At 72.6% G+C, this 115,343-nt stretch carries 96 protein-coding genes, 3 rRNA genes, 1 pseudogene and 1 riboswitch (2 of these 101 cut by a window edge); of the genes and pseudogenes, 75 read left to right on the top strand and 25 right to left on the bottom strand.

Annotation, left to right across the window (positions count from 1 at the left end):
* The 8 genes from OIE12_RS05755 to nusB form a co-directional block, all read left to right on the top strand.
* Positions 1 to 15 carry the 3' portion of a shikimate dehydrogenase gene (locus tag OIE12_RS05755; RefSeq protein ID WP_329132401.1) on the top strand. Its footprint begins 822 nt before the window's first position, so 15 of the gene's 837 nt are visible here — the last part of the coding sequence; its start codon lies off the left edge, out of view; the stop codon is at positions 13 to 15.
* Between the two features lie 178 nt (positions 16 to 193).
* Positions 194 to 1,378 (top strand): chorismate synthase, encoded by a 1,185-nt coding sequence (gene aroC / locus OIE12_RS05750; protein ID WP_329132399.1) that lies wholly within the window; start codon positions 194 to 196, stop codon positions 1,376 to 1,378.
* Between the two features lie 32 nt (positions 1,379 to 1,410).
* The gene (locus tag OIE12_RS05745) at positions 1,411 to 1,893 is read left to right on the top strand and encodes a shikimate kinase (protein ID WP_329141740.1); all 483 of its coding nucleotides are present in this window, start codon (positions 1,411 to 1,413) and stop codon (positions 1,891 to 1,893) included.
* Positions 1,890 to 2,981: a 3-dehydroquinate synthase gene (aroB, locus tag OIE12_RS05740; RefSeq protein ID WP_329132397.1), complete on the top strand. Its 1,092-nt coding sequence runs from the start codon at positions 1,890 to 1,892 to the stop codon at positions 2,979 to 2,981. The genes OIE12_RS05745 and aroB overlap by 4 nt, the downstream gene beginning before the upstream one ends.
* Positions 2,982 to 3,316: 335 nt before the next feature.
* A complete protein-coding gene (locus OIE12_RS05735) occupies positions 3,317 to 4,318 on the top strand; it encodes an AAA family ATPase (protein WP_329132395.1) in 1,002 nt (333 codons plus the stop codon).
* A 73-nt stretch (positions 4,319 to 4,391) separates the two neighbouring features.
* Positions 4,392 to 5,519: an aminopeptidase P family protein gene (locus tag OIE12_RS05730; RefSeq protein ID WP_329132392.1), complete on the top strand. Its 1,128-nt coding sequence runs from the start codon at positions 4,392 to 4,394 to the stop codon at positions 5,517 to 5,519.
* 63 nt (positions 5,520 to 5,582) lie between these two features.
* Complete coding sequence (efp, locus tag OIE12_RS05725; RefSeq protein ID WP_329132390.1) at positions 5,583 to 6,149, top strand: elongation factor P; 567 nt, start codon at positions 5,583 to 5,585, stop codon at positions 6,147 to 6,149.
* A 2-nt stretch (positions 6,150 to 6,151) separates the two neighbouring features.
* Positions 6,152 to 6,580, top strand: coding sequence for a transcription antitermination factor NusB (nusB, locus tag OIE12_RS05720; protein ID WP_329132388.1), 429 nt, complete (start codon positions 6,152 to 6,154; stop codon positions 6,578 to 6,580).
* A gap of 92 nt (positions 6,581 to 6,672) precedes the next feature.
* Here the strand turns inward: nusB and bldD are convergent, their stop codons facing one another.
* The gene (gene bldD, locus OIE12_RS05715) at positions 6,673 to 7,173 is read right to left on the bottom strand and encodes a transcriptional regulator BldD (protein ID WP_329132386.1); all 501 of its coding nucleotides are present in this window, start codon (positions 7,171 to 7,173) and stop codon (positions 6,673 to 6,675) included.
* 314 nt (positions 7,174 to 7,487) lie between these two features.
* Here bldD and pyrR point away from each other — a divergent pair, with 314 nt between their 5' ends.
* The 14 genes from pyrR (at position 7,488) to OIE12_RS05645 (ending at position 24,184) form a co-directional block, all read left to right on the top strand.
* Entirely contained in the window at positions 7,488 to 8,108 is a 621-nt protein-coding gene (gene pyrR / locus OIE12_RS05710; protein ID WP_329132384.1) for a bifunctional pyr operon transcriptional regulator/uracil phosphoribosyltransferase PyrR, read from the top strand.
* Positions 8,109 to 8,339: 231 nt separating this feature from the next.
* Entirely contained in the window at positions 8,340 to 9,320 is a 981-nt protein-coding gene (locus OIE12_RS05705) for an aspartate carbamoyltransferase catalytic subunit (protein ID WP_329132382.1), read from the top strand.
* A gap of 5 nt (positions 9,321 to 9,325) precedes the next feature.
* Entirely contained in the window at positions 9,326 to 10,621 is a 1,296-nt protein-coding gene (locus tag OIE12_RS05700; protein WP_329132380.1) for a dihydroorotase, read from the top strand.
* Positions 10,618 to 11,184: a PH-like domain-containing protein gene (locus OIE12_RS05695; RefSeq protein ID WP_329132379.1), complete on the top strand. Its 567-nt coding sequence runs from the start codon at positions 10,618 to 10,620 to the stop codon at positions 11,182 to 11,184. Before OIE12_RS05700 ends, OIE12_RS05695 begins: the two co-directional genes overlap by 4 nt.
* Positions 11,181 to 12,320, top strand: coding sequence for a glutamine-hydrolyzing carbamoyl-phosphate synthase small subunit (gene carA / locus OIE12_RS05690; protein ID WP_329132377.1), 1,140 nt, complete (start codon positions 11,181 to 11,183; stop codon positions 12,318 to 12,320). The genes OIE12_RS05695 and carA overlap by 4 nt, the downstream gene beginning before the upstream one ends.
* Positions 12,313 to 15,621, top strand: a complete 3,309-nt coding sequence (gene carB, locus OIE12_RS05685) for a carbamoyl-phosphate synthase large subunit (RefSeq protein WP_329132375.1) — start codon at positions 12,313 to 12,315, stop codon at positions 15,619 to 15,621. The genes carA and carB overlap by 8 nt, the downstream gene beginning before the upstream one ends.
* Before the next feature lie 57 nt (positions 15,622 to 15,678).
* Positions 15,679 to 16,785 carry a quinone-dependent dihydroorotate dehydrogenase gene (locus OIE12_RS05680; protein ID WP_329132373.1) on the top strand — a complete coding sequence of 369 codons (1,107 nt, stop codon included), beginning with the start codon at positions 15,679 to 15,681 and terminating at the stop codon, positions 16,783 to 16,785.
* On the top strand, positions 16,782 to 17,636 hold the full coding sequence (gene pyrF / locus OIE12_RS05675; protein ID WP_329132371.1) for an orotidine-5'-phosphate decarboxylase: 855 nt from the start codon (positions 16,782 to 16,784) through the stop codon (positions 17,634 to 17,636). The genes OIE12_RS05680 and pyrF overlap by 4 nt, the downstream gene beginning before the upstream one ends.
* 233 nt (positions 17,637 to 17,869) lie before the next feature.
* Positions 17,870 to 18,193, top strand: coding sequence for an integration host factor (locus OIE12_RS05670; RefSeq protein ID WP_329132369.1), 324 nt, complete (start codon positions 17,870 to 17,872; stop codon positions 18,191 to 18,193).
* 37 nt (positions 18,194 to 18,230) lie between these two features.
* A complete protein-coding gene (gene gmk / locus OIE12_RS05665) occupies positions 18,231 to 18,824 on the top strand; it encodes a guanylate kinase (RefSeq protein WP_329132367.1) in 594 nt (197 codons plus the stop codon).
* A gap of 41 nt (positions 18,825 to 18,865) precedes the next feature.
* Entirely contained in the window at positions 18,866 to 19,138 is a 273-nt protein-coding gene (rpoZ, locus tag OIE12_RS05660) for a DNA-directed RNA polymerase subunit omega (RefSeq protein ID WP_003982715.1), read from the top strand.
* Positions 19,139 to 19,301: 163 nt separating this feature from the next.
* On the top strand, positions 19,302 to 20,504 hold the full coding sequence (gene coaBC, locus OIE12_RS05655) for a bifunctional phosphopantothenoylcysteine decarboxylase/phosphopantothenate--cysteine ligase CoaBC (protein ID WP_329132364.1): 1,203 nt from the start codon (positions 19,302 to 19,304) through the stop codon (positions 20,502 to 20,504).
* Between the two features lie 239 nt (positions 20,505 to 20,743).
* A complete protein-coding gene (gene metK, locus OIE12_RS05650) occupies positions 20,744 to 21,952 on the top strand; it encodes a methionine adenosyltransferase (RefSeq protein ID WP_329132363.1) in 1,209 nt (402 codons plus the stop codon).
* Between the two features lie 108 nt (positions 21,953 to 22,060).
* The gene (locus OIE12_RS05645) at positions 22,061 to 24,184 is read left to right on the top strand and encodes a primosomal protein N' (RefSeq protein WP_329132361.1); all 2,124 of its coding nucleotides are present in this window, start codon (positions 22,061 to 22,063) and stop codon (positions 24,182 to 24,184) included.
* A gap of 146 nt (positions 24,185 to 24,330) precedes the next feature.
* On the opposite strand, the gene OIE12_RS05640 is transcribed toward OIE12_RS05645, so the two are convergent.
* Positions 24,331 to 24,867: a hypothetical protein gene (locus tag OIE12_RS05640; protein ID WP_329132359.1), complete on the bottom strand. Its 537-nt coding sequence runs from the start codon at positions 24,865 to 24,867 to the stop codon at positions 24,331 to 24,333.
* A 318-nt stretch (positions 24,868 to 25,185) separates the two neighbouring features.
* Between OIE12_RS05640 and fmt the strand changes: the two genes are divergently transcribed.
* The 9 genes from fmt (at position 25,186) to OIE12_RS05595 (ending at position 36,071) form a co-directional block, all read left to right on the top strand.
* A complete protein-coding gene (gene fmt / locus OIE12_RS05635) occupies positions 25,186 to 26,118 on the top strand; it encodes a methionyl-tRNA formyltransferase (protein ID WP_329132358.1) in 933 nt (310 codons plus the stop codon).
* Positions 26,119 to 26,302: 184 nt separating this feature from the next.
* Positions 26,303 to 27,721: an RsmB/NOP family class I SAM-dependent RNA methyltransferase gene (locus OIE12_RS05630; protein ID WP_329132356.1), complete on the top strand. Its 1,419-nt coding sequence runs from the start codon at positions 26,303 to 26,305 to the stop codon at positions 27,719 to 27,721.
* A gap of 312 nt (positions 27,722 to 28,033) precedes the next feature.
* Positions 28,034 to 28,720 (top strand): ribulose-phosphate 3-epimerase, encoded by a 687-nt coding sequence (rpe, locus tag OIE12_RS05625; RefSeq protein WP_329132354.1) that lies wholly within the window; start codon positions 28,034 to 28,036, stop codon positions 28,718 to 28,720.
* A gap of 104 nt (positions 28,721 to 28,824) precedes the next feature.
* A complete protein-coding gene (locus tag OIE12_RS05620) occupies positions 28,825 to 29,850 on the top strand; it encodes a sugar-binding transcriptional regulator (RefSeq protein WP_329132352.1) in 1,026 nt (341 codons plus the stop codon).
* Between the two features lie 228 nt (positions 29,851 to 30,078).
* The gene (locus tag OIE12_RS05615; RefSeq protein ID WP_329132350.1) at positions 30,079 to 31,521 is read left to right on the top strand and encodes a GuaB1 family IMP dehydrogenase-related protein; all 1,443 of its coding nucleotides are present in this window, start codon (positions 30,079 to 30,081) and stop codon (positions 31,519 to 31,521) included.
* A 47-nt stretch (positions 31,522 to 31,568) separates the two neighbouring features.
* A complete protein-coding gene (locus OIE12_RS05610; RefSeq protein ID WP_030382402.1) occupies positions 31,569 to 32,021 on the top strand; it encodes an Lrp/AsnC family transcriptional regulator in 453 nt (150 codons plus the stop codon).
* 179 nt (positions 32,022 to 32,200) lie between these two features.
* On the top strand, positions 32,201 to 33,412 hold the full coding sequence (locus OIE12_RS05605) for an MFS transporter (protein ID WP_329132347.1): 1,212 nt from the start codon (positions 32,201 to 32,203) through the stop codon (positions 33,410 to 33,412).
* 123 nt (positions 33,413 to 33,535) lie between these two features.
* Complete coding sequence (locus OIE12_RS05600) at positions 33,536 to 34,327, top strand: carbon-nitrogen hydrolase family protein (protein ID WP_329132345.1); 792 nt, start codon at positions 33,536 to 33,538, stop codon at positions 34,325 to 34,327.
* Between the two features lie 46 nt (positions 34,328 to 34,373).
* Positions 34,374 to 36,071 (top strand): flavin monoamine oxidase family protein, encoded by a 1,698-nt coding sequence (locus OIE12_RS05595; protein ID WP_329132343.1) that lies wholly within the window; start codon positions 34,374 to 34,376, stop codon positions 36,069 to 36,071.
* A gap of 21 nt (positions 36,072 to 36,092) precedes the next feature.
* On the opposite strand, the gene OIE12_RS05590 is transcribed toward OIE12_RS05595, so the two are convergent.
* Together OIE12_RS05590 and OIE12_RS05585 are read right to left on the bottom strand one after the other, a co-directional pair.
* Positions 36,093 to 36,767, bottom strand: a complete 675-nt coding sequence (locus OIE12_RS05590) for a DUF5995 family protein (protein ID WP_329132341.1) — start codon at positions 36,765 to 36,767, stop codon at positions 36,093 to 36,095.
* 126 nt (positions 36,768 to 36,893) lie between these two features.
* Entirely contained in the window at positions 36,894 to 38,285 is a 1,392-nt protein-coding gene (locus OIE12_RS05585; protein WP_329132339.1) for a uracil-xanthine permease family protein, read from the bottom strand.
* Between the two features lie 208 nt (positions 38,286 to 38,493).
* On the opposite strand from OIE12_RS05585, the gene OIE12_RS05580 reads away from it, so the two are divergent.
* Positions 38,494 to 38,958, top strand: coding sequence for an acyl-CoA thioesterase (locus OIE12_RS05580; protein WP_329132337.1), 465 nt, complete (start codon positions 38,494 to 38,496; stop codon positions 38,956 to 38,958).
* On the opposite strand, the gene OIE12_RS05575 is transcribed toward OIE12_RS05580, so the two are convergent.
* The gene (locus OIE12_RS05575; protein ID WP_329132335.1) at positions 38,915 to 40,147 is read right to left on the bottom strand and encodes an MFS transporter; all 1,233 of its coding nucleotides are present in this window, start codon (positions 40,145 to 40,147) and stop codon (positions 38,915 to 38,917) included. The two genes, OIE12_RS05580 and OIE12_RS05575, sit on opposite strands and share 44 nt — an antisense overlap.
* Positions 40,148 to 40,304: 157 nt before the next feature.
* On the opposite strand from OIE12_RS05575, the gene OIE12_RS05570 reads away from it, so the two are divergent.
* The 10 genes and pseudogenes from OIE12_RS05570 to OIE12_RS05525 all read left to right on the top strand — a co-directional run bounded on the left by OIE12_RS05570 (position 40,305) and on the right by OIE12_RS05525 (position 50,017).
* Positions 40,305 to 41,480, top strand: a complete 1,176-nt coding sequence (locus tag OIE12_RS05570; RefSeq protein ID WP_329132333.1) for an ROK family transcriptional regulator — start codon at positions 40,305 to 40,307, stop codon at positions 41,478 to 41,480.
* 188 nt (positions 41,481 to 41,668) lie between these two features.
* Positions 41,669 to 41,799: riboswitch (FMN riboswitch) on the top strand.
* A 206-nt stretch (positions 41,800 to 42,005) separates the two neighbouring features.
* The gene (locus OIE12_RS05565) at positions 42,006 to 42,611 is read left to right on the top strand and encodes a riboflavin synthase (protein ID WP_329132330.1); all 606 of its coding nucleotides are present in this window, start codon (positions 42,006 to 42,008) and stop codon (positions 42,609 to 42,611) included.
* Entirely contained in the window at positions 42,608 to 43,252 is a 645-nt protein-coding gene (locus OIE12_RS05560; RefSeq protein ID WP_329132328.1) for a nicotinamide mononucleotide transporter family protein, read from the top strand. Before OIE12_RS05565 ends, OIE12_RS05560 begins: the two co-directional genes overlap by 4 nt.
* A complete protein-coding gene (locus OIE12_RS05555; RefSeq protein ID WP_329132326.1) occupies positions 43,249 to 44,562 on the top strand; it encodes a bifunctional 3,4-dihydroxy-2-butanone-4-phosphate synthase/GTP cyclohydrolase II in 1,314 nt (437 codons plus the stop codon). The genes OIE12_RS05560 and OIE12_RS05555 overlap by 4 nt, the downstream gene beginning before the upstream one ends.
* A gap of 45 nt (positions 44,563 to 44,607) precedes the next feature.
* Positions 44,608 to 45,093: a 6,7-dimethyl-8-ribityllumazine synthase gene (gene ribH, locus OIE12_RS05550; RefSeq protein WP_030380827.1), complete on the top strand. Its 486-nt coding sequence runs from the start codon at positions 44,608 to 44,610 to the stop codon at positions 45,091 to 45,093.
* A gap of 34 nt (positions 45,094 to 45,127) precedes the next feature.
* Positions 45,128 to 45,400 (top strand): phosphoribosyl-ATP diphosphatase, encoded by a 273-nt coding sequence (locus OIE12_RS05545; RefSeq protein ID WP_030380826.1) that lies wholly within the window; start codon positions 45,128 to 45,130, stop codon positions 45,398 to 45,400.
* A gap of 56 nt (positions 45,401 to 45,456) precedes the next feature.
* A complete protein-coding gene (gene hisG / locus OIE12_RS05540; RefSeq protein WP_329132322.1) occupies positions 45,457 to 46,305 on the top strand; it encodes an ATP phosphoribosyltransferase in 849 nt (282 codons plus the stop codon).
* Between the two features lie 18 nt (positions 46,306 to 46,323).
* The gene (locus tag OIE12_RS05535; protein WP_329132320.1) at positions 46,324 to 46,845 is read left to right on the top strand and encodes a PH domain-containing protein; all 522 of its coding nucleotides are present in this window, start codon (positions 46,324 to 46,326) and stop codon (positions 46,843 to 46,845) included.
* 227 nt (positions 46,846 to 47,072) lie between these two features.
* Positions 47,073 to 48,386: pseudogene (locus OIE12_RS05530) on the top strand (hemolysin family protein); the annotation flags it as partial.
* A 578-nt stretch (positions 48,387 to 48,964) separates the two neighbouring features.
* Positions 48,965 to 50,017, top strand: coding sequence for a hemolysin family protein (locus tag OIE12_RS05525; RefSeq protein WP_329132318.1), 1,053 nt, complete (start codon positions 48,965 to 48,967; stop codon positions 50,015 to 50,017).
* 88 nt (positions 50,018 to 50,105) lie between these two features.
* Here OIE12_RS05525 and OIE12_RS05520 read toward each other — a convergent pair whose 3' ends face one another.
* Together OIE12_RS05520 and OIE12_RS05515 are read right to left on the bottom strand one after the other, a co-directional pair.
* The gene (locus tag OIE12_RS05520) at positions 50,106 to 52,016 is read right to left on the bottom strand and encodes an AAA family ATPase (RefSeq protein ID WP_329132316.1); all 1,911 of its coding nucleotides are present in this window, start codon (positions 52,014 to 52,016) and stop codon (positions 50,106 to 50,108) included.
* Between the two features lie 434 nt (positions 52,017 to 52,450).
* A complete protein-coding gene (locus OIE12_RS05515; protein WP_329132314.1) occupies positions 52,451 to 53,107 on the bottom strand; it encodes a uridine kinase family protein in 657 nt (218 codons plus the stop codon).
* Positions 53,108 to 53,348: 241 nt separating this feature from the next.
* Here OIE12_RS05515 and OIE12_RS05510 point away from each other — a divergent pair, with 241 nt between their 5' ends.
* Positions 53,349 to 54,707 carry a peptidase C39 family protein gene (locus OIE12_RS05510; protein ID WP_329132312.1) on the top strand — a complete coding sequence of 453 codons (1,359 nt, stop codon included), beginning with the start codon at positions 53,349 to 53,351 and terminating at the stop codon, positions 54,705 to 54,707.
* 25 nt (positions 54,708 to 54,732) lie between these two features.
* Here OIE12_RS05510 and OIE12_RS05505 read toward each other — a convergent pair whose 3' ends face one another.
* On the bottom strand, positions 54,733 to 55,629 hold the full coding sequence (locus OIE12_RS05505) for a helix-turn-helix domain-containing protein (RefSeq protein ID WP_329132310.1): 897 nt from the start codon (positions 55,627 to 55,629) through the stop codon (positions 54,733 to 54,735).
* A gap of 192 nt (positions 55,630 to 55,821) precedes the next feature.
* Here OIE12_RS05505 and OIE12_RS05500 point away from each other — a divergent pair, with 192 nt between their 5' ends.
* The 3 genes from OIE12_RS05500 to OIE12_RS05490 all read left to right on the top strand — a co-directional run bounded on the left by OIE12_RS05500 (position 55,822) and on the right by OIE12_RS05490 (position 57,651).
* Positions 55,822 to 56,583, top strand: coding sequence for an SDR family oxidoreductase (locus OIE12_RS05500; protein ID WP_329132308.1), 762 nt, complete (start codon positions 55,822 to 55,824; stop codon positions 56,581 to 56,583).
* A gap of 138 nt (positions 56,584 to 56,721) precedes the next feature.
* Positions 56,722 to 56,868: an SCO1431 family membrane protein gene (locus OIE12_RS05495; protein ID WP_329132306.1), complete on the top strand. Its 147-nt coding sequence runs from the start codon at positions 56,722 to 56,724 to the stop codon at positions 56,866 to 56,868.
* A 126-nt stretch (positions 56,869 to 56,994) separates the two neighbouring features.
* A complete protein-coding gene (locus OIE12_RS05490) occupies positions 56,995 to 57,651 on the top strand; it encodes a TetR/AcrR family transcriptional regulator (RefSeq protein WP_329132304.1) in 657 nt (218 codons plus the stop codon).
* 57 nt (positions 57,652 to 57,708) lie between these two features.
* Here the strand turns inward: OIE12_RS05490 and OIE12_RS05485 are convergent, their stop codons facing one another.
* Positions 57,709 to 58,134, bottom strand: a complete 426-nt coding sequence (locus tag OIE12_RS05485; protein ID WP_329132302.1) for a hypothetical protein — start codon at positions 58,132 to 58,134, stop codon at positions 57,709 to 57,711.
* Positions 58,135 to 58,404: 270 nt separating this feature from the next.
* On the opposite strand from OIE12_RS05485, the gene OIE12_RS05480 reads away from it, so the two are divergent.
* The 4 genes from OIE12_RS05480 to fxsA all read left to right on the top strand — a co-directional run bounded on the left by OIE12_RS05480 (position 58,405) and on the right by fxsA (position 62,536).
* The gene (locus tag OIE12_RS05480) at positions 58,405 to 58,845 is read left to right on the top strand and encodes an Lrp/AsnC family transcriptional regulator (RefSeq protein ID WP_030380814.1); all 441 of its coding nucleotides are present in this window, start codon (positions 58,405 to 58,407) and stop codon (positions 58,843 to 58,845) included.
* An 83-nt stretch (positions 58,846 to 58,928) separates the two neighbouring features.
* Positions 58,929 to 60,551: an amidohydrolase gene (locus OIE12_RS05475; protein WP_329132300.1), complete on the top strand. Its 1,623-nt coding sequence runs from the start codon at positions 58,929 to 58,931 to the stop codon at positions 60,549 to 60,551.
* Positions 60,552 to 61,121: 570 nt separating this feature from the next.
* A complete protein-coding gene (locus tag OIE12_RS05470; protein WP_329132298.1) occupies positions 61,122 to 61,925 on the top strand; it encodes a polyprenol monophosphomannose synthase in 804 nt (267 codons plus the stop codon).
* Between the two features lie 47 nt (positions 61,926 to 61,972).
* Positions 61,973 to 62,536, top strand: coding sequence for an FxsA family membrane protein (fxsA, locus tag OIE12_RS05465; protein WP_329132296.1), 564 nt, complete (start codon positions 61,973 to 61,975; stop codon positions 62,534 to 62,536).
* A 287-nt stretch (positions 62,537 to 62,823) separates the two neighbouring features.
* Here the strand turns inward: fxsA and OIE12_RS05460 are convergent, their stop codons facing one another.
* The 4 genes from OIE12_RS05460 to yczE form a co-directional block, all read right to left on the bottom strand.
* Positions 62,824 to 63,198, bottom strand: a complete 375-nt coding sequence (locus OIE12_RS05460; RefSeq protein WP_003977404.1) for an RNA polymerase-binding protein RbpA — start codon at positions 63,196 to 63,198, stop codon at positions 62,824 to 62,826.
* 278 nt (positions 63,199 to 63,476) lie between these two features.
* Entirely contained in the window at positions 63,477 to 64,826 is a 1,350-nt protein-coding gene (locus OIE12_RS05455; protein ID WP_329132294.1) for an MFS transporter, read from the bottom strand.
* Between the two features lie 83 nt (positions 64,827 to 64,909).
* Positions 64,910 to 65,677 (bottom strand): glycerophosphodiester phosphodiesterase, encoded by a 768-nt coding sequence (locus tag OIE12_RS05450; protein ID WP_329132291.1) that lies wholly within the window; start codon positions 65,675 to 65,677, stop codon positions 64,910 to 64,912.
* Entirely contained in the window at positions 65,674 to 66,306 is a 633-nt protein-coding gene (gene yczE / locus OIE12_RS05445) for a membrane protein YczE (protein WP_443053765.1), read from the bottom strand. Before yczE ends, OIE12_RS05450 begins: the two co-directional genes overlap by 4 nt.
* Positions 66,307 to 66,489: 183 nt before the next feature.
* On the opposite strand from yczE, the gene OIE12_RS05440 reads away from it, so the two are divergent.
* Positions 66,490 to 67,989 carry an SCO1417 family MocR-like transcription factor gene (locus tag OIE12_RS05440; protein ID WP_329132289.1) on the top strand — a complete coding sequence of 500 codons (1,500 nt, stop codon included), beginning with the start codon at positions 66,490 to 66,492 and terminating at the stop codon, positions 67,987 to 67,989.
* Between the two features lie 52 nt (positions 67,990 to 68,041).
* Here the strand turns inward: OIE12_RS05440 and OIE12_RS05435 are convergent, their stop codons facing one another.
* Both OIE12_RS05435 and OIE12_RS05430 read right to left on the bottom strand, forming a co-directional pair.
* Positions 68,042 to 69,667, bottom strand: a complete 1,626-nt coding sequence (locus tag OIE12_RS05435) for an ATP-binding protein (RefSeq protein WP_329132287.1) — start codon at positions 69,665 to 69,667, stop codon at positions 68,042 to 68,044.
* 35 nt (positions 69,668 to 69,702) lie between these two features.
* A complete protein-coding gene (locus OIE12_RS05430; protein ID WP_006141523.1) occupies positions 69,703 to 69,897 on the bottom strand; it encodes a hypothetical protein in 195 nt (64 codons plus the stop codon).
* A 317-nt stretch (positions 69,898 to 70,214) separates the two neighbouring features.
* Here OIE12_RS05430 and OIE12_RS05425 point away from each other — a divergent pair, with 317 nt between their 5' ends.
* Both OIE12_RS05425 and OIE12_RS05420 read left to right on the top strand, forming a co-directional pair.
* Positions 70,215 to 70,607: an ankyrin repeat domain-containing protein gene (locus OIE12_RS05425; protein ID WP_030380805.1), complete on the top strand. Its 393-nt coding sequence runs from the start codon at positions 70,215 to 70,217 to the stop codon at positions 70,605 to 70,607.
* A 343-nt stretch (positions 70,608 to 70,950) separates the two neighbouring features.
* Positions 70,951 to 72,378, top strand: coding sequence for a HEAT repeat domain-containing protein (locus tag OIE12_RS05420; protein ID WP_329132283.1), 1,428 nt, complete (start codon positions 70,951 to 70,953; stop codon positions 72,376 to 72,378).
* Between the two features lie 69 nt (positions 72,379 to 72,447).
* On the opposite strand, the gene OIE12_RS05415 is transcribed toward OIE12_RS05420, so the two are convergent.
* The 5 genes from OIE12_RS05415 to OIE12_RS05395 form a co-directional block, all read right to left on the bottom strand.
* Positions 72,448 to 73,317: a biotin-dependent carboxyltransferase family protein gene (locus OIE12_RS05415; RefSeq protein ID WP_329132281.1), complete on the bottom strand. Its 870-nt coding sequence runs from the start codon at positions 73,315 to 73,317 to the stop codon at positions 72,448 to 72,450.
* The gene (locus OIE12_RS05410) at positions 73,314 to 73,943 is read right to left on the bottom strand and encodes a 5-oxoprolinase subunit B family protein (RefSeq protein ID WP_329141738.1); all 630 of its coding nucleotides are present in this window, start codon (positions 73,941 to 73,943) and stop codon (positions 73,314 to 73,316) included. The genes OIE12_RS05415 and OIE12_RS05410 overlap by 4 nt, the downstream gene beginning before the upstream one ends.
* Positions 73,944 to 73,951: 8 nt before the next feature.
* Entirely contained in the window at positions 73,952 to 74,704 is a 753-nt protein-coding gene (locus OIE12_RS05405; protein ID WP_329132279.1) for a LamB/YcsF family protein, read from the bottom strand.
* 35 nt (positions 74,705 to 74,739) lie between these two features.
* Entirely contained in the window at positions 74,740 to 75,537 is a 798-nt protein-coding gene (locus OIE12_RS05400; RefSeq protein WP_329141737.1) for a putative hydro-lyase, read from the bottom strand.
* Between the two features lie 92 nt (positions 75,538 to 75,629).
* Positions 75,630 to 76,967, bottom strand: coding sequence for an MFS transporter (locus OIE12_RS05395; RefSeq protein WP_329132276.1), 1,338 nt, complete (start codon positions 76,965 to 76,967; stop codon positions 75,630 to 75,632).
* A 151-nt stretch (positions 76,968 to 77,118) separates the two neighbouring features.
* Between OIE12_RS05395 and OIE12_RS05390 the strand changes: the two genes are divergently transcribed.
* From OIE12_RS05390 to OIE12_RS05375, 4 genes are all read left to right on the top strand, one after another.
* On the top strand, positions 77,119 to 77,814 hold the full coding sequence (locus tag OIE12_RS05390) for a GntR family transcriptional regulator (protein ID WP_329132274.1): 696 nt from the start codon (positions 77,119 to 77,121) through the stop codon (positions 77,812 to 77,814).
* Between the two features lie 302 nt (positions 77,815 to 78,116).
* Positions 78,117 to 79,643 (top strand): hypothetical protein, encoded by a 1,527-nt coding sequence (locus OIE12_RS05385; RefSeq protein ID WP_329132271.1) that lies wholly within the window; start codon positions 78,117 to 78,119, stop codon positions 79,641 to 79,643.
* 81 nt (positions 79,644 to 79,724) lie between these two features.
* On the top strand, positions 79,725 to 80,612 hold the full coding sequence (locus OIE12_RS05380) for a hypothetical protein (protein WP_329132269.1): 888 nt from the start codon (positions 79,725 to 79,727) through the stop codon (positions 80,610 to 80,612).
* Positions 80,613 to 80,664: 52 nt separating this feature from the next.
* On the top strand, positions 80,665 to 85,761 hold the full coding sequence (locus tag OIE12_RS05375; RefSeq protein ID WP_329132267.1) for a hypothetical protein: 5,097 nt from the start codon (positions 80,665 to 80,667) through the stop codon (positions 85,759 to 85,761).
* Positions 85,762 to 85,803: 42 nt separating this feature from the next.
* On the opposite strand, the gene OIE12_RS05370 is transcribed toward OIE12_RS05375, so the two are convergent.
* Complete coding sequence (locus OIE12_RS05370) at positions 85,804 to 86,322, bottom strand: hypothetical protein (protein ID WP_329132265.1); 519 nt, start codon at positions 86,320 to 86,322, stop codon at positions 85,804 to 85,806.
* A 430-nt stretch (positions 86,323 to 86,752) separates the two neighbouring features.
* Between OIE12_RS05370 and OIE12_RS05365 the strand changes: the two genes are divergently transcribed.
* The 4 genes from OIE12_RS05365 to OIE12_RS05350 all read left to right on the top strand — a co-directional run bounded on the left by OIE12_RS05365 (position 86,753) and on the right by OIE12_RS05350 (position 91,119).
* The gene (locus OIE12_RS05365; protein ID WP_329132264.1) at positions 86,753 to 89,563 is read left to right on the top strand and encodes a sensor histidine kinase; all 2,811 of its coding nucleotides are present in this window, start codon (positions 86,753 to 86,755) and stop codon (positions 89,561 to 89,563) included.
* Positions 89,560 to 89,997, top strand: a complete 438-nt coding sequence (locus tag OIE12_RS05360; RefSeq protein ID WP_329132262.1) for a roadblock/LC7 domain-containing protein — start codon at positions 89,560 to 89,562, stop codon at positions 89,995 to 89,997. The genes OIE12_RS05365 and OIE12_RS05360 overlap by 4 nt, the downstream gene beginning before the upstream one ends.
* Before the next feature lie 9 nt (positions 89,998 to 90,006).
* A complete protein-coding gene (locus OIE12_RS05355; protein WP_329132259.1) occupies positions 90,007 to 90,417 on the top strand; it encodes a DUF742 domain-containing protein in 411 nt (136 codons plus the stop codon).
* A 99-nt stretch (positions 90,418 to 90,516) separates the two neighbouring features.
* Positions 90,517 to 91,119, top strand: a complete 603-nt coding sequence (locus OIE12_RS05350) for a GTP-binding protein (RefSeq protein WP_329132257.1) — start codon at positions 90,517 to 90,519, stop codon at positions 91,117 to 91,119.
* Between the two features lie 88 nt (positions 91,120 to 91,207).
* Here the strand turns inward: OIE12_RS05350 and glpK are convergent, their stop codons facing one another.
* A complete protein-coding gene (glpK, locus tag OIE12_RS05345; RefSeq protein ID WP_329132255.1) occupies positions 91,208 to 92,731 on the bottom strand; it encodes a glycerol kinase GlpK in 1,524 nt (507 codons plus the stop codon).
* Between the two features lie 499 nt (positions 92,732 to 93,230).
* Here glpK and OIE12_RS05340 point away from each other — a divergent pair, with 499 nt between their 5' ends.
* Positions 93,231 to 94,040, top strand: coding sequence for a M15 family metallopeptidase (locus OIE12_RS05340; RefSeq protein WP_329132253.1), 810 nt, complete (start codon positions 93,231 to 93,233; stop codon positions 94,038 to 94,040).
* Between the two features lie 81 nt (positions 94,041 to 94,121).
* A complete protein-coding gene (locus OIE12_RS05335) occupies positions 94,122 to 94,661 on the top strand; it encodes an NUDIX domain-containing protein (RefSeq protein WP_329132251.1) in 540 nt (179 codons plus the stop codon).
* A gap of 10 nt (positions 94,662 to 94,671) precedes the next feature.
* On the opposite strand, the gene OIE12_RS05330 is transcribed toward OIE12_RS05335, so the two are convergent.
* Positions 94,672 to 97,023 carry a glycoside hydrolase family 31 protein gene (locus OIE12_RS05330; RefSeq protein WP_329132249.1) on the bottom strand — a complete coding sequence of 784 codons (2,352 nt, stop codon included), beginning with the start codon at positions 97,021 to 97,023 and terminating at the stop codon, positions 94,672 to 94,674.
* A 208-nt stretch (positions 97,024 to 97,231) separates the two neighbouring features.
* Between OIE12_RS05330 and OIE12_RS05325 the strand changes: the two genes are divergently transcribed.
* Together OIE12_RS05325 and OIE12_RS05320 are read left to right on the top strand one after the other, a co-directional pair.
* Positions 97,232 to 99,208, top strand: coding sequence for an acetoacetate--CoA ligase (locus tag OIE12_RS05325; RefSeq protein WP_329132247.1), 1,977 nt, complete (start codon positions 97,232 to 97,234; stop codon positions 99,206 to 99,208).
* 193 nt (positions 99,209 to 99,401) lie between these two features.
* Positions 99,402 to 100,292 (top strand): hypothetical protein, encoded by an 891-nt coding sequence (locus tag OIE12_RS05320; RefSeq protein WP_329132245.1) that lies wholly within the window; start codon positions 99,402 to 99,404, stop codon positions 100,290 to 100,292.
* Between the two features lie 99 nt (positions 100,293 to 100,391).
* Here the strand turns inward: OIE12_RS05320 and ptsP are convergent, their stop codons facing one another.
* On the bottom strand, positions 100,392 to 102,062 hold the full coding sequence (gene ptsP, locus OIE12_RS05315) for a phosphoenolpyruvate--protein phosphotransferase (protein WP_329132243.1): 1,671 nt from the start codon (positions 102,060 to 102,062) through the stop codon (positions 100,392 to 100,394).
* 78 nt (positions 102,063 to 102,140) lie between these two features.
* The gene (locus OIE12_RS05310; RefSeq protein ID WP_329132241.1) at positions 102,141 to 102,590 is read right to left on the bottom strand and encodes a PTS sugar transporter subunit IIA; all 450 of its coding nucleotides are present in this window, start codon (positions 102,588 to 102,590) and stop codon (positions 102,141 to 102,143) included.
* Between the two features lie 580 nt (positions 102,591 to 103,170).
* Between OIE12_RS05310 and OIE12_RS05305 the strand changes: the two genes are divergently transcribed.
* The 10 genes from OIE12_RS05305 to ftsR all read left to right on the top strand — a co-directional run.
* Positions 103,171 to 104,695 (top strand): 16S ribosomal RNA (locus OIE12_RS05305).
* 315 nt (positions 104,696 to 105,010) lie between these two features.
* A 23S ribosomal RNA gene (locus OIE12_RS05300) occupies positions 105,011 to 108,137 on the top strand.
* An 87-nt stretch (positions 108,138 to 108,224) separates the two neighbouring features.
* Positions 108,225 to 108,341 (top strand): 5S ribosomal RNA (gene rrf, locus OIE12_RS05295).
* Together the 16S, 23S and 5S rRNA genes form the textbook arrangement of a ribosomal RNA operon.
* Positions 108,342 to 108,517: 176 nt before the next feature.
* Positions 108,518 to 109,126: a CDP-alcohol phosphatidyltransferase family protein gene (locus tag OIE12_RS05290; RefSeq protein ID WP_329132239.1), complete on the top strand. Its 609-nt coding sequence runs from the start codon at positions 108,518 to 108,520 to the stop codon at positions 109,124 to 109,126.
* A 113-nt stretch (positions 109,127 to 109,239) separates the two neighbouring features.
* Positions 109,240 to 111,735 (top strand): mannose-1-phosphate guanyltransferase, encoded by a 2,496-nt coding sequence (locus OIE12_RS05285; protein ID WP_030380898.1) that lies wholly within the window; start codon positions 109,240 to 109,242, stop codon positions 111,733 to 111,735.
* A 120-nt stretch (positions 111,736 to 111,855) separates the two neighbouring features.
* A complete protein-coding gene (locus OIE12_RS05280) occupies positions 111,856 to 112,791 on the top strand; it encodes a DUF881 domain-containing protein (RefSeq protein WP_329132236.1) in 936 nt (311 codons plus the stop codon).
* Positions 112,788 to 113,120: a small basic family protein gene (locus OIE12_RS05275; protein ID WP_003977440.1), complete on the top strand. Its 333-nt coding sequence runs from the start codon at positions 112,788 to 112,790 to the stop codon at positions 113,118 to 113,120. The genes OIE12_RS05280 and OIE12_RS05275 overlap by 4 nt, the downstream gene beginning before the upstream one ends.
* A 5-nt stretch (positions 113,121 to 113,125) precedes the next feature.
* Complete coding sequence (locus tag OIE12_RS05270) at positions 113,126 to 114,079, top strand: DUF881 domain-containing protein (protein ID WP_329141736.1); 954 nt, start codon at positions 113,126 to 113,128, stop codon at positions 114,077 to 114,079.
* A 61-nt stretch (positions 114,080 to 114,140) separates the two neighbouring features.
* The gene (locus tag OIE12_RS05265) at positions 114,141 to 115,097 is read left to right on the top strand and encodes an FHA domain-containing protein (protein WP_329132233.1); all 957 of its coding nucleotides are present in this window, start codon (positions 114,141 to 114,143) and stop codon (positions 115,095 to 115,097) included.
* A gap of 43 nt (positions 115,098 to 115,140) precedes the next feature.
* Positions 115,141 to 115,343, top strand: partial view of a transcriptional regulator FtsR gene (gene ftsR, locus OIE12_RS05260; RefSeq protein WP_329132231.1) — the start only. It continues 553 nt past the right edge of the window; only the first 203 of its 756 coding nucleotides appear in the window; it begins with the start codon at positions 115,141 to 115,143; the stop codon falls past the right edge of the window.

The raw sequence follows: 115,343 nt of genomic DNA, 5'->3' as shown, positions 1-115,343 counted from the left end.
CTGGCGGCGCGCTGAGCACGGCCGGAACCATGCCTGTGCCGTCCCGCTGTGTGGACCGACCGCCGGATCCCTGCGGGGGACGTGGGAGGATTCGGGACGGCGGGCCGGCATCGCGCACCCGGTCACGCCGTCGCCGTACGCGAGCACGCGCGTACGGGGGGCAGTGTCGGGGCGCGAGCACTGAGGAGCTTCGTTGAGCAGGCTGCGTTGGCTGACCGCGGGTGAGTCCCACGGTCCCGCACTTGTCGCGACGCTGGAGGGCCTTCCCGCCGGCGTGCCGATCACCACCGACATGGTGGCCGACCACCTGGCGAGGCGACGGCTCGGCTACGGGCGCGGCGCCCGGATGAAGTTCGAACGCGACGAGGTCACCTTCCTGGGCGGGGTGCGGCACGGGCTGACGCTGGGCTCCCCGGTCGCGGTCATGGTGGGCAACACAGAGTGGCCCAAGTGGGAGCAGGTGATGGCGGCCGACCCGGTCGACGCCGAGATCCTCGCCGGGCTGGCCCGCAACGCCCCGCTGACCCGTCCCCGCCCCGGCCACGCGGACCTGGCCGGCATGCAGAAGTACGGCTTCGACGAGGCCCGGCCGATCCTGGAGCGGGCCTCCGCCCGCGAGACCGCCGCCCGGGTGGCCCTCGGCGCGGTGGCCCGGTCGTACCTGAAGGAGACCGCCGGCGTCGAGATCGTCTCCCACGTCGTGGAGCTGGCGGAGGCCAGGGCGCCCTACGGCGTGTACCCGACGCCGGCGGACGTGGAGCGGCTGGACGCGGACCCGGTGCGCTGCCTGGACGCGGACGCCTCCGCGGCGATGGTCGACCGGATCGACCAGGCCCACAAGGACGGCGACACCCTCGGCGGCGTGGTCGAGGTGCTGGCGTACGGCGTGCCGGTGGGGCTCGGCTCGCACGTGCACTGGGACCGGCGGCTGGACGCCCGGCTCGCCGCCGCGCTGATGGGCATCCAGGCCATCAAGGGCGTCGAGGTCGGCGACGGCTTCGAACTGGCGCGGGTGCCCGGCTCGCAGGCGCACGACGAGATCCTCGCCACCGACGAAGGCATCCGGCGCTCCTCCGGGCGCTCCGGCGGCACCGAGGGCGGTCTCACCACGGGTGAGCTGCTGCGGGTGCGGGCGGCGATGAAGCCCATCGCGACGGTGCCCAGGGCGCTGAAGACGGTGGACGTGGCCACCGGCGAGCAGGCACAGGCCCACCACCAGCGCTCGGACGTGTGTGCGGTGCCGGCGGCCGGGATCGTGGCGGAGGCCATGGTCGCGCTGGTCCTGGCCGACGCCGTCGCGGAGAAGTTCGGCGGCGACAGCGTGCCCGAAACCCGCCGCAACGTCACCTCCTACCTCGAGAACCTGGCGATCCGGTGAGCGCCGTACCGGTCGTCGTCCTGGTCGGCCCGATGGGCGTGGGCAAGTCCACCGTGGGCGAACTGCTCGCCGAGCGGCTCGGCGTGACCCACCGGGACACCGACGCCGACATCGTCGCCGCGCAGGGCCGCACCATCTCCGAGATCTTCGTCGACGAGGGCGAGGCGGTCTTCCGCGCCCTGGAGAAGGACGCCGTGCGGCGGGCGCTGGCCGAGCACGACGGCGTCCTGGCGCTCGGCGGCGGCGCGGTCCTGGACCCGGACACCCGCGCCCTGCTCGCCGGGCACCGGGTCGTCTACCTCACGATGGACGTCGAGGAGGCCGTCCGGCGCACGGGTCTGAACGCCGCCCGGCCGCTGCTGGCCCTCAACCCGCGCAAGCAGTGGCGCGAGCTGATGGAGGCCCGGCGGCACCTGTACGAAGAGGTCGCCACGGCGGTGGTGGCCACGGACGGACGCGGCCCGGAAGAGGTCGCGCAGGCGGTCCTGGACGCAGTGGAGTGGAAAGAGACATGAGCGAGTCGGTGACACGGATCCAGATCGGCGGCACCGCGGGCAGCGAGCCGTACGAGGTCCTGGTGGGCCGTCAGCTCCTGGGCGAGCTGGGCGCGCTGATCGGGCCGAAGGCCAAGCGGGTCGCGGTCGTGCACCCCGAGGCGCTCGCCGAGACGGGCGAGGCGCTCCGCGCCGACCTCGCCGAACAGGGGTACGAGGCGATTGCCATCCAGGTGCCGAACGCGGAGGAGGCCAAGACCGCCGAGGTCGCCGCCTACTGCTGGAAGGCGCTCGGGCAGTCCGGATTCACCCGGACCGACGTGATTGTCGGCGTCGGCGGCGGCGCCACCACCGACCTGGCCGGCTTCGTCGCCGCGACCTGGCTGCGCGGGGTGCGCTGGATCGCCGTCCCCACCACCGTGCTCGCCATGGTGGACGCGGCGGTCGGCGGCAAGACCGGCATCAACACCGCAGAGGGCAAGAATCTGGTGGGCGCGTTCCACCCGCCCGCGGGCGTGCTGTGCGACCTGGCGGCGCTGGACTCGCTGCCGGTCAACGACTACGTCTCCGGACTCGCGGAGGTCATCAAGGCCGGATTCATCGCCGACCCGGCCATCCTCGACCTCATTGAGGAGGACCCGCAGGCGGCCCGTACGCCGGACGGACCGCACACCGCCGAGCTGATCGAGCGCTCCATCCGGGTCAAGGCCGAGGTCGTCTCCGCCGACCTCAAGGAGGCCGGACTGCGCGAGATCCTCAACTACGGGCACACGCTCGGGCACGCCATCGAGAAGAACGAGCGCTACAAGTGGCGGCACGGCGCGGCCGTCGCCGTCGGCATGCATTTCGCCGCGGAGCTCGGCCGGCTGGCGGGCCGCCTGGACGACGCGACCGCCGACCGGCACCGCGCGGTCCTGGAGTCCGTGGGGCTCCCGCTGCACTACCGGCACGACCAGTGGCCGCGCCTCCTGGAGAACATGAAGGTCGACAAGAAGTCCCGCGGCGACCTCCTCCGCTTCATCGTCCTGGACGGCCTCGCCAAACCCACGGTCCTGGAGGGCCCGGACCCGGCGGTCCTGCTGGCGGCTTACGGGGAGGTCGGCGAGTAGCCGGGGGGCACGCGGGGGCTCGGGGGGCGTCCCCCGGTCATCTCGATGGGCCCAGGGGGCACCCCCGTCACCCTTCGGGGCCCAGGGGGCGGAGCCCCCTCGGGGGCAGGGGCGGGAGCCCCGGAATCGGCCCGGGGGCGGGAGCCCCTCACCCACCCGTGGGGCGGAACCCCGCACGCACCCGGGGCGGAACCCCGCACGCACCCCGGGACGGAGCCCCTCATCCCCCGGCCGTTCACACAAGAACGGCCAAGAACGGTACCGTTCGGTGGGCAGCGGGCCGTCGGACCCCCGCGGCCAGCGCCGACAGCCTGTACGAGACGGAGTGGCACCGGATGCAGCACGCAGGGGGAGCTCCGCTGCCGCCGCCCCCTCGGCCGGGGCAGCCGCCGGCGACCGTGTGGTCGTCGGCCGGGCACCACCCCCAGGGCCCCCACGGCCGCCCGGGCCCCGCCCCGGCGACACCGCCCGGCTTCGGCGGAGGACCGGTGCCGCCCCCCGGCGGCCCGTCCACGCACCTGCCCGCGCACCCGGCGCCCCCGCACCACACCCCCGCCCCGGCGGGCCCGCCCGCACCCCCCGCGCCGCCGGCACCCCCCGTACCCACCGGCCCGCCCGCCCCCGCGGGCCCGCCCGCGGGCTCCGGGCCGCAGCCGCCGCCCGCACCGCCCGCCGGCCGGCCGCCCCGCCCGGACACCACGGGGCACATGACGCTCCCGCCCGGTGGCCCCGTCGGCATCCCGCACGTTCCGCCCGCCGCGGGCGCACCCGACGTCACGGCCACCACGCTCGCCGTGCTGCTGATCGGCCCCGCCGGCGCCGGCAAGACCAGCGTCGCCAAGTACTGGGCGGACCGCCGCCGCGTCCCCACGGCGCACATCAGCCTCGACGACGTGCGCGAATGGGTGCGCTCCGGCTTCGCCGACCCCCAGTCAGGCTGGAACGACAACTCCGAGGCCCAGTACCGCCTCGCCCGCCGCACCTGCGGCTTCGCCGCGCGCAACTTCCTGGCCAACGGCATCTCCTGCATCCTGGACGACGCCGTCTTCCCCGACCGTCCGGTCGTCGGCCTCGGCGGCTGGAAGCGGCACGTGGGTCCGGGCCTGCTGCCGGTCGTGCTGCTGCCCGGCCTGGAGATCGTCCTGGAGCGCAACGCCGAGCGCTCGGGCAACCGCCGCCTCACCGACGAGGAGGTCGCCCGTATCCACGGCCGCATGGCCGGCTGGTACGGCTCGGGCCTGCCGATCATCGACAACTCCCACCTGGACATCCCCTCCACCGCCCGGCTCCTGGACGACGTCCTGGCCCGCGCGATAGCGAGCCCGCCGACCTGGTAGCGCCCGCGCGGTGGACCGCCCGCTCGGCGGCTCCCAACCGGCACAAATCGCCCACACCCCATAGGCTCGGGACATGTCCGAGGTGTACGCGATCCGCCGCAACCGCCTGAGGGACCGCTGCAGCGCGAGCGGCAGCGCGACGGCGCTGATCTCCCGCCCCGTCAACGTCCGCTACCTCGCCGGCGCCGCGCCCCGGGGTGCGGTCCTGCTGCTCGGCCGCGACGAGGACCTGCTGCTCAGTCCCGGCCCGCCCGATCCGCAGCCCGGCGTCGACCGCCTCGACGAGTCGCTGCGGACTCACATCCTGCCCGGCGGCACGGGAGCCCCGGGCGCGTCCGGCGGCGACGCGGCGGTCGCCGCCGCGGACCTGGCCGCCGGCCAGGGCGCCGAATCCCTCGCGGTGGAGGAGCACCACCTCACCGTCGCCCGCCACCGCGCCCTGCGCTCCGTCGCCCCCGGGCTGCGCCTGGACGACGTCGGCGGCGTCGTCGAACAGTTGCGGCTCGTCAAGGACGAGGAGGAGATCTCCCTGCTGCGCGTCGGCGCGGAGATCGCCGACCAGGCGCTCGGCGAGCTCCTGGAGTCGATCCTGGTCGGCCGCACCGAGCGGCACCTCGCCCTGGAACTGGAGCGCCGCCTGGTCGACCACGGCGCCGACGGCCCCGCCTTCACCACCTCCGTCGCCACCGGACCCCATTCGGGGCGCCGCGGCCACCGCCCCACCGACCGCCGCGTGGAGGAGGGCGACTTCCTCACCGTCTGCCTCGGCGCCGCCTACCACGGCTACCGCTCCGAGATCGGACGTACGTTCGTCATCGGGACCTCGCCCGCCGACTGGCAGATCGAGCTGTACGACCTGGTCTTCGCCGCCCAGCGGGCCGGACGCGAGGCCCTGGCACCCGGCGTGGCCTGCCGGGACGTGGACCGGGTGACACGCCAGGTCATCGACTCCGGAGGGCACGGCGACGCGCTCCCGCCGATGACGGGACACGGCGTGGGACTGGAAATCGAAGAGGACCCTCAATTGGCCCCCGCGGCCATGGGTAAACTGGACGCTTGCGTGCCGGTCACCGTCGAACCGGGGGTTCACCTCCCGGGACGGGGCGGTGTCCGGATCGATGACACGCTCGTCGTACGCCCCGAGGCGGACGGCGGACCCGAGCTACTCACCATCACGACCAAGGAGCTGCTCGCGCTCTAGCCTCGCGCTGTGCGTACGCTCCCGGGTCGTCCACGTCAGTCCAGTCCAGGAGATTCCGCAACCGTGGCTTCCACGAACGACCTCAAGAACGGCCTGGTGCTCAAGCTCGAAGGCGGCCAGCTCTGGTCCGTCGTCGAGTTCCAGCACGTCAAGCCCGGCAAGGGCCCGGCATTCGTGCGCACCAAGCTCAAGAACGTGCTCTCCGGCAAGGTCGTCGACAAGACGTTCAACGCCGGCGTCAAGGTCGAGACGGCCACTGTCGACAAGCGCGACATGCAGTTCTCCTACATGGACGGCGACTACTTCGTCTTCATGGACATGGAGACCTACGACCAGCTCATGGTCGACCGCAAGGCCGTCGGCGACGCCGCCAACTTCCTGATCGAGGGCTTCACCGCCACCGTCGCCCAGCACGAGGGCGAGGTGCTCTTCGTCGAGCTGCCGGCCGCCGTCGAGCTGACGGTCCAGGAGACCGAGCCGGGCGTCCAGGGCGACCGCTCCACCGGCGGCACCAAGCCCGCCACGCTGGAGACCGGCCACCAGATCCAGGTCCCGCTCTTCATCACCACCGGTGAGAAGATCAAGGTCGACACCCGTTCGAGTGACTACCTCGGCCGGGTGAACAGCTAACCGTGGCTGCCCGTAACACGGCCCGCAAGCGCGCCTTCCAGATCCTCTTCGAGGGCGACCAGCGTGGCGCCGACGTCCTGACCGTGCTCGCGGACTGGGTCACGCTCTCCCGGAGCGACACCCGGCAGCCGCCGGTCAGCGAGTACACGATGCAGCTCGTCGAGGGCTACGCGGAGCACGCGACGCGGATCGACGAGCTGCTCGCGCAGTACGCGGTCGGCTGGACGCTGGACCGGATGCCGGTGGTCGACCGCAACATCCTGCGGCTCGGTGCCTACGAGCTGATCTGGGTCGACGAGACCCCGGACGCGGTGGTGCTCGACGAGATGGTGCAGCTCGCCAAGGAATTCTCCACGGACGAGTCGCCGGCCTTCGTCAACGGCCTCCTGGGCCGCCTGAAGGAGCTCAAGCCGTCGCTGCGGCGCGCCTAGGGCCTCCGCAGCACCACAAAGCCGCCGGGGTGGCGGGAACCGGAGAAGGTTTCCCGCCACCCCGGCGGCACGTTTCTGCGTGAGAGCGCCGGTCAGGCGTCCTCGTGGGCGACCGCGCGGCGCGCGTCCGCGTCCAGGACGCCCCAGCCGATCAGCTGCTCGGTGAGGACCGAGGGCGACTGGTCGTAGATGACGGCGAGTGTCCGCAGGTCGTCCTGGCGGATGGAGAGCACCTTGCCGTTGTAGTCGCCGCGCTGGGACTGGATCGTCGCCGCGTAGCGCTGCAGGGGGCCGGCCTTCTCCACCGGGACCGTGGCCAGCCGCTCCAGGTCGAGGACGAGCTTCGGCGGCGGCTCGGCGGCCCCGCCAGGCGTGGTGCCCGGCAGCAGCTCCTGCACCGGAACCCCGTAGAAGTCCGCCAGCTCGGCGAGGCGCTGCACGGTGACGGCGCGGTCGCCGCGCTCGTACGAACCGACGACGACGGCCTTCCAGCGGCCCTGGGACTTCTCCTCGACACCGTGGAGGGACAGCCCCTGCTGGGTGCGGATGGCCCGGAGCTTGGCCCCGAGCTGTTTGGCGTATTCGCTGGACATATGGCTCCCGGACACTGTGTCGACGTGCGGCGCGGCCGCGCGGCTGGTGACTCACTGTGAGGTTACGCAGCGTGACTCTGCCCCGTCAAGCGGAATCGGTCGGCCCGACCCTTCCGCGTACGGACGACGGGTGGTGACGCCGTTCGGGTGGTGTCCGGCGGCCGAGGGGGTGACCGGACGGCGGGTCGGGCGGGGAACGGGCGGAAGCCGGGGGGCCGGGCGGGGGTCCGCCGGGCGACCTGGTAGCGTGGATGGCGCAAATCCGACGTCCTTTAAGGTCCGTCCCGTGAGGCGGAGAAGGAGGTCCGTTTCGTATGGACAGTTCAGACAAGCCGGTCACGTCAGACGAGCCGGCCGCACAGGCCGACGCGCACGCGTCCGAGGCCCGGCCCGTGCTCGAAGGACCCGACATCGCGCGGGTACTGACCCGTATCGCCCACGAGATCGTCGAACGCGCCAAGGGCGCCGACGACGTGGTGCTCCTCGGCATTCCGACCCGGGGCGTCTTCCTCGCCCGCCGGCTCGCCGCCAAGCTCGAACAGATCACCGGCCGTCCGGTCCCGGTCGGCTCCCTCGACATCACGATGTACCGCGACGACCTGCGCATGCAGCCCCCGCGTGCGCTGGCCCGCACCGAGATCCCCGGTGACGGAGTCGACGGCCGCCTCGTCGTCCTCGTCGACGACGTGCTCTTCTCCGGGCGCACCATCCGCGCCGCCCTGGACGCGCTCGGCGACATCGGCCGGCCGCGCGCCGTGCAGCTCGCCGTCCTCGTCGACCGCGGCCACCGCGAACTCCCGATCCGTGCCGACTACGTCGGCAAGAACCTCCCCACGTCGCTGCGGGAGACGGTCAAGGTCCAGCTCTCCGAGGAGGACGGCCGCGACACCGTGCTGCTCGGCGTGAAGCCGGCCGCCCCGGGCGCCCAGCCGTAGCTTCCGGCGTGCGACGCCGTCGTACGCCTGCCGCGAGCGAGCCCCGCCGGGCACGCGTGCGCCCGCGCGCGTGTCGCCCGCCACCGGAAGAACCGGACCCGGAAACCGCTCCCGGAACCGGACCGGAACAACCGCCGCCGGACCCCGCGTCCGCGAGGCGCCCCGCCTCCCGGACGCCGAGCCCCGGACCCCGGCCCCCTGCCCCGAACCGCCCTACGGAGCCTGAAAAAGATGCAGCGTCATCTCATCTCGGCCGCCGACCTCACCCGCGACGACGCCGTCCTGATCCTCGACACCGCCGAGGAGATGGCACGGGTCGCCGACCGGCCGATCAAGAAACTGCCCACCCTGCGCGGCCGTACCGTCGTCAACCTCTTCTTCGAGGACTCGACCCGCACCCGGATCTCCTTCGAGGCCGCCGAGAAGCGCCTGTCGGCGGACGTCATCAACTTCACCGCCAAGGGCTCCAGCGTGTCCAAGGGGGAGTCCCTGAAGGACACCGCGCAGACCCTGGAGGCGATGGGCGTGGACGCCGTCGTCATCCGGCACGGTGCCTCCGGCGCCCCCTACCGGCTGGCGAACTCCGGCTGGATCGACGCCGCCGTGATCAACGCGGGCGACGGCACCCACCAACACCCCACCCAGGCCCTCCTGGACGCCTTCACCATGCGCCGCCGCCTGGTCGGCCGGGACGCCGGGCTCGGCCAGGACCTGGCGGGCATGCGCGTCACGCTCGTCGGCGACGTGCTGCACAGCCGGGTGGCCCGCTCCAACGTCGACCTGCTGCACACGCTGGGCGCCGAAGTCACCCTGGTCGCCCCGCCCACCCTGCTGCCGGTCGGCGTGGAGAGCTGGCCCTGCGAGGTCGCCTACGACCTCGACGGCGTGCTCCCCAAGTCCGACGCGGTGATGATGCTCCGCGTCCAGCGCGAACGCATGAACGCCGCGTTCTTCCCGACCGAGCGCGAGTACTCCCGCCGCTACGGCCTCGACGCCGACCGCATGGCGCGGATGCCCGACCAGGCCATCGTGATGCACCCCGGCCCGATGGTCCGCGGCATGGAGATCACCGCCGAGGTCGCCGACTCGCCGCGCTGCACCGCCGTCGAGCAGGTCGCCAACGGCGTCTCGATCCGCATGGCCGTCCTGTACCTGCTGCTCGGCGGCAACGAACCTGCCGTCCCGCACGCCCGCACCACCGAGGAGAAGTGACCGGCATGAGCAAGACCCTGATCCGCGGTGCGAAGGTGCTCGGCGGCGCGCCGCAGGAAGTCCTGATCGACGGCGAAACGATCATGCAGATCGGCCCGGACCTCCCCGCCGCCGACACCGGGGGCGCGGAGATCGTCGAGGCCGACGGCAAGGTGCTGCTGCCGGGCCTGGTCGACCTGCACACCCATCTGCGCGAGCCCGGCCGCGAGGACTCCGAGACGGTGCTGACCGGTACCCGCGCGGCCGCCTCCGGCGGCTACACGGCCGTCTTCGCCATGGCCAACACCTTCCCGGTCGCCGACACCGCCGGCGTGGTCGAACAGGTGTACCGGCTCGGCCGGGAGCACGGTTACTGCGACGTCCAGCCCATCGGCGCCGTCACCGTCGGCCTGGACGGCAGGAAGCTCGCCGAGCTCGGCGCCATGCACGACTCGGCGGCCGGCGTCACCGTCTTCTCCGACGACGGCAAGTGCGTCCACGACGCCGTGATCATGCGCCGCGCCCTGGAGTACGTGAAAGCGTTCGGCGGCGTCGTCGCCCAGCACGCCCAGGAACCGCGGCTCACCGAGGGCGCCCAGATGAACGAGGGCGTCGTCTCCGCCGAGCTCGGCCTCGGCGGCTGGCCCGCCGTCGCCGAGGAGTCGATCATCGCCCGGGACGTGCTCCTCGCCGACCACGTCGGCTCCCGCGTCCACATCTGCCACCTGTCCACCGCGGGCAGCGTCGAGATCGTCCGCTGGGCGAAGTCGCGCGGCATCCGGGTCACCGCCGAGGTCACCCCGCACCACCTGCTCCTCACCGACGAACTGGTGCGCAGCTACAACCCGGTCTACAAGGTCAACCCGCCGCTGCGCACCGAGGCCGACGTGCGGGCGCTGCGCGAGGCACTGGCCGACGGCACCATCGACATCGTCGCCACCGACCACGCCCCGCACCCGCACGAGGACAAGGACTGCGAGTGGGCCGCCGCCGCCATGGGCATGGTCGGCCTGGAGACCGCGCTGTCAGTGGTCCAGGAGACGATGGTGGAGACCGGGCTGCTGGACTGGGCCGGGGTCGCCGCGCGCATGTCCGTCACGCCCGCCGAGATCGGACAGGCGCACGGCCACGGCCGGCCCGTCTCGGCAGGTGAGCCCGCCAACCTCACCCTGGTCGACACGGCATACCGTGGGCAGGTGGACCCCGCGGGCTTCGCCTCGCGCAGCCGCAACACCCCGTACGAGGGCCGCGCGCTGCCGGGCCGTGTCACCCACACCTGGCTCCGGGGCAGGGCCACGCTCGTCGACGGGAAGCTCACGTGACAACTCTGCAGCTGCTGGCCGCCGAACAGAAATCGGCGGAAGTGACCGACTGGGCCGCCCGCATCGGCTGGCTGATCGGCATCGCCCTTGTCGTCGCGCTCGTCTACTGGCTGATGCGCGAGGGCTGGAAATGGCGCGGCACCCTCCAGAACGACCTCCCGGAGCTCGCCACCGCGCCGGAGGACCCGGGCCCGGTCAGACTGACGATGAGCGGCCGCTACCACGGCTCCACCACCGCCGGGCAGTGGCTCGACCGCATCGTCGCGCGCGGCCTGGGCACCCGCAGCCGCGCCGAGCTCACCCTGACGGACGCCGGACTGGACGTCGTACGCCCCGGGGCGGCCGACTTCTTCGTCCCGGCCGCCGCGCTGCGCGGGGCCCGGCTCGACAAGGGCATCGCCGGCAAGGTCCTCTCCGAGGGCGGGCTGCTGGTCGTCACCTGGCAGCACGGCGACAAGGCGATCGACTCCGGGTTCCGCTCCGACCACGCGGCCGAGCACCTGGAGTGGGTCGAGGCCCTGAACCACATGATCAACAAGACGGAAACGGAAGGCGCACGATGACCACCTCCACAAGGGGAGCCAAGGTTCCCGCCGTACTCGTCCTGGAGGACGGCCGTATCTTCCGCGGCCGTGCCTACGGGGCCGTGGGGGAGACCTTCGGCGAAGCGGTGTTCTCCACCGGCATGACCGGCTACCAGGAGACCCTGACCGACCCCTCGTACCGCCGCCAGGTCGTCGTGATGACCGCCCCGCACGTCGGCAACACCGGCGTCAACGACGAGGACCCCGAGTCCCGGCAGATCTGGGTCGCCGGCTACGTCGTGCGGGACCCCGCGCGCGTGCCCTCCAGCTGGCGCAACCGGCGCACCCTCGACGAGGAGCTGGCCGGCCAGGGCGTCGTCGGCATCTCCGGCATCGACACCCGCGCCCTCACCCGCCATCTGCGCGAGCGCGGCGCCATGCGCGTCGGCATCTTCAGCGGCGACGCCGTGCGGGACGACGTCACCCTGCTGGCCCGGGTCCAGGAGGCCCCCCAGATGAAGGGCGCCAGCCTCTACGAGGAGGTCACCACCCCGGAGGCGTACGTCGTCCCGGCGCAGGGTGAGAAGAAGTTCACCGTCGCCGCGATCGACCTCGGCATCAAGGGCATGACCCCCCACCGCATGGCCGAGCGCGGCATCGAGGTGCACGTCCTGCCCGCCACCGCCACGCTCGACGAGGTCTACGCGGTCGCCCCGGACGGCGTGTTCTTCTCCAACGGCCCGGGCGACCCGGCCACCGCCGACCACCCCGTCTCGCTCATGCGGGGCGTCCTGGAGCGCGGCACGCCGCTGTTCGGCATCTGTTTCGGCAACCAGCTCCTCGGCCGCGCCCTCGGCTTCGGCACCTACAAGCTGAAGTACGGCCACCGCGGCATCAACCAGCCCGTGCAGGACCGTACGACCGGCAAGGTCGAGGTCACCGCGCACAACCACGGCTTCGCCGTCGACGCCCCCACCGACAAGGTCTCCGAGACCCCCTTCGGCCGCGCCGAGGTCTCCCACGTCTGCCTCAACGACAACGTGGTGGAGGGCCTCCAGCTCCTCGACAAGCCGGCCTTCAGCGTCCAGTACCACCCCGAGGCGGCGGCCGGACCGCACGACGCCGCCTACCTGTTCGACCGTTTCACGTCTTTGATGGAGGGCCAGCGTGCCTAAGCGCACCGATATCCAGTCCGTCCTGGTCATCGGCTCCGGCCCGATCGTCATCGGCCAGGCCGCCGAGTTCGACTACTCCGGCACCCAGGCGTGCCGCGTCCTCAAGGCCGAGGGCCTGCGGGTGATCCTGGTCAACTCCAACCCGGCGACGATCATGACCGACCCGGAGATCGCCGACGCCACCTACGTCGAGCCGATCACCCCGGAGTTCGTCGAGAAGATCATCGCCAAGGAGAACCCCGACGCGCTGCTGCCCACCCTGGGCGGTCAGACGGCCCTGAACACGGCGATCTCCCTGCACGAGAACGGCGTCCTGGAGAAGTACGGCGTCGAGCTGATCGGCGCCAACGTGGCGGCCATCCACAAGGGCGAGGACCGCGACCAGTTCAAGCTGGTCGTCGAGGAGGTCCGCAAGAAGATCGGGCACGGCGAGTCCGCCCGCTCGGTCATCTGCCACACCATGGACGACGTCCTCCAGGGCGTCGACACCCTCGGCGGCTACCCCGTCGTCGTCCGTCCCTCCTTCACCATGGGCGGCGCCGGCTCCGGCTTCGCCCACGACGAGGAGGAGTTGCGCCGCATCGCCGGCACCGGCCTCACCCTCTCGCCGACCACCGAGGTGCTCCTGGAGGAGTCCATCCTCGGCTGGAAGGAGTACGAGCTGGAGCTGATGCGCGACCGGAACGACAACGTCGTGGTCGTCTGCTCCATCGAGAACTTCGACCCCATGGGCGTGCACACCGGTGACTCCATCACCGTCGCCCCGGCGATGACGCTCACCGACCGCGAGTACCAGATCCTGCGCGACATGGGCATCGCGATCATCCGCGAGGTCGGCGTCGACACCGGCGGCTGCAACATCCAGTTCGCGGTCAACCCGGAAGACGGCCGGGTCATCGTCATCGAGATGAACCCCCGGGTGTCGCGGTCCTCGGCGCTCGCCTCCAAGGCGACCGGTTTCCCCATTGCCAAGATCGCCGCCAAGCTCGCCGTCGGCTACACCCTCGACGAGATCCCCAACGACATCACCGAGCAGACCCCGGCCTCCTTCGAACCCACGCTCGACTACGTCGTCGTCAAGGCCCCGCGGTTCGCCTTCGAGAAGTTCCCCTCCGCCGACTCCACGCTGACCACCACCATGAAGTCGGTCGGCGAGGCCATGGCGATCGGCCGGAACTTCACCGAGGCCTTCCAGAAGGCGCTGCGCTCCCTGGAGAAGAAGGGCAGCCAGTTCACCTTCGTCGGCGACCCCGGCGACAAGGCGGCGCTCCTCGAAGAGGCCGTGCGCCCCACCGACGGCCGGATCAACGCCGTCATGGGCGCCATCCGCGCGGGCGCCACCCCCGAGGAGGTCTTCGAGGCCACCAAGATCGACCCCTGGTTCGTCGACCAGCTCTACCTCCTCAAGGAGATCGCCGACGAGCTCGCCTCCGTCGAGCGCCTGGACGCCGGTCTGCTCGCCGAGGCCAAGCGGCACGGCTTCTCCGACCAGCAGATCGGCGAGATCCGCGGCCTGCGCGAGGACGTGGTGCGCGAGGTGCGGCACGCGCTGGGCGTACGCCCCGTCTACAAGACGGTCGACACCTGCGCCGCCGAGTTCGCCGCCCGGACGCCGTACTTCTACTCCTCCTACGACGAGGAGAGCGAGGTCGCCCCGCGCGAGAAGCCCGCGGTGATCATCCTGGGCTCGGGTCCGAACCGCATCGGCCAGGGCATCGAGTTCGACTACTCCTGCGTCCACGCCTCCTTCGCGCTGAGCGACGCCGGCTACGAGACCGTGATGGTCAACTGCAACCCGGAGACCGTCTCCACCGACTACGACACCTCCGACCGGCTCTACTTCGAGCCGCTCACCCTGGAGGACGTCCTGGAGATCGTCCACGCCGAGCAGCAGGCCGGCCCCGTCGCGGGCGTCCTGGTCCAGCTCGGCGGCCAGACCCCGCTCGGCCTCTCGCAGGCCCTCAAGGACAACGGCGTGCCCGTCGTCGGCACCTCCCCGGAGGCCATCCACGCCGCCGAGGACCGCGGCGCCTTCGGCCGCGTGCTCGCCGAGGCCGGACTGCCCGCCCCCAAGCACGGCACCGCCACCACCTTCGCCGAGGCCAAGTCCATCGCCGACGAGATCGGCTACCCGGTGCTGGTGCGGCCCTCCTACGTGCTCGGCGGACGCGGCATGGAGATCGTCTACGACGAGACCCGGCTGGCGGCGTACATCGCCGAGTCCACCGAGATCAGCCCCTCCCGGCCGGTCCTGGTCGACCGCTTCCTCGACGACGCCATAGAGATCGACGTCGACGCCCTCTACGACGGCACCGAGCTCTACCTCGGCGGCGTCATGGAGCACATCGAGGAGGCCGGCATCCACTCCGGCGACTCCGCCTGCGCCCTGCCCCCGATCACCCTCGGCGGCTACGACATCAAGCGGCTGCGCGCCTCCACCGAGGCCATCGCACGCGGGGTCGGCGTCCGCGGACTGATCAACATCCAGTTCGCGCTCTCCGGCGACATCCTCTACGTCCTGGAGGCCAACCCGCGCGCCTCCCGCACGGTGCCCTTCACCTCCAAGGCGACCGCGGTGCCGCTGGCCAAGGCCGCCGCCCGCATCTCGCTCGGCGCCACCGTCGCCGAACTGCGCGCCGAGGGGCTCCTGCCGAGGAACGGCGACGGCGGCACCCTGCCGCTGGACGCGCCGATCTCCGTCAAGGAGGCCGTACTGCCCTGGAGCCGCTTCCGGGACACCTCCGGTCGCGGCGTCGACACCGTGCTCGGCCCCGAGATGCGTTCCACCGGCGAGGTCATGGGCATCGACTCCGTCTTCGGCACGGCGTACGCCAAGTCGCAGGCCGGCGCCTACGGCCCGCTGCCCACCAAGGGCCGCGCGTTCATCTCGGTCGCCAACCGCGACAAGCGCTCCATGATCTTCCCGGCCCGCGAACTGGTCGCCCACGGCTTCGAACTGCTCGCCACCTCCGGCACCGCCGAGGTGCTGCGGCGCAACGGCATCGACGCCACCGTCGTGCGCAAGCAGTCCGAGGGCCCCGGCCCGAACGGCGAGAAGACCATCGTCCAGTACATCCACGACGGCGAGGTCGACCTCATCGTCAACACCCCGTACGGCACCGGCGGCCGCCTCGACGGCTACGAGATCCGCACGGCGGCCGTGTCCCGCTCCGTGCCCTGCCTGACGACGGTCCAGGCGCTGGCCGCCGCCGTCCAGGGCATCGACGCCCTCCACGCCGGCGGCGTAGGGGTGCGCTCCTTGCAGGAACACGCCGAATTCCTGACCGCGGCCCGCGACTGACGGACGAGGGGGACACCGGAAACGGTGTCCCCCTCCTCATGAGGACACGACACCCACATGTACCCGCTCTTCTTCCGGCTCGTCTTCTCCCGCATGGACCCGGAACGCGCGCACCACCTGGCGGTGCGCTGGATCCGCCTCGTCGCCCGCGTCCCCGTGCTGCGCACGTTCGTCGCGGCGGCCCTCGCCCCCCGCCACAAGGAACTGCGCACCGAGGCGCTGGGGCTGCGCCTGCACAGTCCCTTCGGGCTCGCCGCCGGCTTCGACAAGAACGCCGTCGCCGTCGACGGACTGGCGATGCTCGGCTTCGACCACGTCGAGATCGGCACCGTCACCGGCGAACCGCAGCCCGGCAACCCGAAAAAGCGGCTGTTCCGCCTGGTGCCGGACCGGGCGCTGATCAACCGCATGGGCTTCAACAACGACGGCTCCGCCGCCGTCGCCGCCCGCCTGGCCGCCCGCACCCCCGTCTTCCGTACGGTGCTCGGCGTCAACATCGGCAAGACCAAGGTCGTCCCGGAGGGAGAGGCCGCCGCCGACTACGTGAAGTCCGCCGAGCGGCTCGCCCCGCACGCGGACTACCTCGTCGTCAACGTCTCCTCGCCCAACACCCCCGGCCTGCGCGACCTCCAGGCCACCGAGGCGCTGCGCCCGCTGCTGACCGCCGTCCGGGAGGCCGCCGACCGCGCGGTGACCGGACGCCGGGTGCCCCTGCTGGTCAAGATCGCGCCCGACCTGGCCGACGAGGACGTGGACGCCGTCGCCGACCTCGCCGTGGAACTCGGCCTGGACGGGATCATCGCCACCAACACCACCATCGCCCGCGAGGGCCTCGGACTGCGCGCCGACGCCTCGGTGGTGAAGGAGACCGGCGGGCTTTCCGGCGCCCCGCTCAAGGAACGCTCCCTTCAGGTGCTGCGCCGCCTGCACGCGCGCGTGGGCGACCGCGTCACCCTGGTCGGCGTCGGCGGCGTCGAGGACGCCGAGGACGTCTGGCAGCGCATCCTGGCCGGCGCCACCCTGGTCCAGGGCTACAGCGCCTTCATCTACCAGGGCCCCTTCTGGGGCCGCGCGATCCACAAGGGCCTCGCCGCCCGCCTGCGCACCAGCCCGTACGCCACCCTCGCCGACGCGGTCGGCGCCGACGTGAGGAAGCACGCATGACGGTGATGGAACCCTTCGGCGCACGGCTGCGCCGTGCCATGGACGAGCGCGGCCCGCTGTGCGTCGGCATCGACCCGCACGCCTCCCTGCTGGCCGACTGGGGCCTGAACGACGACGTGACCGGCCTGGAGCGGTTCAGCCGCACGGTCGTCGAGGCCGTGGCCGACCGGGTCGCCGTCCTGAAGCCGCAGAGCGCGTTCTTCGAGCGTTTCGGCTCGCGCGGCATCGCCGTCCTGGAGAAGTCGGTCCAGGAGGCGCGGGCGGCCGGCGCCCTCGTCGTCATGGACGCCAAGCGCGGCGACATCGGCTCCACCATGGCCGCCTACGCCGAGGCGTTCCTGCACAAGGACGCGCCCCTGTACTCGGACGCGCTCACCGTCTCGCCGTACCTGGGCTACGGGTCGCTGCGACCGGCCGTGGAGCTGGCCCGGGAGAGCGGCGCCGGGCTCTTCGTCCTCGCGCTCACCTCCAACCCGGAGGGCGGCGAGGTGCAGCACGCGGTGCGCGCCGGGGACGGCGGGGGCCGGAACGTGGGCGCCACGGTCCTGGCGCACCTGGCCGCCGAAAACGCGGGGGAGGAGCCGCTGGGCTCCTTCGGCGCGGTCGTCGGCGCGACGCTCGGCGACCTGTCGTCGTACGACCTGGCGATCAACGGCCCACTCCTGGCGCCCGGCATCGGCGCCCAGGGCGCCACGCCGGCCGATCTCCCGCGCGTCTTCGGCGCGGCGCTGCGCGACGTGGTGCCCAACGTCAGCCGGGGCGTGCTCCGGCACGGGCCCGACGCCGGGGCGCTGCGGACGGCCTCGGACCGCTTCGCGGAGGAGGTCAGGGCGGTTGTGGCGGCCTCTTGACAGCACTTGAGCCTGAATACAGGCTCAAATCCGGGCCGGTATGCCGTAAATGTCGGGCTCGACAGAGGCTGACCAGGACTTTTCCGCTGTTCTCGCTGACTCTCGCGGACTTGACCGCTAGTCTCCGTCGAGAGTGAACGGGCAAGCGTGTTGCTCGTGGCTCACCTGGTGTGGGACGACTAGGTTCCTCACCGGTCCGTATCCGACAGTTCGACATCCGAGGTGACGTAGGCGTGGCTCTTCCGCCCCTTACCCCCGAACAGCGCGCAGCCGCGCTCGAAAAGGCCGCCGCGGCTCGCCGGGAGCGGGCCGAGGTGAAGAATCGACTCAAGCACTCCGGCGCCTCCCTTCACGAGGTCATCCAGCAGGGCCAGAAGAACGACGTCATCGGCAAGATGAAGGTCTCCGCACTCCTGGAGTCCCTGCCGGGCGTGGGCAAGGTCCGCGCCAAGCAGATCATGGAGCGGCTCGGCATCTCCGAGAGCCGCCGGGTCCGCGGCCTCGGCTCCAACCAGATCGCCTCCCTGGAGCGCGAGTTCGGGAGCCAGGCCGGCTGAGTCCGGGGCACCCCGGGATTGCTGGAATAATCGCCGCATGGCTGTAACACCCCGGGGGACGACCCCCGTACCCCCGGACGCACGTCCGCGGCTGACCGTGCTCTCCGGCCCCTCCGGGGTCGGCAAGAGCACGGTCGTCGCTCATATGCGCAAGGAGCACCCCGAGGTCTGGCTCTCGGTGTCGGCGACGACCCGGACGCCCCGCCCCGGGGAGAAGCACGGGGTCCACTACTTCTTCGTCACCGACGAGGAGATGGACAAGCTGATCGCCAACGGCGAGCTCCTGGAGTGGGCCGAGTTCGCCGGCAACCGCTACGGCACGCCGCGCGCCGCCGTGGCGGAGCGGCTGGAGGCCGGCGAACCCGTCCTCCTCGAGATCGACCTCCAGGGCGCCCGGCTGGTCCGCGAGTCCATGCCGGAGGCCCAGCTGGTGTTCCTGGCCCCGCCCACCTGGGAGGAGCTGGTGCGCCGGCTCACCGGTCGCGGCACGGAGCCGCCCGAGGTGATCGAGCGCCGGCTGGAGGCCGCGAAGATCGAACTCGCGGCCGAGTCGGAGTTCGACGTGACCCTTGTCAACACCTCCGTCGAGGACGTGGCGCGCGAGCTGCTAGCCTTGATGGACGTAGTGTGATCGTTTTCTTCGATCCCATCCCCCTTTTCGGAAGGTAGAGCGTGTCCTCTTCCATCACCGCGCCCGAGGGCATCATCAACCCGCCGATCGACGAGCTCCTCGAGGCCACCGACTCGAAGTACAGCCTCGTGATCTACGCGGCCAAGCGGGCCCGCCAGATCAACGCGTACTACTCGCAGCTCGGCGAGGGCCTCCTCGAGTACGTCGGTCCGCTCGTCGACACCCACGTCCACGAGAAGCCGCTCTCGATCGCCCTGCGCGAGATCAACGCCGGTCTGCTGACCTCCGAGGCCGTCGAGGGCCCGGCGCAGTAAGTGCGGTCACGGCGGCCAGATTTCGTGGTCGGATTTTCAGACTGCAGCTGGTTTTTCCACAGGCCCGGCAGCGCGACTGCCGGGCCTGTGGTGTGTCATGGAACCCGTACGCCGACGAGCCGAGGCGTACGGGTGTCGAGAACGGGGAGGCCCGGTGAACCCGGTGAGCAAGCCCAAGGTCGTCCTGGGGGTCAGTGGCGGTATCGCCGCCTACAAGGCGTGCGAGCTGCTGCGCCGGCTGACCGAGTCCGGCCATGACGTCCGTGTCGTCCCCACCGCCTCCGCGCTGCACTTCGTCGGCGCCGCCACCTGGTCCGCGCTCTCCGGCAACCCGGTCTCCACCGAGGTCTGGGACGACGTCCACGAGGTGCCGCACGTGCGCATCGGCCAGGCCGCCGACCTCGTCGTGGTCGCCCCGGCCACCGCCGACACGCTGGCCAGGGCGGCCCACGGCCTCGCCGACGACCTGCTGACCAACACCCTGCTCACCGCCCGCTGCCCGGTCGTCTTCGCCCCCGCGATGCACACCGAGATGTGGGAGCACCCCGCCACCCGGGAGAACGTGGCGACGCTGCGCCGCCGGGGCGCCGTCGTGATCGAGCCCGCCGTCGGCCGGCTCACCGGCGTCGACACCGGCAAGGGCCGGCTGCCCGACCCGGCCGAGATCTTCGAGGTGTGCCGCCGCGTCCTGGCCCGGGGGGCGGCCGAACCCGACCTGGCGGGGCGGCACATCGTGGTCAGCGCCGGCGGCACCCGGGAACCGCTCGACCCGGTCCGCTTCCTCGGCAACCGCTCCTCCGGCAAGCAGGGCTACGCCCTGGCCCGCACCGCCGCCGCGCGGGGCGCCCGGGTCACGCTGATCGCCGCCAACGCCGCGCTGCCCGACCCCGCGGGCGTCGACGTCGTCCCGGTGGGCACGGCGGTCCAGCTGCGCGAGGCCGTGCTCAAGGCGGCCGCCGACGCCGACGCCGTCGTCATGGCCGCCGCGGTCGCCGACTTCCGCCCCGCCACCTACGCCGCCGGCAAGATCAAGAAGAAGGACGGCCAGGAGCCCGAACCGGTCGCGCTGGTGCGCAATCCGGACGTTCTCGCGGAGATATCGGCCGACCGGGCGCGGCCCGGGCAGGTGATCGTGGGCTTCGCCGCCGAGACGGACGACGTCCTCGCCAACGGCCGCGCCAAGCTGGCGCGCAAGGGCTGCGACCTGCTCGTCGTCAACGAGGTGGGGGAGCACCGCACCTTCGGCGCCGAGGAGAACGAGGCGGTGGTCCTGGGCGCCGACGGCAGTGAAACCCCCGTGCCGCACGGGCCGAAGGAGGCCCTGGCCGACACCGTCTGGGACCTCGTGGCCACGCGCCTCACCTGAACGCGCCGGCCGTCCGGCGGACCCGCCCACTCCGCTCGCGCACCGTGTCCGGGCCCCTGGAAAGCGGGCCCGGCATTGGGCAGAATGCCCGTGCCGCAGGTCACAGTGGGCCCGAGAGGCGAGACGGGTGGGCCCGTGGCCGGGCATGACCGATAAACTGTCACCGGACGTTGCCGGGCGCAGCTCCCGGCCCGTCCACCAATGATCAGCCAGCAGCCGCTGCAACCCCAGGGAGCGTTGTGTCCCGTCGCCTGTTCACCTCGGAGTCAGTCACCGAGGGTCACCCGGACAAGATCGCTGACCAGATCAGTGACACCATTCTCGATGCGCTCCTGAAGGAGGACCCGACCTCCCGGGTCGCCGTGGAGACGCTGATCACCACCGGCCTGGTGCACGTGGCCGGCGAGGTCACGACCAAGGCGTACGCGGACATCGCGACGCTGGTGCGCAACACGATCCTCGGGATCGGCTACGACTCGTCCAAGAAGGGCTTCGACGGCGCCTCCTGCGGTGTCTCCGTCTCCATCGGCGCGCAGTCCCCCGACATCGCCCAGGGTGTGGACGCCGCCTACGAGAACCGGGTCGAGGGCGACGACGACGAGCTGGACCGGCAGGGCGCCGGCGACCAGGGCCTGATGTTCGGCTACGCCTCGGACGAGACGCCCACGCTGATGCCGCTGCCGATCTTCCTGGCGCACCGGCTGTCCAAGCGCCTGTCCGAGGTCCGCAAGAACGGCACCATCCCCTACCTGCGCCCGGACGGCAAGACGCAGGTCACCATCGAGTACGACGGCGACAAGGCGGTCCGCCTGGACACCGTCGTCGTCTCCTCCCAGCACGCAAGCGACATCGACCTGGAGTCGCTGCTCGCCCCCGACATCCGCGAGTTCGTCGTCGAGCCGGAGCTGAAGGCCCTGCTGGACGACGGCATCAAGCTGGAGACCGAGGGCTACCGCCTGCTGGTCAACCCGACCGGCCGCTTCGAGATCGGCGGCCCGATGGGCGACGCCGGCCTCACCGGCCGCAAGATCATCATCGACACCTACGGCGGCATGGCCCGCCACGGCGGCGGCGCCTTCTCCGGCAAGGACCCGTCCAAGGTCGACCGCTCGGCCGCCTACGCGATGCGCTGGGTCGCCAAGAACGTGGTCGCCGCGGGCCTGGCCTCCCGCTGCGAGGTCCAGGTCGCCTACGCGATCGGCAAGGCCGAGCCGGTGGGCCTCTTCGTGGAGACCTTCGGCACCGCCAAGGTCGACGCGGAGAAGATCGAGGCCGCCATCGGCGAGGTCTTCGACCTCCGCCCGGCCGCCATCATCCGCGACCTCGACCTGCTCCGCCCGATCTACGCCCAGACGGCGGCGTACGGCCACTTCGGCCGCGAACTCGCCGACTTCACCTGGGAACGCACGGACCGGGTGGACGCGCTGCGCGAGGCTGCGGGTCTCTGACCCGAGCGCTTCCAGCCGTTTCCGCGAGCCCGGCCCCTCCCCGGGGGCCGGGCCCGCGGCATGCGGACACCCCGTCCGTTGTCAGTGGCCTTTGGTAAGAATGCTGGTGTGAGCAGCGAGGACGGGACGGTGGGGGCCGGGGGTGAGGGTGTGCCGCCGGAGCAGCTCGCGTTGATTCGCGAGAGTGTGCGCAAGGCCAAGGTGCCCCGGGCCAAGCCGCGTACCTGGCGCGGTGCGGCGCTGGCCAAGGAGCTGCCGGTGGCCCGGGTGCTCGTCGACAAGGGTGTGCTGCACCTCGACCGGTACTTCGACTACGCCGTGCCCGAGGAGCTGGACGAAGCCGCGCAGCCCGGGGTGCGGGTGCGCGTGCGGTTCGGCGCCGGGGGGCGCACGGTGCGGGAGGGGCGGCGCGAGGGCGGGAGCCTCATCGACGGGTTCCTGATCGAGCGGGTCGCCGAGTCCGACTACGCCGGGCCGCTGGCCGCCCTCGCCCAGGTCGTGTCGCCGGAACCCGTGCTCGACCCCGAGCTGCTGGGGCTCGCCCGCGCCGTCGCCGACCGGTACGCGGGCAGCCTCGCCGACGTGCTGCAGCTGGCGGTGCCGCCCCGGCACGCCCGCGCCGAGGCCCGCGCGTCGGACCCGCCACCGGCCGTGCCGGCGCCGCCCGAGCCCGGCAGCTGGCGGCGTTACGGACGGGGCGAGGGCTTTCTGCGCGCCCTGGCCACCGGCGGTGCGCCACGGGCGGTGTGGACGGCGCTGCCAGGACCCGAGTGGGCCGAGGAGATCGCCCGGGCCGTGGCGGCGACGCTCGCCTCGGGCCGGGGCGCACTCGTCGTCGTCCCGTCCGGGCGGCCCGCGGGCCGGGTCGACGCCGCGCTCACCGCCCTGCTGGGCGAGGGACAGCACGTGGTGCTGACCGCCGACGCGGGACAGGAACGGCGCTACCGCGAGTGGCTCGCCGTACGCCGGGGAGCGGTGCGGGCCGTCGTCGGGACCCGCGCCGCGATGTTCGCACCGGTACGCGACCTCGGCCTGGTCGTCGTCTGGGACGACGGCGACTCCGGGCACAGCGACGACCACGCGCCCTTCCCGCACGTCCGGGAGGTGCTGGAGCTGCGCGCCACCCGCGACCGGTGCGCGTTCCTGCTCGGCGGCTGGAGCTGCACGGTGGAGGCCGCGCAGCTGGTGGAGAGCGGCTGGGCCGCGCCGCTGGTCGCCGACCGCGAACAGGTGCGCGCCGCCGCGCCGCTGGTGCGGACCGTCGGGGACCAGGACCTGGCCCGTGACGAGGCCGCCCGGGCCGCCCGGCTCCCCACGCTCGCCTGGCAGACGCTTCGCGAGGGGCTGCGGCACGGGCCCGTGCTGATCCAGGTGCCGCGACGCGGGTACGTACCCCGGCTGGCCTGCGCCCAGTGCCGGGAACCCGCCCGCTGCGGGCGCTGCGCCGGGCCGCTGGAGGCACGGGACGCCGGCGAGCTGCGGTGCGTGTGGTGCGGCACCGAGGAGCCGGCCTGGCACTGCCCCGAGTGCGGCGGGTTCCGGCTGCGGGCGCAGATCGTGGGCGCGCGCCGGACGGCGGAGGAACTGGGGCGGGCGTTCCCGGCGGTGCCGGTGCGCACGTCGGGGCGCGAGCACGTACTGGACACGGTGCCGGGGACACCCGCGCTGGTGGTGAGCACGCCAGGGGCCGAGCCGGTCGCCGAGGGCGGGTACGCGGCCGCGCTGCTGCTCGACGGCTGGGCGATGCTCGGCCGGCCGGACCTGCGGGCCGGCGAGGAGGCGCTGCGGCGGTGGATCGGCGCGGCCGCGCTGGTCCGGCCGCAGCCGGCCGGGGGCACGGTGGTGGTCGTCGCCGAGCCCACGCTGCGGCCCGTGCAGGCGCTGGTGCGGTGGGATCCGGCCGGGCACGCGGTGCGGGAGCTCGGGGAGCGGCGCGAGCTGGGATTCCCGCCGGTGTTCCGCATGGCGGCGGTGACGGGACCGGTGGGCGCGGTGACGGAGTTCCTGGAGGTGGTCGAGCTGCCCGGGGACGCGGAGACACTGGGCCCGGTCCCGGTCACCGCCCCGGCCGGCGCCGTCCCGCCGACGGCGGCGGAACGCGCGCTGGTCCGCGTCCCACCGGGCAGCGGAGCGGACCTCGCGGCGGCCCTGAAGACGGCACAGGCGGCCCGGATGGCTCGGGGCGCGGGCGCGGAGGTGCGCATCCGGATCGATCCACCGGACATCGGCTGACGGCCCCGTATCCATTGCCCACTCCGTCCCGGGACGGAGCCCCGGCTGCGACAACGCACCAGGGGCCAGGGCGGACACCCGGCGACAACGCACCGGGCCCCGGGGCAGAGCCCCGGGCGACACCGCGCCCGGGGCTCCGCGTGGCGTCAGCCGTTGCGGGGGGTGGGGAACGCCGGAGGCCGGGGGTCGTCGCGGAGCGACGGACTGCCCGCCTTCGGCTGCGTCGGCATCGCCCGCGCCGCCGGCACCGTGGGCAGCCCGGAGCCGACGTTGACCGGCCGGGGCGACCCCGCCGGCTCCGCCGTGCGCTCCGCCTCGGCGGCGGCCTGCGCCGCCGCCCTGCGCGCACCGTAGCGCCGGTGCACCGCCTGTTTCGTGACCCCGAGCGCGGAGCCCACCGCGTCCCACGAGAAGCCCAGGGAGCGGTCGAAGTCCACGGCCGCCGTGACCAGGGTCTCGACGCTGTCCCGCAGTTCCTGCGCGAGGCGGACGGTCGGGGCGGGGGCCCGCCCGTAGACGACGAAGCCCGCGGAGGGGCCGGAGCGGCGCGGACGGTAGACGTTGCCGAGCTGGGCGGTGAGCGTGCGCAGCGCGTCCACCTGCCGGCGGACCCGCTCGATGTCCCGCACCAGCAAGTGCAGGCTGGCCCGGGCCTGGGCGTCGTGGGTTGCGTGGTCGGCCATGAACAAGCCTCTCGAACCGGCGATGAGGAGATGAGGGAATGAGTGGAGGAAGAGATGAGTAGCGGAAGAGACGGTGCAGCAGGGTCTGGACCGGGCGGGCCGATCCGTCGGGGTCAACTCCTTCTTGACCAACGCGTTTTTGCGTGACTGGTCACGGTGTGGGGGCGCGGAAGCATTCCCGTACGCCCGCCGGACCCGCCCGCACCCCCCCGGCCCGGCCCGGTACCGGGCCACGCCCGGCGCTGTCGGTACCGGGCCATAGACTGGGACGACTTCGCCGCCGGTACGCAACTCTGCCCGAGAGGCCGACACACCCGTATGAAGCTCGTCTTCGCAGGCACCCCCGAGGTCGCCGTCCCCGCCCTGGACGCCCTGATCGCCTCCGGGCGGCACGAGGTCGCCGCGGTCGTCACCCGCCCCGACGCCCCGGCCGGACGGGGCCGTCGGCTGATCGCCAGCCCCGTCGCCGAGCGGGCCGAGGAGGCCGGCATCGAGGTGCTCAAGCCGCGCCGGCCCCGCGACGAGGACTTCCTGGCCCGGCTGCGCGAGATCGCCCCCGACTGCTGCCCCGTCGTCGCCTACGGCGCCCTGCTGCCCCGCGTCGCCCTCGACGTCCCGGCCCACGGCTGGGTCAACCTGCACTTCTCGCTGCTGCCCGCCTGGCGCGGTGCCGCCCCCGTGCAGCACTCCCTCATGGCGGGCGACGAGATCACCGGCGCCTCCACCTTCCTGATCGAGGAGGGGCTCGACTCGGGTCCGGTCTACGGCACCGTCACCGAGGAGATCCGCCCCACCGACACCAGCGGCGACCTGCTCACCCGGCTCGCCTTCGCCGGCTCCGGACTGCTGGCCGCCACCATGGACGGCATCGAGGACGGCACCCTCAAGGCCGTACCGCAGCCCGCCGAGGGCGTCACCCTCGCTCCGAAGATCACCGTGGAGGACGCGCGCGTCGACTGGTCCGCCCCCGCCCTCCGCGTCGACCGTGTCGTCCGCGGCTGCACCCCCGCCCCCGGTGCCTGGACGACCTTCCGCGGCGAGCGGCTCAAGCTCATCCAGCTCACCCTCGCTCCCGAGCGCACCGACCTCGCCCCGGGCGCCCTCGCCGTCGGCAAGAACAGCGTCCACGTCGGCACGGGCTCGTACGCCGTCGAGCTGCTGTGGGTGCAGGCGCAGGGCAAGAAGCCGATGCGCGCGGCCGACTGGGCGCGTGGCGTGCGGATCGCCGAGGAGGAGCGGCTCGGCGGCTGACGGCGGGGGGCGGCGCGTCGCGACGGCTGGGCAGGTGCGCCCGCCGGCGCCGCCCGAGCACGGTCGGTGCGCCCGGCCACGGCCGGAGGGCCTGGACGCGGCCCGTACGCTCGCCGCCGGGTGCCCGGCGCACACCGCGTAGGCTGGGCGGACAGCCCGTTCTGCGACCCGGAGCACCTTTTTCGTGAGCGATCAGCCCCGCCGTCCCCGTAAGCCCGGCAAGCCCTACCGCCGGCCCCAGAAGGACCCCGTCCGCATCCTCGCCTTCGAGGCGCTGCGCGCGGTGGACGAACGGGACGCGTACGCCAACCTCGTCCTGCCCCCGCTGCTGCGCAAGGCCCGCGAGAAGGACGGCTTCGACGGCCGGGACGCCGCGCTGGCCACCGAGCTGGTCTACGGCACACTGCGCCGGCAGGGCACGTACGACGCCGTCCTCGCCGCCTGCGTCGACCGGCCGCTGCGCGAGGTGGACCCGCCGGTGCTCGACGTGCTCAGCCTCGGCGCCCACCAACTCCTCGGCACCCGCATCCCCACGCACGCCGCCGTCTCCGCCTCCGTCGAGCTGGCCCGCGTCGTGCTCGGCGACGGGCGGGCCAAGTTCGTCAACGCCGTGCTGCGCAAGGTCGCCCGGCACGACCTCGACGGCTGGCTGGAGCAGGTCGCGCCGCCGTACGACGAGGACCCCGAGGACCATCTCGCCGTCGTGCACTCGCACCCCCGCTGGATCGTCTCCGCGCTGTGGGACTCCCTCGGCGGCGGCCGGGCCGGCATCGAGGAGCTGCTCGAGGCCGACAACGAACGCCCCGAGGTCACCCTCGTCGCCCGTCCCGGCCGGGCCACCGCCGAGGAACTGCTGCGTGAGCCGGCCGCCGAGCCGGGGCGCTGGTCGCCGTACGCCGTCCGGCTCACCGAGGGCGGCGAGCCCGGGGCCGTCGAGGCCGTGCGCGAGGGGCGCGCGGGGGTGCAGGACGAGGGCAGTCAGCTCGTCGCGCTCGCCCTCGCCAACGCCCCCGTGGAGGGGCGCGACGCGCTGTGGCTCGACGGGTGCGCCGGGCCCGGCGGCAAGGCGGCGCTGCTCGCCGCGCTCGCCGCGGAGCGGGGGGCCGCGCTGGTCGCGGCGGAGAAGCAGCCGCACCGGGCGGGGCTGGTCGCCAACGCGTTGCACGGCAACCCCGGGCCGTACCAGGTGGTCACCGCCGACGGGACCCGGCCGGCGTGGCGGCCCGGGACGTTCGACCGGGTGCTGGTGGATGTGCCGTGCACCGGACTGGGGGCGCTGCGCAGGCGGCCGGAGGCGCGGTGGCGGCGCCGGCCGGAGGATCTGGACGGGTTCGCGCCGTTGCAGCGGGGGTTGCTGGAGATGGCGTTGCGGTCGGTGCGGGTGGGGGGTGTGGTGGGGTACGCGACGTGTTCGCCGCATCTCGCCGAGACGCGGGCGGTGGTGGGGGATGTGCTGAAGCGGCATCCGGGGGCGGAGTTGCTGGACGCGCGGCCGTTGTTGGTGGGAGTGCCCGCGCTGGGGGACGGGCCGGACGTGCAGTTGTGGCCGCACGTGCACGGTACGGACGCGATGTATCTGGCGCTGGTGCGCCGGGTTTCCTGAGGGGCGCGTCCAGAGGGTTTTCGCCCCCGCCGCCCCTACCCTCCCCCAAGCTCTCGGCTTCGCTCGAGCAGGGGGGACCCCCATCGTCCCTTCAAGGGGCTCCGCCCCTTGGACCCCGGCGCTTCAGAGCTCGGGTGGGTGAGGTTGTGGGGCGGGTGCGGGTGAGTGGGGGCTTGTCGCGCAGTTCCCCGCGCCCCTAGCGGGGGCGCGAGCAGCCCAGGACCACCCGCAGTCGCCGCATCACACGCACCCCCGAGCCCTGAGGCGCCCCGCAGGGCGAAGCCCGCGGCTTCGGCATGGGAGGCTTGAGGCATGGCCGTGCAGATCAACCCCAGCATCCTGTCCGCCGACTTCGCGCGTCTCGCCGACGAGGCGCGGGCGGTCGAGGGGGCCGACTGGCTCCACGTCGACGTCATGGACAACCACTTCGTCCCCAACCTCACGCTCGGCGTGCCGGTGGTGGAGTCGCTGGCCCGGGCGACGGACACCCCGTTGGACTGCCATCTGATGATCGAGGCCCCCGACCGCTGGGCGCCCCAGTACGTCGAGGCGGGCGCCTCCTCCGTCACCTTCCACGCGGAGGCGGCCGCGGCCCCCGTGCGGCTCGCCCGCGAGATCCGCGCCAAGGGCGCCCGCGCCTCCATGGCCCTGAAGCCCGCGACGCCGATCGAGCCGTACGAGGACCTGCTGCCCGAGCTCGACATGCTGCTGATCATGACGGTCGAGCCCGGCTTCGGTGGCCAGGCCTTCCTCGACATCATGCTGCCCAAGATCCGCCGCACCCGGGAGCTGATCGGCAAGCACGGCCTCGACCTGTGGCTCCAGGTCGACGGCGGCGTCTCGGCCGCCACGATCGAGCGCTGCGCGGAGGCGGGCGCGGACGTCTTCGTCGCCGGCAGCGCGGTCTACGGCGCCGACGACCCGGCCGCGGCGGTCCGCGCCCTGCGCACCCAGGCCGAGAACGTGACGGCGGGCGCTTCCTGGGCATGCGACCACTGAGCCAACGCGAGCTGAACGCCGACCGTCCGGGCTGATCGAGATCCACGGATCTGCAAGGATGAACGGCGAATCGAGAATGTGAACAGCAGCACAGCAGTGAGGAGATGGCCGTGTCGGGTATGTCGGCGGGCCGGTCGGCGATGCGGATGGGACCCGCTGAGCTGGTGCAGGCGGCGGCCATGGCACGCCGCTTCTACCTCGAGGGCAAATCGAAGATCCAGATCGCCGAGGAGTTCGGCGTCAGCCGCTTCAAGGTGGCCCGGGTCCTGGAGACCGCCCTCGAACGGGATCTCGTACGCATCGAGATCCGCGTCCCCGCCGAGTTGGACGCCGAGCGCTCCGACGCGCTGCGGGCCCGCTACGGCCTGCGGCACGCCGTCGTGGTCGAGTCGCCGGCCGACGTGGACGAGTCGCCCGACCCGGAGAACCTCGGCGAGGTCGCCGCGGATCTGCTGGGCGAACTGGTGACCGAGGGTGATGTCCTCGGGCTCGCCTGGGGGCGCTCCACCATCCACATGGCGGCCGCCCTCGACCGGTTGCCGCCGTGCACGGTCGTACAGCTCACGGGCGTGTACGACGCCGGGACCGCCGAGCGCGGCTCGGTGGAGGCCGTACGGCGGGCCGCGCAGGTCTCCGGGGGCGACGCGCACCCCATCTACGCGCCGATGCTGCTCCCGGACGCGGCGACCGCGGCGGCGTTGCGGCACCAGACCGGGATCGCGCGGGCGTTCGAGTACTTCGACAAGGTGACCGTCGCCTGCGTCTCCATCGGCTCCTGGGAGGCGGGCATCTCCACGGTGCACGACATGCTCAGCGAGGAGGAGCGCTCCCACTACGCCACTCTCGGGGTCGCCGCCGAGATGTCCGCGCATCTGTTCGACGCCGAGGGGCGCCGGGTGGGGCGGGACCTGGGGGAGCGGTGCATCACGGTCACGGCGGACCAGCTGCGGCGGGTCCCCGAGGTGGTCGCCATCGCGGGCGGCCAGCGGAAGGCGGCGGCGATCGACGCGGTGCTGCGGTCGGGGCTCGTGACGAGCCTTGTCACGGACACGTCGGCGGCCGACGCGCTGATGACGGCGGGGCCGTCCCCGCGGGCTGCGCTCAGCCGGGCGGATCCCGACGGGGTCTGAAGGGGCGCGGGGAACTGCGCGATCTTTTGGGGTCCGGGGGCGCGGCCCCCGGGGCCGATGGGGGTCCCCCCTGCTCGAGCGAAGCCGAGAGCTTGGGGGAGGAAAGGGGCGGCGGGGGCGAGAAAATGCGCCCGCCAATCCCCTGGACGTTCCTCCAACCGCACCCCCGCCCGCCCTGGACGATCCTCCGCATCCCTTCCGGCCATCGCCCGTGTAAGAATCAAGTACGTGCGTTTCCTCCACGACATCAAGCCGCCCTATGACCTGACGTACGACGACGTCTTCATGGTCCCCCGCCACAGCACCGTCGGCTCCCGCCAGTCCGTCGACCTCAGCTCCCCCGACGGCAGCGGCACGACCATCCCCCTCGTCGTCGCCAACATGACCGCGATCGCCGGCCGCCGCATGGCCGAGACCGTGGCCCGCCGCGGCGGCCTGGTCGTCATCCCGCAGGACATCCCCATCGACGTCGTCACCGACGTCCTCACCTGGGTCAAGAGCCGCCACCACGTGCTCGACACCCCGATCGTCCTCGCCCCGCACCAGACCGTCGCCGACGCCCTCGCCCTGCTGCCCAAGCGGGCCCACAACGCCGGCGTCGTCGTCGACGCGAACCGGCGTCCCGTGGGCGTCGTCACCGACCAGGACCTGACCGGCGTCGACCGCTTCACCCAGCTCGAAGTGGTCATGTCCAAGGACCTGCTCCTCCTGGACGCGGACATAGACCCCCGCGAGGCCTTCAACCGGCTCGACGGCGCCAACCGCCGCTACGCCCCCGCCGTCGACGCCGACGGCCGCCTCGCCGGCATCCTCACCCGCACCGGCGCCCTGCGCGCCACGCTCTACACGCCCGCCACCGACGACCGCGGCAGGCTGCGCGTCGCCGCCGCCGTCGGCATCAACGGCGACGTCGCGGGCAAGGCGAAGCAGCTCCTCGACGCGGGCGTCGACACCCTCGTCATCGACACCGCGCACGGCCACCAGGAGTCGATGATCAGCGCGCTCAGGCTGGTCCGCGACCTCGACCCCCAGGTGCCGATCGTGGCCGGGAACATCGTCTCCGCCGAGGGCGTCAAGGACCTGATCGACGCGGGCGCGGACATCATCAAGGTCGGCGTCGGCCCCGGCGCCATGTGCACCACCCGGATGATGACCGGCGTCGGCCGGCCGCAGTTCTCCGCCGTCCTGGAGTGCGCGGCCGAGGCCCGCAAGTACGGCAAGCACGTGTGGGCCGACGGCGGTGTGCGCCACCCGCGCGACGTGGCCATGGCACTCGCGGCCGGCGCCTCCAACGTGATGATCGGCTCCTGGTTCGCGGGCACGTACGAGTCGCCCGGCGACCTCCAGCACGACGCCAACGGACGCCCGTACAAGGAGTCGTTCGGCATGGCCTCCGCGCGTGCCGTGCGCAACCGCACCTCGGAGGAGTCGGCGTACGACCGCGCCCGCAAGGCGCTGTTCGAGGAGGGCATCTCCACCTCGCGGATGTTCCTGGACCCGGCCCGCCCGGGCGTCGAGGACCTCATCGACGCGATCATCGCGGGCGTCCGCTCCTCCTGCACCTACGCGGGGGCCGGCTCCCTGGAGGAGTTCGCCGAGAAGGCCATCGTGGGCATCCAGAGCGCGGCCGGATACGCCGAGGGCAAGCCCCTGCACGCCAGCTGGAGCTGAGCCGACCCCCTGCCGACGCCCCACTGAGCAGAAGTGATCCACCACCCGTGCTGAACGATCTCGACGAACGCATCGTGCACGCCCTCGCCGAGGACGCGCGGCGCTCCTACGCGGACATCGGGCAGCTGGTCGGCCTGTCGGCGCCCGCCGTCAAGCGGCGCGTCGACAGGCTGCGCTCCACCGGCGCCATCACCGGTTTCACCGTCCGCGTGGACCCGGTGGCGCTCGGCTGGGAGACCGAGGGGTTCGTCGAGATCTTCTGCCGGCGCAACACCTCGCCGGAGACCATCCGGCGAGGTCTGGAGCGCTACCAGGAGGTCGTGGCGGCGTCCACCGTCACCGGCGACGCGGACGCGGTCGTGCAGGTCTTCGCCTCGGACATGCGCCACTTCGAACGCGTCCTGGAACGGATCGCGGGCGAGCCCTTCGTGGAACGCACGAAGTCCGTCCTGGTGCTCTCCCCCCTGCTGCGCCGCTTCTCGTCGGGAGCGCCGACGTAGGCCCTCGCATATCGAGGGGACACCGCCCGCCCCGCCGGTCTACCCTCACGGCATGACCTGGCGACATTGATCCCCTGCCCGCGCCCGTCGCGCCCGCGCTTCCCGTGCCTCCCGAGGTCCGCCTCGGATGCCGTACGTCCTCACGTCCGGCGTCCGACAACCGACCTCGGGAAGGCTCGATGCGCCCTTCGCCCGCGCCCGTCTCCACCCCCGCCACCGGCCTCCGGCGGCTCACGCGCACCCTCTACGGCTACGCGTTCCTCGACGAGTTCGTGCTGCTCTATCCGGTGTACGCGCTGCTGTTCAGCGACACCGGGCTCTCCGTCCGGCAGATCTCCTCGCTCTTCGCGCTGTGGTCCCTCACCGGCGTCGTACTGGAGGTCCCCTCCGGCGCCTGGGCCGACGCCACCTCCCGGCGCCGGCTGCTCGCGCTCGCCCCGCTGCTCACCGCCGCCGGCTTCGCCCTGTGGGTGCTCGTCCCCTCGTACGCCTCCTTCGCCGTCGGCTTCGTGCTGTGGGGCGCCGGGGGAGCGCTCGGCTCCGGCACCCTGGCGGCACTGGTGTACGACGAGCTGGAGCGGCTCGACGCGGCCGGCCGGTACGCCGGGCTCATGGGCCGCGCGCGTGCCTGCGGACTGGTGGCCGTCATGGCCGCGATGGCCCTCGCCGGACCGGTGTTCGCCCGGGGCGGCTACCTCGCCGTCGGCACGGCGAGCGTCCTGACCTGCCTGCTCGCGGCGGGCACGGCGACCCGCTTCCCCGAGCACCGCACCCCGGCCGCCGGCGCCGACCGCTGGACCGCGACCCTGCGGGCCGGGCTCGACGAGGCCCGCGCCGACCGTTCCGTACGCGGGGCGCTGCTGCTGGTCCCGGCCGTGACCGCCGTCTTCGGTGCCCTCGACGAGTACACACCGCTGCTCGTGCGCGCCACCGGCGTCGCCGCACCGACCGTGCCCTGGTACCTGCTGCTGATCTGGGCCGGCGCCACCGCGGGCGGCCTGCTGGCCAAACCCGGCTCCCGGCTCGGCAGCCGCGGACTCGCCGCGCTGCTGGCGGGCGCCGCGTGCGCGCTGGGCGTGGGCGCCGCGTCCGGCAGTCGGGCCGGTCTGGCGCTGGTCGCCCTGGCCTTCGGCGGCCTCCAGTTGGCGGTCGTGCTCGCCGACGCACGGCTCCAACGGCGCATCGAGGACACCGGCCGGGCGACGCTCACCTCGGTGGCGGGCTTCGGCAGCGAGCTGACCACGGTCGCCGTGTACGCGGGGTACGGGGCGCTCGCCACGGCCGCCGGCCACGCCACCGCGTTCGCCTGGGGCGCGGCTCCGTACCTGCTCACGGCGGCCCTGCTGGCGACGGTGGGCCGCCCACGGAAGGCGCGCAACGAATCGCCGTAGGTAGCCCGCCAGACGCAACGAAGCGCGCACCCGCACGCAACGGCTCCGCCTTGTCCGCCCGAGCCGCCCGACCGTACCGTCTAAGCGATCCCCGACCCCCTCCGTTCCCGGTGAGGACCCCGCATGCGCACCGCCCTGCTCCAGAGCTCCGGCCGCCCCGGCTCCGTCGTCGAGAACCTGAAGGTGCTCGACGAGGCCGCCGGCCGGGCCGCCGCCCACGGGGCCGGGCTGCTCGTCACACCGGAGCTGTTCCTCACCGGGTACGCGATCGGCGACGGCCTCGCCCGGCTCGCCGAGCCCGCCGACGGCGAGGCCGCCGACGCGATCGCGGAGACCGCCGCCCGCCACGGCCTCGCCGTCGCCTACGGCTACCCCGAACGGACGTCCGACGCTGCCGTCTTCAACTCCGTCCAGCTCGTCGCCGCCGACGGCACCCGGCTCGCGAACTACCGCAAGACCCACCTCTACGGCCCCTTCGAGCGCGCCCACTTCACCCCGGGTGAGCGGCAGGTCGTCCAGGCCGAGCTGGACGGCCTGACCGTCGGCCTGATGATCTGCTACGACGTGGAGTTCCCGGAGAACGTCCGCGCCCACGCCCTGGCCGGCACCGATCTGCTGCTGGTGCCGACGGCGCAGCCGCACCCCTTCGAGTTCGTCGCCGAGTCCCTCGTGCCCGTCCGCGCGTTCGAGAACCAGCTGTACGTGGCGTACGTCAACCGGGTCGGCCTGGAGGGCGAGTTCGAGTTCGTCGGGCTCTCCACGCTGGCCGGGCCCGACGGCGTCGCCCGCGTCCGGGCCGGACGGGCCGAGGAACTGCTCCTCGCCGACGCGGACCCCGGCTTCCTCGCCGCCTCCCGCGAGGCCAACCCGTATCTGGCGGACCGCCGCCCGGGGCTCTACGGCTCCCTCGTCTGACACCCACCGCCCTCCCCGTACCACCCGCGCAAGGAGTCCGTACCCCATGACGTCCACCGTGCCCAACGCGATCGAGCACGCCGACGGGCAGCAGCCGCCGATCACCATGTTCGGCCCGGACTTCCCTTACGCCTACGACGACTTCCTCGCCCACCCGGCGGGCCTCGGCCAGGTCCCGGCCACCGAGCACGGCACGGAGATCGCGGTCATCGGGGGCGGACTGTCCGGCATCGTCGCGGCCTACGAGCTGATGAAGATGGGCCTGAAGCCGGTGGTGTACGAGGCCGACCGGATCGGCGGCCGGCTGCGGACGGTGGGCTTCGAGGGCTGCGACCCTTCGCTGACCGCCGAGATGGGCGCGATGCGCTTCCCGCCGTCCTCCACGGCGCTCCAGCACTACATCGACCTGGTGGGCCTCGAGACCCGGCCGTTCCCCAACCCCCTCGCGGAGGCCACCCCGTCGACCGTCGTCGACCTCAAGGGCGAGTCGCACTACGCCGAGACCCTGGCCGACCTGCCGCAGGTCTACCGTGACGTGGCCGACGCGTGGGCCCGGTGCCTGGAGGAGGGCGCCGACTTCTCCGACATGAACCGGGCCCTGCGGACACGGGACGTGCCGCGGATCCGGGAGATCTGGGCGAGGCTGGTCGAGAAGCTCGACAACCAGACCTTCTACGGTTTCCTCTGCGACTCCGACGCGTTCAAGTCCTTCCGGCACCGCGAGATCTTCGGCCAGGTCGGCTTCGGCACCGGCGGCTGGGACACCGACTTCCCCAACTCCATCCTGGAGATCCTCCGCGTCGTCTACACCGAGGCCGACGACCACCACCGCGGCATCGTCGGCGGCTCCCAGCAGCTGCCGCTCAGGCTCTGGGAGCGCGAACCGGAGAAGATCGTCCACTGGCCGTACGGCACCTCGCTGAAGTCGCTGCACCCGGACGGCGAGCCGCGCCCCGCCGTGACCCGGCTGCACCGCACGGCGGGCAACCGCATCACGGTGACGGACGCGCACGGCGACATCCGCACCTACAGGGCGGCGGTCTTCACCGCGCAGTCCTGGATGCTGCTCTCGAAGATCGCCTGCGACGACGCGCTCTTCCCGATCGACCACTGGACGGCCATCGAGCGCACCCACTACATGGAGTCCAGCAAGCTGTTCGTGCCCGTCGACCGGCCGTTCTGGCTGGACAAGGACGAGCGCACCGGCCGGGACGTCATGTCGATGACGCTTACCGACCGCATGACGCGGGGCACCTACCTCCTGGACGACGGCCCGGACCGGCCCGCCGTCATCTGCCTCTCCTACACCTGGTGCGACGACAGCCTGAAGTGGCTGCCGCTGTCCGCGCAGGAGCGGATGGAGGTGATGCTGAAGTCCCTCGGTGAGATCTATCCGGGCGTCGACATCAGGAAGCACGTCATCGGCAGCCCGGTGACCGTCTCCTGGGAGAACGAGCCCTACTTCATGGGCGCGTTCAAGGCCAACCTGCCCGGCCACTACCGCTACCAGCGGCGCCTGTTCACCCACTTCATGCAGGACCGGCTGCCCGCCGACAAACGCGGGATCTTCCTGGCAGGCGACGACATCTCCTGGACGGCGGGCTGGGCCGAGGGCGCCGTGCAGACCGCGCTCAACGCGGTCTGGGGCGTCATGCACCACCTGGGCGGCGCGAGTGACGCGACCAACCCCGGCCCGGGCGACGTCTACGACGAGATCGCGCCGGTGGAGCTGCCGGAGGACTGAACGGTGGAGGAAGCCCCGTTCTTACCGGTCCAGCGGAGTGAGCAGCATGCGGCTCGCCAGGCCCACCACCGCGTCCAGCCGGTCCGCGAACTCCTCGGCCAGCTCCGGCAGTCCGCGCAGCGCCCACAGCGTGCGGGCGGCGGACCAGCCGGCCTCCCGCGCCCGCTCCAGGCTCCAGGAAGCCAGCAGATGGGTCAGCGGGTCGGCGATCTGCAGCAGGTCGGGACCCGGCATCAGCTCCTCGCGGATGCGCTCCTCCAGCGCGACGAGGACGTCGCCCACGCGCTCGAACTCGTCCTCCAACTCCTCGGGTGCGCAGCCGAGCTCCCGGCAGGCGTCCACGACGGCCAGGGCGAGGTCGTGCCCGACGTGCGCGTTGATCCCGGCGAGCGCGAACTGGAGGGGCCGCACGCCCGGATGGCGGCGGAACTGGAACAACGGCCGCCAGCACGCGGGCACCGGCCCCCGCTCGGCCACCGTGAGATACCGCTCGGCGAAGCGGACGTCGAGCGTGCTCGCACTGCGGCGGTCCGGGAACTCCCCGGCGTCGATGCGCCGGCCGAGCTCCTCGGTGACCGCGAGATAGACGCGGTTGAACACCGCCACCCCGTCCCGCTCCGGCCAGCCCGCGCCGAGCGCGCGCATCCGGACCACGACGCCACCCACACCGACCACGGACTGCTCCAACCGCACCATGCCCGCAGCGTCCCAGGCCCCCACCGCCAGGGCGCCCGAGGACGAGGGCATTCCCCGGAACGGGGGACGCGGGGGGTGGGCCGAGCGGGGGACGGCGGCGGACCCGGGCGGCGAGCGGCAGGGACGTCAGTCCGCGCGCGTCCGGTGTTCCTCGTCGTACGCCGACGTGCCCGAATCGAGCAGCGGCTCCTGCCGCTTGAGGTGCTCGGGGGCGAACAGCCGCAGCGCGTGGTAACCGGTGATGACGACGACCGTGCCCAGCGCGATGCCGCTGAGCGAGAAGTTGTCGCTGAACTTCAGCGACACGTTGCCGACACCGATGATGATGCCCGCGGCGGCCGGCACCAGGTTGAGCGGATTGCGCAGGTCCACCCGGGAGTTGCTCCAGATCTGCGCGCCGAGCAGCCCGATCATGCCGTACAGGATGACGGTGATCCCGCCGAGCACCCCGCCGGGAACCGCGGCCACCACCGCGCCGAACTTCGGGCAGACGCCGAACAGCAGCGCGAAGCCGGCGGCGGCCCAGTAGGCGGCGGTCGAGTAGACGCGGGTCGCGGCCATCACACCGATGTTCTCGGAGTACGTCGTGTTGGGCGGGCCGCCGACCGCGGTGGACAGGACGGAGGCCACGCCGTCCGCGGAGATCGCGGTGCCGAGCCTGTCGTCGAGCGGGTCGCCGGTCATCTCGCCGACCGCCTTCACATGGCCCGCGTTCTCGGCGACCAGCGCGATGACGACGGGCAGCGCGACCAGGATCGCCGACCACTGGAACGACGGCCCGTGGAAGGACGGCAGCCCGATCCAGTCCGCGTGGCCGACCCCGGACAGGTCCAGCCGCCAGTGGTCGGTGACCTTCCCGCTGCCGTCCACCGAGTGGATCCTGCCGAACACCCGGTCGAGCGCCCAGGAGAACACGTACCCGAAGACCAGCCCGAGGAAGATCGCCACCCGGGACCAGAAACCGCGCAGGCACACCACGGCGAGCCCGGTGAACAGCATCACCAGCAGCGCCGTCCACTGGTCCTGCGGCCAGTACGTGGACGCGGTCACCGGCGCCAGGTTGAAGCCGATCAGCATGACGACCGCGCCGGTGACGACCGGCGGCATCGCGGCGTGGATGATCCGCGCCCCGAACCGCTGCACGGCCACGCCCACCAGGAAGAGCACCACCCCCACCACGAGCACCGCACCGGTCACGGTGGCGCTGGTGCCGCCCTGTGCCCGGATCACCGCGGCCACGCCCACGAAGGAGAGCGAACAGCCCAGATAGCTGGGCACCCGGCCGCGGGTGGCAAGAAGGAAGATCACCGTGGCGACGCCGGACATCATGATGGCGAGGTTCGGGTCGAGACCCATGAGAACGGGGGCGACGAAGCTCGCGCCGAACATCGCCACCACGTGCTGGGCGCCGAGTCCGATCGTCCGGGGCCACGACAGGCGCTCGTCGGGGCGTACGACCGCCCCGGGCGCCGGTACGCGTCCGTCTCCGTGCAGTTTCCAGCGGACGCCGAGGTCCATGGTGAGGGTTCGCTTTCTTGTACGTACGGCGCTGTCCGACCCATTGTCGGGGCTCGACGCCGCTTTTCCGCCATCGGGTCCGGGGAGGTGGTGTGGAGAGCCCCTTCTCAGAAGGGTGCTGAGCGGGTGCTTAGGATGGGTGGGGCGGGCTGACCGGGTTCGGTGGGCCGGCCTGGAACGTCCCCATCCGCTTCTCAGGAGTCGCCCCGTGACCGCCGAAGCCCCGGCCGCGCCCGCACTGTCGTACGGGCGGCTGATCCCCGCCACCGTTCACTTCGACGATCTCGACGCGCTCGGGCTGCTGCACAACGCCCGGTATCCGGTCATGGTCGAGCGGGCCTGGGCCGAGCTGTGGCAGGGGTACGGGTTCGGCGGGTACGAGGGGGACTGGGAGGCCGCCGGTGACTTCTGCAACGCCGTGCGGGAGCTGCGGATCGGATACGAGGCGCCGGTGAGCCGGCCCGGCGCCTACGCCGTGCACCTGTGGCTGGAGCGGCTCGGGACCACCGGGCTGACGTACGGATTCCGGTTCTGCTCGGCGGACGGGGCCGTCACGTACGCCCGCGGCAGCCGGGTGCTGGTGCGGCTCGATGCGGCGACGCTGCGGCCCGCGCCGTGGAGCGAGCGGTTCAGGGCCGTGGGTCGGGAACTGCTGCACCCGGACCACCGCTGATCCGCTGCCGGTCGCGGTCCCCGGCCCGCAGTACCCCGGCGAACACCGCGAGGCCGCACGCCAGCACCGTCACCAGGCCGAACGACACCATCAGACTGGTCGCCTCGGCCAGCGTGCCGATCGCGCCGGGGGCGACCAGGCCCGAGGTGTAGGTGATGGTCGCCACGCCCGCGATGGCCTGGCTCGGGTTCGGCCCGCTGCGCCCGGCCGCCGCGAAGCACAGCGGGACGACCACGGCGATGCCGAGACCCATCAGGGCGAAGCCGGTCATGGCGACCGCCGGGTGCCCGGCCAGGACGACCATCAGCCCGCCGAGCGTCGCCAGCACACCGCCGGTACGTACGGTACGGGCGGCGCCGAACCGGTCCACCACCGCGTCGCCCGCGATCCGCGCGACCGCCATCGTGAGCGTGAAGCCCGTGGTGCAGGCCGCCGCGAGCCCCGCCGACGTCTCCAGCCGGTCCCGCAGGTACACCGCCGACCAGTCCAGGCTCGCGCCCTCCGCGAACACCGCGCAGAAGCCGACCGCGCCGATGAGCAGCGCCGACCGGGGCGGCAGCGAGAACCGCGGCGGCGGCTCCTCGTCCTCGGTGGGCCGCAGGTCCAGCACCCACTGACAGGCCACCAGGCCAAGGACGGTCAGGACGGCCGCGGCCAGGGCGTGGTGCACTCGCGCGTCGCTGCCCAGGTGGGCGGCGAGCGTGCCGCCGGCCGAGCCGAGCAGGGCGCCGGCGCTCCACATGCCGTGCAGTCCCGACATGATCGACTTGTCGAGACGGTTCTCCACCTCGACGCCCAGCGCGTTCATCGCCACGTCCGACATGCCCGCGGCGGCGCCGTAGACGAACAGGGCCGGGCACAGCGCGTACACGTTCGGCGAGAGCGACGGCAGGATCAGGGAGAGCGTCCACAGCGCGAGCAGTCCGCGCAGCGCCGTACGGGAGCCGAAGCGGTGGGTGATCCGGCCCGCGAGCGGCATCGCCACCGCCGCGCCGAGCGCCGGGAAGGCCAGCGCCAGGCCGAGCTGGCCCGCGCTGACCGAGGCGTGGTCCTGGATCCAGGGCACCCGGGTCGCGAACGAGCCCGTCACCGCGCCGTGCACGGCGAACACGGCGCCCACGGCGTACCGGGCGCGTTTCACCGTGCGCCTGTCGTGGACCCTGTCGCCCGTTCCGACCACGTCCGCCATCGTTGTCTTCCCTCCCCGGAGCCGTCCCTGTGCGGTGACCGCCGTAAACTATCAGGAACCCTGCCTGATAGATAGCCGTTTCATGGCCGGGCGGCCGGGGGCGCCGCGTGAGGGTGCCCCCGGCCGCCCGGGCCGTCCCGTCTGGAAGGATCCCGGCATGCCCGCATCCCCGCGTACCGCCCGGGCCATCAACGACCGGCTCGCCCTGCGGCTGCTGCAGGAGCACGGTCCGCTGACGGCGGGGCAGTTGAAGCAGCTCACCGGACTGTCCCGGCCCACGGTGGCCGACCTCGTCGAACGTCTTGCCGTCGCCGGGCTGATCGAGGTGGTGGGGGAGTCCGGGGAGCAGCGGCGCGGGCCGAACGCGCGGCTGTACGGGATCGTCGCGGGGCGCGCGCACCTGGCCGCGCTCGACGTGCGCACCGAGGGGGTCGCGGTCGTCGTGGCCGATCTGCTCGGCTCGGTGCTCGCCGAGGCGTCCGTGCCGATCGGCGACGGTACGGGGACCGGGCCGGCGGTGGAGCAGGCGGTGGCGCTGGTGGAGCGCACGGCCAAGGAGGCGGGCGCGGACCGGCTGCACACCGTCGGGATCGGCGCGCCCGGGCTCATCGACCCCGCCACGGGGGTGCTGCGCGACTCCTCCGGGCTGCCCGAGTGGCACCGGCGGCTGGTGGCCGCGCTGCAGGAGCGGCTCCCCGCGCGGGTGCTCGTCGAGAACGAGACGAACCTCGCGGCCCTGGCCGAGCGTCGCGACGGGGCCGCGCGCGACCGCGACACGTTCGTCCTGCTGTGGCTCGGGCACGGTACCGGGGCCGCCGTGATGCTCGACGGCGTGCTGCGGCGGGGTGCCTCCGGCGGGACCGGGGAGATCGGCTTCCTGCCGGTGCCGGGCACGGGGGGTCTGCCGTCGGCGACGGACTGCGCGGGGGGTTTCCACGCGCTGGCGGGCGCGGAGGCGGTGGTGCGGCTCGCGGGGCGGTACGGGGTGACGGCGCCCGCGGGGGAGCCCGGGGCGTATGCGGCGGCGCTCGTGCGGGCGGGCATCGACGGCGGGGCGTCGGACTTCCTCGACGTGCTCGCGGAGCGGCTGGCCGTGGGGGTGGCGTCCGTGGTGGCGGTACTGGATCCCGGGTGCGTGGTGCTGGGCGGCGAGGTCGGGCAGGCCGGTGGGGAGGAGCTGGCGGGGCGGGTGGCGGAGCGGCTGGCGGGGATGTCGCCGTTGCCGACGGAGGTGCGGGTGGGGGAGCTGGGGGGTGCGGCGGTACTGCGGGGGGCGCTGCTGACGGCGCGGGACGCGGCGCAGGAGTCGGTGTTCGCGGCGCGGCTCGTCTGACGGGGGTTTTCTCGCCCCCGTCGCCCCTGCCCTTCCCGTCCTTCAGGGGCTCCGCCCCTGTAACCCCGCACGAGGCTTCGCCTCGTTTCGCGCAGTTCCCCGCGCCCCTCAAGAGCGCAGCCCCTTCTGTGAGGCACCGCACAGTCACTGACCCCCCACCGCGTGGCACACTGTGCCTGTACCAGAAGCAGCGCACTCCGGGGTCGGTGAAAGTCCGAACCGGCGGTTACAGTCCGCGACCCGGTCGCTTCCAGCGGCCGGTTGACCAGGTGAAATTCCTGGACCGACGGTTAAAGTCCGGATGGGAGGCAGTGCGCGGCGGGCGGGCATTCGTGCGCGCCGCCGTACCGGTTCGTCCACGTGGACACGTGACCGTGCGGACTCGCGAGACACCTCGCGGGGCCCCGCACCATGCGTCCCGGGACGCGTCCGCTCGGCGTCGCCCCCGGTGTTGCCTCCCGTACGAGTCTGTCGCTCTCGACAGCCCCCGGAGTCCGTGCCCGAAGAGGCAGGAGGACCCGGGAAGTGTTCACCGGAATCGTCGAAGAGCTGGGCGAGGTCACCGCCGTCGAGAACCTCGGCGACGCCGCCCGCTTCCGGCTCCGTGGCCCCGTCGTCACGGAGGGGGCGCGGCACGGCGACTCCATCGCCGTCAACGGCGTCTGTCTCACCGTCGTCGACCACGAGGGCGACGAGTTCACCGCCGACGTCATGGCGGAGACCCTGGACCGCTCCAGCCTCGGCGCCCTCGCCGTCGGCTCGCGCGTCAACCTCGAACGCCCCACCGCGGTCGGCGCCCGCCTCGGCGGGCACATCGTGCAGGGCCACGTCGACGGCACGGGCGAGGTCCTGGAGCGCACGCCCTCCGAGAACTGGGAGGTCGTCAAGGTCTCCCTCCCCGCCGACCTCGCGCGCTACGTCGTCGAGAAGGGCTCCATCACCGTCGACGGCATCAGCCTCACCGTCGTCGAGGCCGGCCCCGCCCACTTCACCGTCAGCCTGATCCCCACCACCCTCGCCCTGACCACGCTGGGCCGCAAGCAGCCCGGCGACCCGGTCAACCTCGAGGTCGACATCGTCGCCAAGTACGTCGAGCGGCTGCTCGGCGCGGACCGGGAGGCGACGCGGTGAACTGGCTGAACTCACAGGCGTTCACCCTCTTCGACCAGCAGATCAAGTGGTCGGACATGATCGGCAACGTCATCGGCCTCATCGGTCTGGCGTTCGGCTGGCACCGGTCCATCTGGAGCTGGCCCACCCAGTTCCTCTCCGGCCTCATCCTCTTCGCCGCGTTCGCCACCGCCCACCTCTCCGGCAGCGCCGGCAAGCAGATCGTCGTCATGGTCGTCGCCGGCTACGGCTGGTGGCAGTGGAACCGCGGCAGGGGCGGCACCGAGGACGGCCACATCGCCGTCCGGTTCGCCACCTGGCGCGAGCGCGCGGTGCTGCTCGCGGTCGCCGCCGCCGGGACGATCGCCGTCGCCGCCCTGTTCAAGGCGTACCCGTCGCTGTCCTGGGACCCCTGGCCGGACGCGTACATCTTCGTCGGCACCGTCGTCGCGATGTACGCCCAGGCCCGCGGCATGGTCGAGTTCTGGCTGGCCTGGCTGCTCGTCGACGCCGTCGGCGTGCCGCTGAACTTCGCGAACGGCTTCGCCTTCTCCGGTTTCGTCTACGTCCTCTACGGCGCGCTCGTCCTGTGGGGCCTGCGCGACTGGTGGCTGCGCTCCCGCCGGGGCCCGCGGCCCGTCCTGGAAGGAGCCACGGCATGACCACGGCGCCCGTCCTGCACAGCACCGACCACCTCCTCGACGACGACCTCGTGCTCGACCCCGTCGAACAGGCGATCGCCGACATCGCGGCCGGCCGTCCGATCGTCGTCGTCGACGACGAGGACCGCGAGAACGAGGGCGACCTCGTCATGGCCGCCGAGAAGGTCACGGCCGCACACATCGCCTTCATGATGAGCGAGTGCCGCGGCCTGATCTGCGCCCCCATGGAGGGCGCGGAACTGGACCGGCTGCGGCTGCCGCAGATGGTCGACGACAACACCGAGTCCATGAAGACCGCGTTCACCGTCTCCGTGGACGCCACCGCCGCGCACGGCGTGACCACGGGTATCTCCGCCGCCGACCGCGCCGCCACGCTGCGGCTGCTCGCGGGCGGCACCGCCGAGCCCGCCGACCTCGTCCGGCCCGGCCACGTCTTCCCGCTGCGCGCCCGCCCCGGCGGCGTCCTCACCCGCGACGGCCACACCGAGGCCGCCGTCGACCTGGCCCGGCTCGCGGGGCTGCGCCCGGCCGGCGCGATCGTGGAGATCGCCGGGGAGGACGGCCGCATGCTGCGGCTGCCCGAACTCGTGCCGTTCGCCCGCAAGCACGGCCTGACGATCATCTCCATCGAGGACCTGATCGCCTACCGCCGCTCCACCGAGCACGCCGCACCCGCCGAGCCGGCCGTCCGCCACGAGGCCGAGGTCCGCCTCCCCACCGCCCACGGCCGGTTCACCGCGCACGGCTACCGCTCCACCGCCGACGGCGTCGAGCACATCGCCCTCGTGCACGGCGAGATCGGCGACGGCGAGGACGTCCTCGTCCGCGTCCACTCCGAATGCCTCACCGGCGACGTCTTCCACTCCCTGCGCTGCGACTGCGGCCCGCAGCTTCAGACCTCCCTGGAACTGATCCAGCGCGAGGGCCGGGGGGTGGTGGTCTATCTGCGCGGCCACGAGGGGCGCGGCATCGGCCTGATGTCCAAGCTGCGCGCCTACGAGCTCCAGGAGCGCGGCCGCGACACCCTCGACGCCAACCTCGAACTGGGCCTGCCCGCCGACGCCCGGGACTACGGCGCCGGCGCCCGCATCCTCGCCGACCTCGGCGTACGCAGCGTCCGGCTGCTGACCAACAACCCCGACAAGACCGAGGCGCTCGAACGCCACGGCGTACGCGTCACCGCGCGGGAACCCATGCCCGTGCAGGCCGGCGAGCACAACCTCCGCTATCTGCGCACCAAGCGGGACCGGATGGGGCACGACCTGCCCTGGCTGGACACGGCCACCGCGTCCCCCTGCGGCAACCAGTAGAAACACACCACACCACACCCTCGAAGAGCTGGGAGACACAAGAACGTGAGCGGCAAGGGCGCACCGGAGCTGTCCGTACGGAACGTGAGCGACCTCAGGGTCGCCGTCGTCGCGGCGCAGTGGCACGACAAGGTGATGGACGGACTGGTGGACGGCGCCCTGCGCGCCCTCACCGACCTGGGCATCGACGAGCCCACGCTGCTCCGGGTCCCCGGCAGCTTCGAACTCCCGGTCGCCGCCAAGGTGCTCGCGGGCCGCGGCTACGACGCCGTCGTCGCCCTGGGCGTCGTCATCCGCGGCGGTACCCCCCACTTCGACTACGTGTGCCAGGGCGTCACCCAGGGACTCACCCAGGTCTCCGTCGAGACCGGCGTCCCCGTCGGCTTCGGCGTCCTCACGTGCGACACCGAGGAGCAGGCCCTGGACCGCGCCGGCCTGGAGGGCTCGACCGAGGACAAGGGGCACGAGGCGGTGACGGCGGCGGTCGCCACCGCGGCGACGCTCCGCTCGGTATCCGAACCCTGGCACTGAGGCACCGGCCGGACCGCGTAGGGTAAGGACCACCATGTCCAAGAAGACGTTCGAGGAGCTCTTCACCGAGCTCCAGCACAAGGCCGCCCACGGCGATCCCGCCACCTCGCGCACCGCCGAGCTGGTGGACAAGGGCGTGCACGCCATCGGCAAGAAGGTCGTCGAGGAAGCCGCCGAGGTCTGGATGGCCGCCGAGCACGAGGGCAAGGACGCGGCCGCCGAGGAGATCTCGCAGCTGCTGTACCACGTCCAGGTGATGATGGTCGCCCGCGGCATCTCCCTGGACGACGTCTACGCCCATCTGTAGGGCCTCGTTCCCGCCTCTCCTTCCGTTCATCCCTTCACGCAAAGGAAGCCGACCTCATGCTGCGCATCGCCGTCCCCAACAAGGGTTCCCTGTCAGGCCCTGCGGCGGAGATGCTGCATGAGGCCGGCTACCAGCAGCGCCGGGAGTCCAAGGAACTGCGGATCGTCGACCCGAACAACGAGGTCGAGTTCTTCTACCTCCGCCCGCGCGACATCGCGATCTACGTCTCCTCCGGCCGCCTCGACATCGGCATCACCGGACGCGATCTGCTCGTCGACTCCGGAGCGCAGGCGGAGGAGATCCTTCCGCTGGGCTTCGCCCGCTCCACCTTCCGCTTCGCCGGCAAGCCCGGCACCGTCAGCGGCGTCAAGGACCTTGCCGGGCTGACCGTCGCCACCTCCTACGAGGGCATCGTCGCCGGGCACCTCGCCGAGCACGGCATCGACGCCTCCGTCGTCCACCTCGACGGGGCCGTGGAGACCGCGATCGAGCTCGGCGTCGCCGAGGTCATCGCGGACGTCGTCGAGACCGGGACCTCGCTGCGCAACGCGGGTCTGGAGGTCTTCGGCGAGCCGATCATGACCTCCGAGGCGGTCGTCGTCCGCCGCACCGGGGCGGACGTCGAGGAGCCCAAGGTGCAGCAGTTCCTGCGCCGGCTCCAGGGCGTCCTGGTGGCCCGGACGTACGTGATGATGGACTACGACTGCCGCGTCGAGCAGCTCGAGAAGGCCGTCGCGCTCACCCCGGGCCTGGAGTCCCCGACCGTCTCCCCGCTGCACAACGAGGGCTGGGTCGCCGTGCGCGCCATGGTCCCGGCGAAGAAGGCGCAGCGGATCATGGACGACCTCTACGACCTGGGCGCGCGCGCCATCCTGACCACGGCGATCCACGCCTGCCGCCTCTGATCCGGCCGGAGCGACATCATGCCGACCCCGCCCGCCTCCTCGGACCCGTCCGTCCCCTCGGACCCGTCCGACGTCCCTGGGACGCCCGCCCTGCCGGTCACCTTCCGGCCGGGGCGCACCCGGGCCGTGCTGGTCACGGCCGCCGTGGCGACCGTCGTCGTCATCACGGTCGTCGCGCTGCTGCTCGAACAGCTCGGGCCCGGTGAGCGTCTCAGCTTCGTGCTCACCGCCGTGCTGCTCGCCGCGGTGCTGCTCCTGCTCTCCCGGCCCCGGATCACCGCCGACGACTCCGGGGTGACCGTGGTGAACATCACCAGCCGGCACCGGCTGGAGTGGGCGCAGATCATCCAGGTCAATCTGCGCCCGGGCGACGCGTGGGTCTTCCTCGACCTCAGCGACGGCACCAGCCTGCCCGCACTGGGCATCCAGCCGGGCATCGCGAAGGAGCGGGCCATCGCGGACGCACGGGCCCTGCGCGCGCTCGTCAGGGCCCGGTCGGTCCACGACCCCGAGCGGGCCTCGGGGGAACATCAGGGCTGAGTCGGGGCCGCCGGGCCTGCCGCACCAGGCCTCGTCTTGATTAATCTGGGGGGCGGAGACGTCGATACGACGCCTCCGCCCCCTGTCGCACCGCCCGGTGCCCGGGGGCTCCTGCTACCCGAGGAGTGACTCCCTCCGGCGATGGACGGACCGTCCTGCAGTACCTGCGCCGCCCCCTGCCGACATAGCGCGGACCTCTTCCGCGCGCGTGCTCGGGCGGCGGCATCATGACCATCCCCCTGCTGCTCCTGGCAGCCGCATTCGTACTGATCCTCGCCAACGGCTTCTTCGTGGCAGCCGAGTTCGGCCTCGTCACGGTCGAGCGGCCCGAGGCGGAGAAGGCCGCGGCCGAGGGCGACCGGCGCGCCCGTACGGTCGTCGAGTCGCTGAAGCACCTGTCGTTCCAGCTCTCCGGCACCCAGCTCGGCATCACGATCACCTCCCTCGTCGTCGGCATGCTCGCCGAACCGGCGCTGGCCGAACTGCTGCGCGGCCCGTTCACCGCCGTCGGCCTGCCCGAGGGTGTCGTCTCCGGTCTCGCCGTGGTGATCGGCATGCTGCTGGCCTCCGCGATACAGATGGTGATCGGCGAGCTCGTGCCGAAGAACTGGGCGGTCTCCCGGCCGCTCCAGGTCGCCCGCTTCGTGGCGGGCCCCCAGCACGTCTTCGCACGCCTGTTCCGCCCCGTGATCGCGGCGCTCAACACCGTCGCCAACCGGCTCGTACGGGCGCTCGGCGTGGAGCCGGCCGATGAACTGGCCTCCGCCCGCACCCCCGGCGAACTCGTCTCGCTGGCCCGGCACTCCGCACAGGCCGGCGCGCTGGAGCAGGACACGGCCGATCTCTTCGTGCGCACACTGTCGCTGGGCGACCTCACCGCCCAGCACGTGATGACCCCGCGCGTGAAGGTCAGCGCCCTGCAGTCCTCCGCGACCGCCGAGGACGTGGTCAACCTGACCCGGGCCACGGGGCTGTCCCGCTTCCCCGTCTACCGGGAGAAGATCGACGAGATCGTCGGCATGGTCCACCTCAAGGACGCGCTCGCGGTCCCCGCGCACGACCGGCTGCGCACCACCGCCGCCCGGATCGCCCAGCCGGCGGTCCTGGTCCCCGAGACACTGCCGGTGCGGCCGCTGCTGACGCGGCTGCGCAGCGAGCAGCCCATCGCCGTCGTCGTCGACGAGTACGGCGGCACGGCCGGCGTGGTCACGCTGGAGGACATCGTCGAGGAACTCGTCGGCGAGGTCCGCGACGAGCACGACGGCCTCGACCTGCCCGAACTCGCCGCCGCCCCGCCCGAGGACGGACGCCCCTCGTGGGACGCCGACGGCGGCCTGCGGGTCGACGTGCTGCGGCGCATCGGCCTGGACGCGCCGGAGGGGCCGTACGAGACGGTGGCCGGCCTCGTCGCCGACCTCCTCGGCCGCATCCCCGCCCCCGGCGACCGCGCGGAACTCCCCGGCTGGCGCCTGACCGTCCGCCTGGTCGACCACTACCGCGCGGAACGCGTCCGCCTGACCCGCACGGAGGCGACGGCGGAACCGACCCCGACACCGGCGCCCCCGGCCCCGCGCACCGCGACCCCGGCGGGCGAGGCGGCCTCGCCCGCCCCGCGCACCACCGTGGCCGCGTCGGCGTCCGGCGGCACGGCCGTGGGAGCCCGGTTCGTCGCCGCGCCCGCAGTTTCGGGAACCGGCGAGGCGCCGTGGTCCGCGTCGCCGGACGCGGCTGCCGATGCTGAAGGCCTCGGGAACGCGGCACGCGTCCCGCGGGGCGCGGTCGCGGGCCGTACGTCCGCACCGCGCGGTGCGGTGAGCGCGCCCGGCCCTGTGGCCGGTCCGGCGTCGGCGGACCCGGACCCGGGCCTGGTCCCGGAGGCCGACGGCCGCAGGGCGGCGGTGGCACCGGGTGAGGTGACCACCGGGTCCGCGCGCGCCGGCGAAGCGGCGGCGCCGCCCGCCGCGCGCGCGGGGACGCCCTCCGGCCGGGACGGCGGTGGGCCGGCCGGGTCCGGCCGGGAGCCGTCGGCCGAGGGGCGCTCGGCGCCCCACGTGGTGGACGCAGCCGGTGAGCCCGGTGTGCGGGCCGGACGGGGCGGCCCGGCCGCGGAGGTCGTGCGATGAGCCTCGTGCAACTCCTGTTCGCCGCGCTGCTCGTGCTCGCGAACGGGTTCTTCGTCGGCGCCGAGTTCGCGCTGGTCTCCGTGCGGCGCAGCCAGATCGAGCCGCTCGGCACCGCCCGGGCGCGCCAGGTCCTGTACGGCCTGGAGCGGCTGCCGCAGATGATGGCGGCGGCCCAGTTCGGCATCACCGTCTGCTCCCTCACCCTCGGCGCCGTCGCCGAGCCCACCGTGGCGCACCTGCTGGAGCCGGTCTTCGAAGCGGTGCGCCTGCCCGAGGGCATGATTCACCCCCTCGGATACGTCATCGCGCTCGCCGCCGTCGTCTTCTTCCACCTCGTCATCGGCGAGATGGTGCCGAAGAACCTCGCGATGGCCGCCCCCGAGAAGGCCGCGCTGTGGCTCGGCCCCGGCCTGGTCGCCTTCGCACGTCTGTGCGGTCCGGTCACGGTCTTCCTGAGTGCCTGCGCCCGGCTGATCCTCCGGCTGTTCCGTGTGGAGCCCAAGGACGAGGTCGAGGCGGTCTTCACCAGCGAGCAGCTCAACCAGCTCGTGGAGGACTCCGGACAGGCCGGACTGCTCGACCCGGAGGAGCAGGAGCGCCTGGAGGACGCGCTGGAACTGGGCTCCCGCCCGGTCACCGACGTCCTCCTGGACCGCGCCTCGCTGGTGACCGTGCGACCCACGGTCACGCCGGGCGAGATCGTGGCGCTGACGGCCCGTACCGGGTACTCCCGGTTCCCCGTCGCCGCCGAGACCGGCGCCTTCATGGGCTATCTGCACGTGAAGGACGTCCTCGACCTCGAGGAGTCCGAGCGCGCGGTGCCCCAGCACGTGTGGCGGCCGATGACCACCCTGGCCGCCGAACTCCCGCTGGACGACGCCCTGACGGTGATGCGGCGGGCCGCGACCCACCTGGCGCAGGTGGCGGACGCGTCCGGGCGCGTGCTCGGCCTGGTCGCCCTGGAGGACGTGCTGGAGCTACTGGTCGGAGAGGTACGGGACCCGGCACACCGGGTCGCCGCCGGGGGAGCGGAGGTGCCGGTGGCGTGACGGACGGCGTGGGCGGAGACCCCGAAGGCTCCGCCCACGCCGTGCGCCGCGGCGCGGACGGATCCCGCGGTCCCCGCCCCGCCGTCGGCTACAGCGCCGACGGGTCCTGCGGGCTCCGCCCGGACAGCACCTCCCCGTACGCCTGCATCAGATCCGGCAGCCGCAGCGTGGCGAGGTCGTCCCGGGACAACGCCCCGGGATACGTGGTCAGCCGCAGGTCCCGGTACGCGCAGCTCTTCTCGTACAGCGTGCGCAGGAACCGCCCGTTGCCCAGCTCGTCGATCCACCCCTGGTCGACGACGTGCCCCGCGATCGAGCGCAGCTCGTCCAGCGCCTCCTCGTCCCAGACGTCACCGTTCTCCCCGGCCAGCACCTCCCCGATGGACGTCAGCTCCAGCGGCCGGTACGAGGGGAAGTCCACCCGCGTGGTGAACCGCGAGGACAGCCCGGGGTTGGCGGCCAGCAGCCGGTCCATGCCCTCGGGGTACCCGGCGAGGATCACCACCAGGTGGTCCCGGTTGTCCTCCGCCCGCTTCAGCAGCACCTGCAGCGCCTCGTCGCCGTACGCGTCGCCCTTGCCGTACCCGGAGTTGGACAGGGCGTACGCCTCGTCGACGAAGAGGACGCCGCCGATCGCCGAGTCGATCAGCTCGTTGGCCTTCACGGCCGTCTGGCCCAGATACTCGCCCACCAGGTCGGCCCGCTGCGCCTCCACCAGATGGTCGCCGCCGAGCAGCCCGAGCGCGTAGAAGACCCGGCCGAGAATGCGCGCCACCGTCGTCTTGCCGGTGCCGGAGGGGCCGGAGAAGACGAAGTGCCGCTTGGGCGGCTGCACGGGCAGCCCCTGACCGGCCCGCAGCCGGGCCATGTTGAGCTGCGCCGACAACGCCTTGACCTGGCGTTTGACCGGTTCCAGTCCGACCATCCGCTCCAGTTCCGCGAGCGCCTGTTCGAGCAGCGCCGGATCGGTGGGCCCGGCCGGCAGCGGCGAGCCCGTCCCGGGGGTCCGCTCCCGGGCCGCGTCGGCGGCCGGCGCCGCGACGACCGGGCCCACCGGGCCCACCGGACCGCCGGAGCCGGGCGTCGGCTCCGGTTCGGGGGAGACACGCAGGTCCCGCCCCTCCGCGCCCGCGCCGAACAGCGGATCGACGCCGTCGAGACCGTCCGGGCCGTCCAGTAGGTCCTGGCCGATGCCGGCCAGGCTGACCGCCGCGAGACCGGCCGCGTCGTCGTACCCGTCCCCCTCCGCGATCGCCGCGAGCCGGGCGGAGGTGTCCATGAACGCCGGGTCCACCCGGTGCACCGCCCGGTACAGGGGCAGCGCGGCCGCCGAGCGGCCCGTGCCCTCGTGCGCCCGCGCCAGCCAGTACCGCAGCTCCTTGCGCTGCGGCTGCTCGCTGCGGCACCGCATCAGCGCGGCCGACAGCAGCGGCTCCGCCTGCCCGAACATCTCCAGCCGCACCCGGGCCATGCCGCCGAACAACCCCGCCTCGATGCCGAGCAGGGTGTCGTCGATCAGCGGATCGGTGTGCCGGACCAACTGCTCCCAGTCCTTGACCAGATAGGCCCGGCAGGCGTGCAGGAAGCGGACCTGGGCGTCGGTGTCCACCGGCGGCAGCCCCGCGAGCGCCCGGTCCAGCTCCGGCACGTGCCTGCCGTCCAGCCAGTGCGAGGCGTGCGCCAGCAGCAGATCGCGCGGGCTCTCCAGCACCGGCTGCACCCACCAGCCCAGCCAGTACCAGGAGTTGAAGGTGCGCCGGTGCCGTGCCCGCTGCTCCCCGAAGCGCTCGCGGTGGTGGAACATCCGCAGCAGGGCGGTCGTCGTGTCGACGCGGAGCGCGTGCAGCCCGAGCCAGCCGTCCGCCATCCCGGGGTCCATCCGTACCGCGGCCCGGAACTCCTCCTCGGCCTGCGGATAGGCGCCCATCGTGTAGGCGTCCACCCCCCGCAGCCAGGCGAGGTCGGCCGGAGCCTCGGGGCCCTGCGTGCCGAAGTCCATCACGTCCCCCACAAACCGTGCCCCCGATGGTTCACCGCCGGGCCGTTGCCCGCCGGCAGTCCTCGAACCGCTGTACCGCGGACCGGAGTTGCAGCGGTGCGACCAGGCAGACCCCGATCACGCCGAGGGCATCGTACCTGCGGGGCAGCCGCCCGCCGAAGGGTGCCGTCCGAGCTGTTGAACGACGTGGGAGCACGGGGGCGCACACGAATCGGTGACCGAGAGTGAGCGCATCGCCGCACTCGGCACGCGGAGAGAACGCGAAAGGAGGCGGAGGACGGAACGAAGCCCCCGGTCACGGGGGAACAACCGGGGGCTTCGCGCGGGAGGGCGGCTTCGGTGTGCCGCACATCGAAAACGTAGGACGTGCACGGTCCCCCGGTCAAGCCGGAGAAGGGCGCCGACGCACGCGGATGAGCAGGGCCTTCACGAATTCAGCACACCGCTGACGGTCCGTCACCCTCAGTGAGGGAATCGCCCGTCACGGCCGTGCCCGCCGGCCCCGGCAGCACCAGATATTCGCCGTCGGATCCGCCCGGATCCCCGCCGCGCGCCCGCCGCACCAGCAGATCGGCGAAGGGCCGCGACGGATCCCGCGCGAAGTGCCGGCGCTCCGCCCGGACCCAGCCGTCCCAGAACTTCCGCTGCTCCTCCCCGTCCCGCTCCCGCCCGGCCCGCCAGGCACCCTCGGCCGGGACCTCCATCCACAGCAGCCGCGCCAGATACGGGCGCAGGGCCCGCCGCCCGGCGCCCACCCCCTCGACCAGCACCACGGGCGCGGGCGGCAGTGCGCGCGCCGGACCGAAGCGCCGCGCGCGCCAGTCGTACGGGCGGTAGTGCGCCGTGTGCCCCCGGCGCAGCGGTGCGACGACCTCGCGCAGCAGTCGCTCCGTCCAGCCGAACAGCTCCTCGTGCGTGGCGACGTCGTCGAGACGCAGTACGGGGGCGCCGCCCAGCGCCCCCGCGAGCCGCCCGGCGAACGTGCTCTTCCCGGACCCCGCGTGCCCGTCGACCGCGACGAGCCGCACGTCCCCGCACGACGGCGGTGCCTGCCGCACGGAGGAGGCGAGGTGCTGAAGGGCGAGTTCCACGCGAGGAGTCCTGAACGACGAGGAGGGGCAGGTCCGACAGCGGCATCCTAGGTCCGACAGCGGCGTCCTGGGTTCGACAGCGGCATCCCGGGTTCCGCGGCGCACACCAGAGGTCGAGACCAATAGTGGTGGCGCGCCGAAGCGTCGGGATGCTGGCAGGCGTCCGCCTCCGGCGGCCATAGTTGGCCCACTCGCGTCCGACCGCCGCGCAAGGACACAGGACATTCGGGGGTACCCACACATGCCCAGCCCTTCCCAGCCCTCCCGCCGCACCCTCCTCACCGCCGCGGTGGCCGCCGCCGCGGCCGGCGCCGCGACACCCGCGGCCGCCGCCACACCCGCCCACCGGCCGACGAGGACGAAGCCCGCACCCACCGTGGACCATCACGCCTGGACCTCCCACGCCGACTGGCGCTCCGGCACAGCCAAGGGCACCCGCGCCGTCCCCGGCACCCGCCCCGGCCTGGTGCTCGACACCCCGGCCAGCCGCACCGACTACGCCGACCCGCACACCGGCCGCACCTCCACCTGGGAGTACGCCACCTGGACCTCCCCGGCCCACACCCTCTCCGTGCCCGCCACCGAGGTCATCGCCTCCTGGAACGCGCACACCCCGGCCGGCACCTGGATCCAGACCGAGCTGTCGGCCCGCTACTCCGACGGCACCGACACTCCCTGGTACGTCATGGGCCGCTGGGCCGCGGGCGACGAGGACATCCGCCGCACCTCCGTCGACGACCAGAGCGACGGCAGGAGCAGCGTCTGGACCGACACCCTCGCCCTCGACGACGCCGCGAGCGGACTGCGGCTCGCCTCCTACCGGCTCCGCCTCACCCTGTACCGCGCCCCCGGCACCCGGAAGACGCCCACCGTGTGGCGGGCGGGCGCCATGGGCTCCGACGTCCCCGACCGCTTCACGGTCCCGGCCTCCACCCCCGGCCCCGCCCACGAACTCCGCGTTCCGAGCTACTCGCAGGAGATCCACAAGGGCCAGTACCCGCAGTACGACAACGGCGGCGAGGCCTGGTGCAGCCCCACCTCCTCCCAGATGATCGTCGAGTACTGGGGCCGCCGGCCCACCGCCGCGCAACTGGCCTGGGTGGACCCGTCGTACGCCGACCCCCAGGTCTGCCACGCGGCCCGCTACACCTTCGACTACCAGTACGAGGGCTGCGGCAACTGGCCGTTCAACGCGGCCTACGCGGCCACCTACAAGGACATGCAGGGCGTGGTGACCCGGCTGACCTCGCTCACCGACGTGGAGACGCTGGTCGCCGCGGGCATCCCCGTCATCACCTCCCAGTCCTTCCTCAAGGAGGAGCTGACGGGCGCGGGCTACGGCACCTCCGGGCACCTGATGACCGTGACCGGCTTCACCGCCGACGGCGACGTCATCGCCCACGACCCCGCCGCGCCGAGCGACGCGGAGGTACGGCGCGTCTACCGGCGCCGCGAGTTCGAGAACATCTGGCTGCGCACCAAGCGCTACGACGCGAACGGCCAGGTCAAGAGCGGTTCGGGCGGGGTGTGCTACCTGTACTTCCCGGCCGGTCCGACGCCGGGCGTCAGGCGCGCGCTGGAAAGCGTCGGGGTGCGCTGAAACGGCCCCCGCACGGCCCGGCGCGCTACGGCGCCGGGTCGGCGGGCGCCGTGCCGGCCGATTCCGTGCCCGTCTGTTCCGTCCGCTCCGTCTGTTCTTCCGTCCGCTCCGTCTGTGACAGCGTGGCGAGGAGCCGCAGCTTCTCGTCGCTGTCGCTGTTCCTGTCCGGGTAGTAGACGACGAGGATGAGCCCGCCGACGGGCAGTTTGTCGCGGTGCAGGCGCAGTTCGCCGACGACCGGGTGGTTGACCGTGACCGTGCCGCCGTCGAGGACGCGGACGTCGTGCCGGGCCCACAGGGTGCGGAACCGCTGGCTGGACAGCGCCAGCTCCCCGACGAGTTCCACGAACCGGGGGTTGTCGGTGTCGTCCCCGATGGTGGTGCGCAGGGCGGCGACGAAATCGGCGGTGGCCCGCTGCCAGTCCTGGTGGAAGGCCTGCTCCTCGGGGTCCAGGAGCAGCGAGCGCAGCCGGTTCTCGCCGGGCCGCAGTCGGGGGGAGAGCGCGACGGCCATCGGGTTGGCGGCCAGGACGTCGAAGGCGCGTCCCTCGACGAACGCCGGGACCGTCAAGTGGGCGAGCAGTTCGTGCAGCCGCGCCGGCACCCGCTCGGGTCGCCTGGCGCGTGACGCGCGGGGGCGGGCGGCCGCGAGGCCGAGCAGATACGTCCGCTCCACGTCGTCGAGCCGCAGGACGCGCGCGAGGGAGGAGAGGACCTGGGTCGAGGGGTTCCGGTCCCGGCCCCGCTCCAGGCGCAGGTAGTAGTCCGGGCTGATCCCGGCGAGCAGGGCGACCTCCTCGCGGCGCAGCCCGGGCACCCGCCGGTTGCCGCCGGGCGGCAGCCCCGCCTGCGCCGGGGAGACCAGCTCGCGCCGGGCGCGGAGGTAGTCGCCGAGCCGGTTGCCGGATTCCTCGTCCTTCATACCGCCACGGTAATGCGGGGCGCGGGTCGTGAAGGGGGCCCTGTCAGGACCAGGGAACACGGGGGCACTGCCCCCTTCGGCGCGGGCCGCGAAGACTGCCGTTGTGCCGCCCGTCCGGGACGGACGGCCGCTCCTCACCGTCCGCGCCGCCGGACCGCACACCGGCGGCGCCCCGTACGAAGGGAAGATCCCGTGGATCTCTCCAACCGCACCGTCCTCGTCGTCGGCGGCACCTCCGGCATCGGGCGCGAACTGGCCCGCCGGTTCGCCGCGGCGGGCAGCACCGTGGCCGTCGCGGGCCGCGATCCGCGCGCACTCGCGGAACTCGAAGGGGAGGGCTTCGGCACGGTCGCCGTCGACGTCACCGACGACGCCTCCGTCGCCTCGGCCCGGGACGCCGTGCTCGCCCGGTACCCCGGCCTCGACACCGTGGTGACGATGTCCGGCGTCATGCTCCTGGAGGACCTGTGCGACCCCGCGCACTTCGAGACGGCCCGGACGACGGTCGACACCAATCTCCTCGGCACCGTCCGGGTCCTCGACGCCTTCACCCCGCACCTGGTCGGGCGCGGCGCCGGCACCTTCGTCACCGTCACCTCCGGCATCGCGTTCCTGCCCTTCCCGCCGATGCCCAGCTACGCCGCCTCCAAGGCCGCGGTGCACGCCTACTCGGAGGCGCTGCGCGCGCAGCTCGACGGCACCGGGGTCGACGTCGTCGAACTCGTCCCGCCGGCCGTCGCCACGGCGGGCCAGGAGAAGGTGAACCCGCACGCGCTGCCGCTCGACGACTTCGCCGGCGAGGTCATGGAGCTGCTGGCACAGGAGCCCACGCCCCGCGAGATCCTCGTCAAGGGCGTCCTCGGGCACCGCTGGGCCGAGCGCGACGGTACGTACGACGGCCTCGTCGCCCAGCGCTCCCGGGCGCTGGCCATGCTCCCCGGCCGGCAGGGCTGAGACGCCGGACGCCGCCCGCACGGACGGCCGGGGGCCTGTGAGCAAGCTCTCGGCCGCGCCCGCCGCATCCGGTGGCAAGGTGGACAGCACGGTGGGGGGAGCACAGATCCGCCGCACGACGAGGACCAGCGAGAAGCCATGACCGCACTGTCTGCCACCACCGCACGTCCGCGCGCCCGCACCGGCGGGCCGAAGGACGACGGCCCCCACTACCTCGAGCACGTCCTCGGCTGGACCCTCGTCGTCGTCCTCGCGATGCTCGTCACGCAGCTCGGCCTGCTGTGAGGTGAGGGGCGCGCCCTCGGGGACACGGTCCCGGGCGCGGCCCGGTGATCGGAGTCGAACATGCGGGCGGGGTGGCTCTGCCATACTGCCGCTGTCCCGCCCGACCGCTTCAGACATGGGCCGAAATTGACGCACAGTCAGCAGCGAGACACCGCGCGCCCCCGGGCGCGCGGGACCGACCGCTCCGTGGCACGCCGCGCCGAACTCATCGCCGTCGGACGGACGTTGTTCTCCGACACGTCCTACGACGCGCTCTCGATGGACGACATCGCCCGCCACGCGCAGGTGGCCAAGGGGCTGATCTACTACTACTTCCAGTCCAAGCGCGGCTACTACCTGGCGATCATCGAGGACTCCGTCGCCGGACTGGTCACGCGTGCCGCCGAGGGGCAGGAACTGCCGCCCGCGCAACGGGTGCACCGCACCATCGACGGTTACCTCCGCTACGCCGAGCACAACCAGGCCGCGTACCGCGCGATCGTCAGCGGCGGTGTCGGGTTCGACACCGAGGTGCAGGAGATCCGGGACGGGGTGCGCGAGGCGATGATCGAGGCGATCGCCGAAGGGGCGTACGGCCGCCGCCGGATCGCCCCGCTGGCGCGGATGGGGCTGCTGGCGTGGCTGTGCAGCGTGGAGGGGGCGACCCTCGACTGGATCGGCCGCCCCGAGTTGTCCCGCGACACCGTGCGGGATCTGCTGGTGAAGATGCTCGGGGGGACGCTGCGGGCGATCGAGGAACTGGACCCGGGGTATCCCGCGCCGGCGGTGGCACGGCGGGGGTAGGTTCCCCGGGCCCCGACGGCCGTGAGGGGCTCCGCCCCCCGTAGCCGTGCGGCCGGGTCAGGCCGCCGCTTGGCGCATGGTGGGGACGCGGATGGGGCGGGACCCGGGGCCGCCCACGTGGGAGAAGGGCTGGGTGCGCCAGTCGAGGCCCTGGGGCAGGGTCAGGAGCAGGCCCGTCTCCTGCTGCTGCGGCTTCAGCGACTCGTCGGCGGGGCGGGCCTCGTCCGCCGCGCGGCCCGTGCCCGCGCACACCGTGAGACCGAACGGGTTCCACGGCGACGCGCACAGCGCGTGCTCGGGCAGCACCTCCTCGTCCGCGAGGAGCGCGATCGGCTGCGCGCAGTCCGGGCAGATCACCCGGTACATCTCGAAGGTGTCGTACGCGTCGAACTCGTCGTCCGGTTCGACGCCCTCCGGCTCGGGCTCCACCACCGGCTTGAGCCGCTTGGGCACGGAGCGGCCAGGGCGCTTCACACTCTGCATGGGATTCTCCCCCTAGGGCTGGGCCGATCAGGCACTGCGGCCTCGACCACAGCAAGCACTTCCCGCCCCGCCCGGTGGGTAATCACGAGGACATCACGAAGCCTGTTCGGACACTGTGGCGTTCGTCACATGCCGCCCGCGGGTGCCCTCCGAGGTGCCGTACGGGACACGCCCGTCCGCGCGTACCGGACCACGTCAGGTCACGAACCGGGTATGACCTGCGTCGCCGAGCTGTCCCGGGTGATCGGCGGCACTGTAGGTTCTTGCGCCATGGAGGAGCTGGACCGACAGATCGTGCAGCTGCTCGTCAAGGACGGGCGGATGAGCTACACCGACCTGGGCAAGGCCACGGGCCTGTCCACGTCGGCCGTGCACCAGCGCGTGCGCCGGCTGGAGCAGCGCGGTGTCATCCGCGGCTACGCCGCCGTCGTCGAGGCGGAGGCGGTGGGACTGCCGATGACCGCCTTCATCTCCGTGAAACCGTTCGACCCCAGCGCCCCCGACGACATCGCGGACCGGCTGGCCGGCGTCCCCGAGATCGAGGCGTGCCACAGCGTGGCGGGGGACGAGAACTACATCCTCAAGGTCCGGGTGGCGACCCCGCACGAGCTGGAGGAACTGCTGGCCCGCGTGCGCACCCTGGCCGGCGTCTCCACCCGCACCACGGTCGTCCTGTCGACGCCGTACGAGGCCCGCCCGCCCCGCATCTGACCCGGCACCGCCCACGCCGTTCGACGCCCGCGACGGGCCACCCGCGGTCGGCCGCGTCCGGCGGCCGCGCGACACTGTTACGCATGAGTGAGCGCACCCCCGACCCGCAGACCGTCCTCCTCCGCCGCGGCGAGGTCCACAGCCCCGCCGACCCGTTCGCGACCGCGATGGTCGTCGAACGCGGCCGGGTCGCCTGGGTCGGTTCCGAGGGCGCCGCCGACGCCTTCACGGACGGCGTCGACGAGGTGCTCGACCTCGACGGCGCCCTCGTCACCCCCGCGTTCGCCGACGCACACGTGCACACCACCGCCACCGGCCTCGCGCTCACCGGACTCGACCTGTCCGCCGCGCCGACGCGCGAGGCGGCCCTCGCCCTGGTCCGCGACTTCGCCGCCGCCCGCCCCGCCGACCGCGTCCTGCTCGGCCACGGCTGGGACGCGGCCCGCTGGCCCGACGGCCGGCCCCCGGCCCGCGCCGAGCTCGACGAGGCCACCGGCGGCCGTCCGCTCTACCTCTCCCGCATCGACGTCCACTCCGCGGTCGTCACCACCGCCCTGCTCGACCTGACCCCGGGCGTCACCGGTGCGACCGGCTACGCCGACGGCCCGCTGACCGGCGACGCCCACCACGCCGTCCGCGCCGTCGCCCTGGGCGCGCTCACCCCCGCCCAGCGCGCCGAGGCCCAGCGCGCCGCGCTCGCGCACGCCTCCTCGCTCGGCATCGGCTCGGTCCACGAGTGCGGCGGCCCCGACATCTCCTCCGAGGACGACTTCGCCGGACTGCTCCGGCTCGCCGCCGAGGAGCCCGGCCCCCGCGTGGTCGGCTACTGGGCCGAGCAGGGCGACGCCGGCGTGGCCCGGGCGCGCGAACTGGGCGCGACCGGCGCCGCGGGCGACCTCTTCGTCGACGGCGCCCTCGGCTCGGGCACCGCCTGCCTGCACGAGCCGTACGCCGACGCCGCCCACACCGGCACCGCCCGCCTGGACGCCGCCGACGTCACCGCGCACGTCGTCGCCTGCACCGAGGCGGGGATCCAGGCGGGGTTCCACGCCATCGGCGACGCCGCCGTCGCCACGGTGGTCGAGGGCGTCCGTGCCGCCGCCGAGAAGGTCGGCCTCGCCCGCGTGCGGGCCGCCCGGCACCGCGTCGAACACGCCGAGATGCTCACCCCCGAGACCGTCGCCGCCTTCGCCGAACTCGGCCTCACCGCCTCCGTACAGCCCGCGTTCGACGCCCTGTGGGGTGGCGAGGACGGGATGTACGCACGCCGGCTGGGCGTCGAACGGGCCCGCACCCTCAACCCCTTCGCGGCCCTGCTGCGCGCCGGGGTGCCGCTCGCGCTCGGCTCCGACAGCCCCGTCACCCCGCTCGACCCCTGGGGCACGGTCCGCGCGGCCGCCTTCCACCGCACCCCGGAGCACCGCGTCTCGGTCCGCGCCGCGTTCACCGCGCACACCCGCGGCGGCTGGCGGGCCGTCGGCCGCGACGACGCCGGCGTCCTGGTGCCCGGGGCACCCGCGGACTACGCCGTCTGGCGCACCGACGAACTGGTCGTCCAGGCCCCCGACGACCGGGTCGCCCGCTGGTCCACCGACCCGCGCTCGGGCACCCCCGGCCTGCCCGACCTCGCCCCCGGCCGGGACCTGCCGCTCTGTCTGCGGACCGTGGTGGGCGGACGGACGGTGTTCGTACGGCCGGGCGAGTGATCTACCGGGGCGGCCGGGTGCCGCCCGGCCCCCGCCGGGCCGTGGCGCGACCTGCGTTTCCTCCCCGCTGACCTGCGGCGCTGCGGGAAAGCCGCAGTTGGGAGGGGTGTTGACAGCGAGCCGTCGGGGGCCGGTAGGTTCTGCCGGGTCCACCACCGCCACGTCCGGCCGGAGAACGTCCGAGAGGTCGCCGGAGCCCGCTGGGTCAGGGATGGTGCGCCGTCGGCGCGCCGCCACTGGGAGCCAGGCCCAGCGTCCGCGCCACGGCGAGGGAATGTTTCGTGCCCGGCCGGCAGGTGTGACCCGGGTGGGGCCCGGCCGCTCAGTAGACAACGGCTTTCGGTCGATCCGCAGCCAGCGGTTCCCAGGTCGGCCCGAAGGGCCGCCGGGCCCCCATCCCGTCGCCCGCGACAGCCGTAACAGGGCTCTGCGGCGGGTAGACGGCAGTCATGGGCGCGCGCTCCTACCCACTTTCTGTCCGGCCGACACCCCCGTGGGCCCGTGCTGTCGCGTCCTACCAGGCAGTGGCCACTATGGTGGTGCCCTGCGTACGGACATGAAGGGGCTGCAGTGAACGACGGCGACGGGACCCTCGAGGCGGGAGCCCAGGGAAGACGGTTCGGCCCGCTCGGCACGGCCTTGGTGATCATCCCCACCTACAACGAGGCGGAGAACATCAGGACCATCGTCGGCCGGGTGCGCGAGGCCGTTCCCGAGGCGCACGTCCTCGTGGCCGACGACAACAGCCCCGACGGCACGGGCAAGCTGGCCGACGAACTGGCCGCCGAGGACGACCACGTCCAGGTGCTGCACCGCAAGGGCAAGGAGGGGCTCGGCGCCGCCTACCTCGCGGGCTTCCGCTGGGGCATGGAGCACGATTACGGCGTACTGATCGAGATGGACGCCGACGGCTCGCACCAGCCCGAGGAACTGCCCCGGCTGCTCACCGCGCTCAAGAACGCCGACCTGGTGCTCGGCTCGCGCTGGGTGCCCGGCGGCCGCGTGGTCAACTGGCCCCGCTCGCGCGAGATCATCTCCCGCGGCGGCAGCCTCTACTCCCGGCTCGCCCTCGACCTGCCGCTGCGCGACATCACCGGCGGCTACCGCGCGTTCCGCCGCGAGACCCTGGAGGGCCTCGGCCTCGACGAGGTGGCCTCCCAGGGCTACTGCTTCCAGGTCGACCTCGCCCGCCGCGCGGTCAAGGCCGGCTACCACGTGGTCGAGGTGCCCATCACCTTCGTCGAGCGTGAACTCGGCGACTCCAAGATGAGCCGCGACATCCTGGTCGAGGCCCTGTGGCGGGTCACCTCCTGGGGCGTGGGGGAGCGGGTCGGGCGCCTGACGGGGCGTACGGCGCCGAAGTCGTCCGGCTGATCATTCCCCTTACGCCGTTCTGAGCAGGGCCCAGGCACACTGGAACCATGACGTCTGGTGCTTCGAGTCCCACGTACCCGGCCCGGCCCCGCCGCTCCCGCATGCGCACCTTCCTGCCGCTCGGCGTGGCCGCGTGGCTGGTGCTGGAGATCTGGCTGCTCCTGCTGGTCGCGGACGCGGCCGGGGGGCTCGCGGTCCTCCTGCTGCTGGTCGCCGGGTTCGTGGGCGGTGCGGCGGTGGTCAAACGGGCCGGGCGCCGGGCCTTCAGGAACCTCAGTGAGTCCCTCCAGCGGGGGACGCCTCCGCAGAGCGGTGGGGCGAACGGGCTGACGATGCTGGGCGGGTTGCTGCTCATGCTGCCGGGGCTGGTGTCCGACGTGGTGGGGTTGCTGCTGCTCGTGCCGCCGGTGCAGAAGGCGGTGAGTGCGTATACGGAGCGCACGATCGACCGCAAGCTGCGGGCGTCGGTGCCCGGGCCGCTCGGTGACGCGTTCGCGCAGGCGCGGATGCGGGGGGCCGACGGCAAGGTGGTCCAGGGCGAGGTCATCCGGGACGACCGGCCCGGGGGACCCTACGACGCGGGCGACGACCGCCCGCCGTTGACCGGCTGACGAGTTTCCTCGCCCCCGCCGCCCCTACCCTTCCCGTCCCCGGGGGGCTCCGCCCCCGGACCCCCGAAAAGATTGCGCAGTTCCCCGCGCCCCTTAAAAGCAGGGGGCACCCCCTGGCTCTTAAGGGCGCGGGGAACTGCGCGACCGGCCACGACGCCCCCGCAGTCGCCGACCCGGTCGCACCAGCGCGGCGGATGCGCAAAAGCGAGGGCGCCGTACGTCGAAAACGTACGGCGCCCTCGCTCTCGCGCGACGTCCGCTGTACTACCGCCCAACCCCCGGAGGGATCACGCGGACTTGCGGCTGTCGCGGGGGTGTACCGCGATGTTCATCGCACCGGAGCGCAGGACGGCCAGCCGCTCCTCGAGGACCTCTTCGAGCTCCTCGCGGGTGCGCCGTTCCATCAGCATGTCCCAGTGCGTACGGGCGGGCTTGGCCTTCTTCTCCTCAGGACCGTCGCCGTCCACCAGGAGTGCCTGGGCCCCGCAGACCTTGCACTCCCACTCCGGCGGGATCTCCGCCTCGACCGAGAAGGGCATCTCGAAACGATGCCCCTTCTCGCATGCGTACTCCACGGCCTGGCGCGGGGCCAGGTCGATGCCGCGGTCCGTCTCGTAGCTGGTCACCACGAGGCGCGTGCCGCGAAGAGCTCGCTCACTCATGAATCGTGCCTCCCGGGCTTGTCGCCCACAGGACAGGTGTCGCTGTCGTCGTCATCCGGTCAACGTCCGGTCGGCGGTAAAGATTCCCGTCCCGTGTCCCGTTTCGGGTCATGCGTCGCCGTCGTAGCCGCAGCCTTGTCTCCCCATGCAGTACCCAACGGCGCCCGGTTTGTCACATCTGCTAGCAGATGTCACCCAGCGTCGCGTCTTCTCTGACGCGCAGTAACGGTACGCCTGGCAGGCCAAACGCGTACACTACCGCCCTTTGGTCCGGAGTGCTAAATCCGGTCGGGAACCGGGTTGCCCGCGTCCCGCACCGCCCGCCGCACCGGAACCCGGGCAAGCAGGGCGAAACCGGCGACGAAGAAGACCACCAGCGAAATGATCGCGTCGCGATAGCTGCCCGTGAGCTGGTAGGTGAGGCCGAACAGCAGCGGTCCCAGCCAGCTCATGCCGCGGTCGCTCATCTCGTACGCCGAGAAGTACTCGGCCTCCTTGCCGGGCGGCACCAGATGCGAGAACAGCGACCGGGACAGTGCCTGGCTGCCGCCGAGCACCAGCCCGATCCCGGCCGCCAGGACGAAGAACCACACCGGCGCCCCGGCGGGCAGGAAGTACCCCGCGCCCAGGGTGAGCGTCCACGCCACCAGCGAGCCCAGGATCGTCCGCTTGGCCCCGTAGGCCCGTGCCAGCCGGCCCATCCCCAGCGCGCCGCCCACCGCCAGCACCTGCACGAGCAGCACCGCCCCGATGAGGGTGGACTGCCCCAGGCCCAGCTCCTCGGAGCCGTACACCGAGGCCTGGGAGATGACGGTCTGGATGCCGTCGTTGTAGATGAGGTACGCCAGCAGGAAGGCGAGCGTGAGCGGCTTGCCCCGCATGTCCCGCAGCGTCGCCGCCAGCTGCCGCCAGCCGTGCGGCGCCGCCGCCACCGGGGCCGCGGCGGGCCGGTCGCGCAGCCGCCGCAGCGGGACGAGGGTGAACGCGCCCCACCACAGACCGGCCGAGGCCAGACAGACACGGACCGCCGCCGACTCGCTCAGGCCGAAGGAGTCGTGCCCGGTGAACAGCACCAGGTTGACGATCAGCACCAGGGCACCGGCCGCGTATCCGAAGGCCCAGCCGCGCGAGGAGACCCGGTCGCGCTCCTCGGGCCCCGCGATCTGCGGCAGGAAGGCGTTGTAGAGCACCATCGAGACCGCGATCGAGGCGTTGGCGACGACCAGCAGCGCCCCGCCCAGCAGATAGCGGTCACCGCCCAGGAAGAACATGCCCGTCGTCGCCGTCGCCCCCGTGTAGGCGGCGAGCGCCAGCAGCGGCTTCTTGCGCCCGGAACGGTCCGCCCGCGCGCCCGCCAGCGGCATCACCACGATGGCGATGACCACCGACAGGGAGACGCAGTAGGGGAAGTAGGAGCCGGCGCGCACCGGGATGCCGAGGGGGTGCACATAGCCGTCGGAGTCCGCCGCCGACTTGGCGACCGACGTCAGGTAGGGGCCGATGAAGACGGTCAGCACGCTCGTCGAGTAGACCGAGCACGCCCAGTCGTAGAAGTACCAGCCGCGCTGCTCGCGGCGCCGCCCGGCGGCCGGGCCGGCCGCCGCCACGCGCACGGTGCCGATGTCCACCCGTGCCCTCGCTTCCCCGTGCGCGTTCCCCGGGGCGCCGGACGGCCCCCGTGAACGTCTGCTGTCCGCCGCCGCGCCGGGCCTCAGACCCAGGTGCCCCGTTCCTCCAGGACCGTGCGCAGCGTGTCGATGTGATCGGTCATGATGCCATCCACCCCGAGGTCCAGGAGCCGGTGCATGCGGTCCGCCTCGTTCACCGTCCACACGTGCACCTGCAGCCCCAGCGCGTGCGCGGTCCGTACGAAGCGGGCGTCCACCACGGGCACCCCCGACTGCCGCTCGGGCACCTGGGCCGCGACCGCCGAGCCGCGCACCGCCGCGGGCAGCCCCCAGGAGCGCAGCCGCAGACCGAGCACGCCCCGGGTGCCGTACGAGGTCGCCAGCCGGGGTCCGGCCAGCCGCTGGGCCCTGGCCACCCGTGCCTCCGAGAACGAGCCGACGCACATCCGGTCCCAGGCGCCGGTCCGCCCGATGAGGCCGAGCAGCGGGAACAGGGCGGACTCCGCCTTGCAGTCGACGTTCCAGCGGACCTCGGGGAACTCCGTCAGCAGGTCCTCGAACAGGGGTACGGGCTCGCCGCCCGCCACGCGCGCGTGGCGCACGTCGGACCACGGGAGGTCGGCGATCCGGCCCGTGCCGTCCGTGAGCCGGTCCAGGGTCGCGTCGTGGAACGCCACGAGCCTGCCGTCGGCCGTGACGTGGACGTCCGTCTCCAGATAGCGGTATCCGGCAGCCACCGCCCGCCGGAACTGGACGGCGGTGTTCTCCAGGCCGTCGGCCGCCCCGCCCCGGTGGGCGAAGGCGAGCGGGCCGCGGTGGTCGAGGTAGGGGTGGCGTATCGCGGTGGTCACCGCCGCAGTATGGCCCGCCCCGGTTTCGACCCGGCAACCACGGGGCTGCCCGAGGGCGTCGACGGGACGGCGCACACCCGCAGGAACAGCTGTGCGAGCGGGCCGATGGACAGCGCGTACAGCACGGTGCCCACGCCGACCGTGCCGCCCAGGACGAAGCCGGTCACCACGACCGCGACCTCGATGCAGGTCCGCAGCAGCCGGATCGACCGGCCCGTGCGCGTGTGCAGCCCCGTCATCAGCCCGTCGCGCGGGCCCGGGCCGAACCGGGCGGCGATGTACAGGCCGGTGGCCAGTCCGTTGAGGACCACGCCCCCGGCCATCAGCGCGATCCGCAGCCACAGGGCGTGCACCGTGGGCAGTACGGCGAGCGTGCCGTCCATGGCCAGGCCGATCGCGAAGACGTTCGAGACGGTGCCGAGTCCCGGACGCTGCCGCAGCGGGATCCACAGCAGCAGCACCACGGCGCCCACGGCGATCGTCACCTCGCCGATGGTGAACCCGGTGCGTTCGGCCAGCCCCTGGTGCAGCACGCCCCACGGTTCGAGACCCAGGCCCGCCGCCACCAGCAGCGCGGAGCTCACGCCGTACAGCGCCAGGCCGACGTAGAGCTGGGACAGCCGCCGCACCAGGCGTCGGCGCTCCGGCGGCGCGGAGGGGGCGGGACCGGAGGGAGCGGGACCGGAGGGAGGGACGGACGGCGTGGTCGGCAAGGGAGCCCCCGAGTGGTTGGAGTGGACCGGCGCATGCCACTCTGTGGCTCGGGGAATTGAACCATCCAGGGCCAATTCCAGGAAGGTGGACCGATCGTCATGGTGAAGTGGACCTCCGCGGTCGGGGCGGCACAGCTCGCCCGGCTGCTCGGCTCCCAGCAGGACCGCCCCGCCGGCCCCGGCACCCGCCGCCCGCCCGCCTACCGCGCCCTGGCCGACGGCATCCGGCTGCTCGTCCTGGAGGGCCGGGTCCCGGTCGCCGCCCGGCTGCCCGCCGAGCGCGAACTGGCGCTCGCCCTCTCCGTCAGCCGTACCACGGTCGCCGCCGCCTACGAGGCACTGCGCGGCGAGGGGTTCCTGGAGTCCCGCAGGGGAGCGGGCAGCTGGACCGCCGTACCCGCCGGGAACCCCCTGCCCGCGCGCGGCCTGGAACCGCTGCCCCCCGAGGCGCTCGGCTCGCTGATCGACCTCGGTACCGCCGCCCTGCCCGCCCCCGAGCCCTGGCTCACCCGCGCCGTCCAGGGCGCCCTGGGGGAGTTGCCGCCGTACGCCCACACGCACGGCGACTACCCGGCGGGGCTGCCCGCGCTGCGTGCCATGCTCGCCGAGCGCTACACCGCGCGCGGCATCCCGACCATGCCCGAGCAGATCATGGTGACCACCGGCGCGATGGGCGCGATCGACGCCATCTGCCACCTCTTCGCCGGGCGCGGCGAACGGATCGCGGTGGAGTCGCCGTCCTACGCCAACATCCTGCAGCTCATGCGCGAGGCGGGCGCGCGACTGGTTCCCGTCGCGATGGCCGAGGGGCTGGTCGGCTGGGACCTGGAGCGCTGGCGGCAGGTGCTGCGCGAGGCGGCGCCGCGCCTCGCCTACGTGGTCGCCGACTTCCACAACCCCACCGGCGCGCTGGCCGACGAGGATCAGCGGCGCCGCCTGGTGGAGCTGGCGCGCTCGGCCGGCACCGTAGTCGTCGTCGACGAGACGATGAGCGAGCTGCGCCTGGACGAGGACACCGAGCTGCCGCGCCCGGTGTGCGCCTTCGACCCCGCCGGATCGACCGTCATCACGGTCGGCTCCGCCAGCAAGGCGTTCTGGGCCGGTATGCGCATCGGCTGGGTACGGGCCGCGCCGGACGTCATCCGCAGCCTGGTCGCGGCCCGCGCCTACGCCGATCTGGGCACCCCCGTCCTCGAACAGCTGGCCGTCAACTGGCTGCTCAGCACCGGCGGCTGGGAGGAGGCCATCGCGCTGCGCCGCGGCCAGGCCCGGGAGAACCGGGACGCCCTGGTCGAGGCGGTGCGCCGGGAGCTGCCCGACTGGGAGTTCGCGGTGCCGCACGGCGGCCTCACCCTGTGGGTCCGCACCGGCGGGCTGTCCGGCTCGCGGCTGGCCGAGGCGGGGGAGCGGGCGGGCGTCCGCGTCCCCTCGGGGCCCCGGTTCGGGGTGGACGGCGCCTTCGAGGGCTATGTCCGGCTGCCGTTCACGGTGGGCGGCGCGGTGGCCAACGAGGCGGCGACGCGACTGGCCGCGGCGGCGGACATGGTGCGCACGGGGGCACCGGGGACGACGGAGCCGCCGCGGACGTTCGTGGCGTGAGGAACGCCGGGTCGCCGGGGACGTTGGTGGCATGAGGACCGCTGGGGGGCGTTCACCCCTCCGCGGCCACCGGCTCCGTTGTGTTCAAGGGCCCCGCGTCCTTGGTGAACGGCCCCGCGTCCGCCGGTGCCGTGCGCTCCGGCAGCAGGGCCAGCACCGCCTCGCGCTGCCGCTCGCCGGTGGCGTCGTCGTACGGGTCCGGCGTGGCCGGCACCTGGAGCCGGTGGACCGGTCCGGAGCCGAGCCGCGCGTACCCCCGCCCCGGCGGGACGTCCTTGGTAGGGGTCGTGTGCGGCGGCGCCCCCAGCACCGCCGTGAGCAGGTCCGCGGCGGCCGGGCCGAGCACCACGCGCGCGCGGGTGTGCTGCCGTACCGCGTCCGGGAGCGCGTCGAGGCCGTCGACATGCTCGGCCACCACCACGGTCACGTTCGCCGCGCGGCCGTGCCGCAGCGGCACCTGGAGCAGCGCCAGCGGGTCCTCGTGCCCGCCGGCCGCGGCCAGATGGCCGAGGGCGGCCGGCCGGTCGAGCAGGATCCACAGCGGCCGCCGGACGTCGTCCGGGGCCGGCTGCCCGGCCTGCCGGGCCCGGTTCGCGGCGATCAGCCGCCGCTCCGTCTCGTGCGTCGCCCACTGCAGACTCGCCACCGCGCCCGCGAGCGCGCACTCGACCGCGAGGACGCCGTCGCGCCCGGTCAGACACGCGTACTCGCCGGTGCCGCCGCCCTCGACGATCAGCACGTCGCCGTGCTGGAGCGCCTGGAGGGCCAGCGAGCGCAGCAGGGTCGTCGTGCCGCTGCCCGGCTCGCCGACGGCCAGCAGATGCGGCTCGGTGGAGCGCGGGCCGGTGCGCCACACCACGGGGGGTTCGTCGCGCTGCTCCTCGCCGTAGTCGAGGGGGACGGTGCGCTGGACGCCGGTGGGGTCGGTGAAGCCGAGCACGAGTTCGCCCGGCGCGGTCACGAAGCGCTGGGCGGCGATGTCGGTGGGGAGCGGGGCGAGGACGGAGAGCGTCAGCTCGTTGCCCTCCTCGTCCCACGTGAAGTGGTACTCGCGGCCCCGGCCGGCCTTGGCCTGGAGCACCTGTTCGATCCGGGCGCGGGACTCGGGCTCGCCGTCGGTGAAGTAGGCCGGGTAGCGGACGGTCAGCCGGGAGATCCGGCCCGCGTCGTCGAACTCGTATCCGGACAGGGCCGCCGTCCAGTCGCCGCCGTGCCCGTAGAGCGGGGTGGGGTCACCGGCGGCCGTGAAGTAGGGGACGAGCGCGTCGTACAGCGCGCGCAGCCGCTCGGTCTGCGCCTCGTCGGGGCCCTCGGGCACCGGCACGGCCTGCTCGCGGCCCTGCCAGGCCGCCGCCGCCATCAGGGCGACGACGGCGAGCAGCGGCCCGTACGGCGCGAGGCCCACCACCAGGAGCACCGCGACGACGAGGAACACCAGTGGTCCGCGCCGGTCCTTCGGTGTCTCCGCCCATCTGCGCCGTCCGGCCGCGGCCAGCCGGCGCAGTCCACGGGTGACCGTGATCAGCGGGTGGAGGACGTCGGTGGCGCCGTCCGCCGCCGTCCGGGCCAGTTCCCGGCCGCGGGCGAGCTGTGCGCCGCCTCGGCCGGCGAGCCGTGCGCTGCCTCTGCCGAGGGCGGTGCCTCGCTGGAGGATGCGGGGAAGGGGGCGGCGGGCCACGTCGTCTCCTGGAGGTACGGGGCTGTCAGGGGCGTTCAGAAGTTGATTCCGCCGAGGAGGCTCGCCAGGCTCTCGCCGCCCGCCTTGATGCTGGGGGCGATCGCGGTGCTCGCCAGGTAGAAGCCGAACAGGGCCGAGACCGTTGCGTGGGACGCCTTGAGGCCGTCCTTCCTGAAGAACAGGAAGACGATGATGCCGAACAGGACCACGCCTGAGATGGACAGAATCATTTGAGCTCTCCTGGTTGAGGGGGACGGTCACCATGAGTTCGTCCAGGATCACAGAATGTATCCATATGACAAAAGGTGCAACTGGGTGATCTCCCGGCGTTTCACCTCTGGCCTGCTCCCGGTGTGCTCACCCCGCCCTCCGGTCCGTCCCCGGCCGGGGGCCCGCAACCCCGTGGCGGAGGGCTCCTGGTGATCCTCGCCACGGCGGGCGCCGGTCATGTGCCGCGCGGAGCCAGTACGCTGGCGATTCACCCGTACGGCCGCACTCCGGCCGCCCCACGGGTCCCCCCACGTACGCAGTGAAAGGTGATCCGGCGATGAGTGAAGCCCCCGACCCGGAGGTCGTGGAGCTCGCGACCAGGATCTTCGACCTGGCCCGGCGGGGCCGGACCGAGGAACTCGTCGCCTACGTCGACGCGGGCGTCCCGGCCGACCTCACCAACGACCGCGGCGACTCCCTCGTGATGCTCGCCGCCTACCACGGCCACGCCGGCGCCCTGCGCGCCCTGCTGGAACGTGGCGCCGAGGCCGACCGCGTCAACGACCGCGGCCAGACCCCCCTCGCGGGGGCGGTCTTCAAGGACGAGCGCGAGGTGATCGAGGTCCTGCTCGCCGCCGGCGCCGACCCGACGGCGGGCACGCCGTCCGCCGCCGACACCGCGCGGATGTTCGGCCGGACCGAACTGCTCGCACTCTTCGGCGTCAACTGACGGTAATCTCCTGGCCATTCGGGACGCCGGTCACACCGGGCCACACCGTCCCGGACCGGACAGGACGGAAAACGACGGGGGAGGCGGGACGGGGCCGCCGGAAATACGGTCGCGGCAGCGAAAACAGCGGGCCATCATGACGTCGTGATTCACGGACGCGACGGCTGGGCAGGTGTTGCCGCACCGCGCGGGCCGTGACCGGTCCGCATGGGCCACCGACGAGAGGCAGAGGAAGATGGTTCACAGCAAGCATGAGACGGCGGGCGCTCCGACGTGTTGTCACGCGGCCAGGTAACGCGGTTGTTCCCCGGTTGCGTCGACGCTTGATGTGAGGCTGTTTCCCATGTTCGATCCGGTCATAGCGCCCAGCGGTACGCTGCTCGGCCTGCTCCAGCGGGGCCGCGGCGACGGCACACTGCACGCGCTCACCGCCCCGCGCGCCGAGGCGCTCGCGGCCCTGAACACATGCGTGCTGCGGGACCCCCGCCACGACTGGCAGGTGGAGAACCGCTCCCTCTACTACGCCCGCCTGTACCTCGACCTGAACGGCGGGCTCGACGCCGTCGAGGCACACCTGTTCGACCCCGAGGACGTCCTGGACGCCGAGGAGTCCCGCACCGGGCTCGCCCTCGCCGTCCTCGGCCACCTCGCCTCCTACGGGCGGCGGGACGCCCTCGCCCTGCTGCGCCGCTACGCGGCCACCGGCACCAACTGGGCCTGGGCCCTGGACGAGCTCGCGCTGCGCGACGACGACGAGGGGCTGCGCGCCCTCGCCGCCCCCGTCCTCGCCCGCTTCCCGGCCGGCCCCGAGGGCGAGGCCGACCTCGCCGCGGCCGTGCGCGACGCCTTCGAACCCCGGCCCTGGCGGCTGTGGGCCGACGACGCCCGCACCGGGATCGCCACCCGGGTCCGCGCGGCCCAGGAGGCCGGCAGCTTCGACCGCTGGCAGCGGCAACTGCGGCCCTCTGGACCCCGCCCCGGCTGGAGCGTCCAGGCCGTGTTCGACTGGGCCCAGCAGGGCCTCGACCGCGGCGCCGCCCTCCACGTGCCCGCCGCGCGCTGTCTGAGCGCCGTGGCCGGGCCCGAGGACCACGCCGAGATCGTGCACGCGGCCCGCTCCGGCGGCGACGGCGCCCGCTGCACCGCCCTGCGCTATCTCGCCGACACCGGCGATCCCGGCATCCTCGACCTGGTCGAGGCCGCCGTCGCCGACGGCGGCACGCTCGTCGCGGAGGCCGCCGTCGCCGCCTTCGAACGCATGAGCAGTCCCGCCGCCGTCCGGCGGGCGCGCGGCTGGGCCCACCGGCCCGACGTGCTCGGCGCCGCCGCCGGGCGGATGCTCGCCTGCCGCGGCGGGGCCCAGGACGAGGACCTGGTGCTCGCCGCCCTCCGCGAGGCCGTGCGCGGCGAGGGACCCGACGCGCCGACCCTGTGGACCCTCGTCGACGGCGCCGGACGGCTCGGCATCGGCTGCGCCGCCCCCGTCCTGCGGCACGTCTACCGCGAGACCGCCTCCTCCCATCTGCGCGGCCGCGCCGCCCGCGCCCTGGCCGCCACCGACCCCTCCTTCGCGACCGGGTTCGCCGTCGAGTGCCTCTGGGACTGCGAGGAGACCACCCGCGAACTCGCCGCCCGGCACGCCGAGACCGGCGACGTCCGCGTCGTCGAACGCCTCCGCCGCCTCGCCGCCGATCCGGCGGAGGAGGCCGAGGTCCAGACCGCCGTCCGCAGCAGGATCGGCCCACCATCCGAAGCCGCAGGGACCCCGTAAGCGGCAGGACCGCGAAGTCACCCCCCGAAAGGGGCGCGGGGAACTGCGCGACGCACCCCCCACCCCCCCTCAGCGACCCCCCGCCACCACGAACCGCACCGGCGTACCCGGCGCGGTCTGCGCCGCGGCGGCCAGGTCGGTGGGGTGGACGACCGCGACCACCGGGTAGCCGCCGGTGGTCGGGTGGTCGGCCAGGAACACCACCGGCCTGCCGTCCGGCGGCACCTGGACCGCGCCGAGGACCATGCCCTCGCTGGGCAGTTCCCCGCCCACCGCCCGCTCCAGCGCGGGCCCCTCCGTGCGCAGCCCGATCCGGTTGCTCGCCGACGACACCCGGTACGCGCGCGTGGTGAACGCGTGCACCGCGCGCGCGGTGAACCAGTCGTCACGCGGCCCCAGCGTGACCCGCAGCACCAGTTCGGCCGGCGGCGCCGGCTGCGGAGCGACGTCCACGCGCGCGTGGGGACCGACGGGCCGCCCCAGGGGGAGCACCGTTCCGGTGGCGAGCGGCGGCGGGCCCAGCCCGGAGAGCAGGTCGGTGGAGCGGCTGCCGAGCACCGGCTCCACGGCCACCCCGCCCGCGACGGCGACGTAGCTCCGTACCCCCGCACGCACCGCCCCGACGTCCAGCAGGGCACCGCCCGGCACCCGGAACGGCGCGCCCCAGGGCGCCGGCCGCCCGTCCACGGCGACCGGACAGGGCGCACCGCCCACCGCCACGGTGATCGCCGACCGTGGCCGCACGGCGCACCCGTCGAGCGTCGTCTCCAGGACGGCCGCGGACGGCGGATTGCCGACGAGCCGGTTGACGAGCGCCGCCGCCGGCGCGTCCAGCGCCCCCGAGCGCGGCACCCCCAGGTGGGCGTGCCCGGGCCGCCCGAGGTCCTGCACGGTGGTCAGCGCCCCGGCGCGTACGACGGCGAGCGCGCGGTCGCTCATGAGGACCCCACCGGCCCGCCCACCGGGACGAACCGCACCCGCGCCCCCGGCGTCAGCAACGCGGCAGGCACGCGCGCGTGGTCCCACAGCACCGCGTCCGTCGTCCCGATGAGCTGCCAGCCGCCCGGCGACGCACGCGGGTAGACGCCCGTGTACGGCCCGGCCAGGGCGACCGACCCCGCCGGAACCGCCGTGCGCGGAGTGGCCCGGCGCGGCACGTCGTACCGCTCCGGCAGCCCCGTCAGATAGCCGAACCCGGGCGCGAAGCCGCAGAAGGCGACCCGGAAGTCGGCGCCGGAGTGGATCCGCGCCACCTCGGCCACCGGCACGCCCCACAGCGCGGCGACGTCCGCCAGATCCGGCCCGTCGTACCGCACGGGGATCTCGAGCGCCTCCTGCGCGCGCGTGGCGACCGGCGGCACCTCCCAGCCGGGGAGTTCGGCGGCGAGCCGGGCCGGCTCGTCGAGGCCGTCGAGCAGGACCGTACGGGCCGCCGGCACGATCTCCCGTACCGTCAGCGCGCCCGCGGCCCGGCGGCGCAGCAGCTCGGCGTGCAGGGCCTGGGCCGCCTCCCCGGAGTCCAGTTCGACCAGCAGGGCCCGGTCACCGACGGGCAGCACCCGCACCGGAACCGTCATGCGAACGCCTCCACCCGCACGCCCGCCCCCTCCAGCCGCGCCCGCACCCGGCGGGCCAGCTCCACCGCGCCCGGGGTGTCCCCGTGCAGGCACAACGACCGCGCCCGCACCGCGATCCGGCGCCCCGACAACGCGGTCACCCCGCCCTCACGGGCCAGCCCGAGCGACCGCTCGACCACCGCGTCCGGCTCGGTGACCACCGCGCCGTCCCGGCCGCGCGGCACCAGCGTGCCCTCGTCGGTGTACGCGCGGTCCCCGAACGCCTCGGTGACGGTGGGCAGTCCGGCCTTCGCCGCGGCCTCCAGGAAGCGCGAGCCGGGCAGTCCGAGCACCGGCAGCGCGGCGCCGGCGAGGAGCACGCCCTCGACCACGGCCGCGGCCTGCTCCTGGTCGCGCACCACCCGGTTGTAGAGCGCGCCGTGCGGCTTCACGTACGCCACGCGCGCGCCCGCCGCCCGGGCGAACACCTCCAGGGCACCGATCTGGTAGGCGACCTCGGCGGCCAGTTCCCCGGCCGGCACGTCCATCGCGCGCCGCCCGAAGCCGGCCAGGTCGCGGTAGGACACCTGGGCGCCGATCCGGACGCCGCGCCCGGCCGCCAGCGCGCACACCCGCCGCATGGTGGCCGGGTCCCCGGCGTGGAAGCCGCAGGCCACGTTGGCGCTGGTGACGACCGACAGCAGCGCCTCGTCGTCGGTGAGCCGCCAGCGGCCGAAACCCTCGCCGAGGTCGGCGTTGAGGTCGATCATGTTCTCTCCCGCTCGGGCCCGTGCGGGCCCTGTTCTCAGGCTACGCGGTACTGCTCGTCGCGAGCGTCGGTGACGAACATCTGCCCCGGTGCGTGGGTGAGCGCGAACGGCGGCCGGGAGGCCATGACGGCCGCCTGGGGGGTCACCCCGCAGGCCCAGAACACCGGGATGTCGCGCGGCCGCGGGTCCACCGGCTCGCCGAAGTCGGGCCGCCCCAGGTCCTCGATGCCGAGCACCGACGGGTCCCCGCAGTGCACCGGGCTGCCGTGCACCGCCGGCAGCAGACTGGTCTCCCGGATCGCCGCCGACAGGTGCTCCGGCTGGACAGGGCGCATCGAGACCACCATCGGCCCGTGCAGCCGCCCCGCCGGACGGCACTGGCGGCCCGTCACGTACATGGGGACGTTGCGGCCCTGCTCGATGTGGCGCAGCGGGACGCCCGCCCCCGTCAGCGCCGACTCGAAGGTGAAGCTGCAGCCGATCAGGAACGACACCAGGTCCTCGCGCCAGTACGACCGCACGTCCGTGGGCTCGTCCATCAGTTCGCCGTCGCGCCACACCCGGTAGCGCGGGAGGTCGGTGCGCAGGTCCGCGCCCTCGGCCAGCACCGTGGTGGGGGAGCCGGCGTCCGTGACGTCGAGGACCGGGCACGGCTTGGGATTGCGCTGGCAGAACAGCAGGACGTCGTAGGCCCAGTCGGCGGGGACGGAGATCAGGTTGGCCTGGGTGTGGCCGAAGGCGACCCCCGCGGTGGGGCCGGCCAGCCCCTCCCGGAAGCGGGCGCGCGCCGTTTTCGGGCTCCACGCGTGCGCGTGCGGGTCGACGGCCGTCACGGGGCGGTCCTGGGGGCGGGGCGGGGTGCGGTCCTGGGCGGCCGTCGGGGGACGGTCCTGCCCACGCGTCCGCGGCCGGTCCTGGGTGCGGTTCACTGGAGTTCCTTTCCGCGCGTCTCCGGGAGCCCCAGCAGCGCCAGCGCCGCGAGGCCGTAACCGAGGGCGCCGAAGACCAGCGCGCCGCCCACACCCCAGCTGTCGGCGAGGTAGCCGACCAGGGTGGGGAAGACGGCGCCGACGGCGCGTCCGGTGTTGTACGTGAAGCCCTGGCCGGTGCCCCGCACCGCCGTCGGGTACAGCTCGCTCAGGTACGAGCCGAAGCCGCTGAAGATCGCCGACATGCAGAACCCGAGCGGGAAACCGAGCACAAGGAGGAGCGTGTTGGCGCCGTCGGGGATGTGCGTGTACGCCAGCACGCAGATCGCCGACAGCACGGCGAACAGCCAGATGTTGCGCCGCCGGCCCAGCCGGTCGGTGAGGTAACCGCCGGTCAGATAGCCGACGAAGGCACCCGAGATGAGGAACGTCAGATAGGAGCCGGTGCCGACCACCGACAGGCCGCGGTCCGACTTCAGATATGTCGGCACCCAGGTGGCCAGCGTGTAGTAGCCGCCCTGGACGCCGGTGGAGAGCAGACCCGCGAACACCGTGGTGCGCAGCAGCCCGGGCTCCCGCGCCGTCCCGGGCCGGAAGATCGCCGCGAACGAGCCCTTCGCCGTGCTCTCGCGGTTCTCCCGGCGCACGGCGGCGGCCTCGGGCGCGTCGTGCACCCGGCGCCGTACCCACAGCACCAGCAGCGCGGGCAGCGCGCCGGTCCAGAACATCACCCGCCAGGCGAGGTCGTCGCCCGCGAAGGAGAACACCACCGTGTAGACGACGACGGACAGCCCCCAGCCCACGGCCCAGGAACTCTGGATCGCGCCCAGGGTGCGGCCCCGGTGCCGGGCGCTCGCGTACTCGGCGACCAGGATCGCGCCGACCGCCCACTCGCCGCCGAAGCCGAGCCCCTGCAGCGCGCGGAAGAGCAGCAGCGTCTCGTAGCTGGGCGCGAAGCCGCAGGCCACGGTGAAGACGGCGTATGTGACCACGGTGATCAGCAGCGCCTTGACGCGGCCGATCCGGTCGGCGACGACACCCGCGACGGCGCCGCCGACCGCGGAGACCACCAGGGTGACGGTGGTGATCAGTCCCGTCTGGCCGCTGTCCAGGCCGAAGTAGGCGGCCAGCGCCACCATGCTCAGCGGCAGCGTGAAGTAGTCGTAGGAGTCCAGCGCGTAGCCGCCGAACGCGCCCCCGAAGGCGCGCCGGCCGCGCGGACCGAGCGCGCGCCAGAACGCGAGGGGGCCGTCGTCGGCCGGTGAGGTGTCGCCGCGGGGGTGCGGGTCGGTGGAGGGCTTCCGGGAGATCCGGGAGGGAGGAGTCGTGCTCATGAGCACCTCGCAGTGAGGGGGACGGAGGGTGCGTGGGGAGTGAGCCGTGCGGTGCTTGCCTGTGTGCCCTACTCAGGAAGGTAGAGGATCGTTGAACGATCCTTCAATACCCATGTTGTCTCGTTCTTCTGTCTGCGATTGAATTCCGCGCATGGCAGACCAGTTGACGCCGCTGGCCGACGACCGCGCCCTCCTGGGCCGGACCAGCACCGCCGAGCGGGTGGCGGACATCCTCAGAAGCCGCATCGCCGAGGGCTACTTCCCACCCGGCACCCGGCTCTCCGAGGACGGCATCGGCGGGGCGCTGGGCGTCTCCCGCAACACCCTGCGCGAGGCGTTCCGGCTGCTCACGCACGAACGGCTGCTCGTCCACGAGCTCAACCGGGGCGTGTTCGTACGAGTGCTGACCGTCGAGGACGTGGAGGACATCTACCGGGTGCGCCGGCTCGTCGAGTGCGCCGTCGTGCGCGGCCTGGGCGACCCGCCGTACGCCGTCGACGGGCTCGCCGCGGCGGTCGAGGAGGGCGGCCGGGCGGCCCGAGAGGGCGACTGGAAGGGCGTCTCCACCGCCAACATCCACTTCCACCGCGCGCTCGTCGCGCTCGCGGGCAGCGACCGCACGGACGAGGTGATGCGCAGCGTCTTCGCCGAACTACGCCTGGCCTTCCACGTGGTGGACGACCCGCGCCGCCTCCACGAGCCCTACCTCACCCGCAACCGCCAACTCCTCCACACCCTCCGGTCCGGCGAACGGGACCACGCCGAAAACCTCCTCGCGACCTACCTGGACGACTCCAGAGAGGGCCTGGTGAAGGTCTACGCCCGCCGAGTGGCGGACGCCGGCTAAAAAGGGGCGCGGGGAACGGCGCGAGCAACCACGACTGAGCGACAGCCCCGTCACGACCGCATCTCCCCTCCCGGGGGGCCTGGGGGCAGAGCCCCCAGGTTGAGGATGATGGGGGTCCCCCCTGCTCGAGCGAAGCCGAGAGCCTGGGGGAGGGTAGGGGCGGCGGGGGCGAGAAAAAACGCCACGGCCAGGCCCCCCGGCGGCAGCCGGAACCCGGCACACCCGTGCCACAAGACCGCGCCGAGAAGGCGCCCTCCGCCCCGTTTGGCCCGATGTCAGACCCAGGACCTACTCTGTGCACCGTGACTTCCCCCGCACCGACGGACCGCGTTCCGCCCCAGCTCAAGCCGGGCCCACGCCCCGCCCCGGGACCGGCCGCCGACGAGGGCCTGGCCCGCCGCCTGCGCGCACTCGCCTGCACCGCGCCCCTGCACGACCTGGACGCCCGCAAGGCCAACCTCGCCGGTGAGTACTCGGTGTACGGCATGGCGGAGGTCGCCCTCGCCGCCATCGACCTCGTCACCCTCCACATGGACTTCGACACGGGCGCCGACCAGGAACAGATCGTCTCCCGCCTCCTCCCGCGCATCGCCGCCCAGGCCCCCCGCCGCCCGGCCGCCGAGCACGAACGCGTGGCCCGCTGGGTCCTGGAGAACCTGATCAACGTCGGCAGCGTGGACCGCGGCTTCCGCGCCGTCTACGGCACCTTCGCCCCGGACGGCACCTACGTCCGCCGGGACTACGACTTCAAACTCGTCGAGGAGGTCCCCGGCTACGGCGGAGGCGTCTACCTGCGCACGACCGACGAGGCGGTCAACGTCCTGGTGGGCGCCCTCGACACCGACGTCACCAGCGCGCAGATCGCCGCCGAGGTCAAACTGGAGGTGCTCGTCAGCCGGGGCCGCCTCGCCGACGCCCAGCTCGCCGCCGAACAGGCCCGCTACCGCACCGTGCAGTACGCCGAGACACTGCGCCGCGCCCTGGAGGCCACGCGGCGCAACGTACGGGCGGTGGACTGGCTGAACGCGGTGCCCGACATGATCGCCGAGGCCCTCGACCACGTCGCCGACCGCTACCGCCACGAGAACGCGATCCTCACCAACATCCGCCGCGCGCGCGACGAGTCCGAGGACCCCGAGAACAAGCGGCGCGCCGCCGAACTCGTCGACATCGTCAAGGACTGCATCCGCCGCCACACCCAGCTGCAGTCCCGACTGCTGGAGGCCGGCCCGCTGTTCCGCGCCGAACAGGACCGCCAGGCCTTCGCCCCGGTGACGGCGGCGTCCGGCACGGACCTGTACGGACAACTGCTCGCCCCGGTCCTCCCGCTCCCACTGGAGCGGTCCGTCCGCGTCACCGATGCGTTCTTCGCCCGCGGCACGGGGCTGCGCACCCCCGCCTCCGTCCGCGTCGGGGACCTCGTCGACCTGCTGCTCACCCCGCCCGTCGAACGCGAGCACCTCGGCGCCGAGATGCCCGAGCCGGACCTCATCGCCACCCCCGACGACAGCCGGTTCAGCGAGGAGCAGCTCGCCGCCGCCACGGACCTGCTCGACCTGCCCGCCGACGCGCCCCGCCGGCTCTCCGGCCTGCTCGCCGAGGCCCGCCGCCGCGACCGCGACCTGCCCTATCTCGTCGCCCTGCTGGCGGTGCACGCGGCCAGCCCGCCGGTCGGCACCGCCTACCGCCAGGGCGAGGAGAAACTGCTCTTCGCGGTCGACGACGGCACGCAGCTGGACGACCCGGAGTTCGGCGGCGCCGACCTCATCGTCGGCACGGCCCTGCTGGACGCGGCGGGAATGGCGGCGGACCGCTCGGATGCCGCATGACGCCCCGCGAAGCCGTCCCGGCCCCGGCGCGCCGGCCCTGCGCCCTGACGTACTGACCCCCCGCACCAAGGAGCCCCGACCGTGACCGAGTCCGCCGAGTGGAGTGAGCCGGAGGCCGTCGCCGTCCCGGCGAGCGGCGGGGTCACGCCCGCCGACGCCGCCGACGCGGCGCGGCTCGTCGCCTTCGGGCTGCAGCCCAGACTGCAGCCCGCCCGCGACCAGGAGTACGCCGAACTGCTGCGCCGCCACCGCGAGGACCCGGCCTTCGCCCGGCTCGCCGACGCCGTGGCCGCCGGGCTCGGCCTGGTGGTCCTGGAGGTCTCCCCGCGCGCGGGCATGGCCGTCACCGCCGCCGAGGACTCCGTCTTCGCCGTCCGCATGGGCGACTACGCCCGCCGCACGTCCGCCGACGCCGGGGACCGCTTCCTGCACGGCCTCGCCCATCTCGCCGTCGCCGCCCTGGCCTTCCCCCGCCCCGAGGACCTCGCCGACGACGGCTACATCGGCCGGATCACGGTCAACGGCGTCGACGCCTTCGTCCGCCAGGCCTGCCGCCGCCTGGAGGAACGGGCCGCCGCGCAGGGCGAGAACACCGACCCGGCGACCGACGCCCCCGGGCTGGAGGCCGCCTGGCGGATCTGGGCCCGGCGCAGCGCCACCGGCGCCACCAAGGACGCCCGCAGACTCGCGGGTTCCACCACCGGCATCATCGCCAAGGCCGTCGCCTTCCTCACCGACTCCGGCTTCCTGCAGCGCACCGGCGACGACGGCGGCGGCACGTACCGCACCACCGCCCGCTACCAGCTCCAGGTCCGCGACATGGCAGGCGGCGCCGCCATGGCCGAACTCCTCGAGCTGGGCGTCGTCCCCGTCACCGACGGCACGCCGACGCTGCTGCCCCCCGACGACGCCGACGACCTGGACCTGGTGGCCGACGCCGGGCTGCCCTTCCACTCCGCACAGCCGTAACGCACCACCGCCGCACCCCGATCCGCCGAAGAAGACCGACGAAAGTCCGCCGATGTACGAACTGTCCCGGGTCCGCCTCTACTCCATCGGGCCGGCCGGCGCGCGCTACGCCGACACCGTGCTGGACCTGCGCGGCGTCGGCGCGCCCGTGCCCGACCCCGCGCCCGCGCAGGCGGAGTTCTTCGAGGAGGAGCCGGTCGGCCCGCCGCGCCGGCCCGCGCCCGCCGGCGTGCTCTTCCTGGAGAACGGCGGCGGCAAGTCCGTCCTGCTGAAGCTGATCTTCTCCGTGATGCTGCCGGGCCACCGCAACACCCTGGGCGGCGCCAGCTCCGGCGTGCTGCGCAAGTTCCTGCTCGCCGACGACTGCGGGCACGTGGCCCTGGAATGGCAGCACACGCTGACCGGCGAATGCGTCGTGGTCGGCAAGGCCAGCGAGTGGCGCGGCCGCCAGGTCTCGGGCGACCCGCGCAAGTTCGCCGAGGCCTGGTACTCCTTCCGGCCCGGCCCCGGACTCACCCTGGACAACCTGCCGGTCGCCGAGTCCACCGCCGTACGGCCCCCCGTCGAGGGCGTCTCTGGCGCGCGCGGCCGGCGCCGCACGATGAAGGGCTTCCGGGACGCGCTCACGGACGCGGGCAAGGCATACCCGCATCTGGAGGTCCACTGGGAGGAGATCCACGACCGCTGGAACGAGCACCTCACCGATCTCGGCCTCGACCCCGAACTCTTCCGCTACCAGCGGGAGATGAACGCCGACGAGGGTGAGGCCGCCGGGCTGTTCGCGGTCAAGAAGGACTCCGACTTCACCGACCTGCTGCTGCGCGCCGTCACCGACACCCGGGACACCGACGGACTCGCCGACCTGGTCAGCGGCTTCGGCAGCAAACTGGGCCGGCGCGCCGAACTGATCGCCGAACGCGACTTCACCGCCGGATCGGTGGATCTGCTCGGCCGGATCGTCGAGGCCGCCGAGACCCGCGCCCGCGCGCGGGACATCCACGCGGGCGCCGAACGGCGCACCCGTACGCTCGCCCGGCGGCTGTCCGCGCGGGGCGTGCGGGAGCGGCTGCGCGCCGCGGACCTCGCCCAGCGCGTCACCGCCGCCGCGTACGCCGTCACGCACGCCGAGGGTGCCCGCGAGCGGGCCGCGCTGGTCGCCGCCGAACTCGCCTACCGGCACGCCTCGCTGGCCCTCGCGGGCGCCGAGAAGACGGCGGCCGCGCAGAAGCGCGAGCTGGCCGACGCGCGCACGCTGCACTCCGCGTGGCAGGCCGCCGAGGCCGTACTGCGCCACCGTGCCGCCGCCGACCGCTCCGCGCGCGTGGCCGTCGCCATCCGCGAGGCCGAACGGGACGCGGCGCCCGCCCTCGCCGCCCGCGCCAAGGCCGCCGTCGACCTCGTACGGGCGCTGCGCTCGGCCGCCGACGGCGCCGAGAGCCTCGCCAACGAGGAGGAGGAGCGCTCGGCCGCGCTCCAGGAGACGGGCGAGGCGGCCCACCGGGACGCCACCGCGGCGGCCACCGAGGCGCAGCGCGCCCGCAGCGAGGCCGGGCACCTGCGCCAGCGGCTGACCGAGGTCGAGCAGGAGACCGCCGAGGCGGTGCGCGCCGGCTGGCTCGACGACAGTGCCCCCGACGCCGACCCGGCCCGCGCCGCGCTCGCCGCCAGCGACGCCGAGAAGACGGCGGTCGCGGCGTGGGACACTGCACGCGAGGCGGCCCGCACGGCCACGGAGCACGCGCGGGAGGCGGCCTCGGCCGAGTCCCGCGCGGAGCTGACGGCGGCCCGCTCGGCCGACGCGGCGACGGCCGCCACGCGCGCGTACGAGGCCGAACGCCGGCTCGCCGAGTCCCTGGCGCTCGAAGAGCGACTCACGGAACTCCTCGGCCTACCGGGAACGAGGACGGCATCCGGCCCGTCCGGCCCCGGCCGCGCCGGGGTACCGGGCCAGCGAACGGGCGCCGAGCCCTCGTCCGGTCACCGGAACGGTTCGACCGGCCCAGCCCCGGACGCCGGGGCGGCTACGACCGGAGGCGCGGGCGGCGCCTCCGCCGGCGCCTCCGGGGAGGCGGGCTCGGGTGCCTTCGGCGAGGCCGGTCCGGGCGTCCCCGGGGAGGGCTCCGGGTCGGGGCCCGGCGCGGCGTCCGCGGTCGGTGACGCCGGCGTCGAGGGGACTCTCGCTGCGGGTGCGGACGCCGAGGCCGGGGTTGCGGCCGCGGCCGGCCGCGGCGGAGCCGGCCGTAAGGCTGCCGCTGCCACTGGCGACGGCTCCGGAGCGGGACCCGTAGGCGGCCCCGGCCACGACCACACAGCCGAAGCCGAAGCCGAAGCCGAAGCCGGTCGCACGGCCGACGCCGACGCCGGTTCCGGAACCGACGCGCGCCCCGGATCCGGCCCCGCGCGCCCCCTCGCCGACGGCGGGCCCTCCGCCCTCACCCCCGAGCAACTCGATCGCTTCGCCGACGAGTTGCGGGAGCTGCTCGACGACGCCGTCTCCTTCGCCGAGCGGCAGCTGTTCGACCTGCGGACCGCCGCCGCCGACGACGCCCGCATCCTCGGCGCCCTCGGCGACGGCGGCCTGCTGCCGCCCGGCCCCGACGTACTGGCCACCGTCGAGTTCCTCGGCGAGCACGGCATCCCCGCCCTCCCCGGCTGGCGCTACCTCGCCCAGGCGGTCGACCCCGCCGACCACGCGCGCGTGCTCGCCGCCCGGCCCGAACTTGTCGACGGCGTCATCATCACCGACCCCGCCTCGCACGCCCGCGCCCGCGAGGCGCTCGGCGAGGCCGCGCTGCTGCCCCGCTCCGCCGTCGCGGTCGGCACCGCCGCCGCGCTGCTCGCCCCGACCCCGGCGCCCGGCGCGGAGGAGGGCGAGGTGTTCCTCGTGCCGCCGAACCCCGCCATGCACGACGAGCACGCCGCCGACGAGGAACGCCAGGCGCTGCGCGCCCGCGCCATCCGACGCGACGAGGAGATCCGGGCGCTCGCCGCCCGCCTCGGCAAGGACCGTGAACTGGCCGCCCGGCTGGCGTCCTGGCGCACCGGCTGCCCGGCCGGACGCCTCGCCGAACTCGCCGCGGCCGCCACCGAGGCCCGCGCGTTCGCCGAGGAGGCCGAGGCCGAACTCGCCGAGGCCCGCACGGCCCGCGCCGAGGCCGACGAGGCCGCCGCGGAGGCCACCGGCGTCCGGGACGAGCGTCAGGAGAGCGCCCAACGGGCGCGGCGCGCCGCCGACGCGCTCGCCGGACTCGCCTTCCGGCTCCGCGAACGCGCCGGCTGGCAGGCCAGGCTCCGTGAACTCGCCGACGAGGCCGTCGAGTCGGAGGCCCGCGCCCAGTCCTGCCTGGACCGCGCCCGCGCCGCCGACGAGGACCGCCGCGCCGCCCAGCGCGCGGCCGACGACGCCCGCCGCACCGCCCGCACCCTGCGCGCCGAGCGCGCCGAGATCGCCGGCGCCCCCGACGACGTACCGGAGGAGGACGGCGACGCGCCCACGTCGTCGCTCCCGGCGCTGCGTGAGGCCTACCGGGCGGCCTCCCAGGTGTACGAGAAGGTCGGCGTCGGCGCCGATCTGCGGGCCGAGCAGGCGCGGGCGGAGAGCGAGGAGTCCGCCGCCCGCCGCGAACTGGACCGGCTCACCAACAAGGTGCGCACCCGCGCGGAACAGCTCCTCTCCTCCCCGGACGGCGCCGACGGGCCCTCCCGCCAGGCCGCCGCCGCCCGCGCCGAGGAACTGGTCCAGCTCCTGGAGACGCGGATGTCCACCGCGAGCGAGCAGCTCGGCCGGCTGCGCGGCGAGGCCGAACGGCACGCCCCGGAGGACGGCGAGGCGCACACCGAGCTGCCCGACGACCTCGTCCCCCGCGACGCCGAGCACGCCCAGACCCTGCTGCGCACCGCCACCACCGAACTCGCCGCCCGCACCGGGGAACTGACCGGGGCACGGGACGCCCACGCCGAACTCCTCGACGCCCACCGGGCCGCCGAGGACGCGGCCGGCGGCTTCGACGAGATCGCCGCGATGCTCCGCGACCTGCTGCGCGAGCACACCACCGACGAGGAACAGCCCGAACCCGAGCCCTACCCGGGCACCCTGGAGGAGGCCCGGCACTCGGCCGCCGAGGCCCGCCGCTCACTGCGCGGGTGCGCCGCCGACCTGTCCACCGCCGAGGGCGCCCTCCGCGAGGCGAGCGACGTCCTCGTCCGGCACGCCAACTCCACGCGGTACGAACAGGTCCGCACCCCGGCCCGGCAGCAGATCCGCGAACTGCCCGCCTCCGCGCTGCCGGAACACGCCCGGCGCTGGGCGGAGGCGTTCGCGCCCCGCCTGCGCGTGCTCACCGACGAACTCGCGCAGCTCGAACGCAACCGCGACTCCATCGTGGACCGGCTGCGCGGACTGGTGGAGTCCGCGCTCGCCACCCTGCGCTCGGCGCAGCGCCTGTCCCGGCTGCCCGAAGGTCTCGGCGAGTGGTCCGGGCAGGAGTTCCTCCGCATCCGCTTCGACGAACCCGACCAGGCCACGCTCACCGAACGGCTCGGCGAGGTCATCGACGAGGCCACCCGCGCCGCCGTCAAGAAGAACTCCGACCTGCGCCGGGACGGCATGTCCCTGCTGCTGCGCGGCGTCGGCGCGGCCCTGCGCCCCAAGGGCGTTGCCGTGGAGATCCTCAAGCCCGATGCGGTGCTGCGCGCCGAGCGCGTGCCCGTCGGACAGATGGGGGACGTCTTCTCCGGGGGCCAGCTGCTCACCGCCGCCATCGCGCTGTACTGCACGATGGCCGCGCTGCGCTCCAACGACCGGGGCCGTGACAAGCACCGGCACGCCGGCACCCTGTTCCTCGACAACCCCATCGGCCGCGCCAACGCCACCTATCTGCTGGAGCTCCAGCGGGCCGTCTCCGACGCGCTCGGCGTGCAGCTGCTGTACACCACCGGCCTGTTCGACACGACCGCGCTCGCCGAGTTCCCCCTGGTGATCCGGTTGCGCAACGACGCCGACCTGCGGGCGGGGCTGAAGTACATCAGCGTCGAGGAACATCTGCGCCCCGGACTGCCCCGGCCCACCGACCCGGACGAGGCGGTCCACAGCGAGATCACGGCCACCCGGATGTTCAAGCGCCCGGTACCGGACGCCCCGTCCGCGTGAGGCAGTCGTCAGGAGCGTGACAACTGCCCTGCGGGGGAGTCGTCAGGAGTGCGACAACTGCCCCGCGCCGCCCCGCCGGCGTATGCGCTCCTGCGTTCGCGCGGCGGACCGCTCCCGGCGCCGGACACGGCGCCGCTCACGCCGCAGCGCCCGGGCCGCCGCGCTCGGCGTGGACACCACGCCGTGGCGCTGGTTCCACACCTGCCGGGTCACCCACACGTCCAGCACGCCCCAGGTCGCCAGGACCGTGCTGACCACGCTGCTCAGCACCATCGGGAAGGCCAGCCAGGAACCGGCCAGCGTGCACAGGAACGCCGTGACCGCCTGGACCAGCGTCACCGCGATGAGCAGCACCGCGCGCACGGCCGCCGTCCGCACCGGGTCCGGCAGCCTGCGCCGCCGGGCAGGCTCCTCGACCCACAGCGGCGCACGGCGCGCGTACGTCGCCTCCTGCTCGCCCTGTTCCTCCTGCTCCTGGTCGAAGGAGAAGCCGTCCTCCGTGCGCCCCGGATGACCGACGGCCCCGCCCGCGGGCGCCTCGCTCCGCTCCGCCGTCCCCATCAACTCGTCCTCCCCGCTGCCGCCCTGGCCGCCACACCGGTGTCGTCCGACACCCGTCTCCCAGCTGCTGCCCGGCTTGCACAGATTTACGCCGCCTGAGTGCGGCATACGGCAGCTGTGGCCGATTCCGCCCCCGATTTCCCTGTAGAAGAAGACGATCCAGGTTCCGTGAAGATTCCCGCGGAAGGAAAAATTTCGGCCAACTCGCCGATCTCTGCGGTCAGATGTCCGAGGTCCCTGCCGCCGGGGGTTCGGAGGCGAATATCCGCGCATGCCCCCCATGGGGGACAACTTCCTCTCCCGCTTTCCCCCTTCGGCTCCCGGGCACACCTGTGGAGCTTCGGATTCTTCCCCCGGCAGTAGTAGGCTCACGCCGTTTGTTGACGCACATGTGTGCCCCCGAACGGAGAGGGGCCGGCTGGGGGAGGCCATGCGCTTTCGCGGGAAGTCCATCCGCCGGAAGATCGTGGCGCTGCTCCTGGTGCCGCTGCTGGCCCTGACCGCCGTCTGGGGCTACGCCTCGGTCCTCATGGGCCGCGAGGTGCTCCAGCTGTTCCGCGTCTCCTCCGTCGTCGAGAAGATCGCCTACCCCACCGAGGACGCCGTCCGCGCCCTGGAGCAGGAGCGGCGGCAGACGCTCATCTACCTCGCCGACCCCCGCGCCTCCGACGCTGAGGGCGCACTGCGCCGCACCCGGATCGCCACGGACGACGCCATGGCCACACTGCGCGGCAACGTCAAGAGCTCCGACGTGCGCGACGCGCTCGACACGGACGACTCCGCCCACCTCACCACCGTGCTGGACGCCTTCAAGGGCGTGAGCTCGCTGCGCGAGAGCGTCGACGGCACCATCGTCACCCGCGCGCAGGCCCTCGACCTCTACAACCGCGTCGTCGACCCCTGCTACGCCATGCTCGCCACCCTCGACGTCGTCGACACCACGGAACTGGACAAGCAGTACCGCGCCCTCGTCAACGCGGCCCGCGCCCGCGAGCTGTTCTCCCGCGAGGACGCGCTGCTCGGCTCCTCCCTCGTCGCCGGCCGGGTCACCCGCGCCGAACTGCGGGACATCTCCCAGCTGATCGCCCAGCGCTCCGCCGTGTACGAGGTCAGCATGGACCAGCTGCCCCTCGACGAACGCGACCGCTACGACAGCTTCTGGCAGGGCGCCCCCACCGCACCGCTGCGCGAGGCCGAGAAGTTCGTGCTCAACACGGACCCGGAGGAGATGCCCCCGGGCGTCACCGCCAAGAGCTGGGACGCCATCGGCGACCGCGTCCTCGGACAGCTCGCCACGCTCGACGACGCGGCCACCGACCGCTACCAGGACCGGGTCCACCCGGCCGCCGTCCGCACCATCACCGAGGCCGCCGTCGTGGGCGTCCTCGGCCTGGTCGCCCTGCTGTTCTCCCTCGTGCTCTCCGTCCGCGTCGGCCGCGGCCTCGTGCGCGACCTGCGCCGGCTGCGCCAGGAGGCCCACGAGGCGTCCGGCGTCCGGCTCCCCGGCGTGCTGCGCCGGCTCTCGGCGGGCGAACAGGTCGACGTCGAGACCGAGGCGCCCCGACTGGAGTACGACAAGAACGAGATCGGCGAGGTCGGCCAGGCTCTCAACACCCTCCAGCGCGCCGCCGTCGAGGGCGCCGTCAAACAGGCCGAACTGCGCGCCGGCATCTCCGAGGTCTTCGTCAACCTCGCCCGCCGCAGCCAGGTCCTGCTGCACAAGCAGCTGACCCTGCTCGACACCATGGAACGCCGGACCGAGGACACCGACGAACTCGCCGACCTGTTCCGCCTCGACCACCTCACCACGCGCATGCGCCGCCACGCCGAGGGCCTGGTCATCCTCTCCGGGGCCGCGCCCTCCAGGCAGTGGCGCAAACCCATCCAGCTCATGGACGTCGTCCGTGCCGCCGTCGCCGAGGTCGAGGACTACGAGCGCATCGAGGTGCGCCGGCTTCCCCGGGTCGCCGTGACCGGGCCCGCCGTGGCCGACCTCACCCACCTGGTGGCCGAACTCCTGGAGAACGCCACCGTCTTCTCGCCCCCGCACACCGCGGTCCAGGTGATCGGCGAGCGCGTCCCCAACGGCTTCACGCTGGAGATCCACGACCGCGGCCTCGGCATGGCCGCCGAGGCCCTCCTCGACGCCAACCTGCGGCTCGCCGAGACCCCGGAGTTCGAACTCTCCGACACCGACCGGCTCGGCCTGTTCGTCGTCAGCCGGCTCGCCCAGCGGCAGAACATCCGCGTCTCCCTCCAGCCGTCCCCGTACGGCGGGATCACCGCGGTCGTCCTCATCCCGGACACCCTGCTCACCGATGACATCCCGGACACCAACGGCACCGGCTTCCGCCTGGACCGGCTGTCCGGCAAGAAGGCCAGGGGAACGGCGGGCCACGACGCGGCGCTCGGCGGGATGCCGGGCGACCGGCCCGGGCTGCCCGCGCCGGTCCTGGACGGACCCGTCGAACTCGAGGCCCCCGTCGACCTGGACACGCTCACGGGCTTCCCCGACGCCCTCGCCGGGGACGACGGCCACCGCGGGCTGTTCGGGCCCCGCAGATCCCTCACCGGCGTGCCCGACGAGCAGCACGCCCGCGACGGGTCCGGCCGCCACGAGGATCCGACCCGCGCCGACGGCCCCGTACCGCTGCCGCGCCGCCAGGCACCCAAGCTCGTCAGCTCGCACGGCCGCCCCGTACCGGACAACCGCGCACGGCGCGGCGGATGGGACGAGGCCCCCTCGGAGGCCCGCGCGCACGGCGAGAACGGCGACCACGCGGGCGTCGGGGACACCGACGGCCGGTCCACGGACCGCCGGGACGCCGGGCTGCCGCGTGACAGCCGCCGGGACACCGGTCTTCCCCGCGACGGACGCGGGGCCTCCGGACGTCCCCACGACGACCGGCGAACGTCCGGCACGGGTGCCGCGCACCCCGCGCCCGGCACCCTGAACCCCACCCCCCGCATCGCCCCCGCGACCGGCCAGGCAGAATCGGGTGCGGGCCCGCTGCCCCGGCGCGTACGCCAGGCCAGTCTCGCCCCGCAGTTGAGGCAGGGCCCCGACACCCGGCCCGGCGGCACGGACGCGGCGGACCCCGCCGACCGCGACGCGGACGAGGTCCGCAGCCGGATGGCCTCGCTCCAGCGGGGCTGGCAGCGCGGCCGCCACGAGAACGCCGCCGGTGACGAGGGACCGGACGGCTCGGCACGAGGAACGACAGAGGGGGACGGTCGATGACCGCACCGAAGGACGCAGGCGCCCACCGGACCGGCACACCCGGCGAGCTGAACTGGCTCCTGGACGACCTGGTCGACCGGGTCGCCAGCATCCGCAAGGCGATCGTGCTCTCCGGCGACGGCCTGCCCACCGGGGCGTCCAAGGACCTGAGCCGGGAGGACAGCGAGCACCTGGCCGCCGTCGCCTCCGGATTCCACAGCCTCGCCAAGGGCGTCGGCCGCCACTTCGAGGCGGGCAGCGTCCGCCAGACCGTGGTCGAACTCGACGAGGCCTTCCTGTTCGTCACGGCCGCGGGCGACGGCAGCTGTCTGGCCGTCCTCGCGGACGCGGACGCGGACATGGGGCAGGTCGCCTACGAAATGACGCTGCTGGTCAAGCGGGTCGGCACCCATCTCGGCGCCGCCCCGCGCACCGATCTGCCCGCCGGCGGGTAGTGACAGGGCATGAACCCCGAGGGACAGGGACCCGGACAGGGACAGGGAAACGGCCACTGGTTCGACGACGACGCCGGACCGGTGGTCCGTCCGTACGCCATGACCCGCGGCCGCACCAGCCACGCGGGCCAGCACCGCCTCGACCTGATCGCGCTCGTGCTCGCGGAGCCGGGCGCCGACGAGGCCGGGGCGGACTCCCTGTCCCCGGAACACCTGGACATCGTCGCGCTCTGCCGCGACACCCCGCAGTCGGTCGCGGAGCTCGCCGCCGGACTCGACCTGCCGATCGGCGTCGTACGGGTCCTGATCGGCGACCTCGTGGACGAGGAACTCGTCCACGTGTCCCGGCCCGTGCCCCCGGCCGAACTGGTCGACGAAAGCATTCTGCGCGACGTCATCAACGGCCTCAGAGCGCTGTGAAGCGCTTACGGGCCCGGCAGGGGTCCCCGCGGACCCCCGTCGCGCGCGCCACCGAACGAGCACGACGCGACACGGAACGAGCAGGAAAAGAGAGAAACGATGATCTTCGGGCGTTCTGAGCGCGGCACACCGCCGGTCGAGCCCGTCACGCTCAAGATCCTCGTGGCCGGCGGCTTCGGGGCGGGCAAGACCACCCTGGTCGGCGCGGTCAGCGAGATCAGACCGCTGCGCACCGAGGAACTCCTCACCGAGGCGGGCCGCCCCGTCGACGACCTCCGGGGCGTCGAGGGCAAGCACACCACCACCGTCGCCATGGACTTCGGCCGCATCACGCTCCGCGAGGACCTGGTGCTGTACCTGTTCGGCACGCCCGGCCAGGACCGCTTCTGGTTCCTCTGGGACGAGCTCGCCACCGGCGCGCTGGGCGCGGTCGTCCTCGCCGACACCCGCCGCCTGGAGGACTGCTTCGCCGCCGTCGACTACTTCGAGCGGCGCGCCATCCCCTTCGTCGTGGGCGTCAACTGCTTCGACGGGGCCGCCCGCTACCCGGCGGACACCGTGCGGCAGGCGCTCGACCTCGACCCCGCGGTCCCCGTGGTGCTGTGCGACGCCCGGGAGCGGGAGTCGGTCAAGGAGGTCCTCGTGGAGGTCGTCCAGCACGCGATGACGCACGCCGCGGACCGCCGGGCGGTCACCCTCTGAACACGCACCACTGAGTCACACACGACGCACGCGTACGCGCGCGCGTGGCGGGCGACGGCCTCCACGCGCGCGTGGAGGCCGCCCGAAGTCAGCTTTCGCCGCCCCGCTCCTCCCAGCCGAAGCTCTTCTCCACCGCCCTGCGCCAGTTGCGGTACTCGCGGTCCCGCACCGCGTCCTCCATGCCGGGCGTCCACTCGGCGTCCTTCTCCCAGTGCGCCTTCAGCTCGTCGAGGCCGTTCCACACGCCCGTCGCGAGACCGGCGGCGTACGCGGCGCCCAGACAGGTCGTCTCGGAGATCCTCGGCCGGATCACCGGGACGCCGAGCACGTCCGCCTGGTGCTGCATCAGCAGATTGTTCGCGGTCATGCCGCCGTCCACCTTCAGGGTGTTGATCCGCACCCCGGAGTCCTGGTACATCGCGTCCACGACCTCGCGCGTCTGCCAGCTCGTCGCCTCCAGGACCGCCCGCGCGAGGTGCGCCTTGGTGACGTACCGGGTCAGTCCGGTGACCACCCCGCGCGCGTCCGAACGCCAGTACGGGGCGAACAGTCCGGAGAACGCGGGCACGATGTACGCCCCGCCGTTGTCCTCCACGCTCGCCGCCAGGGACTCGATCTCGTCGGCACTGCGGATGATCCCGAGCTGGTCCCGGAACCACTGCACCAGCGCCCCGGTGATCGCGATCGACCCCTCCAGGCAGTAGACCGGCGCCTCGTCGCCGATCTTGTACCCCATGGTCGTCAGCAGGCCGTTCTTGGACGGCACGGGCCGCTCGCCGGTGTTGAGCAGCAGGAAGCTGCCGGTGCCGTAGGTGTTCTTGGCGCTGCCGACGTCGTAGCAGGCCTGCCCGAAGACGGCCGCCTGCTGGTCGCCCAGCGCGGAGGCGACGGGGACGCCGGCGAGCTGGCCCACGGCGGTGCCGTACACCTCGGCGGAGGACCGGATCTCCGGCAGGACGGCCTCGGGGACGTTCATGGCGGCGCAGATCGCGGGATCCCACTGGAGGGTCCGCAGATCCATCAGCATGGTGCGGCAGGCGTTGGTGACGTCCGTGACGTGCCGTCCGCCGTCGGGGCCGCCGGTGAGGTTCCAGATCAGCCAGGAGTCCATGGTGCCGAACGCGATCTCGCCGCGCTCCGCCCGGTCCCGCAGCCCCGGCACGTTGTCCAGCAGCCAGGCCGCCTTCGGGCCGGAGAAGTAGCTGGCCAGGGGCAGCCCGGTCTGCTCGCGGAAACGGTCCTGCCCGTCCGCGCCGCCCAGTTCGTCGCAGAGCGCGGCCGTCCGGGTGTCCTGCCAGACGATCGCGTTGTGCACGGGTTTGCCGGTGGTGCGGTCCCAGAGCAGCGTCGTCTCGCGCTGATTGGTGATGCCGAGGGCGCTGAGCTGGTCGGCGCGCAGTCCGGCCTTGGCGAGCGCGCCCGCCACCACGGCCTGCACCTTGGACCAGATCTCGGTGGCGTCGTGCTCCACCCAGCCCGGCCGGGGGAAGATCTGGCGGTGCTCGCGCTGGTCGACGGCGACGATCGCGCCGTCACCGTCGAAGACGATGCAACGGCTCGACGTCGTGCCCTGGTCGATCGCGGCGACGTACGTGCGGGCGGTGTCCGGCATGGCTTACCCCTTGGTCGCTCGGTTCGAGGAGTGCGCAGAGAGGTGCGGGTCCGAGGTCGCGCGGCGGTCCGGCTGCCTTCGGGAAGTGTTCACCGGTGCTCCTGGGGCGTCAAGGCGGCGGACGAGAACGGCGGAACGCTGGAACGGACGGTGTGAAAAGCGGGCGAAACGCGCACTGGTCCATTCTGGGGCCGCAACCGGCGATCCCGCTCCTCGCGGCGGCGGCTCCGCCGGTACGGGAGGCGGCAACCCTGCCGGTGCCGGGGCCGGCAACCCTGCCGGCACACGGACCGGTCGCCCGCCGCCCCGCGGCCCGCTCGCCCGCCCGCGACCCCGGAATTCCGGACACCGGACGAAAACCGTCGGCACGCGGAGAACCGTGCGCGGCCCGGCAGCGTCCGAGACAGCACGAGGGATGGCCGGGGCCGACGGGGGTGGTTCCGGCCATCCCTCCCTCATCCCGCCGCCCGCGCCCGAAGATCTGATAGACGCAGGGTGCATGACCTCTCTCCCACGCACGGTCCGCACCCTCGTCACCACCCTGACCGCGCTGCTCGCGTTCGGCACCGCCGCCGCCCCGGCCCGGGCCACCACCGAACCCCAGGCACCGGCCGACTTCGTGGCCCTGGACGGCGTCGACCCGACCATCCTCGAGGAGATCCGCTACGCCACTCCGCACAACTTCGTCGGCGAGCCCGTCGACGGCTACGCACAGCCCCTGTGCCTCCTCACCCGCCCCGCCGCCGAGGCCCTGCACCGGGCGCAGAACCGCCTGCGGCGGCAGGGCTACACCCTCAAGGTCTACGACTGCTACCGGCCGCAGCGCGCCGTGGACCACTTCGTCCGCTGGGCCAAGGACCTCGACGACCAGAAGATGAAGACGGAGTTCTATCCCCGAGTCGACAAGACGCGACTGTTCGACGACGGGTACATCGCCGAGAAGTCCGGGCACAGCCGCGGCTCCACGATGGACCTCACCCTCGTCAGGCTGCCCGCCGAGCCGACGCGCCCCTATGTGCCCGGCGAACCCCTGGTGCCCTGCTACGCCCCCAAGGCAGAGCGTTTCCCGGACAACTCCGTGGACATGGGCACCGGCTACGACTGCTTCGACACCCTCGCCCACACCGACGACCCCCGCGTCACCGGCACCCCGCGTGCCCACCGGCAACTGCTGAAGAGCACCCTGGAGAGCCTCGGTTTCGTCAACCTCGCCGAGGAGTGGTGGCACTACACGTACCAGCCGGAGCCGTACCCCGACACCTACTTCGACTTCCCGGTCTCCCGCGCCGCCCTGCCCGGGACGCGCTGACACACGACCCCCAGGGTGCCGCCGAAGGCCGCGGTGTCCGGACCGCAGACGTCCGCCCGGTGATCGGCTACAGTCCGCGGCGTGTCCGCCTCATCGCACCGCCCGTCCGTCGCGCCACGCCGGGACTCCCACTGTTCGAGCTGTGGCGCGCCCTACGGTGAGGACGTCTCCGGTTGGCCGCGCACCTGCGCCGACTGCGGCACCGTGGCGTACCGCAACCCGCTGCCCGTCGCCGTGGCGCTCCAGCCCGCCTACGACACCCAGGGCACCGGCCTGGTCGTCATCACCCGCGCCATCGCGCCGGCCCGGGGCGGCACCGCCCTGCCCGGCGGCTTCGTCGACCACCGGGAGGACTGGCGGCACGCCGTCGTCCGCGAGCTCAAGGAGGAGACCGGCATCGACGCGGCGGACCACGAGGTACGGCTCGCCGACGCGATGAGCTCTCCCGACGGCCATCTGCTGCTCTTCGGACTCCTGCCCGAACGCCCGGCCGCCGACCTGCCGTCCTTCGCCCGCACCGACGAGACGGAGGGCCGGCAGCTTCTGCGCCGGCCGGCCGAACTGGCGTTCCCGCTGCACACCCTCGCCGTTCGTGCCTGGTTCGCGGGCCGGTACGTCTGAGCCGCCCCGCTCACCCGCCGGGCAGCCCGCGCACACGTACGGGATACGGAGCCTCGCCCTCCGCCCCGTGCCGCCGTACGACGACCCGCCCGCCCTGCCGCCGCGCCACGTACCGCTCGAGCCGCGGTTCCTCCGGGCCCTCGCCCGCGTCCGGCACGACCACACCGCCCCCGGTGCGCCCGCGTCCCGGCGCCCAGACCTCCAGCTCCACGCCCCCGTCCGCGCCCCGTACCGGCAGCACCGCGCCCGCACGCGCGAGCACCGGGATCCGCGACAGGGGAGCGTCCACCACGGCCCGCCCCGGCCCCTCGTACGCCCGCCCCGTCGCCGTGTCGTACCAGCGCCCCCGGGGCAGCCGTACCGTACGCCGGTCCGCGCCCGGCTCCAGCACCGGCGCGACCAGGAGGCAGTCACCGAGCAGGAACGCGTCCTCGCAGTCGCGCAGCTCCCGGTCCTCCGGCGCGCCCCACCACAGCGGCCGCACGTAGGGCGCCCCGGTACGGCGCGCGAGATGCGCCAGTGTCATGAGGTACGGCAGCAGCCGGCGCCGTTCGAGCAGCGCCACGCGCGCGTGCTCCAGGGTTTCCGGACCTGGCTCCCAGGGATCGTCACCGGGTCCGCTACGTGTACGGAACAGCGGCAGATACGCGCCCAGCTGGAGCCGGCGCACGGACAGCTCCGCCGACCGGTCGCCGTCGCCGCCACCCAGGTCCGCGCCGGAGAAGGGCACCCCGGACAGCCCGAGGCCCAGCACCAGCGACAGCGACGCCCGCAGCCCCGACCAACCGCCCGCCGGTTCCCCGGACCAGACGCCCCCGTACCGCTGCGTCCCGGCCCAGCCCGACCGCGACACCACGAGCGGCCGTTCCCCGGGCGCCAGGCCCCGCAGCCCTTCGTGAGCCGCCCGCGCCATGCAGAGCCCGTACACGTTGTGGGCCTCCCGGTGGTCGCCGCCGCGTCCCTCCAGCGCGTGCCGGGCCGACCGGGGCAGCGTGTTCTCCCCGAAGGCGGCGAACGACACCGGCTCGTCCCCCTCGTGCCAGAACCCCGCGAAGCCCCGTTCGAGACGCTCCCCGTAGTGCGCGCCCCACCACGCGCGCACCCGCGCGTGCGTGAAGTCCGGGAACACCGCCTCCCCGGGCCGCGCGAGCCCCCCGACGGCCCGCCCCGCGGCGTCCCGCACGAACACATCCCCGTCCCCACCGCCGTCGAAGACCGCGTACCCCGGCTCGGCCCGCACCGCCGGATCGACGAAGGACACCAGCCGGATGCCGTCCCGGCGCAGCTCCTCCGCGAGCACCGGCAGCTTCGGGAACCGCTCCTGGTCGACGGTGAACACCCGGTTCCGGTCGGCGTGCCCGACGCCCAGGTGCACGGCGTCCAGCGGCAGCCCGCGCTCCTGGAACCCCGCCACGATCCGCCGCACCTCCTGCTCCCCGGCGCCCTCCCGGGGCGCGTGATGGTGCCCCAGCGCCCAGGCGGGCGGCAGCGCCGGCGCACCCGTCAGCGACGCCCAGACGTGCAGCACGCGCGCGGGGGACCCCACCACCACCCAGCAGCGCAAGGGGCCGCCCTCCATGCGCAGCTCGCACGTCGAGGGCCGGTCGTGCCCCGAACCGGCACCCTCCTCACCCTCCGCCAGCGTCACGGCACCGTCCCAGGTCGCATCGTGGAACACCAGGTGCGTGCCCGCGTCGGCCACCACGAGCTGCACCGGCAGCGTCAAGTGCGGCGCACCGCCACCGGGAGAGGACGGCCGCCCCGGACCCGTGTTCCACAGCCGGTACGTCCCGCCCCGCAGCCGGGGCCCGTCCGCCCACGCGCCGAGCCCGAAGAACCGGGCGTCCGGCGCCGTCTCCGCGCGCTGCGTCCAGCGCGCCGGACCGCCGCCGACCGGCTCCCACCAGCGGGGCGGCAGATCCCGCCGCAGCGTCACCCCGCCCGGCGTGCGCACCTCGACGGCGCCGTACCGCGACACCACGACCGTGACCCGCTCCGCCACCACCCGCCAGCCGCCGTCCTTGTCCGGCTCGAGCACCGCCCTCGGATCCGGCTCCGGACACCCGTCCGCCAGCGCGTACGACGGCTCGGGACCGGCCCCGTCCCACCCCCAGAACACCGCCCCGTTCGGTGCCACCGCCACCCGCAGCTCCGCACGCGCGAACCGGATCACCCCGCCCCCGGGCCCCGGCTCCGCCTCCCGCACCGCACCGGGCACCCGCGCCCGCTCGGCACCCCGCCGCGGCAGCCCGACGGCGTCCGCACGCCTCCGGCGCCACGCCGCCCGCACCGTACGCAACCCCTGCGCCGCACCCCCCGAACCGAACACCCTCACCGAACGCACCAGGTCACGACCGTCCATGCTGCTCACCCTGCCATCACCGGCGCCGCACATCTAAGCCGTTCAACTGCCGTTCACCGGCACTGGAGTCACATGTTCACGTTGCCGACCATCGAAGGCGCACCCTGGTGCGGAAGTCGATCACATGGCATCGTCCGTGTCACCGCGTGCCGCGCACCCCACCCGTACACGACCGCGCACACGACGCGTACAGCCCGGGAGCCGCCCCATGACCTCAGCGCACCCCTCGCCCCTCTGGCGACCCGACGAGGAACGCATCGCCCAGGCCCGGATCACCGCCTTCCAGTCCTGGGCGGCCGGCCACCACGACGCGCCCGCCGACGGCGGCTACGCGGCCCTGCACCGCTGGTCCGTGGCCGAACCCGAGGCCTTCTGGAAGGCCGTCACCGAATGGTTCGACGTACGGTTCGGCACGCCCTACGCGCGCGTGCTGGGCGACCGCGCCATGCCCGGCGCCCAGTGGTTCCCCGAGGGCCGGCTGAACTACGCCGAGCACGCCCTGCGCGCGGCCGCCACCCGCCCGGACGAACCCGCCATCCTGGCCGTCGACGAGACCCACGAGCCGCGCCCCGTCACCTGGGCCGAACTGCGCCGCCGGGTCGGCTCCCTCGCCGCCGAACTGCGCGCCCTCGGCGTACGCCCCGGGGACCGCGTCAGCGGCTACCTGCCCAACATCCCCGAGGCCGCCGTCGCCCTCCTGGCCACCGCCGCCGTCGGCGCCGTCTGGACCTCCTGCGCCCCCGACTTCGGCGCCCGCAGCGTCCTGGACCGCTTCCAGCAGGTCGAACCCGTCGTCCTGTTCACCGTCGACGGCTACCGCTACGGCGGCAAGGAGCACGACCGCCGGGAGACCGTGGCCGAACTCCGCCGCGAACTGCCCACCCTGCGCGCCGTCGTCCACATCCCGCTGCTCGGCACGGCGGCCCCCGAGGACGCCCTCGACTGGGCGGCCCTGACCGCCGCCGACGTGGAACCGGAATTCGAACAGGTCCCCTTCGACCACCCCCTCTGGGTGCTCTACTCCTCCGGCACCACCGGCCTGCCCAAGGCGATCGTCCAGTCCCAGGGCGGCATCCTCGTCGAACATCTCAAACAGCTCGGCCTGCACTGCGACCTCGGCCCCGAGGACGTGTTCTTCTGGTACACGTCCACCGGCTGGATGATGTGGAACTTCCTCGTCTCCGGCCTGCTCACCGGCACCACGATCGTCCTGTACGACGGCAGCCCCGGACACCCCGCCATCGACGCCCAGTGGCAGGTCGCCGAACGCACCGGCGCCACCCTCTACGGCACCTCCGCCGCCTACGTCATGGCCTGCCGCAAGGCCGGCGCCCACCCCGCGCGCGACCACGACCTCTCCCGCGTCACGTGCGTCGCCACCACCGGCTCGCCCCTGCCGCCCGACGGCTTCCGCTGGCTCCACGACGAGTTCGCCGACAGCGGCGCCGACCTGTGGATCGCCTCCGTCAGCGGCGGCACCGACGTCTGCTCCTGCTTCGCCGGAGCCGTCCCGACCCTGCCGGTGTACATCGGCGAACTCCAGGCCCCCTGCCTCGGCACCGACCTGCAGTCCTGGGACCCGGCCGGCGAACCCCTGGTCGACGAGGTCGGCGAGCTGGTCGTCACCAACCCGATGCCGTCCATGCCCATCCGTTTCTGGAACGACCCCGACGGCAGCCGGTACCTCGACAGCTACTTCTCCGTCTACCCCGGCGTCTGGCGCCACGGCGACTGGATCACGCTCACCTCTCGCGGCTCCGTGATCATCCACGGCCGCTCCGACTCCACGCTCAACCGCCAGGGCGTCCGCATGGGCTCGGCCGACATCTACGAGGCCGTCGAACGCCTGCCCGAGATCAGGGAATCCCTCGTCCTCGGCATCGAACAGCCAGACGGCGGCTACTGGATGCCCCTCTTCGTCCACCTCGCCCCCGGCGCGGTGCTCGACGAGGACCTGCTCAACCGGATCAAGAAGACCATCCGGGAACAGCTCTCCCCGCGCCACGTGCCCGACGAGATCATCGAGGTCCCCGGCGTCCCGCACACCCTCACCGGCAAGCGCATCGAGGTCCCGGTCAAGCGTCTGCTCCAGGGCACCCCGCTGGAGAAGGCGGTCAACCCCGGCTCGATCGACAACCTCGACCTCCTGCACTTCTACGAGGAACTGGCCCGCAAGCGCGCGTGACCACACCCCGTCCCCGGCCGGGCGGCCGCGATCCCGCGACCGTCCGGCCCCCTGCACGGCCCCGAGCTGCGCAAACGGTCCGGCAGACAGGCATTGTCAGTGCCGCCCGTTACGGTGAGTGAGCATTGATCGACCGTGCTCACACAGCGCGCCGCACACCGGCGCGCCGCACCGCGCACCACAGGGGGACACCATGGGGGAGACCCGCACCGAGACCATGCGCCGCGTCCTGCGCCGCGAGATCGCCGGGACCATCGGCCTGCTCACCGACGAACAGGACTTCGGCGCGATGCGCCGCTACCGCACCTTCGCCTTCGACGACCACACCACCTACCTGCACCAGGTGGAGATCCTGCTCCGCACCCTCGCCGACCAGGGCAGCCACACCACCGTCGCCCTCTTCGACCCCGAGGACTACGCCGTCTTCTGCGCCGAACACGGCCTGGAACCCGACGCCCCGGCCAGCCGCACCCGCTACACCGCCCGGCTCGCCCTGACCGGCCCCGCCATCCCGTACGACGGACAACCCCTGTCCGACCTCGTCCCGCACCTCGTCGACGAGGCCGTACGCCAGGCCACCTGGGAGTACGCCGCCACCGCCCTGGCCGCCCTCGGCCCCTGCGCCGGCTGCGGCGAGGACATCGGACGCGCGGCCCTCGCCCACGCCTCCGCCCTGCTCACCCGCATCCTCGGCACCCCGGCCCCCGGCGGACGCCACCTCGTCTGCAGCATCGCCACCCACCCCGAAGCCCTCGTCACCGTCCTCCGCACCGAGGACGGCCCCGACGGCACCCCCCGGCTCGACGACACCGAGGCCCTCGAATTCACCACCGTGCTCGCCCTCGGCCTCGCCACCGACAGCCCCGGGGGCCTCGTCGTACGCGACAGCACCCCCGGCACCCCCGACCGGGTCTACGGCTGGCGGCTGCGCGCCGGCGGCCTGGCACCGCTGACCGCCGCCGAGGTCTTCGACGCCTACTGCACCGACGCCGCCTCCGGCGACCTCCGCTCCCCGGAGTCCGGCGTCGACTACTGCGCACCACCGGACCTCGGCGACACCGGCCATCCCGGCCACCCCCACTGACCCTCACGGCGGCGTCCCCGGACGCACGAGGGGCGCCCCACCCGACGGGTGGAGCGCCCCTGAACTCCGAGACTTCGCACGGCACGCCGTGCCACACGTCTACTCCCCGGACAGCACCGCCTGGGCGGCCTCCCGCGCCTCCTCGGCACTGTCCGCCGCCCGCGCCGCCGACGCCGCACGCTCGCACTGGGCCAGCGTGTACTTCGCCAGCGTCGCCCGCACATAGGGCAGCGACGCCGCACCCATCGACAAGGAGGTGACACCCAGACCGGTCAGCACACACGCGAGCAGCGGATCCGACGCGGCCTCACCGCAGACGCCACAGCTCCTGCCCTCGGCCTTCGCCGCCTCGGCCGCCATCGCGACCAGGTCGAGCAGCGCGGGCTGCCACGGGTCCTGCAACCGGGAGACGGCACCCACCTGCCGGTCGGCCGCGAAGGTGTACTGGGCCAGGTCGTTCGTGCCCAGCGACAGGAACTCGACCTCCTGCAGAATCGACCGTGCCCGCAGCGCGGCCGACGGGATCTCCACCATCGCCCCGAACTTGGCCCGCAGACCGGCGGCACGGCAGGCCTCGGCGAACGCCCTGGCATCGGTGCGGTCCGCGACCATCGGCGCCATGACCTCCAGGTGCACCGGAAGCCCCTCGGCGGCCTTGGCCAGCGCGGTGAGCTGCGTGCGCAGCACCTCGGGGTGGTCAAGGAGGGTGCGCAGACCCCGCACGCCCAGCGCCGGGTTCGGCTCGTCCGCCGGAGTCAGGAAGTCCAGCGGCTTGTCGGCACCGGCGTCGAGCACCCGCACCACGACCCGGCCCTCCGGGAAGGCCTCCAGGACCTGGCGGTAGGCCTCGACCTGCTTCTCCTCCGACGGCGCCTTCTTGCTGTCGTCCAGGAAGAGGAACTCGGTACGGAACAGACCGACACCCTCGGCCCCGGCCTCCACCGCCGCCGGCACGTCGGCGGGTCCGCCCACATTGGCGAGCAGCGGCACCCGGTGACCGTCGGAGGTGGCACCCGGCCCGGTCGACGCGGCCAGCGCCGCCCGCCGCTCGGCCGCCGCGGCCTCCAGCTGCGCCCTCTTCTCCGCGCCCGGCTCCACGAAGATCTCACCGGTGCTGCCGTCCACGGCGATCACCGTGCCCTCCGCGAGCTCACCCGCGCCCGGGAGCGCCACCACGGCGGGCACGCCCAGCGCCCGGGCGAGAATGGCGCTGTGGCTGGTCGGCCCGCCCTCCTCGGTCACGAAACCGAGCACCAGCGTCGGATCGAGCAGCGCCGTGTCGGCCGGCGCCAGATCCCGCGCGATCAGGACGTACGGCTGGTCACTGTCCGGGACACCCGGCATCGGAACACCCAACAGCCGCGCAACGATCCGGTTGCGCACGTCGTCGAGGTCGGCGACCCGGCCCGCCAGGTACTCACCCGCACCGGCCAGCAGCGCACGGTACGAGGCGAAGGCGTCGTACACGGCCCGTTCGGCCGTGCTGCCGACGGCGATCCTGCGCTCCACGTCGGCCATCAGCTCGGGGTCCTGGGCCATCAGCGCCTGCGCCTCCAGCACGGCCTGGGCCTCGCCCCCCGCCAGATTCCCGCGCGCGTTGAGATCCGCCGCGACGGCCTCCACCGCCTGACGGGCGCGCCCCTGCTCGCGCTCCGCCTCCTCCGCCGGTATCTGCTTGGCCGGCGGCTCCAGCACCGCCGTCCCCATGTGCCGTACCTCGCCGATCGCCACACCGTGGCTCACACCGACGCCTCGCAGCGTTGTCTCCATCTCACCCGTCTCCGCTCGTGCGGCGGGTCCACCGCCGCGATCATCCTTGCTCCCGCGCCGCCAGGGACGGCACCGACGTCACTGCCAGGCGAACAGCTGCTCGCCGGCCTTCACGTCACCGCTCTCCCGGACGTCCGAAAGGGACTCCGCCGTGGCCTCCAGCGCCACCACCGGGCACACCGGGGACTTCCCGGCCGCTTCCACGGCCGCCGGGTTCCACCGGACGACGGCCTGGCCGCGCGTCACGGTGTCCCCCTTGTTGACGAGCAGCTCGAAACCCTCGCCATTGAGCTGCACGGTGTCGATGCCCAGGTGGGTCAGGACTCCATGCCCGTCCCCGTCGACCACGACGAAGGCGTGCGGGTGCAGGGAGACGACGACGCCGTCGACGGGAGCGACCGCCTCCGAGGGCTCGCGCACGGGATCGATCGCGGTGCCGGGCCCCACCATCGCCTGGGAGAAGACGGGATCGGGTACTGCGACGAGTCCGATCGCACGCCCTGCGAGAGGGGACGTCACGGTGGTCATGGGGGGCCTCCCGGGGGGTGGAGATGCACAAGAACCGCAGGTCCGCCACGGCTGGAGGGTCCAGGTACGGCGGGCCGGTGAGCAGCGTATGTCATGGGAAGTACGGGTTCCGCAGCAGACGTACGGGTTGGCGCCCCTAGGAGGGCAGCGCAATCGATTTGCGCCCCCTCCACGAACCGCTGTAGAGTTGTACTCCTGCTCGGGGCGATGCGGTGCGACCAAGCGTCCTCACCCGGCAGCAACCAACTCACCAGATCCTATCCCGGGGTCGCTTCCTGCGTGCTCGCAGGGCAGTGGTCAGAAGCCCGGAAAAACGCTGGTAGAGTTGGAAACACCGAAGGGAAGCGCCCGGAGGAAAGCCTGAGAGAGTCTCTCGGGTGAGTACGAAGGAAGCGTCCGTTCCTTGAGAACTCAACAGCGTGCCAAAAGTCAACGCCAGATATGTTGATACCCCGTCTCCAGCATCTGCTGGGGCGAGGTTCCTTTGAAACAAACACAGCGAGGACGCTGTGAACGGCTGGGCTTATTCCGCCTGGCTGTTCCGCTCTCGTGATGTGTGACCGGGGTATCCCGGCAAGCATTCACGGAGAGTTTGATCCTGGCTCAGGACGAACGCTGGCGGCGTGCTTAACACATGCAAGTCGAACGATGAACCACTTCGGTGGGGATTAGTGGCGAACGGGTGAGTAACACGTGGGCAATCTGCCCTGCACTCTGGGACAAGCCCTGGAAACGGGGTCTAATACCGGATACAACCACTGACCGCATGGTCGGGTGGTGGAAAGCTCCGGCGGTGCAGGATGAGCCCGCGGCCTATCAGCTTGTTGGTGAGGTAGTGGCTCACCAAGGCGACGACGGGTAGCCGGCCTGAGAGGGCGACCGGCCACACTGGGACTGAGACACGGCCCAGACTCCTACGGGAGGCAGCAGTGGGGAATATTGCACAATGGGCGAAAGCCTGATGCAGCGACGCCGCGTGAGGGATGACGGCCTTCGGGTTGTAAACCTCTTTCAGCAGGGAAGAAGCGAAAGTGACGGTACCTGCAGAAGAAGCGCCGGCTAACTACGTGCCAGCAGCCGCGGTAATACGTAGGGCGCAAGCGTTGTCCGGAATTATTGGGCGTAAAGAGCTCGTAGGCGGCTTGTCGCGTCGGTTGTGAAAGCCCGGGGCTTAACCCCGGGTCTGCAGTCGATACGGGCAGGCTAGAGTTCGGTAGGGGAGATCGGAATTCCTGGTGTAGCGGTGAAATGCGCAGATATCAGGAGGAACACCGGTGGCGAAGGCGGATCTCTGGGCCGATACTGACGCTGAGGAGCGAAAGCGTGGGGAGCGAACAGGATTAGATACCCTGGTAGTCCACGCCGTAAACGGTGGGCACTAGGTGTGGGCAACATTCCACGTTGTCCGTGCCGCAGCTAACGCATTAAGTGCCCCGCCTGGGGAGTACGGCCGCAAGGCTAAAACTCAAAGGAATTGACGGGGGCCCGCACAAGCGGCGGAGCATGTGGCTTAATTCGACGCAACGCGAAGAACCTTACCAAGGCTTGACATACACCGGAAACGTCCAGAGATGGGCGCCCCCTTGTGGTCGGTGTACAGGTGGTGCATGGCTGTCGTCAGCTCGTGTCGTGAGATGTTGGGTTAAGTCCCGCAACGAGCGCAACCCTTGTCCCGTGTTGCCAGCAGGCCCTTGTGGTGCTGGGGACTCACGGGAGACCGCCGGGGTCAACTCGGAGGAAGGTGGGGACGACGTCAAGTCATCATGCCCCTTATGTCTTGGGCTGCACACGTGCTACAATGGCCGGTACAATGAGCTGCGATACCGTGAGGTGGAGCGAATCTCAAAAAGCCGGTCTCAGTTCGGATTGGGGTCTGCAACTCGACCCCATGAAGTCGGAGTCGCTAGTAATCGCAGATCAGCATTGCTGCGGTGAATACGTTCCCGGGCCTTGTACACACCGCCCGTCACGTCACGAAAGTCGGTAACACCCGAAGCCCGTGGCCCAACCCGCAAGGGAGGGAGCGGTCGAAGGTGGGACTGGCGATTGGGACGAAGTCGTAACAAGGTAGCCGTACCGGAAGGTGCGGCTGGATCACCTCCTTTCTAAGGAGCACTTCTTACCGAGTCCTCCGGGACGAGGTCAGAGGCCAGGATGCGGGCGAACGTCCCGCACTGGTTGCTCATGGGTGGAACGTTGACTACTCGGCACACTTGACCAGCTCTGGTCGCTAGTACTGCTTCGGCGTGGAACGCGAGATGGGGAGGTTGAGGGTGTCGGGCACGCTGTTGGGTGTCTGAGGGCACGGCCGTGAGGCTGGGTCTTCGGGATGCCGGCCCCAGTGCACTCGGGATGTTGTTCCCGGGGTGATGGGTGGTTGGTCGTTGTTTGAGAACTGCACAGTGGACGCGAGCATCTGTGGCCAAGTTTTTAAGGGCGCACGGTGGATGCCTTGGCACCAGGAACCGATGAAGGACGTGGGAGGCCGCGATAGGCCCCGGGGAGTCGTCAACCAGGCTTTGATCCGGGGGTGTCCGAATGGGGAAACCCGGCAGTCGTCATGGGCTGTCACCCTTGCCTGAACACATAGGGCAAGTGGAGGGAACGCGGGGAAGTGAAACATCTCAGTACCCGCAGGAAGAGAAAACAACCGTGATTCCGGGAGTAGTGGCGAGCGAAACCGGATGAGGCCAAACCTTCGACGTGTGAGACCCGGCAGGGGTTGCGTCGTGGGGGTTGTGGGTTCTTTCTTCTGTCGTCTGCCGGCGACAGGACGAGTCAGAAACCGTTGATGTAGGCGAAGGACATGCGAAAGGTCCGGCGTAGAGGGTAAGACCCCCGTAGTCGAAACGTCAGCGGCTCGTTTGGAAGATACCCAAGTAGCACGGGGCCCGAGAAATCCCGTGTGAATCTGGCGGGACCACCCGCTAAGCCTAAATATTCCCTGGTGACCGATAGCGGATAGTACCGTGAGGGAATGGTGAAAAGTACCGCGGGAGCGGAGTGAAATAGTACCTGAAACCGTGTGCCTACAAGCCGTGGGAGCGTCGGACATCGAGGCTTGCCTTGTGTCTCGTGACTGCGTGCCTTTTGAAGAATGAGCCTGCGAGTTTGCGGTGTGTTGCGAGGTTAACCCGGGTGGGGTAGCCGTAGCGAAAGCGAGTCCGAAGAGGGCGTTTTTAGTAGCACGCTCAAGACCCGAAGCGGAGTGATCTAGCCATGGGCAGGTTGAAGCGGCTGTAAGAGGTCGTGGAGGACCGAACCCACCAGGGTTGAAAACCTGGGGGATGACCTGTGGTTAGGGGTGAAAGGCCAATCAAACTCCGTGATAGCTGGTTCTCCCCGAAATGCATTTAGGTGCAGCGTCGTGTGTTTCTTGCCGGAGGTAGAGCACTGGATAGGCGATGGGCCCTACCGGGTTACTGACCTTAGCCAAACTCCGAATGCCGGTAAGTGAGAGCGCGGCAGTGAGACTGTGGGGGATAAGCTCCATGGTCGAGAGGGAAACAGCCCAGAGCATCGACTAAGGCCCCTAAGCGTACGCTAAGTGGGAAAGGATGTGGAGTCGCAGAGACAACCAGGAGGTTGGCTTAGAAGCAGCCACCCTTGAAAGAGTGCGTAATAGCTCACTGGTCTAGTGATTCCGCGCCGACAATGTAGCGGGGCTCAAGCGTACCGCCGAAGTCGTGTCATTGCGATATGTACCCCCAACGGGGATCGTGATGGGTAGGGGAGCGTCGTCTGCCGGGTGAAGCAGCACCGGAAGGTAGTTGTGGACGGTTGACGAGTGAGAATGCAGGCATGAGTAGCGATTCACACGTGGGAAACGTGTGCGCCGATTGACTAAGGGTTCCTGGGTCAAGCTGATCTGCCCAGGGTAAGTCGGGACCTAAGGCGAGGCCGACAGGCGTAGTCGATGGATAACCGGTTGATATTCCGGTACCCGCTGTGGAGCGTCAAACATCGAGCATCGTGATGCTAAGGCCGTGAAGCCGCCGGGTGCGTCTTCGGACAATCTCGGAGTGGTGGAGCCGCCGGCCCAAGCGGTTAGTAGGTGAGTGATGGGGTGACGCAGGAAGGTAGTCCATCCCGGGCGGTGGTTGTCCCGGGGTAAGGGTGTAGGCCGGACGGTAGGTAAATCCGCCGTTCATGGGGCTGAGACCTGATGCCGAGCCGATTGTGGTGAAGTGGATGATCCTATGCTGTCGAGAAAAGCCTCTAGCGAGTTTCATGGCGGCCCGTACCCTAAACCGACTCAGGTGGTCTGGTAGAGAATACCGAGGCGTTCGGGTGAACTATGGTTAAGGAACTCGGCAAAATGCCCCCGTAACTTCGGGAGAAGGGGGGCCACACCTGGTGATCCGTCTTGCACGGTGAGCTGGGGGTGGCCGCAGAGACCAGCGAGAAGCGACTGTTTACTAAAAACACAGGTCCGTGCGAAGCCGTAAGGCGATGTATACGGACTGACGCCTGCCCGGTGCTGGAACGTTAAGGGGACCGGTTAGCTCACTTTCGGGTGGGCGAAGCTGAGAACTTAAGCGCCAGTAAACGGCGGTGGTAACTATAACCATCCTAAGGTAGCGAAATTCCTTGTCGGGTAAGTTCCGACCTGCACGAATGGCGTAACGACTTCTCGACTGTCTCAACCATAGGCCCGGTGAAATTGCACTACGAGTAAAGATGCTCGTTTCGCGCAGCAGGACGGAAAGACCCCGGGACCTTTACTACAGTTTGATATTGGTGTTCGGTTCGGCTTGTGTAGGATAGCTGGGAGACTGTGAACATCGGACGCCAGTTCGGTGGGAGTCGTCGTTGAAATACCAGTCTGGTCGTGCTGGATGTCTAACCTGGGTCCGTGATCCGGATCAGGGACAGTGTCTGATGGGTAGTTTAACTGGGGCGGTTGCCTCCTAAAGGGTAACGGAGGCGCCCAAAGGTTCCCTCAGCCTGGTTGGTAATCAGGTGGTGAGTGTAAGTGCACAAGGGAGCTTGACTGTGAGACCGACGGGTCGAGCAGGGACGAAAGTCGGGACTAGTGATCCGGCGGTGGCTTGTGGAAGCGCCGTCGCTCAACGGATAAAAGGTACCCCGGGGATAACAGGCTGATCTTCCCCAAGAGTCCATATCGACGGGATGGTTTGGCACCTCGATGTCGGCTCGTCGCATCCTGGGGCTGGAGTCGGTCCCAAGGGTTGGGCTGTTCGCCCATTAAAGCGGTACGCGAGCTGGGTTTAGAACGTCGTGAGACAGTTCGGTCCCTATCCGCTGCGCGCGTAGGAGTCTTGAGAAGGGCTGTCCCTAGTACGAGAGGACCGGGACGGACGAACCTCTGGTGTGCCAGTTGTTCTGCCAAGGGCATGGCTGGTTGGCTACGTTCGGGAGGGATAACCGCTGAAAGCATCTAAGCGGGAAGCCTGCTTCGAGATGAGGACTCCCACCCACTTGATGGGGTAAGGCTCCCAGTAGACGACTGGGTTGATAGGCCAGATATGGAAGCACTGCAAGGTGTGGAGTTGACTGGTACTAATAGGCCGAGGGCTTGTCCTCAGTTGCTCGCGTCCACTGTGTTGGTTCTGAAACCACGAACAACCGCTGCCATGTGAATGGTGTGCCGGGTTGTGTGTTTCATAGTGTTTCGGTGGTCATAGCGTAGGGGAAACGCCCGGTTACATTCCGAACCCGGAAGCTAAGCCTTACAGCGCCGATGGTACTGCAGGGGGGACCCTGTGGGAGAGTAGGACACCGCCGAACAATACGTGTAGAAATCCCCCGTGCCGGTCGGCACGGGGGATTTCTACGTTTGCGGTGTATTCGGTGAGGCTCTGTCGTCCCGTGCGACCGCCGCCGGCACCCCTCCGCTCCGCCGTTCGATCCTGCCGGGTAAGGTCAGGTGGCATCGTTGGCACATTTCCTCAGGAGGCCCCCGGGTGGAGGTCCAGGAGACCCGCGTTCAGACGGACCGGGTCCTCACCATCCCGAACATCCTCAGCATGGCGCGACTCGTCGGGGTACCGCTCTTCCTGTGGCTGATCCTCCGGCCCGAGTTCGGCGGCCCCGAGAGTGACGGCTGGGCGCTGCTCGTCCTCGCCTTCAGCGGCGTCAGCGACTACCTGGACGGCAAGCTCGCCCGGCGCTGGAACCAGATCAGCAGCCTTGGCCGGCTCCTCGACCCCGCGGCCGACCGGCTGTACATCCTGTCGACGCTCGTCGGACTCACCTGGCGCGAGATCCTGCCACTCTGGCTCACCTGTGTGCTGCTGGCGCGCGAGCTCGTGCTGCTGGTCATGGTGGGTGTCCTCAGGCGGCACGGCTATCCGCCGCCGCAGGTGAACTTCCTGGGCAAGGCGGCCACCTTCAACCTGATGTACGCCTTCCCGCTGCTCCTCCTCAGTGACGGAAGTGGATGGCTCCCCTCACTCGCAGCCATTTTCGGATGGGCGTTCGCAGGGTGGGGTACAACCCTGTATTGGTGGGCAGGAGTCCTCTACGTGGTACAGGTCCGCCGCCTTGTCCGTGCGGACGCCATGGCCGATTGAGCTCGCCGGTTGTACGGCCTGAAGTGGCTCGTTGGCCCGCGTCGTAAATGTGCGGGACAATTAGGACGGGTGAAGTCGGCCAACCGTCGTCTCTTGAGGAGGACGCTTCCGACATGAAGGCCGTCGTGATGGCCGGAGGCGAAGGCACGCGCCTTCGCCCCATGACCTCGAGCATGCCCAAGCCGCTCCTGCCCGTGGCGAATCGCCCGATCATGGAGCATGTGCTGCGGTTGCTCAAAAGGCATGGGCTGAACGAGACCGTAGTCACCGTGCAGTTCTTGGCCTCGTTGGTCAAGAACTACTTCGGGGACGGCGAAGAGCTCGGCATGGAGCTCACCTATGCCAACGAGGAGAAGCCGCTCGGTACGGCGGGCAGCGTCAAGAACGCCGAAGAGGCGTTGAAGGACGACGCGTTCCTCGTCATCTCCGGTGATGCCCTCACGGATTTCGACCTCACCGATCTGATCAACTTCCACAAGGAAAAGGGCGCGCTCGTCACCGTCTGTCTGACGCGTGTGCCCAATCCGCTGGAATTCGGCATCACGATCGTCGACGAGGAGGGCAAGGTCGAGCGCTTCCTCGAGAAGCCGACCTGGGGACAGGTGTTCTCCGACACCGTCAACACCGGCATTTACGTCATGGAGCCGGAGGTCTTCGACTACGTCGAGGCCGATGTGTCCGTCGACTGGTCCGGTGACGTCTTCCCGCAGCTGATGAAGGAGGGCAAGCCGATCTACGGCTATGTCGCCGAGGGTTACTGGGAGGACGTCGGCACCCACGAGAGCTATGTGAAGGCCCAGGCCGATGTGCTCGAGGGAAAGGTCGACGTCGAACTCGACGGGTTCGAGATCTCTCCCGGTGTCTGGGTGGCCGAGGGTGCCGAGGTGCATCCCGACGCCGTGCTGCGGGGACCGCTCTACATCGGCGACTACGCCAAGGTCGAGGCCGGCGCCGAAATCCGGGAACACACCGTCGTCGGCTCCAACGTGGTCGTCAAGAGCGGTGCCTTCCTGCACAAGGCGGTCGTCCACGACAACGTCTACATCGGGCAGCACAGCAATCTGCGCGGCTGTGTGGTCGGCAAGAACACCGACATCATGCGGGCTGCCCGGATCGAGGACGGCGCGGTCATCGGTGACGAGTGCCTGATCGGTGAGGAATCGATCGTCCAGGGCAATGTGCGCGTCTACCCGTTCAAGACGATCGAGGCGGGCGCGTTCGTCAACACCTCGGTGATCTGGGAGTCCCGCGGGCAGGCGCATCTCTTCGGGGCCCGCGGTGTCTCCGGTGTGCTGAACGTGGAGATCACCCCCGAGCTGGCCGTGCGGCTGGCCGGTGCCTATGCGACGACCCTGAAGAAGGGGTCGACCGTCACCACCGCGCGTGACCACTCCCGTGGCGCCCGTGCGCTCAAGCGGGCCGTCATCTCCGCGCTCCAGGCCAGCGCCATCGACGTACGCGACCTGGAGAACGTGCCGCTGCCCGTGGCCCGGCAGCAGACCGCCAGAGGCAGTGCCGGCGGCATCATGATCCGGACCACGCCCGGGGTGCCCGACTCCGTCGACATCATGTTCTTCGACAGCCAGGGTGCCGACCTGTCCCAGGGCAGTCAGCGCAAGCTCGACCGGGTGTTCGCGCGCCAGGAGTACCGGCGGGCGTTCCCCGGGGAGATCGGCGATCTGCACTTCCCGTCCAGCGTCTTCGACTCGTACACCGGGTCGCTGTTGCGGAACGTCGACACCACCGGGATCGCCGAGTCCGGGCTGAAGGTCGTCGTGGACGCCTCCAACGGCAGCGCCGGACTCGTGCTGCCGAGCCTGCTCGGCAAGCTCGGTGTCGACTCGCTGACCATCAACCCCGGTCTCGACGAGTCCCGGCCCACCGAGACCGCAGACATGCGGCGCTCGGGGCTGGTACGGCTCGGGGAGATCGTGGCCTCCTCGCGGGCCGCGTTCGGTGTGCGGTTCGACCCGGTGGGCGAGCGGCTGTCGCTCGTCGACGAGAAGGGCCGCATCGTCGAGGACGACCGTGCGCTGCTGGTGATGCTCGACCTGGTGGCCGCCGAGCGGCGCAGCGGGCGCGTGGCGCTGCCGGTGACCACCACGCGGATCGCCGAGCAGGTGGCCGCGTACCACGGCACGCAGGTGGAGTGGACGACGACCTCGCCCGACGACCTCACCCGGGTCGGGCGCGAGGACCAGACCATCTTCGGCGGCGACGGCCGGGGCGCGTTCATCGTGCCGGAGTTCAGCAGCGTGTTCGACGGCACGGCCGCCTTCGTACGGCTCATCGGGCTCGTGGCGCGTACCCAGCTCACGCTCAGCCAGATCGACGCGCGCATTCCGCGGGCGCATGTGCTCAGGCGTGACCTGGCCACCCCGTGGGCCGTCAAGGGTCTGGTCATGCGCCGGGTGGTCGAGGCGGCCGGCGACCGCTCCGTGGACACCACGGACGGTGTGCGGGTCGTGGAGAGTGACGGCCGCTGGGTGATGGTGCTGCCCGACCCGGCCGAGGCAGTCACGCACCTGTGGGCCGAGGGTCCCGACGACGCCTCCGCGCAGGCCCTGCTCGACGAGTGGTCGGCGATCGTCGACAGCGCGGGCCGCTGACCCGCCGGAGGGTGTGAGGACGTACCGCACGGCCACCCGCGTGCCGGACAAGTGCCCCCAAGGGGGCCTGTCCGGCACGCGGGTGGGGCCATTCGGAGGTACGGCGGACGACGTGCGACGATGTGCGGCATGCCGCAGCCACCCCCCGTTCGGCGGACAGTGACGCGTCCCTCGCGTCCGGACGCCTCCATGTCGTTGCTCACCAACGTCATGGACCACAGCCTCGACGACGGCTATGCCGAGGCCGCCGCCCGGAGGCGGGCCGAGGGCGCCGGCGGCATGCCGAAGACGGTGCGGGCCCGGCTCGGGCTCGCGGCCGGACTCGTCCTCGCGGCACTGGTCGTGACCGTCGGCGCGGCCCAGGCACGGGTCGCCGCCCCCACGGTCGCCAAGGAGCGTCAGGAACTCATCGACCGCATCGACCGCGAGACCGACGCGGCGGACACGCTGGAGACCAAGGTCGACGCCCTGCGGGACGACGTGGGCGACCGGCAGCGGCAGGCACTGAAGTCCAGCGGTGGCGGTGACGGGGCCGATCTGGTGGGCATCCTGTCGGGCGCCGTCGAAGTGCACGGCCCCGGCGTCAAGCTCGTCGTGAACGACGCCAAGGAGGCGTCCGGCGGTGGCAACGGGGACCCGCGCCAGACCTCCGGCTTCTCCGACACCGGGCGCGTCCGTGACCGCGACATGCAGCGCGTGGTCAACGGGCTGTGGCAGTCCGGCGCGGAGGCGATCACCGTCAACGGGCAGCGTCTGACGGCGCTGTCCGCGATCAGGGCGGCCGGGGACGCCATACTCGTCGACAACAGGCCGCTGGTGCCGCCGTACACGGTGCTCGCGGTGGGGGACGGCGAGCGGCTGAGCCGCAGGTTCCAGGACAGTGCCGACGGGCTGTATCTGCATGCCCTGCAGGAGAACTACGGGATCCGGACGGCCATCTCCACCCAGAAGGACCTCCGGCTGCCCGCGGCGCCGAGCGTGATCGTGAGAACGGCGCAGCCGAGCACCAAGAACGCGGAACCGAGCACCAAGAACACCGGGAAGGGCACATCGTGATCGCCGTACTGGGCCTCGTCGTGGGAGTCGTGGCCGGCCTGTTGGTCCGGCCCGAGGTGCCGGCGGCCGTCGAGCCGTATCTGCCCATCGCGGTCGTCGCCGCGCTGGACGCCGTGTTCGGCGGATTGCGGGCCATGCTCGACGGCATCTTCGACGACAAGGTCTTCGTGGTGTCGTTCCTGTCCAACGTGGTCGTGGCCGCGCTGATCGTCTTTCTGGGCGACAAGCTGGGTGTGGGCGCGCAGCTCTCCACCGGCGTCGTGGTCGTCCTCGGCATCCGCATCTTCTCCAACGCCGCCGCGATCCGCCGGCACGTTTTTCGGGCGTGAGGCCGATGCACGACGACAGCGACGAGAGCGACAAGAGCCGCGACACCGGGGGCGGTGCGCCGCGCGAGATCCGCGGCGCCGCGCCGCACCATCTGCGTGCGGAACTGCCCCAGGAGGTCCGTCCGGTACCGGCCGAGAGCGGTCCTGCCCGGTACTCGCCGCCGCCCCGGCAGCCGGCCCAGCAGCCCTCGGAGCCCGCCAGGGGCGATGGCGGCGGCAAAGGCGGCGATCCGTCACTGACGGGCCGTCAGCGACTGCTCAAGGGGCTCTGGCCGCCGCGGCTCACCCGCGCGCAACTCATCGTGGCGCTGCTCCTGTTCGGCCTCGGCTTCGGCCTCGCCGTCCAGGTCGCCTCCAACAGTGACAGCGACAGCGCGCTGCGCGGCGCCCGCCAGGAGGACCTGGTCCGTATCCTCGATGAACTCGACGACCGCACGCAGCGTCTTGAGGACGAGAAGCAGGGTCTCGAGGACCAGCGGACCGAGCTGGAGAACAGCTCGGACCAGGCGGAGGAGGCGCGCAAGCAGACGGCCGAGAAGGAGAAGCAACTCGGCATCCTGGCGGGCACGGTGGCCGCGCAGGGACCCGGCATCACCATGACCATCGAGGACACGAAGGGGACGGTCGAGGCGGACATGCTGCTCGACGCGATCCAGGAGCTGCGTGCGGCGGGCGCGGAGGCCATCCAGGTCGACGACGTCCGGGTGGTCGCCGACACCTATCTCTCGGACTCGGGCAAGGGGATCGCCGTCGACGGGAACAAGATCAACGGTCCCTATCGTTTCAAGGTCATCGGCAAGCCGCAGGACCTCGAGCCGGCGCTCAACATCCCCGGAGGCGTGGTGCAGACCCTGGAGAAGGAGCAGGCCACGGTCACCGTGGAGCGTTCGACGAAGATCGTTGTGGACGCCTTGCGAGCCGCGGAGCGGCCTGACTACGCTCGGTCGACCTCGCAGTGAGGCGGGGGCGCATGGGGAGCGTGCGGCGAGGGCATGAGCTTGCGGGGGGTCGACGCACCGAATGGCGGGTGCGTGGTGGAAACTGTCTGGTGGATACGGACGTTGTGAGGATGTCCGGGTCGACCGGTGTGTTCAATCAGGGTTCGTCCTGCCCCACGGGCGGGTCTGTTTCGGTCAAGGGGAATCGCCCGTGAAGTTGTTTGCGAAGTTGTTCGGCAAGAGCGCGCGAGAGGGCAGCGACAACGCGACCGCCCGTCATCGCGCACAGCCGCAGGAAGCGGAGCGTCCGCTCTTCCGCGATCAGGTCGCGGGTCAGGGTGGTGGCGTTTCGGGAGGTCAGGGCGCGTCGTCTGTTGACCCTGCCGCTTCCGGACGCATAGGTTTCGGGGATCCGTCGACCTCAGGTGCGGGTGGCGGCTTCGGCGCCGGCCCGTACGCGTCCCAAGCCCCTGGTGGGCAGCCGCGGCAGGAGGATCCGTCCATGTCGGCCCTGGTGTGTACGAGGTGCGGCAACCGCAACGCGGAGAACAGCCGCTTCTGCTCCAACTGCGGCGCGCCGCTGCGGGCCGGCGCGGTCCCGGAGCGTCCGTCGGAGACGACGTCCACGATCTCCATCTCCGGCCTCGAGGCCTACGACGCCGAGACCACCGGCCAGACGCAGATGCCGACGCTGTCGCCCGAGGCGCAGGCCGCGGTCGACGCGCTGCCGCTCGGCTCGGCGCTGCTTGTGGTGCGCCGCGGGCCCAACTCGGGCAGCCGCTTCCTGCTCGACAGCGAGCTGACCACGGCGGGCCGCCATCCGCAGAGCGACATCTTCCTGGACGACGTGACGGTCTCGCGTCGCCATGTGGAGTTCCGCCGCACGCCGGAGGGCACGTTCACGGTCGCCGACGTCGGCAGCCTCAACGGCACCTACGTCAACCGTGAGCGCATCGACCAGGTCGCGCTCGCCAACGGCGACGAGGTGCAGATCGGCAAGTACCGGCTGGTCTTCTACGCGAGCCAGCGGGGCATCTGAGCCTCCCCGGGTCCCGGGCCCGGGGAGAGACCGGGGAAGGCCCATGCCTCACACACCGAGTGGCGGTGCCGGCGGCGGCACCGCCGCCGCGGACCGCGGGCTGATGAGCATCGGCACGGTGCTCAACGTGCTGCGCGAGGAGTTCCCCGAGGTCACCGTCTCCAAGATCCGGTTCCTGGAGGCGGAAGGGCTCGTCGAGCCGCAGCGGACCCCCTCCGGATACCGCCAGTTCACCGTCGGCGACGT

This window comes from Streptomyces sp. NBC_00670, from assembly GCF_036226765.1.
Lineage (GTDB): Bacteria > Actinomycetota > Actinomycetes > Streptomycetales > Streptomycetaceae > Streptomyces.
Note: the sequence above shows the minus strand (reverse complement) of the source record. Positions and strands in the feature narration are given on the sequence as shown.

Excerpts from the sequence above, each read along its gene's own strand:
- OIE12_RS05745 (WP_329141740.1), top strand. The coding sequence starts at position 1,411 with ATGGGCGTGGGCAAGTCCACCGTGGGCGAACTGCTCGCCGAGCGGCTC.
- aroB (WP_329132397.1), top strand. The coding sequence starts at position 1,890 with ATGAGCGAGTCGGTGACACGGATCCAGATCGGCGGCACCGCGGGCAGC.
- OIE12_RS05735 (WP_329132395.1), top strand. The coding sequence starts at position 3,317 with ATGCAGCACGCAGGGGGAGCTCCGCTGCCGCCGCCCCCTCGGCCGGGG.
- OIE12_RS05730 (WP_329132392.1), top strand. The coding sequence starts at position 4,392 with ATGTCCGAGGTGTACGCGATCCGCCGCAACCGCCTGAGGGACCGCTGC.
- bldD (WP_329132386.1), bottom strand. The coding sequence starts at position 7,173 with ATGTCCAGCGAATACGCCAAACAGCTCGGGGCCAAGCTCCGGGCCATC.
- pyrR (WP_329132384.1), top strand. The coding sequence starts at position 7,488 with ATGGACAGTTCAGACAAGCCGGTCACGTCAGACGAGCCGGCCGCACAG.
- OIE12_RS05705 (WP_329132382.1), top strand. The coding sequence starts at position 8,340 with ATGCAGCGTCATCTCATCTCGGCCGCCGACCTCACCCGCGACGACGCC.
- OIE12_RS05700 (WP_329132380.1), top strand. The coding sequence starts at position 9,326 with ATGAGCAAGACCCTGATCCGCGGTGCGAAGGTGCTCGGCGGCGCGCCG.
- carA (WP_329132377.1), top strand. The coding sequence starts at position 11,181 with ATGACCACCTCCACAAGGGGAGCCAAGGTTCCCGCCGTACTCGTCCTG.
- OIE12_RS05680 (WP_329132373.1), top strand. The coding sequence starts at position 15,679 with ATGTACCCGCTCTTCTTCCGGCTCGTCTTCTCCCGCATGGACCCGGAA.
- pyrF (WP_329132371.1), top strand. The coding sequence starts at position 16,782 with ATGACGGTGATGGAACCCTTCGGCGCACGGCTGCGCCGTGCCATGGAC.
- gmk (WP_329132367.1), top strand. The coding sequence starts at position 18,231 with ATGGCTGTAACACCCCGGGGGACGACCCCCGTACCCCCGGACGCACGT.
- OIE12_RS05640 (WP_329132359.1), bottom strand. The coding sequence starts at position 24,867 with ATGGCCGACCACGCAACCCACGACGCCCAGGCCCGGGCCAGCCTGCAC.
- fmt (WP_329132358.1), top strand. The coding sequence starts at position 25,186 with ATGAAGCTCGTCTTCGCAGGCACCCCCGAGGTCGCCGTCCCCGCCCTG.
- rpe (WP_329132354.1), top strand. The coding sequence starts at position 28,034 with ATGGCCGTGCAGATCAACCCCAGCATCCTGTCCGCCGACTTCGCGCGT.
- OIE12_RS05620 (WP_329132352.1), top strand. The coding sequence starts at position 28,825 with ATGGCCGTGTCGGGTATGTCGGCGGGCCGGTCGGCGATGCGGATGGGA.
- OIE12_RS05605 (WP_329132347.1), top strand. The coding sequence starts at position 32,201 with ATGCGCCCTTCGCCCGCGCCCGTCTCCACCCCCGCCACCGGCCTCCGG.
- OIE12_RS05600 (WP_329132345.1), top strand. The coding sequence starts at position 33,536 with ATGCGCACCGCCCTGCTCCAGAGCTCCGGCCGCCCCGGCTCCGTCGTC.
- OIE12_RS05595 (WP_329132343.1), top strand. The coding sequence starts at position 34,374 with ATGACGTCCACCGTGCCCAACGCGATCGAGCACGCCGACGGGCAGCAG.
- OIE12_RS05590 (WP_329132341.1), bottom strand. The coding sequence starts at position 36,767 with ATGGTGCGGTTGGAGCAGTCCGTGGTCGGTGTGGGTGGCGTCGTGGTC.
- OIE12_RS05585 (WP_329132339.1), bottom strand. The coding sequence starts at position 38,285 with ATGGACCTCGGCGTCCGCTGGAAACTGCACGGAGACGGACGCGTACCG.
- OIE12_RS05575 (WP_329132335.1), bottom strand. The coding sequence starts at position 40,147 with ATGGCGGACGTGGTCGGAACGGGCGACAGGGTCCACGACAGGCGCACG.
- OIE12_RS05570 (WP_329132333.1), top strand. The coding sequence starts at position 40,305 with ATGCCCGCATCCCCGCGTACCGCCCGGGCCATCAACGACCGGCTCGCC.
- OIE12_RS05555 (WP_329132326.1), top strand. The coding sequence starts at position 43,249 with ATGACCACGGCGCCCGTCCTGCACAGCACCGACCACCTCCTCGACGAC.
- OIE12_RS05545 (WP_030380826.1), top strand. The coding sequence starts at position 45,128 with ATGTCCAAGAAGACGTTCGAGGAGCTCTTCACCGAGCTCCAGCACAAG.
- hisG (WP_329132322.1), top strand. The coding sequence starts at position 45,457 with ATGCTGCGCATCGCCGTCCCCAACAAGGGTTCCCTGTCAGGCCCTGCG.
- OIE12_RS05535 (WP_329132320.1), top strand. The coding sequence starts at position 46,324 with ATGCCGACCCCGCCCGCCTCCTCGGACCCGTCCGTCCCCTCGGACCCG.
- OIE12_RS05525 (WP_329132318.1), top strand. The coding sequence starts at position 48,965 with ATGAGCCTCGTGCAACTCCTGTTCGCCGCGCTGCTCGTGCTCGCGAAC.
- OIE12_RS05520 (WP_329132316.1), bottom strand. The coding sequence starts at position 52,016 with ATGGACTTCGGCACGCAGGGCCCCGAGGCTCCGGCCGACCTCGCCTGG.
- OIE12_RS05510 (WP_329132312.1), top strand. The coding sequence starts at position 53,349 with ATGCCCAGCCCTTCCCAGCCCTCCCGCCGCACCCTCCTCACCGCCGCG.
- OIE12_RS05505 (WP_329132310.1), bottom strand. The coding sequence starts at position 55,629 with ATGAAGGACGAGGAATCCGGCAACCGGCTCGGCGACTACCTCCGCGCC.
- OIE12_RS05495 (WP_329132306.1), top strand. The coding sequence starts at position 56,722 with ATGACCGCACTGTCTGCCACCACCGCACGTCCGCGCGCCCGCACCGGC.
- OIE12_RS05485 (WP_329132302.1), bottom strand. The coding sequence starts at position 58,134 with ATGCAGAGTGTGAAGCGCCCTGGCCGCTCCGTGCCCAAGCGGCTCAAG.
- OIE12_RS05480 (WP_030380814.1), top strand. The coding sequence starts at position 58,405 with ATGGAGGAGCTGGACCGACAGATCGTGCAGCTGCTCGTCAAGGACGGG.
- OIE12_RS05475 (WP_329132300.1), top strand. The coding sequence starts at position 58,929 with ATGAGTGAGCGCACCCCCGACCCGCAGACCGTCCTCCTCCGCCGCGGC.
- fxsA (WP_329132296.1), top strand. The coding sequence starts at position 61,973 with ATGACGTCTGGTGCTTCGAGTCCCACGTACCCGGCCCGGCCCCGCCGC.
- OIE12_RS05460 (WP_003977404.1), bottom strand. The coding sequence starts at position 63,198 with ATGAGTGAGCGAGCTCTTCGCGGCACGCGCCTCGTGGTGACCAGCTAC.
- OIE12_RS05440 (WP_329132289.1), top strand. The coding sequence starts at position 66,490 with ATGGTGAAGTGGACCTCCGCGGTCGGGGCGGCACAGCTCGCCCGGCTG.
- OIE12_RS05430 (WP_006141523.1), bottom strand. The coding sequence starts at position 69,897 with ATGATTCTGTCCATCTCAGGCGTGGTCCTGTTCGGCATCATCGTCTTC.
- OIE12_RS05425 (WP_030380805.1), top strand. The coding sequence starts at position 70,215 with ATGAGTGAAGCCCCCGACCCGGAGGTCGTGGAGCTCGCGACCAGGATC.
- OIE12_RS05420 (WP_329132283.1), top strand. The coding sequence starts at position 70,951 with ATGTTCGATCCGGTCATAGCGCCCAGCGGTACGCTGCTCGGCCTGCTC.
- OIE12_RS05415 (WP_329132281.1), bottom strand. The coding sequence starts at position 73,317 with ATGAGCGACCGCGCGCTCGCCGTCGTACGCGCCGGGGCGCTGACCACC.
- OIE12_RS05405 (WP_329132279.1), bottom strand. The coding sequence starts at position 74,704 with ATGATCGACCTCAACGCCGACCTCGGCGAGGGTTTCGGCCGCTGGCGG.
- OIE12_RS05395 (WP_329132276.1), bottom strand. The coding sequence starts at position 76,967 with ATGAGCACGACTCCTCCCTCCCGGATCTCCCGGAAGCCCTCCACCGAC.
- OIE12_RS05390 (WP_329132274.1), top strand. The coding sequence starts at position 77,119 with ATGGCAGACCAGTTGACGCCGCTGGCCGACGACCGCGCCCTCCTGGGC.
- OIE12_RS05375 (WP_329132267.1), top strand. The coding sequence starts at position 80,665 with ATGTACGAACTGTCCCGGGTCCGCCTCTACTCCATCGGGCCGGCCGGC.
- OIE12_RS05370 (WP_329132265.1), bottom strand. The coding sequence starts at position 86,322 with ATGGGGACGGCGGAGCGGAGCGAGGCGCCCGCGGGCGGGGCCGTCGGT.
- OIE12_RS05365 (WP_329132264.1), top strand. The coding sequence starts at position 86,753 with ATGCGCTTTCGCGGGAAGTCCATCCGCCGGAAGATCGTGGCGCTGCTC.
- OIE12_RS05360 (WP_329132262.1), top strand. The coding sequence starts at position 89,560 with ATGACCGCACCGAAGGACGCAGGCGCCCACCGGACCGGCACACCCGGC.
- OIE12_RS05355 (WP_329132259.1), top strand. The coding sequence starts at position 90,007 with ATGAACCCCGAGGGACAGGGACCCGGACAGGGACAGGGAAACGGCCAC.
- OIE12_RS05350 (WP_329132257.1), top strand. The coding sequence starts at position 90,517 with ATGATCTTCGGGCGTTCTGAGCGCGGCACACCGCCGGTCGAGCCCGTC.
- glpK (WP_329132255.1), bottom strand. The coding sequence starts at position 92,731 with ATGCCGGACACCGCCCGCACGTACGTCGCCGCGATCGACCAGGGCACG.
- OIE12_RS05340 (WP_329132253.1), top strand. The coding sequence starts at position 93,231 with ATGACCTCTCTCCCACGCACGGTCCGCACCCTCGTCACCACCCTGACC.
- OIE12_RS05330 (WP_329132249.1), bottom strand. The coding sequence starts at position 97,023 with ATGGACGGTCGTGACCTGGTGCGTTCGGTGAGGGTGTTCGGTTCGGGG.
- OIE12_RS05325 (WP_329132247.1), top strand. The coding sequence starts at position 97,232 with ATGACCTCAGCGCACCCCTCGCCCCTCTGGCGACCCGACGAGGAACGC.
- OIE12_RS05320 (WP_329132245.1), top strand. The coding sequence starts at position 99,402 with ATGGGGGAGACCCGCACCGAGACCATGCGCCGCGTCCTGCGCCGCGAG.
- ptsP (WP_329132243.1), bottom strand. The coding sequence starts at position 102,062 with ATGGAGACAACGCTGCGAGGCGTCGGTGTGAGCCACGGTGTGGCGATC.
- OIE12_RS05310 (WP_329132241.1), bottom strand. The coding sequence starts at position 102,590 with ATGACCACCGTGACGTCCCCTCTCGCAGGGCGTGCGATCGGACTCGTC.
- OIE12_RS05285 (WP_030380898.1), top strand. The coding sequence starts at position 109,240 with ATGAAGGCCGTCGTGATGGCCGGAGGCGAAGGCACGCGCCTTCGCCCC.
- OIE12_RS05280 (WP_329132236.1), top strand. The coding sequence starts at position 111,856 with ATGTGCGGCATGCCGCAGCCACCCCCCGTTCGGCGGACAGTGACGCGT.
- OIE12_RS05270 (WP_329141736.1), top strand. The coding sequence starts at position 113,126 with ATGCACGACGACAGCGACGAGAGCGACAAGAGCCGCGACACCGGGGGC.
- OIE12_RS05265 (WP_329132233.1), top strand. The coding sequence starts at position 114,141 with ATGGCGGGTGCGTGGTGGAAACTGTCTGGTGGATACGGACGTTGTGAG.